Consider the following 112,514-nt stretch of genomic DNA (forward strand, 5'->3'; position numbering starts at 1 on the left):
TTCGTGTCGTGTCGCGGGTCCGTGGGGCCGGGCCCGTATCAAGTCGCAGGGCCGGGCGGCATGGTGACACGCCCGGCCCTGCGCTCCCCGTCGAGCACCCGCAGGGCGCGGTCCAGGGTCGGCGTGTGCAACTCCCTCTCGCCTCTGGCGTGCATCAGCGTCAGCGCGTCGCGCAGTTCGGCGGCCCTGGCCACCAGGGCCTGTGCGGCGCGCAGCGCGCCGTACGTGTCGTCGCCCCGCGACGGATTGATCCGGCCCACCAGGTCGACGACCTGGAGATAACTGTCGACGAAGTCGCCCTCGGCGCGGGTCAGCGCGGGCAGCGGCGGCAGTTCCGGCAGCATCGGGCGCTCACCGGGGGGAGTTGAGGCCGAGGGACGCCCTGCGGTCCTGTGCGACATGGTCCACCAGGCCGTACTCCAGGGCGCCCGGCGCGTCGAAGATCGTGTCCCGGTCGATGTCGTTGTCGATCCGCTCGGCGCTCCGGCCGGTGTGCCGCACCAGCATGTGCGCCATCAGGGCCCGCAGTCGCAGCAACTCCTCGGCGTGGATGGCGAGATCGGACGGCTGGCCGCGTACGGGCTCCTCGATCCCCGGCTGCTGGAGTACGACACGCGCGCCGGGCAGTGCCATCCGCTTGCCGGGCGCCCCGGCGGCCAGCAGGACGGCGGCGGTCGACACCGCCTGGCCGAGACAGGTGGTCGCCACGTCGCAGCCGACGACCTGCATCGTGTCGTACACGGCGGACATGGCGCTGAGGGAGCCGCCGGGGGAGTTGATGTAGAGGGCGATGTCCTGGTCGGGCGCCGAGTATTCGAGCTGGAGCAGCTGGGCGATCACGTCGTTCGCCGAGGTGTCGTCAAGGGCGGTGCCGAGGAAGATGATCCGGCCTTCGAAGAGCTTGGAGTACGGGTCGAGCGACCGCGTGCCGGTGGAGGTCCGCTCGGTGAACTCGGGCAGGACGTAACGGGCGGAAGGACGGTTCATGGTGTGCCTCTCCTCGCGTGCCGGACGCGGCTCTCGTCCGTCTGTAAAAAATGTACAGGACGTACAGGTCGTAAGATGGCGAGCATGGCTTACGAAATTCCGGTGACGCAAGCGAGGGCGGAACTGGCGGACCTGATCAACCGGGTCGTCTACGGCGAGGAACACGTCGTCGTGACACGTCACGGCAAGCCGCTCGTCGCCCTGGTGTCGGCCGCTGACCTGGAACGACTGGAGAGCCTGAAGTCGGAGGAGGCAGCCGCCGCCGAGGAGCGCGTGATCGCCTCGGTGAGCGCGATCAGGTCGGTGGCGTCCGCTCCGGGCGAACGCGCGGACTTCGGCATCGTGGCGAAGCACGAGCCGCCGGAGAGGCGCTGAGGCCTTCGCCCTCAAGCGCGGGGCGGGCTGATTGTTCTGTCCTCGAGCGCCGGACGGGCTGCCTTGTGTCCTCAAGCGCCGGACGGGCTCGGGCCCGCCCGGCGCCGGGCATCCGGGTCAGGCGGCCGAAGCGGACTCGCGCGCGAGGGCCGGGGCGCCGGGTGAGGCCGGTGTCTCGGGGGTCGCTGCCGTGCGGCGTGCTCCCACCAGCACCGCGGTCAGGCCCAGCACGGCCCACACCGTGAGCGTCAGCGCGGGCGTCCCCGCCGCGTTCCCGTCGAAGTAGGCGACCGAGCGGAGCAGTGAACCGCTCGCGCCCGGCGGCAGCCACGGGCCGATCATCCCGACCGATTCCGGCAGGAGTTCGGGCGCGCTCGACACCCCCGAGAGCGGATTGCCGAGCAGCACCACCAGCAGCGCGCCGAGGCCGATCCCGGCCCGTCCCAGGAGCGCGGCGAGTCCGGCCACGGTCGAGCCGATGGCCAGTACGGCGAGCCCGAACACCCCTGCCTCCGCCCACCAGTCGCCGGCGAGAACGTCCAGCCAGCTGTGGGCGAGTGCGGTGGCGGTGAGACCCGCCAGTGCCGCCGCCCCGAACAGCGTGCCCAGTGCGCGCACTCCCCGCAGTGCGAGCAGGCTCACCAGCGCGCCGGTGGCGACACCCGCCAGTGACAGCGGGAGCATGCTCGCGCCGAACGCGCCGCCTCGCGGGTCCCCCGGGGGCGTCGCGACGACGTCGCTCACGCGCACCTGGGTGCCCGCCGGTGCCTGTGCGGTCACGGCTTCCCTGAGCAGCTGGGCGACGACCGGGCCGGCCGCCGTCGCCGTCAGCAGATGTGGTCCCTCCGGGGTGGCGACCACGGCCCCGTAGGCGTCCCGCTCCTCGATCGCCGCGCGGGCGGCGGCCTCGTCGTCGTACCGGTGCACATCGAAGGCGCCCGGCCGCCGCTCGAATCCCTGCTGGAGCGGCGCCGTCGCCGAGGCGGGCCCGGCCACGCCGACCGGCAGATCGTGCGGGGCCACGCGCGCGGCGGGCCAGGCGAAGGCCCACAGCGCCAGAGCGGCGATCAGGGGGATCAGGAGCATGACGCCGATCATGCGGCGGGTGGGGGTGGCGGACATCGAGTCCTCGTTTCGGTCCACGGAAGCTTAAAAAGAAGGATCGTTCGTTTTGCGGGTCCCGTCACTGTCACCGGCGAAGCGGAAGCTTGTCAAGAAGGAATGTTCGTTTTACGTTGACCGTATGGCACGTGTATCGCAGCAGCACCTGGACGCCCGCAGGCGTCAGATCCTCGACGGCGCCGCGCGCTGTTTCGCGCGCAACGGCTTCCACGCCACCTCCATGCAGGACGTGCTGCGCGAGGTCGACCTCTCCGCCGGTGCCGTCTACCGCTACTTCAGCGGCAAGGAGGAGCTGATCGGGGCCATCGTCACCGAGGTCCTCGACACCGTCAGGGAGGCGTTCGAGGAGGCCGCGCGCCAGAGTCCGCCCGACCCGCCCGATGTACTGGTCGTCGAGGTGATGGGACGCGTTCTGCGCGGGGAGTTCGTCCGGGGCCCCGCCGCCGGCGTCGAGGTGCCCCGCCTGCTCATCCAGGTGTGGGGGGAGACCCTGCGCAACGAGTCGCTCGCGGCGCTGCTCCGGACCGGCTACGACACGGTGCGCGTCGCCTGGGTCAAGGTCGTCGAGGGGTACCAGGCTGCGGGGCTGATGCGCGACGACATTCCGGCGGAGCACGTCGCCCGCACGATGATCGCCACGGTGCAGGGCTTCGCCGTCCAGCAGGCGCTGTTCGGCGAGGCCCCGGTGGAGATCCTTCAGGACGGCCTGCGCGCGTTGATGTCCATGGGCGCTCCAAAGCCCGGTTAACCTGCCGGAAAAACTTCCGCCGTAACGTGCCATGTCTCTCTGTGTGGGCCCATTTCGCGTTCAACAGAGTGTTGAATCGACGCGTGTGACAACAGGCTCCACGCCGGACCGGGCCGCAACAGTGAGGTGGAAAGGTGCAGTTGACCCCGCACGAACAGGAACGTCTGCTCATCCATGTGGCCGCCGACGTGGCCACCAGACGACTGGCGCGCGGGCTGCGTCTCAACCATCCCGAGGCGGTCGCCCTGATCACCTCGCACCTCCTCGAAGGCGCCAGGGACGGCCGTACGGTCGCCGAACTCATGGCTTCCGGACGCAAGGTGCTCACCCGTGACGACGTCATGGAGGGCATCCCCGAGATGATCCACGACGTGCAGGTGGAGGCCACCTTCCCGGACGGCACCAAGCTCGTCACCGTCCACGACCCGATCGTCTGACGGGGGAGCGCCGCCGTGATTCCCGGAGAGATCCTCCACGCCGACGACGCCGTGCCCCTCAACGAGGGCCGCCCCGTCACCCGTCTCACCGTGCTCAACGCCGCCGACCGGCCCGTCCAGATCGGCTCCCACTACCACTTCGCCGAGACCAACCCCGGCCTGCGGTTCGACCGCGCCGCGGCGTACGGTCTGCGCCTGAACGTGGCCGCAGGCACGTCCGTACGGTTCGAGCCCGGTATCCCCGTCGACGTCGAACTCGTCCCGCTCGCCGGGCACCGCGTCGTACCGGGCCTGCGCGGCGAGACCGGAGGTCCCCTCGATGCCTGAGCTGAACAGAGCCGTCTACGCCGACCTCTTCGGCCCCACCACCGGCGACCGGATCCGGCTCGCCGACACCGACCTCCTGGTCGAGATCGAGGAGGACCGCTCCGGCGGCCCCGGACTCGCCGGGGACGAGGCGGTGTTCGGCGGCGGCAAGGTGATCCGCGAATCGATGGGCCAGTCTCGTACGACGCGGGCCGAGGGAGCCCCGGACACCGTGCTCACCGGCGCCGTGATCATCGACCACTGGGGCATCGTCAAAGCCGACATCGGCATCCGGGACGGCCGTATCACCGGCATCGGCAAGGCCGGAAACCCGGACACCATGGACGGCGTCCACCCCGATCTCGTCATCGGACCCGAGACCGAGATCATCGCGGGCAACGGGAAGATCCTCACCGCCGGTGCCGTCGACGCCCACGTCCACTTCATCTCGCCGACCCTCGTCGACCAGGCGCTCTCCTCCGGCATCACCACGCTCGTCGGCGGCGGTACGGGACCCGCCGAGGGAACGAAGGCCACCACCGTCACCCCGGGCCCCTGGCACCTGGCGCGCATGTTCGCCGCCCTGGAGTCGGCCCCCGTCAACATCGGACTGCTCGGCAAGGGCAACACGATGTCGCGCGACGCCATGTACTCCCAACTGCGGGGCGGCGCACTCGGGTTCAAGATCCACGAGGACTGGGGGGCGACCCCGGCCGTCATCGACGCCTGTCTCCGTGTCTGCGAGGAGACCGGCGTACAGCTCGCCATCCACACCGACACACTCAACGAGGCCGGATTCGTCGCCGACACACTCGCCGCCGTCGCCGGGCGGACCCTGCACGCCTACCACTCGGAGGGCGCTGGCGGCGGTCACGCCCCCGACATCATCACGGTGGTCTCCGAGCCGTACGTCCTGCCCAGCTCGACCAACCCGACGCGGCCGCACACCGTCAACACCATCGACGAACACCTCGACATGCTGATGGTCTGTCACCACCTCAACCCCGCGGTCCCCGAGGACCTGGCGTTCGCCGAGTCACGCATCAGACCGTCCACCATCGCGGCCGAGGACATCCTGCACGACCTCGGGGCCATCTCGATCATCTCCTCCGACTCACAGGCCATGGGCCGTATCGGCGAGGTCATCCTGCGGACCTGGCAGACCGCGCACGTCATGAAGAAGCGCCGGGGCGCACTGCCCGGCGACGGCCGGGCCGACAACCACCGGGTCCGCCGCTACGTCGCCAAATACACCGTCAACCCGGCCGTGGCGCAGGGACTCAGCCACGAGATCGGCTCCGTCGAGACCGGCAAGCTCGCCGATCTCGTCCTGTGGGACCCGGCGTTCTTCGGCGTGAAGCCCCAACTGGTCATCAAGGGCGGCCAGATCGCGTACGCGCAGATGGGCGACGCCAACGCGTCCATCCCCACCCCGCAACCCGTCATGCCCCGGCCCATGTTCGGCGCGACCGGCACGGCCCCCGCCTCCAATTCGTTCAACTTCGTGGCGCAGGAGGCCATCGAGGACGCCCTGCCCGAACGCCTCGGTCTCGGCAAGCGCTTCGTACCCATCGAGAACACCCGCTCCGTCGGCAAGGCCGACATGCGGCAGAACGACGCCCTGCCGCGGGTCCAGGTCGACCCCGACACCTTCACGGTCACGATCGACGGCGATGTGGTCGAACCCGCGCCCGCCGCCGAACTGCCCCTGGCGCAGCGCTACTTCCTCTTCTGATGAGCCGCGCCGCACTGCTCGTCCTCGCCGACGGACGGTTCCCGGCCGGCGGCCACGCCCACTCGGGCGGCGCCGAGGCGGCCGTTCGCGCGGGGCGGCTCACCGACGCCCGCGACCTGGCGTCCTTCTGCCGGGGCCGGCTCCACACCACCGGCCTCACCGCCGCCGCGCTCGCCGCGGCGGCGGTGCTCGGCGTCGACCCCCTCGCGCTGGACGAGGCCGCCGACGCACGCACCCCCTCACCCGCCCTGCGCGCCACCGCACGCAAACTCGGCCGCCAGATGATGCGCGCGGCGCGCGCCACCTGGCCGGGCCCCGAACTCGCCGCGCTGGCGGCGGCCCGCCCGCGCGGCGCCCACCAGCCGATCGTCCTCGGCCTCGCCGCGCGCTCGGCCGGCCTCGGACCCGAGGACGCCGCCCACTGCGTCCTGTACGAGACGGTCAGCGGCCCGGCCACCGCCGCCGTACGCCTGCTCAGCCTGGACCCCTTCGACGCGACCGCCGTCCTGGCCCGGCTGGCACCCGAGATCGACGCCACCGCACTGCACGCCGTGGCCACCGCGCACCGCGCCGTACGTAAGGGCCCCGGCGCCCTGCCCGCCGCCTCGGCGCCGCTGCTGGACATCACCGCCGAGGCGCACGCGGCCTGGGCGGTGCGCCTCTTCGCCTCGTAACGCCCGGACACCTGCCGACACGCCCGCCCGTACGACCACGAAGGAGCCGCACCGTGCACCTCGACCACGCCGACCCGTACACCGACCCGTATCTGGACCCGCACGGCCACGGCGCCGGGGCCGCCCGCCTGGACGGCTCGCGGCGGGCGCTGCGCATCGGCCTCGGCGGGCCCGTCGGCTCCGGCAAGACCGCGACCGTCGCGGCCCTCTGCCGGGCCCTGCGCGACCAGTTGTCCATCGCAGTCGTCACCAACGACATCTACACGCGGGAGGACGCGGCGTTCCTGCTGCGCAACGCCGTGCTGCCCGCCGAGCGGATCCAGGCGGTCGAGACCGGGGCCTGCCCGCACACCGCGATCCGCGACGACATCTCCGCCAACCTCGAAGCCGTCGAAGACCTCGAGGACTCGGTCGGCCCCCTCGACCTGATCCTCGTCGAGTCCGGCGGGGACAATCTCACCGCCACTTTCTCCAAGGGCCTCGTGGACGCGCAGATCTTCGTCATCGACGTCGCCGGCGGCGACGACATTCCCCGCAAGGGCGGCCCCGGCGTCACCACCTCGGACCTGCTGGTGATCAACAAGACCGACCTCGCGCCGTACGTCGGATCGGACCTCGGGCGCATGGCGTCCGACGCCAAGGAGCAGCGCGGCGAACTGCCCGTCCTGTTCACCTCGCTCACCGGCCCCGACGGAGTGGCCCCGGTGGCCGACTGGGTACGCGAGCGATTCACCGCCTGGACCGCATGAGCGTCCACGCCACCGCCCGGATCACCGCCGCCCCCGACGGGCGCGGCGGCACCGCCCTGCCCGTGCTGGAGAGCGCCGGTCCGCTGGCACTGCGCCGTACGCGAGCGGCCACCACCGCCGCGGGCCCCGCCCAGGGCGCCGGCCCCGGCGCCCGCGGCACCGCGCCCGCCCGCGTCACCGTCGTCGGCGCGATGAGCGCACCGCTCGGCGGTGACCGGCTCGCCCTGGAAGCGGTCGTACGGGACGGGGCCGCGCTCACCGTCGATGCGGCGGCGGCCATGATCGCGCTGCCCGGCCGCCGCGCCGGCGACGAGCCCGCCGACCACGCCGGCTACGACGTACGTCTGACGGTCGGAGCGGGCGCCGTACTGCACTGGCTGCCCGAGCAGCTCATCTCCGTCACCGGCAGCGACCTGCGCGCCCGCACCCGCGTCGAACTCGGCACCACCGCCCGGCTGGTGCTGCGCGAGGAACTGATCCTCGGCCGCCACGGGGAGGCGCCCGGCACCGTCACCTCCCGGCTCACCGTGCACCACGCGGGCCACCCGCTGCTTGACCAGCAACTCGCCCTCGGGCCAGGCGCACCCGGCGGATGGGACGGCGGCGCGGTCATCGGCGGACACCGCGCTGTCGGACAACTGCTCTTGGTGGCACCGGAGTTCGAGGACAAGCCGGTGGCGCCGAGAATGCTCGGCGACACCGCCGTACTCACCCCGCTCACCGGTCCCGGAGCGCTCGTGACCGCCCTCGCCCCGGACGCCCGGGCGCTGCGACGGGTCCTGGACGACGCCCTGGCGGACATGTACCGCTGAGCGGAACCGGATTCACCGGCTATCGGTTCGGCAAAGAATCAGGGCCATCACCTGTTCCCGACGGGCCCGGAGACGAAAGGATCCTCCCGGTAACCCTACGAACAGCGCCGCAGCGCGCGGCGCGCACACAGGGGGAGGTACCACTTGAGACGCACAGCACTACTCGGCTCGGCCGGCACTCTGCTCGCGGGCACGCTCATAGCGACCACGCTCGCCGCCACGTCGGCGAGCGCCGACGGCCGCACGGCCGACGGCTCGAAGTCGCGGGGCGAGGAGCAGAAGAGCCGGAACGCTCAGGCACAGGGCGCGCAGGTCGCCGCCGAGCGGGCCGCGAAGAAGGGCATCGACTGGGCGGACTGCCCGGCCGACTGGGCCCTGGAGAAGCCGATCCAGTGCGGCTACGTGAGCGTTCCGCTCGACTACGCCCGTCCGAACGGCAAGCAGATCAAGATAGCCGTCGACCGGATAGGCAACACGGGCGGCGCGAGTGAGCGTCAGGGCTCCCTCGTCTACAACCCCGGTGGCCCCGGCGGTTCCGGCATGGCGTTCCCGCGCCGTGTCGTGACCAAGAACGCCATCTGGGCGGACGCCGCGAAGGCGTACGACTTCGTCGGCTTCGACCCGCGCGGAGTCGGCCGTTCGACGCCCATCTCGTGCGTCGACCCGCAGGAGTTCGTCAAGGCCCCCAAGGCCGACCCCGTCCCCGACAGCGAGGCCGACAAGCGAGCACAGCGCAAGCTCGCCGCCGAGTACGCGGACGGCTGCAAGGAGCGCAGCGGCTGGATGCTGCCGCACATGACGACGCCCAACACCGCGCGTGACCTGGACGTCCTGCGGGCCGCGCTCGGCGACAAGAAGCTCAACTTCGTCGGCGTCTCCTACGGCACCTACCTGGGCGCCGTCTACGGCACGCTCTTCCCGTCCCATGTGCGACGCATGGTCCTGGACAGCGTGGTCAACCCGTCGAAGGAGAAGATCTGGTACCAGGCCAACCTGGACCAGGACGTCGCCTTCGAGACGCGCTTCGACGACTGGAAGAAGTGGGTCGCCGAGAACGACGCGGCGTTCCACATCGGCGACACCGTCGCCAAGGTCGAGAAGCAGTGGGACAAGCTCCGCGCCACCGCCAAGAAGGACCCGATCGGCGGCGTCGTGGGACCGGCCGAACTCATCGGTCTGTTCCAGAGCGCTCCGTACTACGACTCCAGCTGGGTGCCGGTCGCCGACACCTGGAGCAAGTACCTGGCCGGAGACACCCAGGCGCTCGTCGACGCCGCCGCACCCGACCTGTCCGACACGGTCGGCAACGCGCGCGCCGAGAACAGCAACGCGGTCTACACCGCCGTCGAGTGCGCCGACGCCAAGTGGCCCACGAGCTGGCGCACCTGGGACCGGGACAACACCCGGCTCCACCGCGACCACCCGTTCCTCACCTGGGCCAACGCCTGGATGAACCTGCCCTGCGCCACCTGGGGCGTGGAGCAGCAGACACCGGTCGAGGTCGGGACGGGCCGCGGCCTGCCGCCCGTACTGATCGCGCAGTCCACGCGCGACGCCGCCACCCCGTACGGGGGCGCCGTCGAGCTGCACAAGCGCTTCAAGGGCTCACGCCTGATCACCGAGCGGGACGCCGGTTCGCACGGAATCACCAATGTGGCGAACCCGTGCATCAACGACCGCGTCGAGTCGTATCTGCTCAGCGGCGAGCTCGACAGCCGCGACGTGACGTGCGCACCGCACGCCACGCCCAAGCCGTAAGGCGCGGGGAGCACCGGTGACGGGGGAGGGGGCGGCGGCCTGTACAGGCCGCCGCCCCCTCCCTCACGACTACACCGCGCTTCCTCGCCGCCGCGCCGGTCGGCCGTCCCCGGCCGCGTCACCGGACGTCAGCGTCGCAGGCGCGGGAACTTCTTCGCCGGCGCCCGCGCCTCCTCCTCGGCCTTCACCTCGGCGGCGTACCGGTCCACGTACTCCTGACCGGACAGACCGAGAATCGCGTACATGATCTCGTCGGTCACCGCCCGGACGGCCGCCTTCTCGTTCTCCAGACCCGCGTAGCGGGAGAAGTCCAGCGGTTCGCCGAAACGGATCGTGACCTGCTTGATGTTCGGGATCTTCTGACCGGGAGGCTGGATCTCGAACGTGCCGACCATCGCGCACGGCACCACCGGCACCTGCGCCTTGATGGCCATCACCGCCACCCCGACCTTGCCCTTGTAGAGCCGTCCGTCGTGCGAGCGCGTCCCCTCCGGGTAGATCCCCAGCAGCTCACCCTTGCCGAGCACCCCGAGCCCTTCCCGGATCGCCGCCTGGCCGGCCTCCTTGCCGGACCGGTCGACGGGGATCTGACCGGCGCTGCGGAAGAACGTGGCGGTGAGGCGTCCCTTGACGCCGGGCCCGGTGAAGTACTCGGCCTTCGCGAGAAAGGTGATGCGCCGCCGGATGATGGCGGGCATCAGGAAGTGGTCGGAGAACGACAGATGATTTCCCGCGACAATGGCGGCACCGTCCGCCGGAATATTGTCCAGCCCCTGGATCCTCGGCCGGAAAAGAAGTCTCAGCAGCGGACCCAACAGGACGTATTTCAGGACGTAGTAGAACACGGTGTCGCTCCCAACTCTCCGGACGGCTCTGGGTAGCGGTGTGCCAGGCCTCGGAGAGAGTATTCCCCCTCGGCCGCCCCGCACCTGTCGAGTGCGGAACGCACGCCCCAGGTGATTGGGCCCCCTATTTTCGGCCCAATATCTGGCAAATCGGTACGCCTTTACCAGGGTTGCCGACATGACCTCACCACTTGTAACGGGCGCGGCGGGATTCACCGGCTCGCATTTCGTCCGCCACTGGCTGGGAAAGCATCCGGACGACACGGTGGTCGGCCTCGACGCGCTGACCTACCGACGTCCGTGCCCCTGCGGCCGATCGGTCCGGCTCGCATCGGCCGCGGGCCGCTCCACTCCCACCGGCTCCCGCTTGTCCCGGTACGCCTCGCCGAGATCGGCCGGCGCACGCGCCAGTTCCATCCGGTCGCCCGACGCCTGGAGCGGATCGACGGACTTCCGCAGTGGGTCCGGCCGCTGCGGCAGCTCGCTCGTCGCGGCGAGCAACCACAGCGAGACACCTTCGCTGCGCAGATCAACGCCCTGGGCCCGGTGCGGTTGCTGCTTCACCAGGTCGCGTGCGACCACCGGGCGGCCGAGCCGGAGATTCGCCTCCGCCGGACCGGTGCGCCGGGGGAAGGCCGGGCCGGGCGCGTGAGGGATCAGGGAGTCCGAGTCCCGTAGCGCCGTGCCACTTCGCGGAAGGACAGCTTCGGCTCCCAGCCGCCGTCCCGGTTCACCCTCGCCAGGCCGAAACTGCCCATGTCCAGGTCGTGGCGGGGGTCGGGGGAGTACGGCTTGGGGGCGATGAACTCGAAGACGTACGCCCCGTGGACGCCCTCGGCCGCGAAGATGTCCAACTGCTGTGACAGGTAGTCCGCCTGCTCCCGCTCGTCGCGGGTGTACGTGCCGTTCAGCGCCGGGGGGCTGGCGGACCAGTCGATGATCCCGTAACCGGCGGGCCCCATGTCTCCCGCGCCGGTGAAGGTGCAACAGCCGAACTCGGTGATCAGGACGGGCTTTCCGGGCTGGAGATGCTTCCGCAGACCACTGACGTAGTCCGCGGAGTTGTACGCCATCCGGTAGTAGTTCAGCCCGACGAAGTCGAAGCCGGTCCAGTCGACGTCCTCCCACACACCGGCCGCGTAGCTGATCCGCCCGTTGAAGTGTGTTCTGGCGGCCTCCTGGGCGCGGCCGAGCAACTGGTTCAACTGCCCGTTGAACTCCGGGAGTCTGCCCCACCATTGGGGGTCGGGCAGTTTCGCGGCGCGGTCCCCGTGGGTCCGGCCGGGGATGATGCCCGAGCCGAAGACGGTCAGTTCGCAACCCACGTTGAGGTCGATGGCACCGTACCGCCGGCGCAGCTTCTCGGTAGCCTCGGCCGCCTCCGTGAGGTACGCGATGGTGGCGTCCGCCGTGCCCTCGACGAGGCGGGGCTGGACCCAGACATGCAGTCCCTCCTCGGCGGCCGCGGCCGCGCACTCGGCCAGCCCGGCGATGTCGGTGCCGTAGAGGTTCACCGATGTGCAGTGCAGCTCGCTCCTGACAGCGGCCATGTGCTGCCGGAAGAGGGGGCGGGACCAGTGCGCTCCCGCCGAGCCCGAGGCGGGGCCCGAATAGTCCGTCCCGGTGTTGTAGTTGACGCCCTTCCAGGGCAGAACCTCTGCTTGTCCTTGCACTTGGTCCCTCACTCGTGGGGTCGCTCGATCAGCTCAGTGCGGCCTTGATCAGGTATCCCACCGCCATCCCCCGGAAGGTGTCCGGCTGTTCGGCTCCGGACTCGGCCCGGGGCCGGATCCGGCCCGCGACTCGTCCCGGCCGCGTTCTCGTTCGTCGGGACCGCGGTGATCCTGTGGTCGTCGGTGGACCGAGTGTTCCTCGCACAGGTTTATCGGCCATACTGCCAGCCGTGGAGCGCATCGATCCGATAATCCAGCCCGTACCCGCCGCGGGGACCGATCCCGGATACATCCCTGGGCTCATGGCACCCCGCCTCGTAGCGAAGACCGACGACGCCGCCAAGGACGTCCCTCAGGAGGCCGCCGACGAAGAGGTGACCGAAGAGGCGCCGACGCCTCGCGAGCCGGCCGTCGACGCGGCCGAATCGACCGACCCGAAGGCCGACGACGAGGCGGACGAGGCGGTCTCCTTCACGAAGGACACCTCCGACGACGACACCGACGACGACACCGAAGGGCCGGTCTTCGAAGCCAGCGACCGCCGCGCCTCGATGACCGCCGACCGCACCGGCATCCGGCTCACGCTGGACGAGGAGGAGGCGGAGTTCGGCTGGGACGAGATCGGCGCCGTGGAGGTCGACACCCCCCGGTTCGGCCGCCGGTTCACCGTCACACTGCACACGACCGGCCGCCGCCACTACCAGTCGGAGGTCGACGCACCCTCCCGGAGCAGCCTCAAGGAGTGGACGGCCGAACTCGACGCGGTGCTGGACGCCTACTTCGAAGAGGCCTGACCAACCCCCGACCCCGTCCGTACTCCTCGTACTCCTCGGTCGCGTCCGGACCGCACTCCGGACGGCCCCGCCCAGGTGGCCGGTCCGTCGGCCCTCCTGTGCACTGGGGCTGGCGGCCCCGATCGGGCGGGCCGCGTGCTGCCCGCATGGGCGGCCGACGACCGAGGAGTTCTTGATGACACGGCACACCAGGACAGTCACCGCGCTGGCCTCCGCCCTGCTGATCGCCACCGCGGCGGCCGGGTGTTCGAACGGCGGTGGCGACAATGGCAGCGCCAGCGGTACGGACAGCGGCAGCGACGTCAACAGCCGTGAAGTCGAGGTGCTCCCGGCGGCGTCCTCGTCGTCCGCGCCCGCCGTCGACGTGAAGAACGGCAAGTTCGGCAAGATGCTCGTCGACGAGAAGGGCATGACGCTCTACGAGTTCGACAAGGACACCAAGAACAAGTCCATGTGCAACGGCTCCTGCGCCACGGCCTGGCCGCCGTTCACCGTCAAGTCGAAGCCGGCCGCCGGCAAGGGCATCAAGGCCGATCTGCTCAAGACGACGAAGCGTGACGACGGCTCCGAGCAGGTGACCTACAACGGGCGCCCGCTGTACCGGTTCGAGGCGGACAAGAAGGCCGGCGACGTCAACGGTCAGGACGTCAACGCCTTCGGCGCCAAGTGGTTCATCATGAACCCCGCCGGCAAGAAGGTCACCACCCAGCCCCAGAACAACAACGGCGGCGGTTACTGATCCTCGGCCTGTCCGGCCCACGAGCGCTCGGAGACGCCATGCCGTTCTCGATCCGTACCGGCCGGGCGCGGGTCGCCGTGGCCGTCGCTGCCCGCGCCGTCGCTCTGATCACCGTCGTCGGATGTTCGGACGGCGGAGGTGGTGGCGGCGACAGCGCGACGACCTCGGCCGCCGGCCCGTCCGGAGGCGGGACGCAGGTCACCATCGACAACTTCAAGTTCCAGCCGGCCGCCCTCACCGTCGCCCCCGGAGCGAAGATCACCGTGGTCAACGAGGACACGACCACGCACACCCTGACGGCGACCAAGGGTGCGACCTTCGACACGGGCGACCTCGCGCCCGGCAGGAGAGCCACCATCACCGCGCCGTCGAAGGCGGGCGACTTCCCGTGGGACTGCACGATCCACCCGTTCATGAAGGGCACGCTCACCGTCAGGTGAGCCCGGCCGGCGGCTCCCTCCACGGCGCGAATGGAGAACCCCCATGTCATCACAGCCCTCCGCCTCCCACGCCGCGCCCTCGCACAAAGGCGGCGCCGGCCGAATCGTGCGGGGCGTCGTACGGGTGATCGCCGCGGCGGCCCTGGCCCTCGACGCCTACTACCACGCGGATCTCGCCCCCCAGTACGACGCCGTGACGAAGGACATCAGCCAGGGCGACCTCTTCCGGATCGAGGCCGGCCTCGCGGCGCTGGCCGCGCTCCTCGTCCTCGTCTGGCGCCGGCTCCCGGGCGATGCCTTCGCCTGGGCTGTGGCCGCCGGCGGGCTCGCGCTCCTGCTCGTCTACCGCTATGTGAACGTCGGCAATCTCGGACCGATTCCGAACATGTACGAGCCGCTCTGGTACTGGGAGAAGCAGGCCACCGTGGTGGTCGAGGCGGTCGCCGTGGTCACCACGGCGTTTCTGCTGGTTTTCCGTCCCCGGAGTAATCTGAAGTGAGCGGGGGCGTGCTGAGCGCTGGAGGTGAGGGCAACGATTCATGTCCGTCACAGATGACTCTGCGCAGAGCCCGGTGGGAGCGGTCGGACGGATCACCGTCCCGATCCCGCCCAACGGCCCGGGGGAAGTTCTGGTGGCCGTGCGTGGTGGTTCGGAGGCGTACGCGGCCTGGTCCGACCGGCCGATCGGCACGAACGTCCGGGTGCTGGTGACCGACCGTGTCTCGGCCCGCTCGGTGGTGGTGGAGCCTCTTCCCGAGTGAGGCCCACTCGAATCCGAAGAAGCATGTATCGCGAAGCTGTCTCGCGGTGCATGTCGTGTGAGTGTGTAGTAAGGACAGGAGTTCCCTCATGTTGTTCTGGCGTGTTCCAGCACCGAACGAGGCGATGCTCATCTCCGGTTCCAAACGACAGGTCCAGGACACCCAGTTCCGGATAGTCACCGGTCACGGCAGTTTCGTTCTTCCCGTCAAACAGAAGGCCCGCATGCTGTCCCTGGCGCTGCGGGAGGCGGAGATAGCCGAGGACTGCGTCACCCAGCAGGGCATCCGGCTGACGGTACGCGCGGTGACCGTGTTCAAGGTCGGTGACGACGCCGTGTCGATCGCCAACGCCGCCCGGCGCTTCCTCGCCGAGCAGGACCGGATGGAGGACCTGGTGGGGCGGATCTTCGCCGGTCACCTGCGGTCCATCATCGGTGGACTGACCGTCGAACAGATCATCCGCGAGCGGGACAGGGTCGCCCAGGAAGTGAAGGCGGGCAGCCACAGCGAGATGGAGAAACTCGGCATCGTCGTGGACGCCCTCCAGATCCAGGAGATCGAGGACGCCACCGGCTACATCAACAACCTGGCGGCGCCGCACGCCGCGGCTGTCGCGAGCCAGGCCCGTATCGCCGCGGCGAGGGCGGACCAGGAAGCCGCCGAGCGCGAGCAGCAGGCGGAGGCTCTGAAGGCCGAGTACGAGAGGGACACCTCGATCAAGCGCGCCGGCTTCGAGGCGCAGACCGAGCAGGTACGGGCCCGTGCCTCGCAGGCGGGACCGCTCGCACGGGCGAAGGCGTCGCAGGAGGTCATCGAGGAGCAGACGGCGCTGGCGGAGCGGCAGGCCATGCTGGCGGCGCAGCGGCTGGAGGCGGAGGTCAGGCGCCCGGCGGACGCGGAGGCGTACCGCAGGCGGACCCTCGCGCAGGCGCAGGCAGACGCGAACACCGCGCGGGCGGTCTCGCTGCGCGACGGCAACCAGGAACTCCTGGCGGCCAACAGGGTCGTGGAGGTGCTGCCGGAACTCGTGGACTCGGCGGCCAAGGGTCTGGCGGACTCCAACCTCACCGTCCTCAACGGCACCGACGGCGTCAACGAGGTCGCGGCCGGGCTGGTCGGCCAGGGCATGACCATCCTCAACTCGCTGCAAGGACACACCGGTTCGACGCGTGCGCCGGCCGAGCAGGACCAGGACCCGACACAGAAGATGAACGGAAAGGCCCCGGCCCGGGTGGACAGGGCCGCCTGACCACCTGTGGGCCACGGGCCCAGATCGCCGGGCGGACTCCTCGGAGCCCACCCGGCGATCGGCGGTCCCGAGCCGCCCGTCCCTACGCTTCTCGCCGCCGCCCGGCGCCCCGGCGGCGGCTCTCCTCGGCGGGGCGGGAGATGGACCGGGACTGCACGTGCTCGTAGACCGTCGTCGTCTGTACGTCGGCGACCTCGCGCCGCTCCGTGAGGCGGTCGATGACGAAGGCGTACAGCCCGTCCACGTTCGGGACGGCCACGTGCAGGAGGAAGTCGTGCGGGCCCGAGGTCACGAACAGCCCGATGACCTCGGGGAGTCGCGCCGCCCACTCGCGGAAGCCCTCGATGACGGGGCGGGACGGCGGTCTGATCCGTACGGAGATCAGCGCCTGTACGGGGCGGCCCACGGCCTCCAGATCGAGCGCCGCGTGGAATCCGTCGATCACGCCCCGCTCGCGCAGGATCTTGACCCGCTCCAGCGAGGTGGAGGGGGAGACGCCGGTCCTGGCCGCAAGATCGCGGTTGGTCTGCCGTGCATCGTGCTGCAACTCCCGCAGCAGAGCCCAGTCGAGCGCATCAAGTTCCACGATATTGCCCTTCGGCCGTACGAAGTGCGCCGGAACTCCCCATCGTACGCATGACTGCCTACCGTTTCGAGGTATGACCGCTCAGAACGACACCGCCCCGAACGACACCGCTCAGCACGCCGTGACCGTAAGGACCGACCTCTCCACCCGCCAGGCCCCGCTCAAGTGGGTCCTCGTCGTGGACGAGGACCTGCCCGCCGGGCGCGCGGTGAACGCGGCGGCCTGCATGGCCGCCGCCGTCGGCAGGGCCCTGCCGGACCTGCTCGGCGGCGACGGCCGCGACGGCTCGGGCCATGTGCACCCGGGACTGCCCTGGGCGGGCTGCTCCGTCCTGGCCGCTGACGCCGCCACCCTGCACGCCCTGCGGGAGAAGGCAGCCGCCAAGGAGGACGTCTTCGTCGTCGACATGCCGGAGCCCGCCCAGACGTCGCGGATCTACGACGAGTACCTCGACCTGCTCGCCGGTACGAAGCACGAGGACCTCACTTACCACGCGGTCGCCCTCGTCGGCCCGCGCAACCGGATCAGCAAGCTCGTCGGCAAACTGCCCCTGCTCCGCTGACCGGCCGACCCGCCCCACCGCAAGGTCGGTTGACGCTCCGTCAGCCGTTGACGCTCAGCACGATCTTCCCGCGCGTGCGTCCCTCCTGGACCCGGCGGTGCGCCTCGGCCGCGTCCGCCAGCGGCAGGACGTCCTCCACCTCGACGCGCACCACGCCCTGGTCGATCAGCCCCGCGATCCGGGCCAGGGAGGTGCCGTCCGGCTCCACCAGGAACGCGGTCGCGTTCAGCCCCCGCGCGCGGGCGCTCTCCAGCACCTCCGGCGCGACGCCGGACGGCACCGCGACGATCGTGCCGCCCGGCCGCAGGGTCTCCAGCGAGCGCGTGGTCGTCGAGTCGTGCCCCTCGCCGACCAGATCGATCACGACGTCGACGTCGCTCACCACGTCCTCGAACCGGACCTTCGTGTAGTCCACGAGCTCGTCCGCGCCCAGCTCGCGCAGCCAGTCGTGCTTGGCGGCGCTCGCCGTGCCGATGACATGGGCCCCGAGGTGCTTGGCGAACTGCACCGCCAGATGCCCCACGCCACCCGCCGCCGCGTGGATCAGCACCCGCTGCCCCGCCCCGACGTGCGCCGCGTCCACGAGCGACTGCCAGGCGGTCAGACCGGCCAGCGGTACGGCCGCGGCGGTGGCGTGGTCGATCGTGCGCGGCTTGAGCGCGAACTGCCGCGACGGCGCCGTCACATACTCGGCGTACGCGGAGGCCGGCCGCGGGAACCACGGCATCCCGTACACCTCGTCGCCGGCCTTCAGCGTATGCACACCGAAGCCGACCTCCTCCACGACGCCGGACACGTCCCAGCCCAGGACGAACGGCGGCTCGCCGAGGAGACCGGCCATGCCGCCGCTCTCACGGGACTTCCAGTCGACCGGGTTCACGCCCGCCGCGTGCACCCGTACCAGCACCTCCGTCGGGACCGGCCGGGGCCGCGGACGCTCGGAGAGGCGCAGCACCTCGGGTCCGCCGAGGGAGTCCTGGGTGATCGCGCGCATCGTCGGCTCACTGCTCATGTGGGTCAAGGCTCCCTGGAAGAGTGCGGTGGATCTTCGACACCGAAAACGTACCCTCCGGGTACTGGTAACCCGCAAGGGACACTACTATCCGAAGGGAAGTAAGGCGTTCGACGGTGCGAGGAGACGGATCCCATGGCTCACCCGTGTACGACGGGCCGGCACGACAAGCACGACGTCTACGCCGCGCAGTGCCCCTGCCGGGACGTCCTCGGCCTGCTCGCCAACAAATGGGCCGCGCTCGCCATCGGCGCCCTCGAAGAGGGCCCGCAGCGCTTCGGCGCGCTCCAGCGGCGGCTCCAGGGGGTCAGCCCCAAGGTGCTCACCAGCACCCTGCGCCGACTGGCCGACCACGGCTTCGTGGACCGCACCGTCTACCCGGCGGTCCCGCTCCACGTCGAGTACGAGCTGACGTCGCTGGGGCGTGGAGTGGCCGTGCCGCTCGGCCAGTTGCGTGCCTGGGTGGAGAACAACCTCGACGACACACGGACGCCGGAGCCGGGCGTCCCCACGGCGGTTGACCGACCGCTTCAGTCGCCGTCAGTTGCCCCGTGAGGCGACCATCGCGACCGTCACCAGTCCCAGTACCACCCACCCGAACCAGAGCCAGCCGCTGCTCCCCAGTGCCGCCGTGTAGGCCGTCACGACCACCAGCGCACCGACGGTGAGTATCCCCATCGCCTTCGTGGATCCGGATCCGGACATGTACGTCCTCCTCCTGGCCGTGGCCGTAAAGACCATCGTCACCCGAAAGGTGGCTTCCGCGCTACTGTCCGCGTGCCTGCAACGACGCGAGGTAGGCGTTGTACGCGGCCAGCTCCTTGTCACCGTCCCGGTCCGCGGCCCGGTCCGAGCGCTTCGCCTGGCGCTGGTCCGAGCGGTACCACTGGTACACCAGCGCGATCAGGACCAGGACCGACGGGATCTCGCTGAACGCCCAGGCGATGCCGCCGGCGGCGTTCTGGTCGGAGAGCGCGTCGATGCCGAGGGACGCGGGCGGATTCTCGTACGCCCGCACCATCGGCTCGCTCGCCATCATCAGCGCGATGCCGAAGAACGCGTGGAACGGCATCCCGGCGAACAGCTCCAGCATCCGCATCAGATAGCCGGGCCGGTGCGGCCCCGGGTCCACACCCATGATCGGCCAGAAGAAGACCAGCCCGACGGTCAGGAAGTGCACCATCATCGCGATGTGCCCCGGCTTCGACTCCATGAGGAAGTCGAACAGCGGGGTGAAGTAGAGGCCGTAGAGGCTCGCGATGAACAGCGGGATCGTGAAGACGGGATGCGACACGAACCGCACGACCCGGCTGTGCAGCACCGCCAGCAGCAGCTCACGCGGCCCCTTGCGCCCCCGGCCCGCGACCGGCAGCGCCCGCAGCGCCAGCGTCACCGGCGCGCCGAGGAGCAGCAGGATCGGGGAGACCATGCTGATCACCATGTGCTGCACCATGTGCACGCTGAACATGACCATGCCGTAGTCGTTCAGCCCGGTGCACATCATCAGCGCCACGCTCAGCACACCGAGCACGAAGGCGATGGTGCGGCCCGGTGACCAGCCGTCGCCCCGCGAGCGGAGCCGCAGGACGCCCCAGCCGTACAGCGCGAGCGCCAGCAGACAGCCGACGACGAAGAAGGCGTCGGGTGAGAACTCCAGCGCGCGGCTCAGCGTGAACGGCGGCAGATCCATCGTCGTGCCGTGCCCGCCGTGATCCATACGTGCTCTCCCGCCGGGACGATCCTGAACGATGGTGAATGGTGCGAAGTGTCCGCACCCGGGACCAGAGTAGAACCGCCCCCGGCGCCGTTCGCGGCCGGGGGCGGTTCGTCGTACCAACGCACTGGATCAGCCGCTCAGAGCACGCACTCCGCCTCGGCGTACCGCTCCGCGGGCACCGTCTTCAGCGTCTCGACGGCCTCCGCGAGCGGCACCATCAGGATGTTCGTGCCGCGCAGCGCCGTCATCATGCCGAACTCGCCGCGGTGCGCCGCCTCCACCGCGTGCCAGCCGAAGCGGGTCGCGAGCACCCGGTCGTACGCGGTCGGCGTCCCGCCGCGCTGGACGTGGCCGAGTATCACCGGCCGCGCCTCCTTGCCCAGGCGCTCCTCCAGCTCGACGGAGAGCTGTCGGGCGACGCCCGCGAAGCGCTGGTGCCCGTAGATGTCCTTGCCGCCGACGTCGAACTCCATCGAGCCCTCACGGGGCTTGGCGCCCTCGGCGACCACCACGATCGCGAAGCGCTTGCCCGCCGAGAAGCGCTTGCCGACCAGCTCGGTCAGCTCCCCTATGTCGAAGGGGCGCTCCGGGACGACGATCGCGTGCGCACCGGCGGCCATGCCCGAGTGCAGCGCGATCCAGCCCGTCTCCCGGCCCATGACCTCGACGATCAGCACCCGCTGGTGGGACTCGGCGGTCGTCTTCAGCCGGTCCAGCGCCTCCGTGGCGACACCGACGGCGGTGTCGAAACCGAAGGTCACATCCGTGGAGGAGATGTCGTTGTCGATGGTCTTCGGCACGCCGACGATCGGCAGCCCCGCCTCGTAGAGGAGGCTGGCCGCCTTGAGGGTGCCCTCGCCGCCGATCGGGATGATCGCGTCGAGACCGAGGTCGGCCACATGCCCCTTGGCCCGCTCCACACCGTCACGCAGATGCGCGGGCTGGACGCGGGAGGAACCGAGGATCGTGCCGCCACGAGCCAGGATGCCGCCGACGGCGTCGAGGTCGAGCTTGCGGTAATCGCACTCCAGAAGGCCTTTCCAGCCGTCGTGGAAGCCGATCACCTCGTCGCCGTGGTCGACGACGGCGCGGTGCACCACGGACCGGATCACCGCATTGAGACCGGGGCAGTCGCCGCCGGAGGTGAGTACACCAATTCGCATTGCCCGGAGAACCTTTGCAACGTGGGCCGACGGCCGGACCACGTCGTCCGGCTGAATCCCCGCCACCCTACCGGCGCGGGGTGGCGGGACCGAACCATGCGTCCGACTGCTGGACGCCCCGCGGTTGAACGGAGCGTGTCAGGCGGGCTGCGTCGCGGCGGCGATGCGCTCCGCGCGCAGCGCCTCGTACCACCGGTCGTCCGCCGGCGGCAGCGCGTTCACGTCGAGCGCCAGCTTCAGCAGCAGGTCGGCGATCAGCGGGTTCCGGGCCAGGACGGGGCCGTGCATGTACGTACCGAACACCGTGTCGTTGTACGCGCCCTCCGTGCCGTCACCCGTGCCGTTGCCCTTGCCGAGGGACACCCGCGCGAACGGCCGGGCGCTCGGGCCGAGATGGGTGACGCCCTGGTGGTTCTCGAACCCCGTCAGCGGCGGCAGGCCCAGGTGCGGGTCGATGTCGCCCAGTACGTCCCCGACGCACCGCTCGCCCTCGCCACGGGTCGAGATCACGTCGAGCAGTCCGAGACCGCCCTCGCGCTCGCCCAGGTCGTTGACGAACTCGTGGCCGAGGATCTGGTAACCGGCGCAGACCGAGAACACGATGGCGCCGTTGGACACCGCCCGGTTCAGACCACCGTCACGGCGCAGCCGCTCGGCGGCCAGCCGCTGCGGCCGGTCCTCGCCGCCGCCGATGAGGTAGATGTCGCCGGACGTCGGCACGGGCTGGTCGCTGCGCACGTCCACACGTGTCACGTCGAGACCGCGCTGCCGGGCACGGCGCTCCACCACCAGCGCGTTGCCCTGGTCCCCGTACGTGCTCAGCAGGTCCGGGTAGATCCACACCAGCCGCAGACTGTTGTCACTCATTGCTCGCTCGTCCCTCTCCGACTACGTCGGTGTTCATGGCGGCTGTCTCAGTTGCCGACGCGGCGGCGCAGGTCCTGGAACGACGTGTAGTTGGCGATCGCCTCGATACGTCCGGGCGGCGCCATCTGCACGGCCTCGTCGGCGGTCGCGCACACCCGGAAGTCCAGGCCCGCGACCTCCAGCCGAACGGCCAGGTCCAGCTTGCGGTCGCCGATGACGAAGATCGGGTGACCGGCCAGCCGGGTGTAGTCCACGTCCCACAGCCAGGAGGTGTCCGTGCCGTCCGCGCCACGGGCGTTGACCGCGAGGATGACGGGCGTGGGCGGCGGGTCGATGAGCGAGAACGTCTCCAGCCAGCCCGCCGGGTTCTTCGCCAGCAGCAGCCGCAGGTCACGGCCGAGGAAGGACACCACGTCGTACCGGCCGGCGACGGCCTGCACCTGGTACATGCGCTCCAGGGCGACCTGCGGCGGTACGCCGAACGTGGCGGCGACGGCGGCGGAGGTGGCGGCGTTCGCGCGGTTCGCGCGGCCGGGCAGCTGGAGGTGGATCGGCCAGGCGGAACCGTGCGGGTCCAGGACGTGGTCGCCGTGCAGCGCCCAGCTCGGGGCGGGCCTGCGGAAACCGCACTGGCCGCAGAACCAGTCGTCGCCCGGACGCTGCATCACACCGCCGCAGGCGGGGCAGGACCAGGCGTCGTCCTTCCACTCCTGACCGGCCGCGACCCAGACCACGTTGGGGGACGACGAGGCGGCCCACACGACCAGCGGATCGTCGGCGTTGGCGATGACGACGGCCTTCGTGCCGGCCAGTCCCTCGCGCCAGTGCTCGGCGAGCATGCGGGTCTCCGCGGCGCGGTCGAGCTGGTCGCGGGAGAGGTTGAGCAGGGCGATCGCCTTGGGCGTGGTGTCGCGCGCGACACCGGCGAGGTACTTCTCGTCCACCTCGATCACGCCGTACCTGGCGTCCGAACCGCCCGCGAGGGCGGAGGTGATACCGGCCGGCATGTTCGCGCCCAGCGCGTTCGACACCACGGGTCCGCTGGCCCGCAGGGCCTCGGCGATCAACCGTGTCGTGGTGGTCTTGCCGTTCGTCGCCGACACCAGCACGACATCCAGATGCTGCGCGAGAGCCGCCAGCAGATCCGGGTCGAGCCGCAACGCCACCTTGCCGCCGATCACCGATCCGCTGCCGCGCCCCGCAGCGCGCGACACCGCCGCTGCGGCCTTGCCTGCCGTCACGGCCAGCTTGGCCCGTGGCGACAGCGGGTCCGTGTTGCCTGCCATCGTCCTTGATCCTCCTCGCGTCGGTCCGGGCTCAGCCTATCGAGATACGTGCACGGGCCCGAACCACGGCACCGTCGAAGGGGCTGATCGTTGTCACACGTACGCCTGAACGACGCCGCCGGACGGGCGCCCCGCGCCCCGCCGCGCGACCGGTTTCCGCGCGGGAGAGTGGCCTGTTTCCGCGGCGAAGGGGCTTTCGCGCCGATTACCCGCCCCCGCCCCCGCGGCCCCGGCGGCCGGGCCGCCCCGCTCTCCCCGTCCACCCCCACCTCCCGGCCCGCACACCACCACCACGCGGCCCCCGACGGTCCTTCACATCCGGCCGGGCCCGCGGGCACCCGCCCCGCCCGTCGAGCGGCTTTCGTGTCCGGTCCGGTCCGCGGCGGGACCCCGTCTCACCCCACCGGTACGCCGCCGAGCCATATCCGCGCCGGGCGCAGGGCCGGGTCCAGTTCGATCAGGTCCGCGCGCAGTCCGGGGCGCAGTTCGCCCCGGTCGTGGAGGCCGAGCAGGCGGGCCGCCGTGGCCGACGTCATCCGGACGGCGTCCGGCAGCGGGATCCCCACCGAGGACACGGCCCTGCGGAACGCCTCCGCCACGAACAGCGTCGAGCCGGCGAGCGTGTCGGTGCCGCGCAGTCTGGCCACCCCGTCCGTGACGGTCACCTCGCGGTCCGCGAACGCGTAGTCCCCGTCCGGCATGCCCGCGGCCGGCATCGCGTCGCTGACCAGCGTGAGCCGGTCGGGGCCCGCGACCCGGTGCGCCAGCCGTACGGTGTCGTCGGCCAAGTGGTGCCCGTCCAGGACCAGTTCGCAGACCAGCCGCGGGTCGAGCAGCGCGGCGGCGACCGGCCCCGGCTCCCGGTGGTGCAGCGGAGGCATCGCGTTGAACAGGTGCGTCACCGCGCGCGCACCGAGATCGGCGGCCCGCGTGAACGCGGCCGCGTCCGCGTCGGTGTGGCCCAGAGCGCACACCAGTTCGTCCGCGTACCGCCGGATCAGTTCGGGCGCGCCCGGCAGTTCCGGTGCCACGGTCATCGACACCGCGTGCCCGCCCGCCGCGTCGAGCAGCCGCGCCATCAGCTCCGGGTCGGGGGCGCGCAGCGCGCTGCGGGTCTGCGCGCCGCGCCGCGCGGGTGACAGGAACGGCCCCTCGAAGTGGATGCCCACCAGGTTGGGCGCGGACCCGTCGTCGATGACGGACGCGACCGTACGTACGGCGGCCTCCATCGCGGCCGGCTCGACCGTCGCCACGGACGCCAGCATGCTGGTCGTACCCCGCGCGAGATGACCTGCCGCCGCCCCCCGTACGGCGGCGGGATCCCCGGTGTAGACCGAGTGGCCGGCCCCACCGTGGCAGTGCGGGTCCACGAACCCCGGCACGACGAGCCGCCCGTCCAGATCCACCGCGGTGTCCGGCCCGCCGGGCGGGGCGCCCGTCCCCAGCGAGTGGATACGGCCGTCGCGTACGAGCAGCCACCCGTCCACGACACCGGCGTCCGGTGTCGCGAACCTGCCGCCGACGAACAGCCGTCCGTCACCGGCCCCGCTCACGGGTGCCCGCGCCGGACGGCCCGCCGTCACCGTGTGCCCAGCAGCGCGTCCACCGCGGCGCGCGCGCAGACCCGGGAGGCGCCGAACGTACGCACCCAGCCCCGGAAGCCGCCGAAGTCGTCGCCGGGCACCCCCATGTCGACCACCACGCAACGGGGATACCGCTCAAGCAGCTCGTCCAGGACCGGCCGCTGCCAGGGGAACCGGTGCGAGCTGCGCACCAGCAGCACCACATCGGCGTCCGGCCCGAACTCGTCCAGATACAGGCCGACTTCGGCCTTGATCATGCCCTCGGCGTTGTAGGTGTCGCCCGCCACCGCGAGCGCTTCGACGTCGATGCCCGCCGCGCGCAGCGGCGCCTCCACGCCCCAGGAGGCGCCGCCCTGCGCGGGTGAATGCGTCGGGTCGAGCCGTACGACCAGGGCGCGGCGGCCCTTGAGCACCGCGTCGCCGCTCACCTCGAGGACGTCCCGCGCCAGCCGCTCGCCGACCGCGTCGTCGTGCGGGACCCCGGTGGCGCGCGGCCGGGTGCCGAGCTTCGCGAGACGGGCGTTCGCCTCGCGCAACCGCTCCTCGGGCAGGGTGCCGTTCTCCACGGCGGCCACCAGCGCGGCCGCCGCCGCGTCCACGTCGTCCCCGAACGCCCACGCGCCGAGGCAGAGCGCGTCCGCGCCGGCCGCGATCGCCCGTACGGCCGCCTCGGGCAGGCTCGCCACGTCGGCGATGCCGCGCATCTCCAGCGCGTCGGTGATGACGACGCCGTCGAAGCCCAGCTCCTCGCGGAGCAGCCCGGTGAGTACGGCGGGGCTGATGGTGGCGGGTACGTCGTCCAACTGGCTGAGGTGGACGTGCGACACCATGATGCTGTCGACCCCGGCGGCGATGGCCGCGCGGAACGGGTCGAGGTAGTGGTCCACCAGCTCCTGCCGGGACAGGTCCACCGTGGGCGTGCCGAGGTGCGCGTCGGTGGAGCTGAGCCCGTGGCCGGGGAAGTGCTTGGCGCAGGCGCTCACCCCGGCGGCCTGAAGTCCCTCCACCCAGGCCGCCGCGTGCCTGGCGACCAGCGCGCGGTCGGCGCCGAAGGTGCGGATGCCGTTGGGGGAGAGGGGGTTGACGGCCGCGTCGACGGCGGGCGCCAGATCCCAGTCGATGCCGGCCTCTACCAGCGAGAGGCCGAGCTGGTAGGCGGACTCGCGGGTGCGCTCGGGATCGTCGAGGCGGCCGAGGGCGTGGTTGCCCGGTACGGACGTACCGCCGTGGTCCTCCAGGCGGTTGACGTCACCGCCCTCCTCGTCGACGGAGAGCAGCACGTGGTCACGCAGGCCGTGCAGGGCGGTGGTCAGCTCCCGCACCTGCTCGCCGGAGGCGATGTCCTTGCCGAACAGGACGAAGCCGCCGAGTCCTTCGGCGACCCGGGCGCGCGCCCACTTGGGGACGGTCCTGCGTCCGAGCGCGGGGAACAGCACGCCGTGGGCGAGCCGGGACAGCTCGGTCATGATTCGATTCCTCACCTTGCGATTGGTCTTCGTGCGGTCGTACGGGGGGGCCGGGCGCCGCGCGCGGGGCGCGGCGCCCAGGGGTCAGCCCTTGACCGCGCCGCTGGTCATGCCGCCCACGAGACGGCGCTGCACCAGCAGGAAGAAGACGAGTACGGGGATGGAGAAGATGGTCGACGCCGCGATCATCGCGCCGTAGTCGACGCTCTCCGACGTCTTGAACGACACGAGCCAGACCGGCAGCGTGTAGTTGTCCTGCGATTTCATGATCACGTAGGCGAAGATGTAGTCGTCCCACGCGTTGACGAAGGCGAAGATCGACGTCGCCACGATGCCGGGCATCAACAGGGGCAGCAGCACCCGTACGTACATCTGGAACCGCCCGCACCCGTCGACGAGCGCGGCCTCCTCCAGCTCGACGGGGACACCGTCCACGAACCCGCGCAGCGTCCAGATCGTGAACGGCAGCACGAAGGTCATGTACGTGAGGACGAGGCCCGGCAGGAAGTCCAGCCCGCCGACGGACCGGAGCATCAGATACACCGGGATGACCATGGCCGCCGCCGGGACCATCTGCACCAGCACCAGGATGATCAGCACCGCCTTGCGGCCGGCGAACCGGAACCGCGCGATCGCTATCGCCGCGAACAGCGAGATGATCAGCGAGAGGACGACCGAGGACACCGTGACCGTCAGTGAGTTGCGGACGAACGTCCAGAAGCCGGGCTTGTCCAGCGCCCGCGTGAAGTTCTCCAGGCTGATCGGCCAGGGAACGAACTTCGGTACGGCGCTGAGGATGTCGGACCGCTCCTTGAGCGCGGTGGCCACCATCCAGTAGACGGGGAACACCATCAGAGCGGACACCGCCATCGCGATGACGTTGTTGACGGTGCGCTTGCGGCGCGCGGGTGTGCGCCGCGGGGGCGATGACGTGGTCGGGGTGCTCATACGACATCTCCCTGCCGGGACAGCCTGCGGACGTAGGCGACGGAGAACAGGGCGAGGATCACCACGGTCACCACCGCGACCGACGCGCCGCTCCCGTACTCGTTGCGGCTGAACGCGGTGATGTACGCGTACACGCCGAGCGTGGTGGTCGCCCCGTCGGGGCCGCCCTGGGTCAGCACCCAGATCGGGGTGAACGAGTTCACCGACCAGATCACTTCGAGAATGGTGAGGATCGCGAGGACGGGCCGCATGATCGGGATGGTGATGTGGCGGAACATCTGGAGCGTGCCCGCACCGTCGAGGCGGGCCGCCTCGTACAGCGACTCCGATATCTGGCCGCGCGCGGCGAACAGGGTCAGGGCCACGAACGGCAGCCCCTTCCAGACCGTCAGCAGGATGATCAGGCCGAGCGCCTGTGTGGGATGGGAGAACCAGTCGTAGACCGACATGTCACCGAAGACCCGGAGCTGGGTGAGCAGCCAGTTGGCGACGCCGTACTGCGGCTGGAACATCCACTGCCAGACCAGGGTCGCCGCCACCATGGGCATCGCCCACACCAGCACCAGGCACACGGTGAGGACGACGCGGGCCCACGGCGAGACACCCATCAGCAGGTGTGAGATGAGGAATCCCAGCACCATGAGCAGCGTCACGCACACCAGCGTGAACACCACGGTCCGCAGCAGGACGGCCAGGAAGTCGGCGTCCGTGAAGATGCGGGTGAAGTTGTCCAGGCCGATGAAGTCCGACTGCCCGGTGAACAGCGACCGGGGGCCGAACTCCTGCGTCGACAGGGTCAGCAGCCGAAGCAGGGGATAGCCCTGGATCAGCAGGAGCGCGGCCAGGGCCGGGGCGATCATCGCCCAGGGCAGCATCCGGGACCGCCGCGCCCGGCGGCGCGCGCCCGGTGGCCCGGTGCGGCGGTCCCGGTCCGGTGCGCGCACCGGACGGTGCTTCTCAGTGAGTGCCATCAGGCGTCCAGGGGTGTCAGTCGCTCAGCGAGTTGAAGGCGTCCGTCGCGTGCTTGTCGTACGCGGCCGACGACGAGGCGATGTCCGCACCGCTCGCGATCTTGGAGAAGAACTGTTCGTTGTAGCGCTCGGTCTCCAGAGTCGCTTCGCCGGGGCTGTTGGGCAGGGGCCGGCTCACCTTGCTTGCCTGCGAGGCGACGGTCAGCTGCTCGGGCACGCCGGGCGGGGTGAAGCCCGGCGAGATCGGCAGCAGGTTGAGCTCCGTCGCCATCCGCTGCTGGAACTTCTCGCCGGTGACGACCCGCAGCCAGTCCTCGGCCGCGTCCCGGTCGGGGCTGCCCGCGGCTATGCCGATGGTCGAGCCGGAGACGATCACGGGCATGGTGCTGTCGGCGGTGTAGCCGGGCATCGCGAAGAAGCCGATGTTGTCCTTCATCTTCGGGTTCTTCTCGATGACGGCGGCCGGCTCCCACGCCTTGACGTACGCCATGGCGGCCTTGCCGTCGGCGAACAGCTGGTCCTGGTCGGGACTGTCGGTGTTGACGCCGACGGACGAGGGGGTGGAGCAGGTGTTCTGGAAGGACTTCCACGCCTTGAGCCCGGCCTGGTTGGCGGGGGAGGACATCTCCGCCTGCCACTTGCCGTCCTTCTGCGAGGCGATCTCGCCGCCCTTGGCGAAGAGGAAGGGCATGCCGTTGAACCAGTACTGGCCCGGCAGGTAGAAGCCGGAGAAGTTGGCCGTGCCGGAGTTGGCGTCGGCGAGGGTGCCGCAGTGCTCCTGGAGCTCGGCGAGGGTCTTCGGGGGTGTCGTGATGCCCGCGTCCGCGAACATCTTCTTGTTGTACATGACCACCTTGGTGCCGCCGTAGAGCGGGACGGCGTAGAGCTTGCCGTCGTACTCGGACGGACCGGAGAGGCCCGTGAGCCAGTCCTCGGAGCCCTCGAAGGACTTCTTGCTCCCCGTGAGGTCGGCGAGACCGCCGGAGTAGGTCTGCAACGGGGTCTGGGTGTTGCCCATCTCCACGATGTCCGGCGGGTTGCCGCTGGCCAGCGCCGTGGTGATCTTGGTGGCCACACCGTCCCACTGCTGGATCTCGATGTCGACGTCGATGTCCGGATGGTCCTTCTTGAATTCGGCGGTCGCCTCCTTGATCAGCGGGTTGTCACCCGGCCCGCCGGTCATCATCCAGATCGTCAGCTTGTTGTCGGAGTCGGACTTCGCCACCCCGCCACCGCCGCACGCCGTCAGCGTGAGCGCGAGAACCGGAAGCGCCGTGAGTGCGTACCGGATCCGTGATCGGTTCATCGTTGTCACCCTTCTGCCATCTGCTCGTCGTGCCTGGTGTGGGGGGCCTTGTCGTCTTCATGGGTGGTGCCGGGTCCACCGGGGCCGGCGGTGGGAGCCGTGGGGCACTCCGCGAGGCGGCGGACGATCAGATCGCGGTCGACGGCCACGGAGGCCGCGTCCCCCGCGCTCACGCCCAGCGACTCGTAGAGACGGCCGAGCGAGGTCGCCATCGAGCCGAGCAGGCCCGCCGAGTCGCCGAGGTCGGAGCGGCGCACGACACTGCGGACCCCGACCGTGTCGGCGACCTGGTCGCTGATGGCGGTCAGCCGCGCGGTGTCGAACGACTCCGAGAAGCCGCCGGTCAGGACCACCGTGCCGGGCTCGTAGGCGAGCGCGACGACGGTGACCAGATGGGCCAGCGCGCCGTGCACCTCGGCCAGTACGGGCGCGTACGCCTCCGGGTCCGCGAACAGCGCACGCGCCGTCGGTACGTGCACCCCTTGGCGGCGTGCGTACGCCACCAGGTCGGCGCCGGACAGCAGATCGCGCAGCCGCTCCTCGCGGCCGGGCAGCGGAAGCCGGCCGAACTCGCCGAGCAGGCCCGTCCTGCCGAGCAGGACCTGTCCGTCGATGGAGACGGCGGAACCGAGGCCGGTGCCCATGGCGAGCAGCACGGCGGTCTCCCGGTCCGGCAGTGATCCGTACTGGAGTTCGCCCCGCAGCGCGAGGTTGGAGTCGTTGCCGACCGCGGTCTCCACGGCCAGCAGGTCGGAGACCTTCTCGATGAATCCGGTGCCCTTGATCTGGCCGAGATTGTGCGATGCCACGACGGAGCGCCCGTCGCCGGTGACGACACCGGGCAGGCCGATCGTGACGGTGTGCAGGGGCACGCCGTCGCCGTGCCGGGAGACCAGATCGGTGACCTTGCCGGCGACCCAGCCGGCGAGTTCGCCCGCCGTCGCGTCGCGCGGCGTGGTGTCCCGGCTCCTGATGACGGCGCGGCCGAGCGCGTCCGCCACCACGACCCGGCAGTTGGTACCGCCGAGGTCGACTCCGCAGACGAGAGCGGAGCGGTGGTTGAAACTCACGGTCGTGGACTGCCGGCCGGGGCCTTCCCGGAGCATCCGGAAACCCTCCAGCGCGAGGGACTCGGCCATCAGGTCGTCCACGATGCGGAACACCGTGGCCCGGCTCAGGCCGGTGTCCGCGATGAGCCGCTGACGGTCCATGTCCGCGCCGGAAAGCAGGGCCGCGATCACGGCGCTCCGGTTGGAGGTGCGGGGGAGCGAGGTAGTTGCCACAATTCCTCTCACTCTGAGATTAATTCGGTGGCGCAACTTTAAGCACAGGCGACCGACGAAAACCAGACATGCGGCGCATCACGTTCCGGTAAATGCGACCCGTGCGGCCGGCGCCGCCCGGCCCGGACGTACGCTGGCGCGATGGCGACCTTCGAACTCGGTGACCTCGTGGCGGACTTCACGGTGGGCCCGTATCCGCACCACGCCTGGACGCGCGAGCAGGGGCCGGTGCACGAGATCCGCGGGACCGACCGGCCATGAGGAACAAGTCGATCCCCGGCAGCGCCGGGCGTGTCCGTCCCCTGCGGAAGCTCGGTGACGCCACCCTGCACACGGCCTGCGAACCCGTCACGGACTTCGGGCCATCGCTGGCCCGGCTGGTCGAGGACCTGTTCGCGACGATGTACCGGGCGAACGGCGTCGGCCTGGCGGCCAATCAGATCGGCGTGCCGCTGAGGGTGTTCGTCTACGACTGCCCCGACGACGAGGACGTCCGCCATCTCGGACACATCGTCAATCCCCGTCTGACGCTCACGGACGGGGTGACCGTACGGGGCGCCGAGGGGTGCCTCTCGCTGCCGGGCCTCGAAGCGGGGACGGAGCGGTTCGACCACGCGGTGGTGGAGGGCGTGACGGTGGACGGCGCGCCCGTACGGATCGACGGAACCGGATTCTTCGCGCGCTGCCTCCAGCACGAGTGCGACCATCTGGAGGGGCTGGTCTATCCGGACCGGCTGACGGGCTGGCGCAAGGCCAAGGTGCTACGGGCGGCGCGGCGCGCGTCATGGAGCTGACCGCCGGGCGTGTCCACGCCGCCGCCCGGCGCGGTGCGCGCGCAGCGTCGTGTCAGAGCCCCGGACTGCCCGCCCGGTCGTCCACCAGTGCCAGCCTGCCCCAGAGCAGATCGGCCAGACTGCTCACCAACTGGGCGCGTGAGCAAGGGCGTTCGCCGAGCCACCAGTCACCGGCCGCGTGCATCATGCCGACGATCCCGTGGCCCCACACGCGGGCCAGTTGCGCGCTGTCGGGACCGAGGTCGACCCGCTCCTCGATGACGGTGGCCAACTCCTCGCCGAGGCGGCGCAGCAGCGGCGCCGAGTGGCGGCCCACGTCGAAGCCCTGTTCGGGGAGTTGGGTGTCGGCGGTGTCGGCGGCGCCGTCTGCGGGATGCATCAGGAACCGGTACACCTGTGGGCGCGCCTCGATCGCCGCGAGGTACGTGTCGAGTGTGGCCTCCACCCGCGCGCGGCGGTCGGCGGGCGCGTCGAGTGCCGCCTTCAACGCGCTGAGCAGCGCGTCCGTATGACGCTTCGCCAGGGCGCGGTAGAGCCCGCCCTTGTCGCCGAAGTGGCGGTAGAGGATCGGCTTGGTGATACCGGCCTCGGCCGCGATGGCGTTCATGGAGGCTTTGGGCCCGTCACGCAGGACGACCCTGTCGGCGGCCTCCAGGAGTTGGCGGCGGCGCTGATGGGCCGAGCGGTGCTGGTCGGCCTGCTGTGTGGTCCCCATGGGTGTCTCCCCGCCCGAGCGATTCCGTGACGCCCCGGCAACGTAACACCAAGCCCGCCGTCGACGCAGATCAGCCCGCCGCAGGTTGACATCCTCTACTTGCCGGTAACAGACTGTTGTTACCGTAAGTAACAGCAGTGCTGGAGGGGACGATGGCCGAGTTCACGTTCGAACTCAACGACGACCAGAAGCAGGTACGTGACTGGCTCCACGGTTTCGCGGCCGACGTCATCCGCCCGGCGGCGGCCGAGTGGGACGAGCGGGAGGAGACCCCGTGGCCCGTCATCCAGGAAGCCGCCAAGGTCGGCGTCTACTCCCTCGACTTCTACGCACAGCAGTACTTCGACCCCACGGGCCTCTCCATCCCCATGGTGATGGAGGAACTGTTCTGGGGTGACGCGGGCATCGGCCTGTCGATCGTCGGCACCGGACTCGCCGCGGTCGGCGTCCTCGCCAACGGCACCGACGACCAGATAGGCACCTGGATCCCGCAGATGTACGGCGACGCGGACGACGTGAAGGTCGCCGCGTTCTGCTCGTCCGAGCCCGACGCCGGATCGGACGTCGCCGCGATGCGCACCCGCGCCGTCTACGACGAGGCCAAGGACGAGTGGGTGCTGAACGGCACCAAGACCTGGGCCACCAACGGCGGTATCGCCAACGTGCACGTCGTGGTCGCCGTCGTGGACCCCGGGGCCGGCTCCAAGGGGCACGCCTCCTTCATCGTCCCGCCCGGCACACCCGGTCTCTCCCAGGGGCAGAAGTTCAAGAAGCACGGCATCCGCGCATCCCACACCGCCGAGGTCGTTCTTGAGGACGTCCGCGTACCCGGCCACTGCCTGCTGGGTGGCAAGGAGAAGCTGGACGAGCGGCTGGCCCGCGCCCGCGAGGCGAAGGCGAGCAAGGGGGCCGGCGGTGAGCGCGTGAAGAACGCGGCCATGGCCACCTTCGAGGCGTCACGCCCCGCCGTCGGCGCCATGGCCGTGGGCACGGCCCGCGCCGCGTACGAGGTGGCGCTCGACTACGCCAGGACCCGCAGCCAGTTCGGCCGCCCCATCATCGACAACCAGGGCATCGCCTTCCAGCTCGTCGACATGCGCACCCGCATCGACGCGGCCCGGCTGCTCGTCTGGCGCGCCTCCTGGATGGCGGCCACGGGCAAACCCTTCACCGCGGCGGAGGGCTCCATGTCGAAGCTCTACGCGAGCGAGACGGCCAAGGAGGTCACCGCGCAGGCGGTCCAGATCCTCGGCGGTAACGGCTTCACACGGGAGTACCCGGTGGAGCGGATGCACCGCGACAGCGCGATCTACACGATCTTCGAAGGCACGAGCGAGATCCAGCGCCTGGTCATCGCCCGCACGCTGTCGGGCATGCCGATCAGGTAGGGCAGGTGCCCGACCGCCGGACGGGCCGCGTTCGCGGGCCGTCCGGCGGTCGAGGACACCCGCGTCACTCGCAGGCCACGCCGTCCCCGTCGCGGTCCAGGTGCGAGCCGTAGCCCGGATCGCCCGAGCGGATCGGGGCCGCGCCCGCCGCGCGGACGGCCGTGCAGTTCGCGTAGTACGTCGAGCCGCCTCCCGAGCCCCCCGTGCCCGACCCGCCCGAGTCACCCGATCCGCCGCTGTCGCCGTTGCCGTCGGCGGCGGGCGCGACCGTGACGCGCACGGTCTTCGTCCTGGTGACGGTCGGCGCGGGCTCGGGCGTGGCCGTCACCGTCTCGGTCACGGCCGGTTCGGGAGTGGCCGTCGTCGTGGCGGTCACCGTCGCCGCCGGTGCGGGCTTCGCGTCGGCCGCGTTCGTCGTCCCCGCCGTGTCGTCCGCCGCGCCGATGCCGACGCCCAGGAAGAACAGCACCGCCAGCAGCGGCAGCAGCACCCGCTTCCGTGTCCACTTCGGGCGGCCCGGCGGCGGTGCCGGCGGCCCGACGTACGGGTTCGGACCGGGCGCGCCAGGTGGCGAAAAGCTCATGTGTCCCCCAAGGGCTGCTTCGTGAGGGGATGACCGTAGCGGCGTGACTTGCCCCGTTGTACGCCCGTTGCTCCGGCTGTGTCGAAACCGTGATGAAAGCATGGACGCATGGTGGATGCACCCGTGCGGGCTCCGGACACACCAATGCCCGGCCCCCTGTCAGGGGCCGGGCACCGGTCTGAATAGTGGGCGTTACGCGGGGAGTTGTGCCTCGATCGCCGCGACGACCTCGGGGGCCTCCGGCTCCGTCCGGGGCCGGATACGGTCCACGACCTCGCCGTCGGGGGAGATCAGGAATTTCTCGAAGTTCCACTGCACATCGCCCGCCTCGCCCGCGGCGTCCGCCCGCGCGGTCAGCGCCGTGTACAGCGGGTGCCGGTTCTCGCCGTTGACCTCGGACTTCTCCAGCAGCGGGAAGCTCACGCCGTACGTCGTCGAGCAGAACGTCTCGATCTCCTCGGCGCTGCCCGGCTCCTGACCCGCGAACTGGTTGCAGGGCACGCCGACGACCGTGAGACCGCGGTCGCCGTACGTCTGCTGGAGCCGCTCCAGGCCCTCGTACTGCGGGGTGAGGCCGCACTTCGACGCGACGTTCACCACCAGCACCGCCCGGCCCTTGTACGCGGCCAGGGACGTGGGCTCACCGGTGAGGGTGCGCAGCGGGATGTCGTACAGAGTCATCAAGGTCTCCTCGGAGCAGTCGGTCCCGTTATCCCGTCCATTGTCGCGCTTCACCCGCCGAGCTTGCGGAACAGCCCCTCCTGAACCACCGAGACCAGCAGCCGGCCCGAGCGGTCGTAGATACGGCCCCGGGCCAGCCCCCGCCCGCCCGTCGCGATCGGCGACTCCTGGTCGTACAGGAACCACTCGTCCGCGCGGAACGGCCGGTGGAACCACATCGCGTGGTCCAGCGACGCCATGTCGTACCCGCGCGGACCCCACAGCGGCTCGACGGGAATACGGACCGCGTCCAGCAGCGTCATGTCACTCGCGTACGTCAGCGCGCAGGTGTGCACCAGCGGGTCGTCGCCCAGCGGGCCCACCGCGCGCATCCACACCGCGCTGCGCGGATCGGCGCCCTCGATCTCCTTCGCCGTCCAGCGCAGCCGGTCCGCGTAGCGGATGTCGAACGGCTGACGACGCGCCATCCGCTCGAACGCCTCCGGCAGCCCGCCCAGATGCTCACGGACCTCGTCGGCCACCGTCGGCAGCGACTCGGGGTCCGGGAAGTCCTGACGCGGCGGCAGCTGATGCTCGATGCCGCCCTCCTCCGCGTGGTGGAAGGACGCCGTCAGATTGAAGATCGTCCGGCCCTCCTGCACCGCCGTGACCCGGCGGGTGGTGAACGACCGGCCGTCCCGCACCCGCTCGACCTGGTAGACGATCGGTACGCCGGGCGTACCCGGGCGCAGGAAGTACGCGTGCAGCGAGTTGACCGGGCGGTCGCCCTCCGTGGTGCGCCCGGCCGCCACCAGCGCCTGGCCGGCGACCTGGCCGCCGAAGACCCGTTGCAGCGACTCGTGCGGGCTGCGGCCGCGGAAGATGTTGACCTCGATCCGCTCGAGATCGAGCAGATCGACCAGCCGCTCGGCGGGATTCGTCATCGTTCTCGTTCTCCACAGTTCTCGGGAGTTCTCAGGTGCCGGTGGTCCGACGCCGGTGGTCGGGCGCCGATGGTCCGACGCCGGTTCTCAGACGCCGGACAGCTGGCCCACGGAGGTGACACGGACCACGGCCCGACCCTCCTCGTCGGACGCGGCGAGGTCGACCTCCGCGCTGATGCCCCAGTCGTGGTCGCCGTTCGGATCCGCGAACGACTGCCGGACCCGCCACAGGCCGTGGTCCGGGTCCTCCTCGATGCCGAGCAGCTTCGGGCCGCGCGCGTCCGGCCCGGTGCCCAGCTCCTCGTACTCGTCCCAGTACCCGTCCATCGCCTCGCCCCAGGCATCCGCGTCCCAGCCCGAATCGGCGTCCAGCTCGCCCAGGTCGTTCACCTTGTCGAGCGCCGCCAGCTCCACCCGGCGGAACATCGCGTTGCGCACCAGCACCCGGAAGGCGCGGGCGTTGGCGGTGACCGGCTTGACCTGGTCGGCCTTCTCCTGCGCCTGTTCGGCGGTCTCCACCTCGGGGTTGGCCAGTTGCTCCCACTCGTCGAGGAGACTGGAGTCGACCTGTCGCACCATCTCGCCGAGCCAGGCGATCAGGTCCTCCAGGTCCTCCGACTTGAGGTCGTCGGGGATGGTGTGCTCGAACGCCTTGTACGCGCCCGCGAGATAGCGCAGCACGATCCCCTCGGTGCGGGCCAGCTCGTAGTGGGACGTGAACTCCGTGAACGTCATGGCCCGTTCGAACATGTCCCGGATGACGGACTTCGGCGACACCGGGTGGTCACCGACCCACGGATGGCTGGTGCGGTAGACCTCGTACCCGTGCCACAGCAACTCTTCGAGCGGCTTCGGATACGTGAACTCCTGGAGCCGCTCCATCCGTTCCTCGTACTCGACACCGTCGGCCTTCATCTGGCCGATCGCCTCGCCCCGCGCCTTGTTCTGCTGCGCGGCGAGGATCTGCCGGGGATCGTCCAGCGTCGACTCGACGACGGAGACCATGTCCAGCGCGTACGAGGGCGAGCCCGGCTCCAGCAGTTCGAACGCGGCCAGCGCGAACGTCGACAGCGGCTGGTTGAGCGCGAAGTTCTGCTGGAGGTCGACGGTGAGGCGGATGATGCGGCCCTCGGCGTCCGGCGTCTCGAGACGCTCCACCACACCGCCGTCCAGCAGCGACCGGTAGATCGCGATCGCCCGCCGGATGTGCCGCAACTGCTGCTTGCGCGGCTCGTGGTTGTCCTCCAGGAGATGGCGCATCGCGTCGAAGGCGTTGCCGGGCCGCGCGATGACCGACAGCAGCATCGTGTGGGTGACGCGGAAGCGGGAGTTCAGCGGCTCCGGGTCGGAGGTGATGAGCTTGTCGAACGTGCTCTCCGACCAGGCGACGAAGCCCTCCGGGGCCTTCTTGCGGACCACCTTGCGGCGCTTCTTCGGGTCGTCGCCCGCCTTGGCGAGCGCCTTCTCGTTCTCCACGACATGCTCGGGCGCCTGCGCGACGACGAAGCCCGCCGTGTCGAAACCGGCGCGGCCCGCCCGGCCCGCGATCTGGTGGAACTCCCGGGCGCGCAGCGTGCGCACACGCGTGCCGTCGTACTTGGTCAGCGCCGTGAACAGCACCGTACGGATGGGGACGTTGACGCCGACACCGAGCGTGTCCGTACCGCAGATCACCTTCAACAGACCGGCCTGCGCGAGCTTTTCGACGAGCCGGCGGTACTTGGGCAGCATGCCCGCGTGGTGCACCCCGATGCCGTGCCGTACGTAACGGGAGAGATTGCGGCCGAACTTGGTGGTGAAGCGGAAGTTGCCGATCAGATCGGCGATCCGGTCCTTCTCCTCGCGCGTGCACATGTTGATGCTCATCAGCGACTGCGCGCGCTCGACGGCCGCCGCCTGGGTGAAGTGCACGATGTAGACCGGCGCCTGACGGGTCTCCAGCAGTTCGGTCAGCGTCTCGGTGATCGGGGTGAGGCGGTACTCGTAACTCAGCGGCACCGGTCGCGTCGCCGAGCGGACGACGGAGGTGGGGCGGCCGGTTCGGCGGGTCAGGTCCTCCTCGAACCGTGACACGTCGCCGAGCGTCGCCGACATCAGGATGAACTGCGCCTGCGGCAGCTCCAGGATGGGGATCTGCCAGGCCCAGCCGCGGTCCGGCTCCGCGTAGAAGTGGAACTCGTCCATCACGACCTGGCCGATGTCGGCGTGCTTGCCGTCGCGCAGCGCGATCGAGGCCAGCACCTCCGCCGTGCAGCAGATGACCGGCGCGTCGGCGTTCACGGACGCGTCGCCCGTCAGCATGCCGACGTTCTCCGTACCGAAGAGTTTGCACAGGTCGAAGAACTTCTCCGACACCAGCGCCTTGATCGGCGCGGTGTAGAACGTGACCTTGTCCTGGGCCAGCGCCGTGAAGTGCGCACCCGCCGCGATCAGGCTCTTCCCGGAGCCGGTGGGGGTCGAGACGATCACATTGGCCCCCGAGACCACCTCGATCAGCGCCTCCTCCTGAGCCGGATAGAGCGTGATCCCCTCGCCCTCGGCCCATGAGGAGAAGGCCTCGAAGAGGGCATCGGGGTCGGCATCCGGCGGCAGCTGATCAATAAGGGTCACACCCCCATCTTGCCTGCCTCGTGCCCCGAAGAGGGAACCGGACGACCGAGTGAAGATCACTACCGGTACGCTGCCCTGTCAACTGGGCCTTGCCGCAACGGCGGTGGGCCCTTCGGTACGCACCACCACAGCGACGACGGGGCGGGGATCGACCATGCGGGGACGACCATGATGGGACCGGCGCACTCGCTGTCGGGCGCGGCTGCCTGGCTGGGGGTGGGAGCCGCGGCGGCCGCGGCCGACCGTCCGATGCCCTGGCCGGTGCTGGTGGTCGGCGCGCTGATCTGCGCGGGGGCGGCGCTCGCCCCCGACCTGGACCACAAGTCGGCGACCATCTCGCGCGCCTTCGGACCGGTGTCCAAGACGCTCTGCGGAATTGTCGACAAGCTGTCGTTCGCGGTCTACAAAGCGACGAAGAAACCTGCGGACGCCCGCAGGACCGGCGGCCACCGCACACTCACCCACACCTGGCTCTGGGCCGTCATGATCGGCGGCGGCGCCTCAGCGCTCGCGATACTCGGAGGCCGCTGGGCGGTGCTCGCGCTGCTCTTCATCCATATGGTGCTCGCCGTCGAAGGACTGCTGTGGCGGGCGGCACGGGTGTCCAGCGACGTGCTCGTGTGGCTGCTCGGCGCGACGAGCGCGTGGATCCTGGCCGGCGTACTGGACAAGCCGGGCAACGGCGCGGACTGGCTCTTCACCGCGCCCGGCCAGGAGTACCTGTGGCTGGGGCTGCCGATCGTCCTCGGCGCGCTGGTGCACGACATCGGCGACGCGCTGACGGTGTCGGGCTGCCCGATCCTGTGGCCGATCCCGGTGGGGCGCAAGCGCTGGTACCCCATCGGACCGCCGAAGGCGATCAGGTTCAGGGCCGGGAGCTGGGTGGAGCTGAAGGTGCTGATGCCGGTGTTCATGCTGCTGGGCGGGGTGGGCGGCGCGGCGGCGCTGAACGTGATCTGACCGCCCGGCCGTGAGCTGGTTCCCGGGCGCCGGGGTGGGCGGCACACACCGCCCACCCCGGCGTCCGGACCGCGTACGGGCGAGCCCCCCGCGCCCGCCCGGCCGCGCTCTCGTGGAGCGGCCCCGCGCTCCCGTGGAGCCGGGACGCTCAGCCGTGCCAGGAGCGCCACAGCGCCGCGTACGCGCCGTCCGCCGCCACCAGCTCGTCATGGCTGCCCAGCTCGCTGATCCGGCCCTCCTCGACCACGGCGATCACGTCCGCGTCGTGCGCGGTGTGCAGCCGGTGCGCGATGGCCACGACCGTACGGCCGTCCAGCACCTTCGCCAGCGACCGCTCCAGATGGCGGGCCGCGCGCGGGTCGAGCAGCGACGTCGCCTCGTCCAGGACCAGCGTGTGCGGGTCGGCCAGCACCAGCCTCGCCAGGGCGATCTGCTGCGCCTGCGCCGGTGTCAGCGTCGTGGCGCCGGACCCGACCTCGGTGTCCAGCCCGTCGTCGAGCGCGCGGGCCCAGCCGTCCGCGTCCACCGCGCCGAGCGCCGCCCACAGCTCCGCGTCCACCGCGTCCGCGCGGGCGAGCCGCAGGTTGTCGCGCATCGAGCCCACGAAGACATGGTGCTCCTGGTTGACCAGGGCGACATGGCTGCGCACCCGCTCCGCGGCCATCCGCGACAGCTCGGCCTCGCCGAGTGCGATCCGGCCCGTACGCGGCGCGTAGATCCCGGCGAGCAGCCGCCCCAGCGTGGACTTGCCCGCGCCGGACGGTCCTACCAGCGCCACCCGGGTGCCCGGGGCCACGTTCAGCGTCACCTCGTGAAGTACGTCGACGCCTTCGCGGTAGCCGAAGTTGACCCGGTCGGCGCTGACGTCCCGCCCGTGCGGCACGACGTTCTCGTCACCGTCGTCCGGCTCGATCTCGCGTACGCCGACGAGGCGGGCGAGGGACACCTGCGCCACCTGGAGTTCGTCGTACCAGCGCAGGATGAGACCGACCGGATCGACCAGCATCTGCGCGAGCAGCGCGCCGGTCGTCAGCTGGCCGACCGTGATCCAGCCCTGGAGCACGAAGACACCGCCGCCCACCAGCGTCGCCAGGAAGATCGTGACGTGGGTGATGTTGATGACGGGGAAGAGCACCGACCGCAGCCACAGGTTGTACCCCTCCCACGCGGTCCACTCCTTGATCCGCCGGTCCGACAGCGCCACCCGGCGGCGGCCGAGACGGTGCGCCTCGACGGTCCGCCCGGCGTCGATCGTCTCGGCGAGCACCGCGGCGACCGCCGCGTACCCGGCCGCCTCCGACCGGTACGCCGACGGCGCCCGCCTGAAGTACCAGCGGCAGCCCGCGACCAGCAGCGGCAGCGCCACCACCACCGCCAGCGCCAGCGGCGGCGCCGTGACGCCCAGCGCGCCGATCAGCAGGCCCGCCCACACGACGCCGATCGCCAACTGCGGCACGGCTTCGCGCATCGCGTTGGTCAGCCGGTCGATGTCGGTGGTGATCCGGGACAGCAGATCGCCCGTGCCGGCCCGCTCCAGGACACCGGGCGGCAGCCGTACCGACCGCACGAGGAAGTCCTCGCGCAGGTCGGCCAGCATCTCCTCACCGAGCATCGCGGCGCGCAGCCGCATCATCCGGGTGAACAGCGTCTGGAGGATCAGCGCGCCGGCGAAGACGGCGGCCGTGCGCTCCAGATGGAGCTCCTGGGCCCCCTTGGCGCCCTCGGACAGGTCTTCCACGACGCCGCCGAGCAGATACGGCCCCGTCATGGAGGCGATCACCGCCACCGTGTTGACGGCGATGAGCAGGACGAACGCCTTGCGGTGCCGCCGCAGCAGCTCCAGGACGTACGTCCGTACGGTCGCCGGGCGCCCGACCGGCAGGGTCGTGGCCGACTCCGGTGCCGCCGGGTCGTACTCCGGTGGTGCCACGCCGATCATGCGGATTCCTCGATCTCTTCCAGCTGTTCGCGTGTTTTGAGCGGTGTCGGTACGTGCGTGCCGTCGCCCGTCCCGTCGTCGGTGTGGTCGGCCTCGGTGCCGGACTCCGTCTCGTCGTCCGTGCGGCGGGTGACGACGCTCAGATAGCGCGGGTCGTCCCGCAGCAGCTCCCGGTGCGCCCCGACAGCCGCGACCTTCCCTTTGTGGACGAACACGACGGTGTCCGCGCGGTCGAGCAGCAGCGGCGACGACGCGAACACGACCGTCGTACGGCCGCTCCGCAGCCGCCGTACGCCTTCCGCGATCCGCGCCTCCGTGTGCGAGTCCACGGCCGACGTGGGCTCGTCCAGGACCAGCACCTCCGGGTCGGCGACCAGCGAGCGGGCCAGCGCGAGCCGCTGACGCTGGCCGCCGGAGAGCGATCGGCCGCGCTCGGTGATGCGCGAGCGCAGCGGGTCGCCGCTGCCGTCCACCGACGCCTGCACGAGTGCGGCGAGCACGTCGTCGCACTGCGCGGCGTCCAGCGCGTCCCGGGGTCGTACGCTCCCGGACGCGGGCACGTCCAGCAGCTCGGTCAGCGTTCCCGAGAGCAGCACCGGATCCTTGTCCTGCACCAGGACCGAGGCGCGCGCCGCGTCCCGCGGGAGGTCGTCGAGCGCCACCGGGCCGAGCAGTACGGAGGGGCTCTTCTCCTCCTCGGTCGCGTGCCCGCCCAGCCGTTCGGCGAGCCGCCCCGCCGCGTCGGGGTCACCGCACACGACGGCGGTCAGCTGCCCCTCATGGGCGAGCAGACCGGTGGCCGGGTCGTACAGGTCGCCGGTGGGCCGGGCGTCGTCCAGACCGCCGCGCTCGTCGTCGTAGGAGGTGCGCTCCAGACGCAGCACGCGGGCCGCGCGCGTCGCCGAGGGACGCGAGAAGGAGTAGGCCATGGCGATTTCCTCGAAGTGCCTGAGCGGGAAGAGCAGCAGGGTCACCGCGCTGTACACGGTGACCAGTTCGCCGACCGAGATCCGGCCGTCGCCCGCGAGGATCGCGCCGTACCAGACCACCGTGATCAGCAGGACGCCCGGAAGGAAGACCTGAATGGCCGAGATCAGTGCCCACATACGGGCGCTGCGGACGGCCGCCCGGCGGACCTCCTGCGACGCCTCCTGGTAGCGCGTGAGGAACAGCTCCTCGCCGCCGATGCCGCGCAGGACCCGCAGTCCCGCCACCGTGTCGGCGGCCAGCTCGGTGGCCCGGCCCGCCTTCTCGCGCTGGACGTCGGCGCGCCGGGTGGCGCGGGGGAGCAGCGGCAGTACGGCGAGGGCCAGCACCGGCACCCCGATGGCCACCACGGCGCCGATCGACGGCACGTACAGGACGAGGCCGACGCACACCACGACGACCGCGACGACGGCCGCGAAGAAGCGTGACAGCGCCTCCACGAACCAGCCGATCTTCTCGACGTCGCCCGTCGAGACGGCGACGACCTCACCCGCCGCGACCCGGCGGGTCAGCGCCGAGCCGAGCTCGGCGGTCTTGCGGGACAGCAGTTGCTGGACGCGGGAGGCCGCGGTGATCCAGTTGGTGACCGCCGTACGGTGCAGCATCGTGTCGCCGACGGTGATCGCGGCGCCGAAGAGCGCGATGACGGCGCCGGCCAGCGCGAGCCGCCCGCCCGAACGGTCCACGACGGCCTGTACCGCGAGTCCCGCGCCCAGTGGGAGCCCGGCGACGCCGAGCTGGTGCAGCAGCCCCCAGGAGAGCGATTTGAGCTGGCCACGCAGTTGGTTGCGCCCTAGCCAGTACAGGAAGCGTGGGCCTGACCGGGCATCCGGTTTCCCCGGATCGGGATACGGAAGATCGCGAATCTGCATGACGTCCCAGTGAGTCGTGGAGTGGCCCAAACCGTGCAAGGTTGTCCTTCGGGGACGGTCCGGGGCAATCGATTATTCGACTCTCGGCCACGTGGGAGTGAACGCGGCGAGGCCCGGCCGGCGCGTTCGCGCCGGCCGGGCCCGCTTGTCCCAAGGCCGTTCGGACGGCCCCGTGGGCCGTTGCCCGGCGGCTGCTCGGTCTACTTCTCCGACGGCTTCTCGGAGTCCATGCCGGGCCGGGACTTCTTCCACTCGCCGCGGGTGAAGTCCGGAATCCGCTGCGGCTCGCCGTTCGCCTTGATGGACGCGTGGCTGAGCGGTACGGGCGCGGTCCAGGTCGCCGCGTCGTACACGTCGAAGTCGGGGACGAGGCCGAGCCGGACGCACTGCATCAGCCGGAAGACCATGATGTAGTCCATCCCGCCGTGCCCGCCCGGCGGATTCGCGTGCTCCTTCCACAGCCAGTGGTCCCACTCGGCGTACGCGCCGAAGTCGCCCCACTCGTCGTTCGCGTGGTCCGGCTCGATGTAGATGCGCTCGGGATAGTCCTCGAAGATGCCTCTGGTACCGCCGAGGCTGTTGATACGGCTGTAGGGATGCGGCGTCGAGACGTCGTGCTCCAGCCTTACGACCCGGCCCTTGGCCGTCTGGACCAGACTGATCGTCCGGTCGCTGCTGACGTACGTCTCCTTCCAACTGGCGTCGCCCGGCGGCATGTTCTCCTCGCGGTACTGGGCGAGGCCGAGCGCGGGCGTACCGATGCTGGTGATGCTGACGGCGCGGTCACCGCGGTTGATGTCGAGGTAGTTGGCGACGGGGCCGAAGCCGTGGTTCGGATAGAGGTCGCCGCGGAGCCGGGTGTGCCACAGCCGGCGCCAGGGGCCTTCGTAGTAGTCCGGGTCGAACATCAGACCGCGCAGGTCGTGGTTGTACGCGCCGGCGCCGTGCAGCAGATCGCCGAACAGGCCCGCGTGCGCCATCCGCAGGACGCGCATCTCGTTCTTGCCGTACGCGCAGTTCTCCAGCTGCATGCAGTGGCGCCGGGTGCGCTCGGAGAGGTCGACCAGCTTCCACAGCTCGTCGAGGCGCATCGCGATCGGACACTCCACGCCGACGTGCTTGCCGGCCAGCATCGCCGCCTTGGCCATCTCGAAGTGGAAGTCCCACGGAGTGGCCACGTAGACGAAGTCGACGTCTCCGCGCGCGCAGAGCTGCTCGTAGTCGTGCTCGTCCTTCGTGTAGACGGCGGGCGCCGGCTGCCCGGCCTTGACGACCTTGGCCGCGGCCGCCCCGGCCTTGTCCCGCACCGTGTCGCAGAGGGCGACCACCTGGACGCCGGGCACCGCGAGGAACAGATCGATCATGCTGCCTCCGCGGTTGCCGAGGCCGATGATGCCGACGCGTACGGTGGAGCGTCCTTCGAAGGGCACGCCGGCCATGGTGCGGCCCTGGCGCTCGGGAACGGCGGACTCGGCGCTTTCGGGGGCGGCTTGCGCGGCGGCGGCCGATGCGGCCGCGGCGGGCTGTGCGGCCGCGGCCGTGCCGCTGCCCAGGGCGGTGAGCCCGAGACCGGCGCCGGCGGCGCCCGCCGTCGTCCGGAGAGCCGAACGGCGGCTCACCGAGCCGCCGTTGTCGTTGTCCTGCTCCCTGCCGGGGTTCTGCGGTGCTGCGTCGTTCATGAAGCCTCCATAGGAGCTGACGTGCGCGGCGGAATTGAACCTCGGCAAGGACCTTGGTAGTTGGGGCTGGTGGTGCGCAAGGGTCCCGTTTGGACTCTTCGATCGGACCCTTGGACTCTTCGAAACGCGCCGGGCGGCGCCCGTCAGCAGCGCCGCTCCGGCACGCCGTCGACCGGCCCGCCCACGAGCGCCGACAGCAGCACCCCGAGCACGTCGCGCTGGTCCGCCGTCAGCGGGGCCAGGATGTCCTCGGCGGCCGACCTGCGCGCGTCGCGCAGCGCCCGCAGCACACCCCGGCCGGTCTCCGTGAGCTCGATCCGGATCACCCGGCGATTGGTCGGGTCCGGGGCGCGGCGGACACAGCCGCTCGTCTCCAGACCGTCGACCAGGCTCGTCACGGCGCGCGGCACCACTTCCAGGCGCTCGGCGAGATCCGCCATCCGCGGCGGACTGTCGTAGAAGGCGACCGTGCGCAGCAGGCGCGACTGCGCGGGGGTGATGCCGATCGGCTCCAGATAGCGCTTCTGGACGCGGTGGAGCCGGCGGGTCAACCTCAGGAGCTGCTCGGCCAGCAGGCCGTCGGCGTCGGGGGTGGTCATGGGGGAATAATAACAGGACCTAGTGCATTGTGAAGCTAGGTAACAGTGAGCTATGCTCCTCAAGGTCTTTTTTCCACTCCCGAATCCGTCGAAGGAGCCCATGAAGTCCGAACTGTCGACCTGGAAGCCCTCGGCCCGGCCCCTGGATCCGTCGGTGCCCGAGCCACCCGCGCAGCTGCGCCGTATCTTCCGGCTCTTCCGTCCCTACCGAGGCAGGCTCGCCGTCGTCGGCCTGCTCGTCGGTGCCTCGTCCCTCGTGGCCGTCGCCTCGCCCTTCATGCTGCGCGAGATCCTCGACACCGCGATCCCCCAGGGCCGCACCGGGCTGCTCAGCCTGCTCGCCCTCGGCATGATCCTCACCGCCGTCCTCAGCAGTGTCTTCGGCGTCATCCAGACCCTCATCTCCACGACGGTCGGCCAGCGCGTGATGCACGACCTGCGGACGGCGGTCTACGCGCAGTTGCAGCGCATGCCGCTCGCCTTCTTCACCCGCACCCGCACCGGTGAGGTCCAGTCCCGGATCGCCAACGACATCGGCGGTATGCAGGCGACGGTCACCTCCACCGCCACATCACTGGTCTCCAACCTCACCGCCGTCATCGCCACCGTGGTCGCGATGCTCGCGCTGGACTGGCGGCTGACCGTCGTCTCGCTGCTCCTGCTGCCGGTGTTCGTGTGGATCAGCCGCCGCGTCGGCCGTGAGCGCAAGAGAATCACCCTGCAACGGCAGAAGCAGATGGCCACGATGGCCGCCACGGTCACGGAGTCGCTGTCGGTGAGCGGCATCCTCCTCGGCCGCACGATGGGGCGCGCCGACTCGCTCACCAAGTCCTTCGCCGAGGAGTCCGAGCGGCTCGTCGACCTGGAGGTGCGGTCGAACATGGCGGGGCGGTGGCGGATGTCCGTCATCGGCATCGTCATGGCCGCCATGCCCGCCGTCATCTACTGGGCGGCGGGTTTCGTCCTCCAGTCCGGCGGCACGGTCGTCTCCATCGGCACGCTCGTCGCCTTCGTCTCCCTTCAGCAAGGGCTGTTCCGCCCCGCCGTGAGCCTGCTCGCCACCGGCGTGCAGATGCAGACGTCGCTCGCGCTCTTCCAGCGCATCTTCGAATACCTCGACCTGCCCGTCGACATCACCGAGCCCGAGAAGCCGGTCGCGCTCGACACGGTCCGCGGTGAAGTCCGCTTCGACGGCGTCGACTTCAGCTATGACGAGAAGGACGGGAACACCCTCCACGGCATCGACCTGACCGTCCCGGCGGGCGGCAGCCTCGCCGTCGTCGGCCCCACGGGCTCGGGCAAGTCGACCCTCAGCTATCTCGTGCCGCGTCTGTACGACGTGACGGGAGGCGGGGTCCTGCTCGACGGGGTCGACGTACGCGACCTGACCTTCGAGACCCTCGCCCGCGCGGTCGGCGTCGTGTCGCAGGAGACGTATCTCTTCCACGCCTCGGTCGCCGACAACCTCCGCTTCGCGAAGCCGGACGCGACCGACGAGGAGATCGAGACGGCGGCCAGGGCGGCGCAGATCCACGACCACATCGCCTCCCTGCCCGACGGGTACGACACACTCGTCGGCGAACGCGGGTACCGCTTCTCCGGCGGTGAGAAGCAGCGCCTCGCGATCGCCCGCACCATCCTGCGCGACCCACCCGTCCTCGTACTCGACGAGGCGACCAGCGCGCTCGACACCCGTACCGAACACGCGGTCCAGCAGGCCATCGACGCCCTCTCCGAGGGCCGTACGACCATCACGATCGCCCACCGGCTCTCGACGGTGCGGGACGCCGACCAGATCGTCGTTCTGGACGCCGGGCGAATCGCCGAGCGCGGCACGCACCAGGAGCTGATCGACCGCGACGGGCGGTACGCGGCGCTCGTCCGCCGGGACGGTGCGCTGTCGACGGCGCCGACCCCGGAGACGGACGCGCGCGTGAGTGCCTGACGCACCGCCTGACGTGCCGACCCCGGCGCACGGCAGCGCCGCCGCTCCCTGGGACGGGAAGCGACGGCGCCGGTTGTGGGGTTCCCGTTGCGATCACACGTTCCAGCGAACACCCGCTCCCACGTTCGTGTGTTCGTGTCGCGGCCGGGGCTCGCACATCGCTCCGTGTGAGGTGCCGGAATGGGTGCTTTGTTCGGGTTAGCGTGCCCGTATGAGGAACGAGCCCCCGCGCACGCCGTCCGAGCGCAAGCCCCGGCTGACCCGCCGGGGCCGACTGGTCCTGATCGCGAGCGCCGCGGTGGTCGTCGCGACGGCCGTGCTCGTGACACTGCTGCTGACCGACGAGCCACCCGCCGGGGAGAAGAAGAAGGTGTCGCTGCTCGTCCCCGAAGGACGGCGGGCCGCCCAGGTGTACGCCTCCGTCGACAAGGTCCTCGACGTAGCGCCCGGCACCACCGCGAAGGCCGCGACCGCGGCCCGGCTCGAACTCCCCGACGCCGCCGGGCGCAACCCCGAGGGATATCTCTTCCCGGCCACCTATCCGGTCGAGGCCGGCGCGACCCCGGCCGGTCTGCTCGGCTACATGGTCGACACGGCGCGCGAGCGCTTCGGCGCCGACCGCGTCACCGCCGGCGCCCGGCGCAACGGGGTGACGGTCTATCAGACCGTGACGATCGCCAGCATCGTGCAGGCCGAGGCCGACACGCCCGCCGACATGGGCCGGGTGGCGCGCGTCGTACACAACCGGCTGGCCAAGGACATGCCGCTCCAGATGGACTCGACCCTCAACTACGCGCTGAACCGCAGCACGTTGGACACCACGCAGTCCGAAACGAAGACCACGAGCCCGTACAACACCTACGAGTTCAGGGGGCTGCCGCCCACGCCGATCGGCAATCCGGGGGAGGAGGCGACGAACGCGGCCATCAACCCGACGCGGGGCGACTGGCTGTACTTCGTGACCGTCGCGCCGGGGGACACCCGCTTCACCGCCGATTACGCGGAACACCAGCGCAACGTGGCGGAGTTCAACTCGAACAGAAGCGCCGCGACAAACTGAGCAGCAGCCCCGTGACGGACCGAGTACCCCCAGCGGTCATGGGACGAGAACGGGTTCGCGCGCCAGCAGCGCCCGGATCTCGCGCACCGCCGCCCGGCCAGCCCGGTTGGCGCCGATGGTGGAGGCCGAAGGCCCGTACCCGACCAGATGGACGCGCTCGTCCCGTACCGCGCGCGTGTCCTCGACTCGGATCCCGCCTCCGGCCTCGCGCAGCCGCAGCGGCGCCAGATGGTCGATCGCCGGACGGAAACCGGTGGCCCAGAGGATCACATCCGCCTCGACGCGCCGCCCGTCGTCCCAGGCCACACCGGACGGGGTGATCCGGTCGAACATCGGCAGCCGGTCCAGCACACCCCGCTCGCGCGCCCGTGTGATCGCCTCGTTCACCGGCAGCCCGGTCACCGACACCACGCTCCGCGGCGGCAGCCCCGCCCGTACCCGCTCGTCCACCAGCGCGACGGCCGCCCGCCCCTGCTCCTCGCCGAACGGCCCCTCCCGGAAGACCGGTGGCCTGCGCGTGACCCACGTCGTCTCCGCGGCCACGTCCGCGATCTCCATCAGATGCTGGGTCCCGGAGGCCCCGCCCCCGACGACGACCACCCGCAGCCCGGCGAACGCGCCGGGCCCGGGATAGCCCGCCGTGTGCAGCTGGCGGCCCCGAAAGGTCTCCTGTCCCCGATAGCGCGGCCAGAAAGGCCGGTCCCAGGTGCCCGTGGCACTGATCAGCGCCCGCGCCGACCAGACACCGTCCGACGTCTCGACGCGCAGCCGCCCGCCGTCGCCCTCACGGACCGCGGACACATCCACGGGCCGGCGGACCCGCAGGCCGAACCTCTCCTCGTACGCGGTGAAATAGCCCCCGATGACCTCGGACGACGGCCGCGACCCGTCGGCGCCGGTCAGCTCCATGCCCGGCAGCGCGTGCATCCCGTGGATCTTCTCGTACGTGAGCGAGGGCCACCGGAACTGCCAGGCGCCGCCCGGCCGCGGGGAGTGGTCGAGGGTGACGAAGTCCCGGTCGGCCACCAGCCCGGAGCGCCGCAGATGGTAGGCGCTCGACAGACCGGCCTGTCCGGCGCCGATGACCACGACGTCCACGTCCCGTACCCCGCCGGTCGCCGCCACCCCGACCGTCTCTGCCACCCCGAAGTCGTTCACGTTTCTACCAACAGCCGGAGGCTCGCGGATCATCCCGCACGCGAACAGGCTTCCGGCGCGGCAGGATGGGACCCATGCCCGACGCCTTCACCACCAGGATCGTGAACATCCCCACCGGCACCGACGAGGCGGTGACCGACCTGACCCACCTGTGCGAACAGTTCCTCCGCGAGACCGCGTCCGGCCGCGACGGCCTCCTCCATGTCTTCGTCCCGCATGCCACGGCCGGGGTGGCCGTCATCGAGACCGGCGCGGGCAGCGACGACGACCTGCTCGCCGCGCTGCACACCCTCCTCCCGGCCGACGACCGCTGGCAGCACCGCCACGGCTCCCCGGGCCACGGCCGCGACCACGTCCTCCCGGCCCTGGTCCCGCCCCACGCGACCCTCCCGGTGATCGCCGGCCGCCTGGAACTGGGCACCTGGCAGTCCGTCTGCCTGGTCGACACGAACGTCGACAACCCGGAGCGCAAGGTCCGGCTCAGCTTCCTCGGCTGACCCGGCCCGTAGTCTGTGCCCGTGCCAGCCCCCCGCCCGCATCGCGCCGCCGTCCTCGTGCTGGAAGGCGCGAAACCGCTCGATGTGGGCATCCCCGCGCAGGTGTTCACGACCCGCGAGAGCATGCCGTACGAGGTACGGGTGTGCGGTGCGGAGCCCGGTCTGGTCGCCGGTGGTGACGGCCTGTCGTACCACGTCGCCCACGGGCTCGACGCACTCGCGTGGGCCGACATCGTCTTCATCCCCGGCTACCGGTTCCCGGACCGTGACGACCCGCCGCCCGAGGTCGTCGACGCGCTGATCGCCGCCCACGGGCGGGGCGCGCGGCTCGCCGCCATCTCGACGGGCGCCTTCGCGCTCGCCGCCACGGGCCTGCTCGACGGCAGGCGCGCCACGACTCACTGGCACTACACGCGAGCACTCGCGGCCAAGCATCCGCTCGTCCGGGTCGACGAGAACGTGCTGTTCGTCGACGAGGGCAGCGTGCTGACGTCGGCCGGCGCCGCCTCGGGCATCGATCTGTGCCTGCACATCCTGCGCGGCGAGCTCGGGGTGGCCGCGTCCAACCACGCCGCCCGGCGCCTGGTCGCGGCCCCCTACCGCAGCGGCGGCCAGGCGCAGTACGTGCCGCGCCGGGTGCCCGATCCGCTCGGCGAGCGGTTCGCCGCCACCCGCGAGTGGGCGCTGCACCGGCTCGACGAGCCACTCACTCTCAAGTCGCTCGCCCGGCACGCGGCGGTCTCACCGCGCACGTTCTCGCGGCGCTTCGTCGAGGACACCGGGTACACACCGATGCAGTGGGTCATGCGCGCCCGCGTCGACATGGCCCGGGAGCTGCTGGAGCGTTCGGAGCGCAGCATCGAGCAGATCGCCACTGACGTCGGTCTCGGCACCGGCGCCAACCTGCGGACACACTTCCAGGGCACGCTCGGCACCACACCCAGCGCGTACCGGCGGACCTTCGCCCAGGGCGAGTAGCGGGCGCCCGTTCCGCCGTTTGGCACGATCCTTTCGAACCATGGCGTTCGCGCCGCCGCCACACGCGTACGCAGCGCGCGAACCTGGTGGGGAACCGAAGGGACACCACTCATGACTCGCATCGCCATCAACGGATTCGGCCGCATCGGACGCAACGCGCTGCGCGTACTGCTCGAACGCGACAGTGACCTCGAAATCGTCGCCGTCAACGACCTCACGGAGCCGGCCGACCTCGCCCGTCTGCTCGCCTTCGACACGACGGCCGGCCGGCTCGGCCGCCCGGTCACCGCCGAGAACGACGCCCTCGTCGTGGACGGGCGCCGCATCGCCGTGCTCGCGGAGCGCGACCCCGCACGGCTCCCATGGGCCGAACTCGGCGTCGACATCGTGCTGGAGTCGACCGGCCGCTTCACATCGGCCGACGCCGCCCGCGCCCACCTCGAAGCGGGCGCCAAGAAGGTCCTCGTCAGCGCGCCGTCGGCCGGAGCCGATGCCACGGTCGCGTACGGGGTCAACACCGACGCGTACGACCCGGCCACGCACACGATCATCTCGAACGCCTCGTGCACGACCAACGCGCTCGCGCCACTGGCCGCGGTGCTCGACGACCTCGCCGGTATCGAGCACGGCTTCATGACGACGGTGCACGCCTACACCCAGGAGCAGAACCTCCAGGACGCTCCGCACCGCGACGCCCGCCGCGCCCGCGCCGCCGCGGTCAACATCGTGCCGACCACGACCGGCGCCGCGAAGGCGATCGGCCACGTGCTGCCGAACCTCGACGGAAAGCTGTCGGGCGACTCGATCCGCGTACCGGTGCCGGTGGGCTCGATCGTCGAGCTCAACACGACCGTCGCCCGCGACGTGTCGCGCGACGACGTGCTGGCGGCGTACCGCACCGCGGCGGAGGGGCCGCTCGCCGGCATCCTCGAATACTCCGAGGACGCGCTCGTGTCGTCCGACATCACCGGCAACCCGGCCTCGGCGATCTTCGACTCGGCCCTCACCCGCGTCGACGGCCGCCACATCAAGGTGGTCGCCTGGTACGACAACGAGTGGGGCTTCTCGAACCGCCTGATCGACACGCTGGAACTCCTGGCCCGCTGAGCGACCGCCGGGACGGTGGTCCGCGGGCCTGGTTCCAAGGTCGCCTCCGGGATGGGCCGATCGACCGATGCCCGGCCCGTACGGCTGGGGAGAGCATGAGCCCCGTCGATCGAACCGAGGGGGACCGTTGCGGATGGACCAGGCGGAGCAGGCGGAACAGGTGAGACACGCGGAGCAGGTGGACTGGGTCGACGTGCCGGCCGGGACACTGTGGCGCGGCACCCCCGTCGAAGAGGTGGCCCGGCTGGCGCACCGCTACGCCGACACCGGGGTCCCCGTGGAGTGGTATCTCAAGGAGGCCCCGCGCGCCGAGATCCACGTCCCGGCATTCCGGATCGCCCGCACGCAGGTCACCGTCGGCCAGTGGTCGCTCTTCTCGGCGGCCACCGGCCGGCCGGTCCCGCGGGCACCCGCGAACCACCCGGTCACCGGTATCACCTGGGAGGCGGCGACGGCCTACTGCCGCTGGCTGGGCAATCGCCTCGGCGGTCTCGACGTACGGCTGCCCACGGAGGACGAGTGGGAGCGCGCCGCCCGTGGCGACGACGACCGGGAGTTCCCCTGGGGGGACGGATACCGCACCGGTCTGGCCAATCTGGTGGACCTCGGCGTCGGTACGACGATGCCGGTCGGCTCGTTCCCCGAGGGCGCCGGCCCGTTCGGGGTGCTGGACATGGCGGGCAACGCCGATGAATGGACCTCGACCCTCTACGCGCCCTACCCGGGCGCGCCGGCCGAGGTGCCGGGCGCCGAGGACTGGGCCTTCGACCCGCACATCACCCGCGGCGGCGCGTTCCGCCACGACCGGGATCTGGCCCGGTGCGCCCGTCGGCACGGCGCCTACGAGCGGGACTTGGCGGCGATCGGCGTGGGGTTCCGCCTGGCGGCACCCGCCGGGTGACACGGAGCGGGGCGGAGCCCGGCCGCCGTACGACATCGCGCCGCCGCGCCCGGCCGGGGCATACTCGGACGTCTGCGACGCGCCCGTGTCGTCAGATGCGCGGAGGTGAGCGATGGCGCCGTCGGGGACCGAATCCCGCAGGGTGACGATCCACGATGTCGCCCGGTCCGCCGGGGTGTCCCGGCAGACCGTGTCACGGGCCCTCAACGACAAGGGCGAGATCCACGGCTCCACCAAGCAGCGCGTGCTCGACGCCGCCCTCGCGCTGGGATACCGCCCGAGCCGGTTCGCCAGGGGACTGGTCAGACAGGACACCATCAGCGTCGGGCTGGTCATCCCCGATCTGCTCAACCCGTTCTTCACCGAGGTCGCCGCCGCCGCGCTGGAGGCGGCGCGGGCCCGTGGCTGGCACGTCCTCGTCTACGACACCGCCGACAGCGCCGAGGAGGAGCGCGGCACCCTGGAGGTGATCGCTTCGCAGGTGGACGCCGTCGTCGGGTACTTCAGCCGGCCCGAGGACGAGATCGAGAAGCTGACCCGCGGGGTCCCGGTCGTGCTCATCGACCGTGAGCGGCGCACCGAGCGGTTCAGCTCGATCAGGATCGACGGCGAGGACGGCGTCAGGGCGGCGATCACACATCTGGCCGGGGCCGGTCACCGGCGCATCGGCATGCTCGACCACGCGGGCCGGGCCGAACCGAGCGTCAGGCGCGCCTGGTTCGAGGCCGCGATGACGGCCCGCGGCCTCGGCGAAGGGCCGGTGCGCGGCGCGGACCAGAGCGTCGAGGGCGGCGAGAGCGCCCTGGAGGCGCTCCTCGCCGAACACCCGGACGTGACCGCGGTGTTCACCTTCAACGACATCATCGCCATCGGCGCGCTGCGCGCCGCACGCCGCCTCGGCCGGCGCGTCCCCGGGGACCTGGCCGTCATCGGTTTCGACGGTCTGCGGCTCGGCGCACTCGTCGAACCGCCGCTCTCGACCGTGGCACTGGACACCCGCGCCCTCGGCGCGCTCGCCGTCGAACAGGCCGCCCGCCTGCTGACCGGGGACGACCCGCTCGCTCCCGACGAGCTGGTGGCGCGGGCGGAGTTGCGGCTGCGCGAGTCCGGCTGAGCGCCAGGTACGGCCCGGTGACCGTACCGCGCTCCCGTGAGCCCGCGCCCAGGACCTTTGGCAAGTCACCGACGCAACGCCTCTTGACACACCGGCGTGCTCCGCCAGAGACTTTCCGGCAATTCGTGAACGTTCACGGGAGCGTTCACGGGCCTTGGAAGGGTCCTCAATGACGCTGACTCGACGAAGGCTCCTGGCAGGCGCGACCGCTCTCGGCGCCGCCGCGTTCGGAGCCGGCGGATGCTCAAGTCCGATGACCGCGAACCCTGGTCGTCTCACCTTCTGGTACACGTACAACGGCTTCTCCGAGGGCGTGCTCACAGCGGCCCGGAAGCGCTTCGCGGACGACGAGTTCGTCCCCTCACAGGTCAGCGGCGACCTCACCCAGCGGCTGCTGGCCGCGCTCGCCGGTGGTGCCTATCTGCCCGACATCACCATGATCGGCGACAACATCTCGCGGTACTTCGGCGACAGCGACCGCTTCGTGAACCTGAACGACCACGGAGCACGGGAGGCGGCACAGGGCTATCTGCCCTGGAAGTGGCAGGCGGGCGCCACCCCCGAGGGCTCCCAACTCGGCTTTCCCATCGACATCGGCCCCGCGGCCCTCTACTACCGGCACGACATCTTCGAACGGGCCGGCCTGCCCAGCGAACCGGACGACGTCGCCGCGGCCGTACCCACGTGGGAGAAGTACTTCACCTTCGGTGAACAGATCCGGAAGAAGCTTCCCGGCCGCTATCTGATCACCGACACCAAGATGGTCTTCACGTACTCCATGGCCCAGGAGCGGCGGAAGTACTTCACCCCGGACGACAGTTACCTCGACGACCAGTCCCATGTCCGGCTGGCATGGGACCGCTCCGTGGAGGCGTTCCGGCGCCGGCTCACCGCGGGATACGGCGGATCGCAGACCGCCGGCGGCCAGTCCGTCGACCGGCACGCGGCCTGGAACACGGGCCAGGAGGTCAGCCTCGTCAACGCCTCCTGGATCACCGGCGAGATCAAGCAGTCGGCGCCCGGCACCGCCGGCAAATGGCGGGTCTGCGCCCCGCCCGGCGGACCCGGCAACCAGGGCGGTTCCTTCCTCGCCGTCACCGCGGCCTGCCCCGACCCGCAGGCGGCGTTCGACATCATCAACTGGTTGCAGAGCCCCCGGAACCAGGCCACCAACTACCTCGACATCGGTCTCTTCCCGTCAAGTCCCGCTGCGGCCGCGGACCCGCGGATCACGGCCCCGGACAAGTTCTTCGGCGGCCAGTCGGCCGTCAAGGTCTTCGCCGACATCGCCGACCAGGTGCGGTACGCCTACTTCAGCCCCTGGGACATCACCATCAGCGACACCTACACCGACGAGCTCACGAACGTCGAACTCGGCGGCAAGGATCCGGAGCGCGCCTGGAAGGACGCCCGGAACCGCATCGAACGACTTCTGCGCCGACAGGGTGTGCTCTCATGACCGCGACGTCAGACCCGACGTCAGACCCGACGTCAGACCCGACGTCAGACCCGGGGCCCGACTCGGCGTCGGCCACGACGTCCGACCCGACGTCCGACCCCACGTCCGACCCGGCGTCCGGCCCCGGCGCGCCGGCGATCGACCGGCGGCCGGCGGAGGAGGACGCGGCCCGGCGCCGCAGGCGATGGCGTCATCTGCCGCAGTACGTCGCCGTGTCCCCGTTCTTCATCCTCTTCGCCGTCTTCGGCCTCTACCCGGTCTTCTACTCGCTCTTCCTCTCGCTCCAGCGCTGGGACGGCGTCGGCCCGATGAAATTCGTCGGCCTGGAGAACTTCCGCTATCTGCTCACCGACAGCCAGTTCTGGGACTCGATCGCCAACACCCTGATCATCTGGGTGCTTTCGACGGTGCCGATGACCGTGCTCGCCCTGCTCATCGCCCTCGGCCTGAACTCCTCGGTCCGCTTCAAGGGCGTGCTGCGCGTCGCGTACTTCATGCCCAACGTGACGTCCATCGTGGCCATGTCGCTGGTGTTCGGCTCGATCTTCAGCGGTGAGTTCGGCATCCTCAACTGGTTCCTCGACCTCGTCGGCCTCGACCATGTCCCCTGGCTGACCGACCCGTGGGGGATCCGGTGCGCCATCGCCATCATGATCATCTGGCGGTGGACGGGCTACAACGCCATCATCTTCCTCGCCGGACTCCAGGCCCTGCCCACCGACGTCTACGAGGCGGCCCGCGTCGACGGCGCGGGACCCGTGCAGACGTTCTTCAAGATCACGCTGCCCCTGCTGCGACCGGTTCTGCTGTTCTCCCTGGTGATGTCGGCCATCGGCGGACTCCAGATCTTCACCGAGTCCCAGGTGCTGCTCGGCGACCGCGGCGGCCCCGGCGGAGCGGGCCTCACGATGGTCCTCTACTTCTACGGAACCGCGTTCGCGGACAACGACTTCGGCTACGGAGCCGCCATCGCCTGGGGCATCTTCGTCGTCGTCGTGCTCTTCTCCATCCTCAACTGGCGCCTCGTGCAACGCCCCGAGCGAGGCCGGGTCACTGTCAAGGAGGACGCGCGATGAGCACCCGCGGACGGATCCTGACGTACGCCGCGCTCGTCGTCGGCGCCGCGATCACCCTCTTCCCCTACTACTGGCTCGCCGTGATGGCGTCCAACACCACGCCCGACATCTACTCCACCCCGCCGAAGCTCGTCTTCGGCGACCAGCTGTTCCACAACATCGGCGAGGTCTTCTCCCGGATCGACTTCTTCGGTTCCCTGCTCAACACGCTGATCGTCGCGATCGTGACGACCGTCGCCGTGCTGTTCTTCGACTCACTCGCGGCCTTCGCCTTCGCCAAGTACACCTTCCCCGGCAGCAAGATCCTCTTCGGTGTCCTCCTCGCCACCTTCGTCGTGCCCACCCAACTCGCCGCCATCCCGCAGTTCTCCCTGATGGCCGACCTCGGCTGGGTCGGCAGTCTGAAGGCCCTGATCGTGCCCGCCGCCGCCAACGCCTTCGGCATCTTCTGGATGCGCCAGTACGCGGCCGGCGCCCTGCCGGACGAACTGCTGGACGCCGCCCGGATCGACGGCTGCGGCTTCTTCCGTACGTACCTGTTCGTCGGACTGCCGGTGCTGCGCCCGGCGCTCGCGTTCCTCGGCATCTTCACATTCGTCAATGTGTGGAACGACTTCCTGTGGCCGCTTGTCGTCCTCATCGACTCCCGCCACATCACGCTGCAACTCGCGCTGGCACAGCTCAACGGCCTCTACGTCACGGACTACAGCGTCGTCATGGCGGGCACGCTGGTGGCGATCGTGCCGCTGATCATCATTTTCCTCTTCGGCGCCCGGCACTTCATCCGCAACATCGCCGCCGGCGCCCTCAAGGGCTGAAGGGAATCCATTGCCTTCCTCGTACGTCGAAGACCCCGCCCCCGGCCACGGCTCGGCGGCGCCCCGTGCCGCCTTCCGCTCCGACGCCCCCGCGCTCAGCCTCAACGGCGAGTGGCGGTTCCTGCTCTCGCCGACGATCGGGACGGCGCCGGAGGGGATCGAAAGGGACGACTTCGACGACCGGCACTGGGACGGCATCCCCGTCCCCGGCCACTGGCAGCTGAACGGCCACGGCAGTCCCGCCTACACCAACGTCCGCTACCCCTTCCCGGTCGACCCGCCCCACGTGCCGTCCGACAACCCGACAGGTGACCACCGGCTGGTCTTCGACCTGCCCGACGACTGGGCCGACCAGCCGGCCGTCCTGCGCTTCGACGGCATCGACTCCTGCGGCCGCGTCTGGCTCAACGGCACCGAACTGGGCGTGACCAAGGGCAGCAGACTCCCCGCGGAGTTCGACGTGGGCCCGCTGCTGCGCCCGCGCGGCAATCTGCTCGCCGTACGCGTGCACCAGTGGTCCGCGGGCAGCTACCTGGAGGACCAGGACATGTGGTGGCTGTCCGGTATCTTCCGCGACGTCACCCTGCTGGCGCGCCCGGCGGGCGGAGTGCGCGACTACACGATCGACGCCGGCTACGACCATCTCACCGCACGGGGCACGCTCCGCCTCGACGCCGACAGCGGCGTACGCCTCAGCGTCCCCGAACTAGCAATCCACGACCTGCCCGCCGGGCAGACGGCCGAGGTGGCGGACGTGGAGCCGTGGAGCGCCGAGGAACCCCGGCTGTACGAGGGCGAGGTCCACACCGACACCGAACGCGTCCCCGTCCGTATCGGCTTCCGCACCGTCACCGTCGAGGACGGCCAACTCAAGGTGAACGGCCGCCGGATCGTCTTCCGCGGCGTCAACCGCCATGAATTCCACCCGGAGTCGGGACGCGTGGTGCCCCGCGAGTTCGCCGTCGCCGACATCGAACTCATGAAACGGCACAACGTCAACGCCGTCCGCACCAGCCACTACCCGCCCGACCCCGCGTTCCTGGACCTGTGCGACACATACGGGCTTTGGGTCATCGACGAGAACGACCTGGAGACGCACGGCTTCTCCGAACTGGGCTGGCAGGGCAACCCCAGCGACGACCCCCGGTGGGCCGACGCCTATGTGGACCGGATGCGCCGCATGGTCGAGCGGGACAAGAACCACCCCTCGGTCGTCCTGTGGTCACTCGGCAACGAGGCCGGCACCGGCCGCAATCTGGCCGCCGCCGCCGAGTGGGCCCACCGGCGCGACCCCACCCGCCCACTGCACTACGAGGGCGACAGCGACTGCTCCTACACCGACGTGTACAGCCGGATGTACGCGGACCACGACGAGGTGGACCGCATCGGACAGGGGATCGCAGGGCCCGAGCGGGTACGTGAACTGCCCTTCATCCTCTGCGAGTTCGGCCACGCGATGGGCAACGGACCGGGCGGCCTGCTGGAGTACCGCGACCTGTTCGAACGCCACCCCCGCTGCCAGGGCGGCTTCGTGTGGGAATGGCTCGACCACGGCCTGGCCCGGCACGACGCGGAAGGACGCGCCCACTTCGCGTACGGCGGAGACTTCGGCGAGCCCCTGCACGACGGCAACTTCGTGATCGACGGAGTCGTCCACCCCGACCGCACGCCGTCGCCCGCCCTGACCGAGTTCGCGAAGGTCTTCGAACCGGTGCGGATCACGGCGGTCGACGGCGCGCTACGCGTCACCAGCCACTACGACATCGCGTCGACCGCGCATCTCGACTTCTCCTGGACGCTGGAGGAGGAGGGCATCGAGATCGCGCACGGCACCCTCACCGTGCCGCCACTCGCCGCCGGCGCCACCACCGATCTGCCCCTGCCCGAGCTGCCCGCCACGGGTGCGGAAAGCTGGCTCACCGTACGGGCCGCACTCGCCGCCGACACCTCATGGGCGCCGGCCGGGCATGTCGTCGCCCGGGGCCAGAGTCCCGTCGCTCCGAAGCCGGACCCCGCCGCTTCCACCGCACCCGCCGCCCTGTTCGGCGCTGTGGACCTGGACGTGACGGACACCGAACTGCGCCTGGGACCGGGCGTGTTCGACCGGGCGACCGGCCAACTGACCTCGCTCGGCGCTCTGGTGGTCGAAGGGCCCCGGCTCGACCTCTGGCGTGCCCCCACCGACAACGACCGCGGCTCCGAGGACCCCGACGAAGTACGGTGGCGGGCCGCCGGCCTGCACCGGGCGCAACACCGGCTCGTGGGCGTCGAACTCCTCGGCGACGCCCTCGTCGTACGCACACGGGTCGCGCCGGCCGGTCACGGCTTCGGGATGCGGGCCGACTACCACTGGAGCGCCGACCCGCAGCGCCTGCGACTGCGACTGGACGTCGAACCCGAGGGCACCTGGCCGTGCACACTGCCCAGGCTCGGGCTGCGCATGACCCTGCCCGGCGCCCTCGGCGGCGCCGAGTGGTTCGGGCGCGGACCGGGGGAGGCGTACGCCGATAGCCGGCAGGCCGCCCGGATCGGCCGCTTCACCAGCACCGTCGACGCCCTCCAGACGCCGTACGTCTTCCCCCAGGAGAACGGCAACCGCATCGACCTGAGGTGGCTGCGGCTGACATCCCCCGACGGGGCGGGCCTTCGTGTCGACGGCGAAACCGCCTTCGCCTTCACCGCGCGCCGCTGGACCTCGGAACAGCTCGACGCCGCGACCCACACCACCGACCTGGAGCCCGGCGAGACGATCGTGCTCAACCTCGATCTCGCCCAGAACGGTCTCGGTTCGGCGTCCTGCGGGCCGGGTGTCCTGCCGCGGTACCGCCTGCACCCGGACAGGGCCTCCCTCACGCTCACCTTCGCCCCGTTGGACCCGGACCCGGACCCGGACTCCGACTTGAACCTGGACGCAGATGAGACACCGGCGCCATGACCGCCCCAGAGGTACAGCTCGTCCCGCACACCCACTGGGACCGCGAATGGTACGAGCCCTTCCAGCGCTTCCGGCTGCGTCTCGTCGACCTGCTCGACGAAGTCCTCGACCGGGCCGAGGCGGACGCACGCTTCCGCTTCACCCTCGACGGACAGATGGCGGCCGTGGACGACTACCTGGAGGTCCGCCCGGAGAACCGCGACCGCGTCGTCCGGCTGGTCCGGCGCGGCCAACTCGCCGTCGGTCCCTGGCAGATCCTCCTCGACGAGTTCCTGTGCAGCGGCGAGAACATCATCCGCAACCTGGAACTCGGCCACCGCCGCGCCACCGAACTGGGCAGCCCCATGCCCGTCGGCTACCTCCCCGACATGTTCGGCCACTGCGCGCAGATGCCGCAGATCCTCCACGCCGCCGGTCTCGACCACGCCTGCGTATGGCGCGGCGTCCCCGCGGGCATACCCGGCCACGCCTTCCGCTGGCAGGCCCCCGACGGCAGCTCGGTGCGCACCGAGTACCTCGCCGGCGGCTACGGCAACGCCGCGTACGTCTTCTCCGACCCCGGACACTTCGCCGAGCGCATGGCCGAACTCGGTAGGCGGCTGAAGCCCTCCTTCGGCGCCGACCCGGTTCTCGCGATGTACGGCACGGACCACTCGGCCCCGGTCGGCTCACTGGTCAAACTGGTCGCCGACCTGGATCCGGCGCAGGCCGACGTACGGATCACCACGCTCGCCGACTACATCGGCGGGCGCGACCCGCACGACCCGTCACTGCCCGTCGTGGAAGGCGAACTGCGCAGCCACGCCGCCGCCAACATCCTGCCCGGTGTCCTCTCGGCGCGCCCCCACCTGAAGCGGGCGCTGGCCCACTCGGAGCGGCTTGTCGAACGCTACGCCGAGCCCTTCGCCGCGCTCTGGTCGGCGGAGTGGCCCGAGAAGTTCCTCGACATGGCGTGGTGGCGACTGATCGACGCCTCGGGCCACGACTCGGTCACCGGCTGCGGCGTGGACGAGACGGCCACCCAGGTGTTCGCCCGTATCAGCGAGGCCGGACACCTCGGCCAGGCCGTACGCGACCGGGTCGCCGGCGGTCTCGCACGCCAGGTGTCCCGTGACGCCGTGCTCGTACTCAACCCCACCCCGGCCGCCCGCACGGACCTGATCACCGTCGACCTCGAAGTCCCCGACGAGTGGGAGGACATCGCGGTCGAACTGCCCGACGGCGGCAGGCTGCCCGCCCAGACCGAAGGGCGTGCCGAACAACTCCTGCTCTCCGAGGCGATGCGCGGTGAGGACCTGCCCGCGTTCCTGCCACGCGTCCACGGGCGCGAACTGTTCGGCAGCGAGATCACCCACTGGCACTGCGACGCACAGCGGCGCGTACTGGAATTCGGCGTGGCCCGGCACGGCGGCGAGACACCGTTCGACGTGGAGGCCGTCCGCGCCGCCGTCACCGGCGCGAGCGGTGACTGGACGGTCCGCATCGTCCGGGCCGCGCACCGCACGGTCACCTGCCTGGCACGCGTACCGGCCCTGGGCCGGACGTCGCTGCGGGCGGTACGGGGCGGGCAGCCGGTCCAGCGGCCCGTGCGGGCCGAGGGCCGGACCCTGTCCAACGGCCTGCTCTCCGTCACGGCGCTGGACGACGGCACGCTCCGGGTCACGGCCGCGGACGGGACCGTACTCGACGGCGTCGGCCGTATCGTCGACGGAGGCGATCGCGGTGACAGCTACAACTACGCCCCGCCAGGCACCGACACGCTCGTCGAGACCCCCCGATCAGTGCGCGTCGGCACGGCGGTCGGCGGCCCGCTGCGCGCCTCGCTCACGGTGGAGCGCGTGTACGACTGGCCCGAGGCGGTGGACCGGACGGCCGATCGGCGTACGCCCGCGACCCGGCCAGGTGGTGTCCGCATGGACGTCGAACTGCGGGTGGGGGAGCCGTTCGTCCGCATCGAGATGACCCTGGACAACGCCTCGCTCGACCACCGGGTGCGCTGCCACGTGCCGCTCGCCCGGCCCGCCGAAACCTCACACGCCGAAGGGCAGTTCGCCGTGGTCGAACGGGGCCGCACGGCGGAGGGCGGCTTCAGCGAACGCCCGGTCGGGACGTTTCCCGCGCACGGCTTCGTCGACGCGGGCGGCGCGGGCCTGCTGCTGACCCAGGCGTGCGAATACGAACTGCTCGACCGGGAAGTCGCGTTGACCGTCCTGCGGGGAACCGGCTGGCTGAGCCGTAACGTCCACCCGTACCGCGCGGAGCCGGCCGGCCCGCAACTTCCCATCCCCGCGGCCCAGATGACCGGGACGACTTGCGTCTCGTTCGCGGTGCGGCCGCACGCGGGTGACTGGCACGCGGCCGGGCTCATGGAGGCGGCCGAACTCTACCGCCACCCGCTCCACGCCACACCCGGCACCGGACCACGCGAGGCCCCGCCCACCTCCGACCGAGGTCTGTCCGTCGAGGGCGCGGTCATGACCAGCCTCCGCCGCCGCGACGGCGACCTCGAACTGCGACTGGTCGCCGCGTCACCCGAGCCGACGACGGCGGTCGTACGTGGCCCGTTCCTCGGCGCACGGCGAGTCACCGTCCTGGGCGACGACGACAGCCGTCAAGGGGAGCCGCTCGCCGTCGCCGCCGGCACGGTCCGGATTCCCCTGCGGGCCTGGGAGATCGCCACGGTGCGCCTGTCCGGCTGAAGCCGTGCGCCGGGGCGCATCACTGAACCCCCGGTCACCTACTCCGGCGCCGCCGTGTCAGCCGGCGGCGTCGGGTGAGGTTCGGGGTGCGCCGCCGGTGGCCCAGGACGCGAGGAAGCGCAGCCCCTCGTACGTGGGCGTGCCGGGTTCGGCGGTCCAGATGACGAGTTGCTGGTCGGGGTCGGTGGTGGCGGTGAGGGTGTCCCAGTCGAGGGTGAGTTCCCCGGCGAGGGGGTGGTGGAGGGACTTGGTGCCCACGCTCAGCGTGGCGACGTCGTGGGCGGCCCACCACTGGCGGAATTGCTCGTCGTGCACGGACAGCTCACCGACGAGGGCGGAGAGCCTCGGGTCGTCCGGATACTTGGCGGCTTCCATTCGGAGCTGGGCGACACACGTACGGGCGACCGTCGGCCAGTCCGAATACAACGTGCGCATTTCCGGGTCCGTGAAGACCAGCCGGACATAATTGCGCTGCTTTTCCGGTATTTGTGCGAAATCGGTGATCATCGCGGCCGCGAGCGCGTTCCAGGCGAGAATGTCCATGCGCCGGCCCATCACGATCGCCGGGGTGGCCGTCAGATCGTCGAGGAGCCGCCGCAACTGGGGCTGGACCTTCTGCCGTACCCGCCGGGGGGATCGTGCCGACGGCTTTCCCGCCAGGCTGAAGAGGTACGCACGCTCGTCGTCCTGAAGGTGGAGCGCGCGGGTCAGCGCGGAGAGTACCGGCGTGGAAGCCCGTATGCGGCCCTGTTCCAGCCGCGTGTAGTAGTCGGTGCTGATGGCGGCGAGCTGGGCGACCTCCTCGCGGCGCAGGCCGGGCACCCGGCGGGGGCCACCGCTCTCGGGCAGTCCGACGGTGCGGGGGCTGAGTTCCGCCCTGCGGGCCTTCAGGAACTCTCCCAGCTCGTTCAGACGCGCGCTGCTGCTCATGTCCTCCACTGTCTCACCCGATGCCCGGCGGCTGGGAGGGAGAGATTTATCCCTGGATGTTTCCGTCGGGGGAGGAAACTCTCCTCTCCGCAGGCAGGCGATCGCGTGTGAGTCTGGGGCGGAAGCATTTCCGCCGCTCCGGCTCTCCTTTCCGTTCCGAACGGTGAGAATGCGCGAATTCGCTCGCGACGCGGAAAGGAACAAGGATCTCGGATGGAATTCGTCACCCCCCGTACGACCGCCAAGGCCCCGGACGACTGGTTCACCGGGGACGTGACGGTGACCTGCCCGCCCGGTGAGGAGCACTGGCACGGCGCGACGCCGGAGCGGTTCATGGAGCACCTGGCGATGTGGGAGGCGCCGGGCGACGACCGGCCGCAGACCACCTGGCTGGAGAAGGTCCCCGACGCCTTGTACAACGCCACCCGCGTCCGCGGTGGCCACTGATCATCATCAATATGAAGGAGAAACGTCCCCATGAGGGCAACGTTCCTGTACGAAGCCGGTGACGTGCGTGTCCAGGACACGCAGGACCCGGTGATCGAACGGCCCACCGACGCGATCGTGCGGATCGTGCGCTCGTGTGTGTGCGGCAGCGACCTGCACCCGTACGGCACCATGGCCGCCTCCGACGGCCCCGTACCCATGGGGCACGAGTTCCTCGGCGTCGTCGAGGAACTCGGTACGGAGGTGTCCGGACTGAGCCGCGGCGACATGGTCGTCGCACCGTTCGCCTACGCGGACAACACATGCGCGTACTGCCGTGAGGGTTTCCAGACGTCCTGCCCCGACGGCGGGTTCTTCGCCGCGGGCGTCGGCGGCGCGCAGGCGGAGGCGGTTCGCGTCCCGCAGGCCCAGGGCACCCTGGTCAGGCTCCCCGTGGGCGAGGACTCCGCGCTGCTGCCGTCGCTGCTGACACTGGCCGACGTGTACGGCACCGGTCACCACGCGGCGAAGCAGGCGCGGGTCGGCGAGCGGACCACGGTGACGGTGATAGGCGACGGCGCGGTGGGCCTGATGGCGGTGCTGTCGGCCAGGCAACTCGGCGCCGAGCGCATCATTCTGATGGGCCGTCACCGCAGCCGCACCGACCTCGGCCGGTACTTCGGCGCGACCGACGTCGTCGCCGAGCGCGGTCAGGAGGGCATCGAGAAGGTCCGCGAACTGACCGGCGGCCAGGGCACCCACGCGGTGCTGGAGGCGGTGGGCCACATGCCCGCCTACGAGATGGCGGTCGGCGCCGTACGGCCCGGCGGTGTGATCAGCCGGGTCGGTGTGCCGCAGTACGAGGCCGCCCCGGTCGGCTTCACCAGCCTGTTCGGGCCGAACGTCACCCTGACCGGCGGCCCGGCCCCGGTGCGCGCCTACATCGACGAACTGCTGCCCGCCGTCCTCGACGGCACGGTCGACCCCGGCCGCGTCTTCGACCGCACCGTCTCCCTGGACGAAGCCCCGGACGGCTACCGCGCCATGGCCGACCGGACCGCGCTGAAGGTCCTCATCCGGCCCTGAGCCTTCTTGACCCGCGGGAACGCCGGTACGCCGGTACCCGTGCGCCGTGGCTGTCAGTGGCATGCGCTTGAATCGCCCCCATGGACGACTCGGCGCGCATGTGGATCACCACGGTTCCCGCACTCGACGCGGACGAACCCGTGGTGCTCCTCGGCCACGACCACACCTCCGAGAGTCCCGGCGAGCGCGTGATCTCCCTGCTGCTCGACCGGGGCCACGAGGGCGAGGAGGGGGTGTTCTACCTTCTGCCGTTCGACCTGTCGGCCCGCTACGAGCGGACGGGCGAGCGCCTCGCGGTCGTCGTCACGACGTCCGGGCAGGTACTCGCTCACGAACTGGCCAACCACCCCGACCTCGTGCGCGCGCACCTGCCCGACCTCCCGGGTGACCCCGCGGACGACCACCGGGTCACCCTCCTGCGCCGCGAGATCTTGACCGATTTCGTCCCGGCCGAACACGACGGGGAGAAACAGCCGGTGCTCCTCGTCGACCACGACGGCTCGGCGTCGGTCACGGAGTTGCTCACCCGATTCGACGAGGGCGAGGTCGGCCTCGCGGTCCTCCACGCCGACTGACCACAATCCGCCGGTCCGGCTTCCTGCGCCGGGGGACGCCGGGGAGCACCGGGAAGCCGCCCTCGCCGAGACGGCTGCGGCCGAACCGACCGGCACGACCGGCGGGTGGCGGAGGCCCAAGCGGTGATCGAGGCGTTCACCGCGCGGCGGAGGCCGAATCGATCGTGACCACCCGCGCCCACGCGGGCGGCGAGTCCGGTACGTAGTCGGGGTCGCCCTCGTCCCACGACCGCGTCCGCCGGCGGTCGAACAGACCCACCACCGTCCGGCACGGTGGCCGGGTGTCGGGCCAGGGTGTCTGACCGTCCGTCAGGACCACGACGACGTCCGGACGCGGTCCTGTCCGGAGCACCTTGGCGAAGCCCGTACGCAGATCCGTACCGCCACCGCCCACCAGGGGGATTCCGGCGGCCCGGCACAGCGGGTGCACGAGCTGGGCCGACGCGTCGCACGGCAGCACGGAGACCAGGTCCCGGCGGCCACCCACGGCGCGGGAGATCGCGGCCACCTCCAGGAGCGCGCTGCCCAGTTCGTCGTCGCTGACCGACCCGGACGTATCGATGATCACCGCCACCCGGGGCGGCTTGCGCCGCAGGCTCGGCAGAACCACACCGGGCAGCCCGGCCGACCGCCGTGACGGCCGGCCGTACGTGTAGTCCTCGCCCGCGCCGGAACCGGAGGTCGCCGAGCGGACCGCCGCCCCCAGCAACTCCCGCCAGGGCTGCGGCGGATGGAACGCCTCCTCCGCCCACCGCTGCCACCCCCTCGGGGTGTTCCCCGGCCGGGCGTTGATGCCCTGCGCCACCCGGAACCGGACAGCGTCCCGTTCCTGCGGGCTCAGTCCGTGCGCGCCGTCGGGTCCCAGGTCCCACTCCCTCTCCAGCCCGTCGGCGCCACTGCCGCAGTCCAGCCAGGCCATGCTCTCTGTCAACGGCCCGAGGCCGAACTGGCGCAGATAGTCCTCCATCAGCTTTCCCTCGGACAGCCGCAACAGCCGTGGTTCGACTGCGCCTTCAGGCCGGACCAGGCCGTCACCGAACGCGTCGTCGTTGATCTCGCAGTCCGCCGCGATGTTCATCCGCAGCCGTTCGGCCCGGCCGGTCAGCCCACGCTCCCGCGCGACCCGGTCACCGCGTCCGTGGTGGTCACGGAGCAGGTGCGACACCTCGTGCACCCATACGCCGGCCAGTTCCTCCACCGGCGTCCGGGCCACGAACGCTGGCGAGACGTAGCACCGCCACTGCCGGTCGACGGCCATCGTCGGTACCCGCCACGACTCCACCACGTGCAGGGCGAACAGCGCCGTCGCCATGAAGGGCCGGGCCCGGACGGCGTGCAGCCGGGCGGCGAAGAGCTTGTCGAGATCCAGGGTTCCCGTCCCCGGCGTGTCCGCGGTCATCGTCCGGCCTTCGCGCCGCCCCCGACGCCCGCGACTTCCGCGGCACGGGCCGCCGCGCGGTCGGCCCGCCGGGAGAGCGACACCGCTCCGGCGAGCCGGTCGATCGACGAGGGGACGTCCCAGTCCTCCTGGCGCAGCGAGGCGAGCGTGGTCGCGGGGACGACCACCAGGTCCGGGGCCCCGGTCTCCATCGCCCGGACCAGCAGCGCCCACGCCGCGTCCCAGCGGTCCCTCTCCGGCCGCGCGCGTACCGCCCGTACCACCCCGTCGAGCACGGCCTGCCGCAGATCCCCCCGCTCGGGCAGGACCGCACCCGCCGGGTCGGCGAGAAGCGTTTCGGGGTCCGGGAGGTCCATCCGGTCCAGGCTCGCCAGCAGCTCCAGCCCCGGACCGTCCCCCACGGTGCCCCTGACGAGCAGGGAGAGCACCTCCCGTGACGACCCGGCCGCCGTCACGAAGGCGATCAGACGCAGTGTCATCTCCCAGCTCCGCGGGGACGGCCAAGGACCGCCCTGGCGGGCCTCGTTGCTGGGCAGCCGGTGGACGAGCGCGGCGCGGGCCGAGAGCAGACCGCACACGGCACGGCGGGCGAAGTCCACCGATTCCGGGAGGAGTTCGGGGTCGAGCCGTGGCAGCGTCGCCCGCGGCCATGTCCCGGCGAGACCGCGAACGACGACCTCGTGGTCGTGGACCCACTGAAGATGGACGAATCGGTTGGCCAGCGGCGGGCTCAGCTCCCAGCCGTCGGCCGCCGATGCCCGCGGATTGGCGGCGGCCACGATCCTCACGTCGGGCGGCAGTTGCAGGGCGCCGATCCGCCGTTCGAGTACGAGACGCAGGAGCGCGGCCTGAACGGCCGGTGGTGCGGTGGACAGTTCGTCCAGGAAGAGCAGCCCCCGGCCCGCCCGCACCAGTCGAACGGCCCAGTCCGGCGGGGCCATCGGGACACCCTGTTCGGCGGGATCGTCACCGACGACGGGCAGACCCGAGAAGTCGGAGGGCTCGTGGACACTGGCGATCACCGTGGTCAGCGGCAGCTCCAGGGACTCGGCGAGCTGTGTCAGCGCGGCGGTCTTGCCGATCCCCGGTTCACCCCACAGCAGTACGGGCAGATCGGCGGCCACGGCCAGGGTCAGCGCCTCCAACTGGATGTCGGGACGCGGTTCGGTGGTCGTGTCGCGCAGCAGGGCGAGCAGATCGTCCGCGACTTCGAGCTGGGAGGTGCGGGCCGGGCCGGCAGCGTTATCGGCAGAGGCGTTGTTGGCGGCATCGGTAGGGGCGAAAGGCGTGCGTGAGGACAAGTTTCATCACCTGTGGGTTCGTTGGTGCGCGAAGTGGGCGTGGGGGGACCGAGGTCCCCGTGTCGATCGGCGTGGTTCGGTTCAGCGAGGAGTGACGTCGCGCGGCCGTGAACGGACGTCACGGGGACGGGGACCGTGCGGCAAGTTGCGGCCGGACCGGGGACCGGGACCGACCATCCCCGCCCTGAACAGCCCGTAGTTGATCCGCCGTTCCGCGGCGGCCTCCAGCTCGTCCCGCAGTGGGCCGCCGCGCAGCAGCGCGTCGGGTCCCAACAGTCTCTCGACGACGGCCAGCGCACCGGCGGCGTCGCCGTGGTCCAGGCGTTCGCGGACACCACTGAGACTGTCCGGACTGCGGTGCGCCTCGTCGATCGCCCGCAGACAGGGCAGCGGAGTACCGCTCAGCGAGGCCAGCAGCTCCTCCCGCCGGATCTCGTCCGGTTCGTGGTCGAGCGGGGCCAGCACCCCGTCCACCAGGCCGATCCGGTGCCGAACTCCCCGGCACTCCACGAGACGGGCCTGTCCCGCGGGGTCCGTGACACGGGCCGGGCCGGCCGGAGTGTGGTCCGGTACCAGCGCCGAGGCGACCAGCGGGTGAAGCCGGTCGGCCTCGATCAGTCCGGCGCGGATCAGTTCCAGATCGGGGGGCACCCACGTCGCCGCGTCGGGCAGGACCGGCAGCGCGGATGCGACACCGTATGTGGCCGCGTTCGTGAGCCGCGGTACGGGCGGCCCGACACCGTCCCGGTCCGCGAACAGCTCCAGGTCCAGCCGGCGCCCGGCCCCGAACCGTACGGTGAAGGCTCCGGTGGAGCGCCCCTCGGCGTGCAGCAGGATCCCCGCCTCGGCCGCCCAACGGTCAACGGCGCAGGGGTACTCCGGCGGCACCGTCGCCAACACGTCCGGGTCCGTCGCGGGACGGCCGCCGGCCGGTGACGGACCGGACCCGGACCGTACGCGAAGCTCGTCCGTCCTGCGCGCGTCCCACAGATGACGGTGCAGATCGAGCCGGAACCGCCGGTCGGGGTGAGGGTGGGGATGGTGATGTGGATGGCCGCGGGCGCCGTGCGCCGTACGGGATCCGTCCCACAGCGCCAGGCTGATCCGCTGACCGGCGTCCGCCCAGGCAGGCGGAGTCCGGACCACGAGACGCACCGGGTACACACCGTCGCGCCCCGCCACGTCGTAACGGGCCAGCGCGACGGTCAGCCCCGGGCGCAGCAGCCCGTCGGGAGCGATTCTCGGCATGTGCCAGCGCAACAGGTCAGGAGCCAAGTGGCGCAGATCGGCGCGGAGTCGGGCCGCGAATTCCGAGCCGTGGGTACGCGCCGCGGTACGCGGATGGAGATCGACATCGATGCCCGCGGCGGCACATGCCCCCGCCCAGTCGCCGACATGACGGCGGGCGGTCGCGGTCTCGATCATGGAGGGCGGCACGGCGAACTCACGCACGCGCGGCCAGAAGGAGAAGCGGGAATTCCCGTTCACGGTCTCAGTGAGCATCAGCACTCACCTTGCGTGGACGGGTCCCCCAATCTGACGTCAGAGTAGGTAGTCATCGCGGTGACCATAGCGCTCCTCGCCCCGATCTGCCAGACGCTTATGACCGGACCCGGCCCCGGACCGCCCGTCAGCGTCAACCGACGCGCCCGTCAACGTGAACGCGAACGGGGTCTGTTGACACGCGGAGGTCAGCTCGCTTTACTCCTCGCAACGTCGGAGCTGAGCGACCAGAGCTGAGCACGCGGCGCCAGAGGTACGCCTAGCCGGTGGACGGGCCCACGGCCCGCAAGCCCGGACAGAGTCGCCAGGATCGCTCCAGGGTCCGAGGCGGGGACGTACCCTCCATTTTTCTGGAGCTCGACAGTGAGCATCGAACGTGCCCGTTCCCGCCGGTTCCTCACCGCGGTCGCGGCCCTCACGGCTGCTTTGATCACCCCCTTCCTCGCCTCGTCCTCCTCGGGCGCCCCGGCCGCCGACGTGCCCCTTCCCCCGGTCCACGCCGGGTTCGACTACCAGATCGGCGGCGGCTACGCGCCGCCGGCCGGGGTGGACGTGGTCAGCCGTGACCGCGAGGACTCCCCGGCGGCCGGGCTCTACAACATCTGTTACGTCAACGCCTTCCAGGTCCAGCCCGACGAACTGGACGAGTGGGCCCCCGACCTCCTGCTCCGCGACGCCGACGGCGAAGTCATCATCGACGAGGAGTGGGACGAGGCGATCCTGGACATCAGCACCTCCGGCAAGCGGGACCGCGTCGCGGCCAAGGTCAACGGCTGGATCGACGGCTGCGCGAGCAGCGGGTTCCAGGCCGTGGAGCCGGACAACTACGACAGTTACGAGCGGAGCCGGGGCCAGTTCGGCACCTCCGCCGCGATGGCCTTCATCACGCTGCTCTCCGACCACGCGCACGCCAAGGGCCTGGCGATCGGTCAGAAGAACACCGCCGATCTCGCCGAGTTCCGTGCCGACACCGGGCTCGACTTCGCCGTCGTCGAGGAGTGCGGGGAGTACGACGAGTGCGACTCCTTCACCGAACACTTCGGTGACAACGTGATCGTCATCGAGTACACGTCCAAGGGCCTCGCCACCGCGTGCGCGGGCTGGCGCGACAGCCTCAGCATCGTCCGCCGTGACCTGGACGTCGTGCCCATCGGCAGCAGCGGCTACCTCCGCCGGACCTGCTGACCCCGCCGGCGGCGTCGCCCCCTCCGGTGCTCTGCCCGAGGTGGCTCCGCCGGCCCGCCCGGTGACCGGTTTGTCATCAATCGCCGGACGGGTCCACCTGGTCGTTCACGAAGCCCGGAGCATGGAGGTACACATGGCCCCCGACCCCCGCATGTCCCGCCGCGGAATCCTGCGCCGGGGCTCCGGACTCGCGCTCGGCGCCGCCGCTTCTGTCGCGTCGTCGTCGGCCGCGCTGACCGGCTGCACCGGGGGCGCGGCCGACGGAGTCGACGCCGACGGCCGGGTCACCGTCGAGCTGTGGCACGGACAGACCGACACCGGCCTAGCGGCGATCGAGGCACTGGTACGGGACTTCAACCGGACCCACCCGAGGATCCGCGTCGACCCCGGCGGCGGCGTCATCGCCGACGCGATGCTCCAGAAGATCACCGCCGCGCTCGCGTCCGGCTCCTTCCCCGACATCGCGTACGTCTTCGGCTCGGACCTCTCCAGCGTGGCCCGCAGCCCCTCGGTCGTCGACCTCTCCGAGACCGTCCGCTCGGGCCCCGTCCCGTGGAGCGACTTCTGGGCTCCGGCGCGCGAGGCCGTCACCGTCAACGGCCGGGTACGGGCCGCTCCCGCCCTGCTCGACTCGCTCGCCGTCGTCTGCGACAAGAAGCTCTTCCGTGCCGCCGGTCTGCCCCTGCCCCGAGCGGGCTGGACCTGGCAGGAGTTCACCGACACGGCCGCGCGCCTCACCGACCGGCGCCGGGGCGTCTTCGGCACCGGCTGGCCGGGGGTGGGGGACGAGGACACGGTGTGGCGGCTGTGGCCCATGGTGTGGGACCTGGGCGGTGACGTCGTCGCGCGGGACGGGAAGTCGATCGGCTTCGCGAAGACCGGCGTACGGGCGCTGGGGACCGTGGAGGCGCTGGCCCGCGCCAAGAGCGTGTACATCGATCCCAAACCCGGCAGCGAGCAGATGTACCAGGTCTTCGCCTCCGGACGCATGGGCATGGTCGTCACCGGACCGTGGCAGCTCCCCGACATCCGCGACGCGGGAATCGACTACCACGTCGTCCCGCTGCCCAGCTACAGCCGCCGCCCGATGACCATCTCCGGACCCGACACCTGGACCCTCTTCGACAACGGCCCGGCCCGCGTGCGGGCCGCCCGTACCTTCGTGACCTGGCTGGCCCAGCCCGCCCAGGACGTGCGCTGGGGCATCGACGCGGGCAGTCTGCCGCTCAGCCGGCAGACCCAGGCGCTGCCCGACTGGCGGGCCCAGGACGCGAGGACGGCAGGGCTGGCGGTGTTCACGCGGGCGCTGGAGACCGCGCGCGTACGCCCCGCGCACCCCGCGTATCCGCAGATCTCGCAGGCACTCGGGCAGGCGATCGTCGCCGTACTGCTCGGCCGGTCGAGTCCCGCCGAGGCCCTGCGCCGGTGCGCCCGCACGGCCGACGCCGCGCTGCTCATCCCGCGTTGAGGAGAACCGCCATGCCGCGACTGCCCACTCCGCTCACGCTTCCCGCACCGGCCACCGACCGGCCGCGAGGCTCACCGCCGCGCCGCTCACCACCCGGCCGCTCACGGCTGCGCCGTGGCGAGTCCGCGACGGCCTGGGCCTTCATCTCGCCCGCCGTCCTGGTCATCCTCGGGCTGAGCGTCGTCCCCGTCGGCTGGTCCGTCCTGCTCTCCTTCCAGGCGTCCGACCTGGTCACCCCCAGCCGCTGGGTCGGCCTCGACAACTACCGTGCGCTGAGCCAGGATCCGAACTTCAGCCAGGCCGTACGCAACACCCTGCTCTACACCGCGCTCTATGTGCCGCTGAGCATCGGTCTGGGGCTGGCGCTCGCCCTCGTACTCAACCGGCGCATCCGGCTCGTGGGGCTCTACCGGACCCTGATCTTCGTGCCGTTCGTCATCTCGGCCACCGCCCAGGGCGTTCTGTTCTCCTTCATCCTCGACCCGGAGTTCGGCGCCGCCAACTCCGTACTGCACACGCTCGGCATCTCCGCCCAGGGCTTTCTCACCGACCCCGGTCAGGCCCTGCTCGTACTGGTCGCGATCTCGCTCTGGAGCGGCACCGGCTTCTGCGTCGTCGTCCACCTCGCCGCCCTCCAGGACGTCCAGCCGTCCCTGATCGAGGCGGCGCGGCTGGACGGCGCCGGGCGGTGGCAGCTCCTGCGGTACGTCACCCTGCCCGCCATGGCGCCGATGAGCGTGTTCCTGCTGGTGTGGCAGACCATCAGCGCCCTGCAGGTCTTCGACCTGGTGTACGTGACGACCAAGGGCGGGCCGCTCGGCTCCACCACCGTGATCGTCTACTTCATCTGGGAGCAGGCCTTCAAGAACTTCACCGCCGGTTACGGCGCGGCGGCGGCCTACGTGCTCGCGGTCGCGCTGGCCCTCGTCACCGTCGGCCTGCGGCTGGTCCGGGGCCGTGAACAGCGGCGCTCCGTACGGTCCGCGCACCCCGTACGCCTCGAAGGAGCCGGGAAATGACGGCCACCACCTCCGCCGCCACCGACACGCCCACCCCTGCCCCCGCCTCCGCCTCAGTACCGACCGGGCCCGAAGCCCGTCCGCCGCGCCGGCGGGGCCTCGCACGGCTGCCGTTCAGCGCCTGGCACCTGCTGCTGGCGCCCCTCGCGCTCGTCTTCGCGGTCCCGCTGGTCTGGCTGGTGCTCAGTTCGCTGATGAGCGACGCCGAGATCAACCGCTTCCCGCCCGCGCTGTGGCCCTCGGGCATCGACCTCGGCGGCTACCGCTATGTCCTCGGGAACGCGATGTTTCCCCGCTGGTTCGCCAACTCGCTGATCGTCTCGGGCGTCGCGGTCGCCTCCAACCTGCTGTTCGGCGCCCTCGGCGGGTACGCGTTCGCCCGTATGCGGTTCGCCGGATCTCGGCTGCTGATGGGGCTGATGCTCGCCACGATGGCGATCCCGTTCCAGCTCACGATGGTGCCGACCTTCCTCGTCATGAAGCGCCTCGGTCTCATCGACACCCTGGGCGCGCTGATCGTGCCGTCCCTCGTCACACCGTTCGCGGTCTTCCTGCTGCGGCAGTTCTTCCTCTCCCTGCCGAGGGAGTTGGAGGAGGTCGCGTGGATGGACGGCTGCTCGCGGCTGCGGGTGCTGTTCCTCATCGTCCTGCCGATGTCGCGGCCCGCGCTGAGCACCGTGGCGGTGCTGACCTTCCTGACCACCTGGAACGACCTCACCTGGCCGCTGATCGCCATCAACCACGACACGCAGTACACGTTGCAGCTCGGTCTCACGACCTTCCAGGGCCAGCACCACACCAAATGGGCGGCCGTCATGGCGGGCAACGTGATCACCGTACTGCCGGTACTGCTCGCCTTCCTCGTGGCGCAGAAGTCGTTCATCCAGTCCATCACCTCCACCGGACTCAAGGGATGAGACCGGACGGAACACTCCAGGAAAGCCCGATGCCACACACTTCGCACGCCTCCGACGCCTCGCCCGCCTACGATCTGCTGGTCGTCGGGGACGCCAACCCCGACGTCGTCGTCGGACCGCTCGACGCGCCGCTCGCCTTCGGCCAGCGCGAACAACTCGTCGGCACCGGGCTGCTGACCCTCGGCGGATCCGCCGCGATCATGGCCTGCGGTGCTGCCCGGCTCGGGCTGCGGGTCGCCTTCGCCGGGCGCGTCGGGGACGACGAGGCAGGGCGGTTCGTCGTGGCGGCGCTCGCCGCCCGCGATGTCGACACCGGCGCCGTACGGATCGACCCCGGCCTGTCGACCCCGCTCACCGTCGTGGTGACGCGAGGCGACGGTGACCGTACGATCCTCACCGCGCCCGGCACCCTCGTCACCACCCGCGCCGACGACGTCCCCGAGGCGCTGCTCCGCGACAGCCGCCATGTGCACGCCGCCTCGTACTTCCTGATGCCACGGCTGGCCGAGGCGCTGCCCGCGCTGTTCCGTACGGCGCGTGATCTGGGCGCCACCACCTCGCTGGACACCAACGACGACCCGGCCGGGAAGTGGGACACCGGTGGGCTCGGGGCGGTGCTCGACGTAACCGACCTCCTGCTGCCCAACGCCCGCGAGGCACGCGCGCTTGCCGGGCTGCCCGAGGACGCGCCCCTGGAGACCGCGGCACGCCAACTCGCCGCCCGTGGACCGCTGGTGGCCGTCAAGGACGGGGCGGACGGCGCCCTCCTGCACGACGGCCGCTCCTCGCTGCGCACGTCCGGCATCCCCGCCCGGCCACTCGACACCGTCGGCGCGGGCGACAGCTTCGACGCCGGCTTCGTCGCCGCCACCCTGGCCGGACGCTCTCCCGCCGACGCGCTCGAACTGGCCGCCGTCTGCGGGGCGTTGTCCACCCGGGCGTACGGCGGCACCCCCGCCCAGCCCACCTGGGACGAGGCGGGTGCCGCACTCCGCGCCGCCCCGCCGGTCTCCACCCGCCCCAGCGCCCGTAACAGCACCCGCAACGGAGAGAACGTCTCATGACCACCACCAAGATCGCCTTCATCGGCGCCGGAAGCGTCGTCTTCACTCAAGGGCTCCTGACGGACCTCTTCGCCTTCACCGAACTCCGTGACGTCCATGTCGCCCTGCACGACATCGACCCGGAACGGCTGGCCACGGCCCACGGCGCCGCCCGCCACATCGCCGCCCGTAGCGGGGCGGCCCCGCGCGTCACCGCGCACGCGGACCGCAGGGAGGCACTCGACGGCGCCCGGTTCGTCATCAACATCGTCCAGGTCGGCATGGGCGAGTCGACCCGTACCGACTTCGACGTACCCGCCGGCTACGGCGTGCGCCAGACCATCGGCGACACACTCGGCATCGGCGGCATCTTCCGCGCGCTGCGAACCTTCCCCGTACTGAAGGCCCTCGGCGCGGACATCGCCGAACTCTGCCCCGACGCCTGGCTGCTCAACTACACCAACCCCATGGCGATGAACGTCCAGTACCTCACCGCCGCCACCGGTCTGACCCGCGTCGTCGGTCTGTGCCACTCCGTCCACTGGACGCTGCGGGACCTGTCGGACCTGCTCGACGTGCCCTATGAGGAGGTCACTTACCTCGCGGCCGGGGTCAACCACCAGTCGTGGCTGCTGCGGTTCGAGCACGACGGCGCCGACCTCTATCCACGGCTCGACGAACTCATCGCCTCCGACGCCCAGTTGAGGCGCCGTGTGCGCGTCGACATGTACCGGCGGCTCGGCTACTACCCGACCGAGACGAGCGAGCACTCCGCGGAGTACGTGCCCTGGTACCTGGGCCACGACAGCGAGATCGAGCGGCTGCGGCTGCCCGTCGGCGCGTATCTCGGGATCGTCGACGAGAACGTCGCGCTCTACGAGAAGACGCGCGACGGGCTCGCGGCCGGGTCCCCGCCCGCGGTCGAGGGCACGATGGAGTACGCGCCCCAGATCATCCACAGCATCGTCACCGGCACCCCCCGCACCGTCTACGGCAATGTCCCCAACCACGGGCTCATCGACAACCTCCCCGCGACCGGGACCGTCGAAGTACCGTGCCTGGTCGACGCGTCGGGGGTGCGGCCGACCCGGATCGGCGCGCTGCCCGCCCAGTGCGCGGCGCTCAACCGCGGCTATCTGAGCATGAACGACCTGGTGGTCCGGGCGGCGCTTCAGGACGACCCGCGCTCCGTACGCCAGGCCGCGATGGTGGATCCGGCGACCGCCGCCGCGCTGCCCGTGGAACGCATCTGGGAGCTGTGCGACGCCATGGTGCGCGCGCACGGCGATCTGCTCCAGCCGGGACTACGGGAGACGGACCTGCTCTGACCGTCCGCCACAACCTTCTTGACGGGTGGACGCTCGATCTGCTCCGGGGGAAGAGTGGTGTCCTGGTCCGCGTGGCCGAAGTACAGCTCGGCGGTGATCCGTAGCGCGGCGGGACGCAGACTCCCGAAGATCGCGCGACGGGCGTATTGCCCCTGTGTGACGGGAGATTGACGGAGTGTCAAACCTGTGTCGCGGTCATGACATCATCCGGGAACGCTTGTTCCGGCCGAACACTCCAGGTCATCGTCGTGGTGCGGCCTACGACCCCGTACGCCGTCCCCACCCCGGCGCGTGACCATCAAACGCGCCACCGTCCGAGGAGGACCCTCTCGATGGCAGCAGTACGCGACACCAAGCGGCGGGCCGCCGTGGCGATCACCACCGCGGCGACCCTGGCGGCGGTACTCGGCGCGGGCCTGGCCGCCCCCGCCCAGGCGGCCCCGGCGGAAGGCAGGATCCTGCACGCCGGCGCGGCCGAGGCGGTGCCCGGAAGCTACATCGTCACGCTGAAGCAGACGGCCGGACTCAAGGCGTCGACCGCCCAGGGCAAGAAGCTGATAGCGGGCTACGGGGGCCAGATCAAGCGCACCTACACGTCGGCACTCAACGGCTACGCCGCCACCCTCAGCAGCGCCGAGGCCAAGCGGCTCGCCGCCGACCCGGCGGTCGCGTCCGTCGAGCAGGACCAGAAGGTCCACTCGACCGCCACCCAGACCAACGCGCCCTGGGGTCTGGACCGTATCGACCAGCCGAACCTGCCGCTGAACGGCACGTACAACTACCCGGACTCGGCGGGCGGCGGCACGACCGTCTACGTTCTCGACACCGGCGTCCGCATCACCCACCAGGAGATCAGCGGCCGGGCCTCGTACGGCTGGGACTTCGTCGACAACGACGCCACCGCCCAGGACGGCGCCGGTCACGGCACACACGTCGCCACGACCGTCGCCGGCACCACCTACGGCGCCGCGAAGAAGGCGAAGATCGTCGCCGTGCGCGTCCTCGGCAACAACGGCTCCGGCACCACCGCCGGGGTTATCGCCGGCGTCGACTGGATCACCGCCAACCACGTCGCCTCCTCCGTCGCCAACGTCTCGCTCGGCGGCGGGCCCAGCACCACGCTGGACGACGCGGTGCGCAGATCCATCGCGTCCGGCGTGACGTACTCCATCGCGGCCGGCAATTCCGGCGCGCTCGCGTCCAACTACTCACCCGCCCGGGTGTCGACCGCGATCACGGTCGGCGCCACCACCAGGACGGACGCGCGGGCCACGTACTCCAACTACGGCCCCACCGTGGACATCTTCGCGCCCGGTTCCGACATCACGGCCGGCTGGAACACCTCGGACAGCGCCACCTACACCGGCAACGGCACCTCCTTCGCCGCGCCGCACGTGTCGGGCGCCGCCGCGGTCTATCTGACCAACCACCCGGGCGCCTCCCCGGCGGCCGTCGCCACGGCGCTGGTCAACGGCGCGACGTCCAACGTCATCACGGGCGTCGGGACCGGCTCCCCGAACAAGCTGCTCAGGCTCGTCCCGTAACGGCAACCACCGCACTACGCACCACCGTGTGACGCGTGACGACCGGGGATCCGGGCGTGGGACAGTACGTCTCCCACGCCCGGGTCCCCGGCCCGCGTCACCCGCTCACACCCGCGCCCCGTTGTCGGCCCGGCGTCCGCGACTCGGCACCTGTCGCGTCCGGCCCGCGCCACGCCGCCCGCGCCCCTGCGGGCTCCCCTTGTGACGTGCCTCCATCGCCAGCGCCACCGGCACGGCCGTGAACACGGACGAGTACGTGCCCACACAGATACCGATGAGCAGGGCCAGCGCGAAGTCCCTGAGCGAGTCCCCGCCGAGTACCGCCAGCGCCGTGAGGATGAACAGCGCGCCCATACCGGTGTTCACCGTTCTGGGCACCGTCTGTAGTACGGCTGTTCGCGCGGTCGGCAGCAGGGAGGCGTTGGGTGTCCTCGCCCACAGCTCACGGACACGGTCGAAGACCACCACGGAGTCGTTCACCGAGTAACCGATGACGGTGAGCAGCGCGGCGAGGAAGATCCCGTCGACGGGACGGCCCATCCATGCGAAGACCCCGATCAGGATCACCACGTCGTGCACCAGCGCGGTCACCGACGCGACCGCGAAGGACCACCTGAACCGCACGGCCAGATAGAGGAGTTGGACCCCGACGGCGATCCCCAGCGCGATCAGCGCGTGGCGCCTCAGCTCATCACCGAGGCTGGGGCCGATCAGATCGTCCCGTATCTTCGTCGTCTCTCCGCCCTCCTCGCTCAGGGCGCTCCGGATGGCGGCCTCGGCCCGCTCGCCCGTGTCCCCGGTGCGTACGGAGAGTTCCTGCCGGCCCGCCGTGGTGACCTCGGCGTCGGCGAAGCCCGCGTCTGCCAGGGCCGTGCGAGCCGTGTCGACGTCGACCGGCCGGGTCGTCGCGTACTCCATGAGCCGCCCGCCGGTGAACTCCACGCCGAGGTTCACCCCGCGCAGGGCGACGCCCAGCACCGCGACGGCCATCACCGCCGCCGAGACGACCAGCCACCGCCGCGACCTGCGGAACAGATCAGGGGCGCGGCGGGTCAGATACGTACGTACGCGGCCCGGCAGACCGATTCCGTTGACGCCCGGGAAATCGGCGACGAAGCGGGAGCGCGTCGCCAGGTCGGTCAGTGCCCGCGCGATGACCAGGGCGGAGAACATCGACACGAGTACGCCGATTCCCAGGGTGACGCCGAACCCCTTCACCGGCCCCGAGCCGAGGGCGAAGAGAAGGCCCGCCGCGAGCAGTGTCGTCACGTTGGAGTCGATGACCGCGGTGCGGGCGTTACGGAATCCGGCGGCCGTCGCGGACCGCAGGGAGCGGCCGGACCGTGGGGTGCTGCTGGAACGGCCCGTGTACTCCTCCCGCGCCCGTTCGAAGGCCAGCACGTTCGCGTCGACCGCCATACCGATGGCGAGCACGAACCCGGCGAGCCCCGGGAGCGTCAGCGTGACGCCGAGCGCGACCAGGGCGGCGTACGAGATCAGCGCGTACCCGGCCAGGGCCAGCGAGGCGAGGCCGCCGAAGAGGCGGTACACGAAGGTGATGAACAGGGCGGTGAGGCTCGCGCCGATCACCGCGGCCCGCGCGCTGGCGCTGATCGCCTCGGCGCCCAGCGTCGGGCCCACGGTGCGCTGTTCGACGACGTCGACCGGTACGGGCAGGGCCCCGCCCTTGATCAGCAGCGCCAGGTTCCTGGCCTCCTCGGCGGAGAAGGACCCGCTGATCTGGGTCGTACCCGACGGGAGTCCGGCTCCGCAGCTCACCGAGGGGCTCACCTGTGGCGCGGAGATCACCTTGTCGTCCAGCACGATCGCGACCCGGCGCCGCTCGTCCTGCGGCGGATGGCAGGCGGCTTCCCCGGTCAGCCGTGTCCACGCGCGGGACGCCTCGTCACGGAAGTCGAGGGAGACGGACCAGCCGGCTCCCCGCTGCCCGTCGAACTCCGCGCGGGCGTCCTTCACCCCCGCGCCCGACAGGTCCGAGGCGCCGAGCCTGAGCCGGTTCCCGTCCTCGTCGGCGAGGACCAGCTCCTCGGGCTTATCGTTCTTATCGGGCTTTTCGGTCTTCTCGGGAGGCTCGCCGGCGGCGAGGCCGTTGACGGGATGGAAGGTCAGCTGGGCGGTCCGGCCGAGCACCTCGGCGGCCTTCCGCGGGTCGGTGACGTCGGGGAGTTCGACGAGGACACGGTCCTCGCCGGAACGCGTGACGGTCGGCTCCGCGACCCCGAGCGCGTCGATCCGCTGCCGCAGGACCTCGACCGTACGGTCGGTGCTCTCCCGGTCCGCGGCCGCGGTCGCGGAGTCGCGGGCCTGGAGAACGATCCGGGTGCCGCCCTGTAGATCGAGCCCCAGTCTGGGGCTCATGGTGAGTGTGACGAAGAGCGATACGAGCAGGACGGCCAGGGCCAGAACTGCCCGCACCGTGGTGGCGCGAGTCATGGGGTTCCTCCGGGAGGGCGCCGGAACGCGCCACCCCCACGAGGGAGACGGGCCTGGCTTCAGGCCCGCCCGGCTCTACCGGGGGCGGTGTGTCGGCGCGGAAACGGGACAGTGCGGATGACTGCTCCCGGAGGGAGGCCCGCGGACGTCGGGCAGTCCCGAGGGCCGGACCGTCGGTGCGGTGACGCCGGAACGTACGCCGCACTCCACGACGGCGTGGGGGAGGGGAAGTCCGGTGGCGAGCGGCACGACGCCCGTGTCGGGCTGCGGCGCGTGCTGCTGCCTGGTGTGCTCGGGTGTCCACAGACCCGTGGACGCCGCCCGGGTCGGCGCGCCCGCGTGGCTGTGGGCGGCGCGGGGCGAGTCCCGCCGGAAATCGCCGGACCGCTCGGACCGCTCCGAGCGCGTCGGCCGGTCGGCCTGCTGGGGGAGTGTCCGCTGGACGGGAGTGGCCGCCGCGGCGCCGGAGCTCGTGGCGCCGAGCGCCGACGCCGGTGCGGGAGCGACCAGGGTGACGACGCCGAGGAGCAGCGCCGACAGCACCCCCGCGGCACGCTGCCGAACTCCCCAAGCCGTTCGCCGCACCCGTGAGTTCGTCGGCACCGGCCTCGCGCGGTCACCGCGCGGCTTGCGTGCCTGGACAATCACCGTCTCAAGGTACCCGTCGCGCGCCGACGGGGGCGCACCGCACAAGAACTCGTGTGCGGGCTCCGCCCGTCGGCTCTTCGCGCGCCCGGGTCCGGATGCCGGTTCGGATGCCGATTCAGATGAGGGCGGCGCGTACGTCGGCGAGCGCCTCGTCGAGCGTGCCGGCCGTGTTCTCGTGCCCGCTGAATCCCTCGTCGTCGGCGGGGTCGACCGTCCAGCCCCAGCCGCTCTCCGGGTGCCCGTCGATCGTCGCCGCGTGCTCGCCCTTGGTGAGGGTGATCGACACGTTTCCCGCCGGGAAAGTGGTCACCTCGGCGTGCGCGCTGTTCCCGAACGCGTGATGGATGGCGTCGAGTGCTTCCTGCTCGGTGGTCATGGCTGCTCCTGGATATGAGGACGGCCGATCGCGCGGCCGCCGGGATCGGTGAGGGTGTGCCGGCCGGTCCAATCGAACGTCCATCTCCGGGCTGATGTCGAGCCCGACACTCCTTCGGGATCACCCTTCAGGGGGACAGTTCTGTTCGAATTTTCAGGTCTAGTATCGCCGTGTTCCCGCCCATGCAATTGCATGACGGGATTACGCGCACCTCCCGTCTGCGGCTTTACCTCCCTATGGACGGGAGTCGGCGGTGAATCGGCGGGAAGTCCGATTGTTCGAAAACAGCTAGGGAGAAGCGTATGGACGGCTATCGCAACGGTGTCTCGGCGGGGTCCATCACGGCGGACTGGATCAAGAGCCGGAAGAGTACGGCCAACGGTCAGTGCGTGGAACTGGCGGCTCTTCCCGGCGGTAAGGTGGCGATGCGCAACTCGACCGATCCGGACGGTCCGGCGCTGATCTTCGACGCGCTTGAGATGGCGGCTTTCCTGGACGGTGCGAGGAAAGGTGAGTTCGACGCGCTGTAGTTCAACTGGCGTGTTTTGAGCACCAGTTCGGTGGGACATGCGAGCTTTCGCCGTGCCATGATGAGCCACGCTTATTCATGAACGGAGCATGCGTGTCCCATCCGCCAGACACCCCGGTCCCGCTTTTCGGCCACGCTCCCGACCCCGTTCGTCAGCGGAGTCTCAATCCGACCGCCGCCGGTATCGTGCTCGGCCTTGAACTGCGCGGAATGCGCGAGGCGCGTGGAATCACCGCGAGCGCCTCGGCGAAATCGATCAACGCGTCCGTTTCCAAGGTGAGCCGGCTCGAACGGGCACAGAGCCCGCCGGACCCGCGGGACATCGACATGCTCGCCGACCGGTACGGGGTGACCGCGGCCGAGCGCGCCGATCTCGCGCTCCTCGCCCGCCGCGCGGTGGAACCGGAGTGGTTCGACCGCTACTCGGACTACGCGGCCTCGTGGATGCAGCGCCTGATCGGGCTGGAGTCGGAGGCCGTGTACTTCTGCGCCTACGAGGCACGGATCACGCCGGGCCTTCTCCAGACCGCCGCGTACGCGCGCCAGATCATCAGCGACGGCCTCCGTGTCTTCGAGGGCGACCAGGTCGAACAGCGTGTCCAGCTGCGACTGGAGCGACAGCGGCGGTTCTTCGAGCAGCCGGACCCGCCCAGAGCGGTCTTCCTGCTGGACCGGTCCGTACTGCTCCGCCAGGTCGGCGCCCCGGGGATCATGGCCGAGCAGCTGCGCAGACTCCTGGAGTACAGCGACCGGCCCGGCGTCACCATCCGGTTCGTACCGCTGGACAGCAGCGTTGTGTCCAACCACGGCTCCATGGCCCACCTGCGCTTCGGCCCCCTCGGGCCACCCGCCATGGTGTATGTCGAGGGGGACGACTGCGCGACGTACTACGTGAAGCCGGACGACGTGGAACGGCGCGTGGAGCTGATGCTGCGCCTCAGCCACGAGGCGGCGGCCTCCTGGCGGGACAGCCGGGCCATACTGCTGGACGCGATCAAGCGGTACGAGGTCTAGGAACGGCCCTGCTCCCCGGTACTTCGGCCAGACCGCCGTACTCCGTCCACTCGATGCTGCGCTGCCGCCTCTTGAGTTCGGAGTCCGGACGCCAGTCCGTGACGTCCACCAGACCGGGTGACTGGATCCGAAGACCGTCGAAGTACCGGTCCACCTGGGCCCGTTCACGTACCTGGCCCCATCGGCCGTGGGTCTGCTCCAGCATCATCTCCGTCACCTGCCGGCGAAGCTCGGCGTCGTCGCTGACCAGCTGACAGATCACCACGAAGCTGCCGGGGCGCAGACGGTCCACGACGCGCGTGACGAGGTCGCCGGGCCCCGAGGCGTCGGGAATGCAGTGCAGCACGGAGTTGAACAGCACGCCGACCGGCTGATCGAGGTCGATGAGACGCTTGAAGTCGGCGTGCTCCAGGATGTATTCGGTCTCCAGCATGTCCGACGCGATGACCACGCTCCGGTCGTTCTCGTCGAAGATGGCCTGACCGTGCGCCAGGACGACGGGGTCGTCGTCGACATAGACGACACGTGACCGCGGATCGACCGCCTGTGCGATCTGATGGACGTTGTTCTGCGTCGGCAGACCGGACCCGAAATCGACGAACTGCCGAATTCCGTGCTCAGCGGCCATGACGCGTACGACACGCTCCAGGAACCAGCGATTGTTCCGGGCCAGTTCCTTCGTGGTCGGTGCGACCTTCAGGAGCTCCTCGGAAGCTCTCTGGTCGACTTCGTAGTTGTAATGGCCGCCCAGCAGCCAGTCGTACATCCTCGCCGCACTCGGAACGGATAAATCGACACGCCTGTTGTCCGTCAACGGAAAGACCCCTCCCGGTTCGAGCCCCGATCTCGCCAGGGAATGCGCACCCATCCTAGGAGTGCGGACCGTGGGCGCACCACCACTGGTGGCACGGATGTCACTGCGGGGAAGCGTGGTGCTCCAGTTGTCTCAGTGCCGTGTCGGAGAACTGCCGCCGGGCCGTCAGAAGGGACGCCGTCACCGTCGGAATGTCGATACCCATCAGATCGGCTATGGCCTCGGGCGTCATGGACAGCCGCCACCGCAGCAGTGCGGTGTCCGCGGTGTCCTGGGGAAGGGCGCAGTACAGCCGTCCGACGGCCGGATCCTGTCCGTCCGCGTCTCGGCTCGCGGCCTGGATCTGCGCGCGCAGTTGCTGCCACGCGTCCGCCGCGGGGCGCGCGTTGCGCAGGAGTTCGCTCCACCGGCCGGCGACCTCCGAGATGGTCGCCTCGACGGCGGCCTGACTCGCCGTCTCGTCGAGCAGTCTGGCCCGTGCGTACGACAGGTAGTGAATTCTGTGCAGCTGCACGAAGGCGGCGAGGCCGAGGAGACTGTGCTGATTCATCGGCCGGCTGCGGGCATCGGTGACAGGCAGGGCTCGCGGGTGCGGATTCAACACGTCTCCTTCCGGGGGCTCGTCGCGAAATGCGGTCCACCGCTCCGTGACGGGAATCGCTACGGAAATACCTGACGAACCGATGGGCCCCTTACTCGGAGCTGTGACGACCGTACCGTGTGTCCCTCCGCGGTCCCCGCGAATACCCGTTCATGCAAAGTCAGATTTCAAAGACATGCTGACGAGCGTCTCCCGCTCATGAATTCGCAATCGAATTCGAATTCCGTGCGTTTCTTCGGCTCACGGGACCCGGCGTCGATCCGGATGAGTGCTGTCGGAGGGGGTGACGTGCGTCCAACTCGCCCCTAACATCCGATGTGTTGGCTCAACGGTCGATCAAATCGGGGCACAAAGTACCCAATTGGTGCTTCAGGGTCGGATGTATCCACCGGACCGCTCGCGGAGGAGTGTCGGAATGCGCAAGGTGATCGGCCTCATGCTCGCGTTGCTGCTCGCAGTCGGAGCGGCGGCCACGAGCCCACCCACGGCGGTCGCCACCCCGGCCGACCGCCCCGACCGCCCCGACGGACCGGACGGACCGGACGGACCGGACGGTCCGGCCGTCCGCGGCATACCGGGCGCGATGGATCTCAGCGCGGACAAGGACCTCGCGGCCTGGCAGCGGCTCCAGTTCGGGATGTTCATCCACTGGGGTCTCTTCTCCGAACTGGGCGGCGTCTGGAAGGGCGAGCCGGTCACCTCCGGATACAGCGAGCAGATCCAGATGTGGGCCGACATCTCGGAGGAGGAGTATCTGGACGTCGCCGCGCGCTTCCGCCCCGACAGCTTCGACCCCGCCGGGATCTGCTCGCTCGCCAAGCGCGCCGGCATGCGTTACGTCGTCATCACCAGCAAGCACCACGACGGCTTCTCCATGTTCGACACCGCCACCACCGACTACGACGTGACGGACGCGACTCCCTACGCCAAGGACCCGCTCAAGGCGCTCGCCGACGAATGCCGGGGCCAAGGACTGAAGTTCGGCTTCTACTTCTCCCTCGTGGACTGGCACCAGGGCCACGACTTCGACGGCGGCAACAACAATCCGATCCCCGCCTCGATGGAACCGGTGATCAAGGCGCAGATCCGCGAGCTGATGACCGACTACGGTGACATCGCCGAGGTGTGGTTCGACATGTCGTCACCCACCGACACGCAGAGCGAGGAGTTCGCCGGCATCGTCCGCGAACTCCAGCCGCGAGCGGCGGTCAACAGCCGGGTGTGGAACAACAAGGGCGACTTCCGCACGCTCGGCGACAACGAGATTCCCGACGTGGCGCTCGACGGCGCCTGGCAGACCCCCGCGTCGATCTACCACGACACCTGGGGCTACCGGAGCTGGCAGGTCCGTGACGACCTGCCGGGGAAGATCCGGGACCTCGTCGTCGGACTCACCGGCGTCCGGGCCCGTGGCGGCAACTATCTGCTCAACATCGGCCCGCGCGGCGACGGTTCGGTGGTCGAGTTCGAGGCCGACGTCCTGCGCGGCATGGGCGACTGGCTCGACCGGCACCCCGACGCCGTGCTCGACGCGTCCGCCACCCGGTTCGGCGGCCAGTCCTGGGGTGAGGTGACGGTCAACGACCACGACCTGTTCCTGCATGTGACCGACTGGCCGGAGTCCGGCGAACTACGCCTGCCGGGCCTCGCCACCCCCGTACGGCAGGTCCGTGAGGACGGCGCGGCGCGGACGCTCGACTGGCGCCGCGACGGTGACGACGTCGTGGTGACACTCCCCGAGAATCCGCGCGACCAGGTGCTCCCGGTGGTCAGGGTCGAACTCGGCTCCGAGCTCAGGATCATCCCCGCCAACACCGTCTCCCTCGCCCGCGACGACTCCGGCGGCAACGCGCCGGCCGTACTGGGCGCGGCGGACTTCGAGGACGGCTACAGCTACGCCGACGACGGCAGTTACCCCAGCACCCGGCGGACGACCGTGCGCCACACCGCGTACGTCACCGCGGCCCGTGCCGGACAACTGTCGCTGGCGGTACGGGGAGAGGCCCGCCCGGACGCGCTCTACCGCGTTCAGGTCGGAGAGCGTGCCGAGCTGGTGAAGGGGAAGGACCTGACCCGCGAGGCCGTCGGCTCCTTCCCCGTACGGCCCGGCCGGGTCACCCCCGTCACCATCACCCTCGCCCGGCCGGAACACACGGGCGAGGAACTCGGTCTGCGCCTCGACGCGATGCTCGTCGCACCGACTGGCAGCGTCGTCTCCTGGGCGCAGGCGCCCGATCAGCTCACGGTGGGCACGGCGACGGACATCCCCGTCCACGTCACGAACCTCGGCCACGGCAAGGCGCGCGGCACCCTCGCGCTGCGGGCACCGCGAGGCTGGGCCACGGGCACGGGAGAGAAGTTCGGCGGCCTGGCGACGGGCCGCACCCACACCGCCACGGTCCCGCTCTCGGTGCCGGTGGAGACGGAGACCGGACCGGCCGCGCTCACCGCCGTAGTGACCGGTGGCGGACGGGTTCTGGAAGTCACCAGCCAGGTCGAGGTCGTCCTGCCCAACGTGGCGCGCGGCAGGACGGCGACCCAGTCGAGCACGGCATGGGACGGCGTCGCGGCCCGCGCCGTCGACGGCGACACCGCCGGGGACTATCTGCGCGACAACACCACGACCCATACCGCGGAACCCTCGAACCAGGCGTGGTGGCAGGTCGACCTGGAGCGGTCCCACAGCATCGACACCGTCGAGATCTGGAACCGCACCGACTGCTGCGCGGAACGTCTCGCCGACTACTGGGTGCTGGTCTCCGACACGCCGTTCACGACCGGCTCACTGGAGGAGGCGCGCACCGCGCCCGGCGTGAGCGCCGTCCATCTGAAGGACCAGGCGCGACGCCCGACGGATGTCGCGCTCGGCGGGGCGAAGGGCCGCTACGTACGAGTGCAGTTGGCGTCCTCGACGGATCCGCTGTCCCTGACGGAGGTCGTCGTCAGGGCCCGCTGACCGTACGGACCGGGTGGTCGCGGGGCCCGCGACCACCCGGCCTGTACGGCGCGGCTCGGTACCGCCCGGCTCAGTACCGCTCAGCCACCCAGTCGTACCAGCTCCGCATCCCCTCGCCCGTGGTCGCCGACAGCGCCAGCGTCGTCAGGCCCGGATTGACGGAGCGGGCGTACTCCTCGCAGCGGGCGACGTCGAAGTCGACGTACGGCAGCAGGTCGATCTTGTTGATGATCACCAGATCCGCGGCGGCGAACATGTACGGATACTTGAGCGGCTTGTCCGTGCCCTCGGTGACCGAGATGATCACGACCCGGCTGCGCTCTCCGAGGTCGAAGAGGGCGGGGCAGACCAGATTGCCCACGTTCTCCACCAGGACGAGCGATCCGGTCGACGGTGTCAGGGTCGTGAGCGCGTCCCGCATCATCTCCGCGTCCAGGTGGCAGCCCGCGCCGGTGTTGACCTGGACGACGGTGCTGCCCGCCCGCTTGATCCGGTCGGCGTCGAGCGTCGTCTCCTGGTCGCCCTCGATGACGGAGACCGGGCGCCGGCCCGCGAAGTCCCGGATGGTGCGCTCCAGGAGGGTGGTCTTGCCGGCGCCCGGCGAGCTCATCATGTTCACCGCCACGATGCCCTGTTCGGCGAGCCAGGCGCGGTTGCCCGCGGCCAGGTCCTCGTTCTTGGCGAGGACCCGCTGTTCGAGGGTGATGGTCTCGCCGCCGCCGTGCGGGTGCGTGTGGGGTACGGCGATTCGCGTCCCGCCGCCCCCTTCGCTTCCGCCGGAGCAACCGCACGTACCGCACATAGGGTCAGCCCACTCTCATGGAGATGATCTGTAGTTCCTGTCCCGACGTGATCCGCACGTCGGCGCTCCCGCACGGACACAGCAATACAAGATCGGCCAGGGTGAAGTCCTCCGAACACGCCATGCAGTGCGCCGTTCCCGGAGGTTGTTCGATCTCCAGGGCGGCGCCTTCCGCGACGGTGCCCGCGGTGGTCAGATCGAAGCAGAACCGCATCGAATCGGGGACCACCGCCGTCAGCATTCCCACCCGGACACTGACCGTACGCACCGGCCTTCCCGCGGCGCGCTCGCACACCGCGTCGACAATGCTCTGAGTGATTGACAATTCATGCATTCGACCGTCCAGCCTTCCCCGTAATTCACCTGATCGGCCCTTGTTCGCCGGGGCGAAAAGCAGGGCCGCCCGGACGAAGCTCGTGTTGACAGAATGCCCCGCCGGATTCTAGATGGTAGCAATGTGAGCGACGCCACACCCATGACGTTCATGGGTATCGGGTGGGCCAATCCCGGAAGGCAGCGGTGCTATGCCGACACAAGCGGCGAAAAAAGCAGAGGACACGCTGATTCACGTTCTGTGGATCAATGCCGGACTGAGCTGTGACGGGGATTCGGTCGCACTGACCGCCGCGACCCAGCCCAGTATCGAGGAGATCGCACTCGGCGCGCTGCCCGGTCTTCCGCAGATCGCCGTGCACTGGCCGCTGATCGATTTCGAGTGCGGGCCCAACGGTGGCGCGGATGACTTCCTGGAGTGGTTCTTCAAGGCGGACCGCGGGGAACTGGAGCCGTTCGTCCTGGTCGTCGAAGGCTCCATTCCCAACGAGAAGCTGAAAGAAGAGGGTTACTGGTGCGGCTTCGGCAACGACCCGGCCACCGGGCAGCCGATGACCACCAGCGAGTGGCTCGACCGGCTGACGCCGAAGGCCACGGCGGTCGTCGCGGTCGGCACGTGCGCCACGTACGGCGGCATCCACGCCATGGCGGGCAACCCCACCGGCGCCATGGGAGTGCCCGACTACCTGGGCTGGGACTGGAAGTCCAAGGCCGGGATCCCCATCGTGTGCGTCCCCGGCTGCCCCATCCAGCCGGACAACCTCTCGGAGACACTCACCTATCTGCTCTACATGGCCACCGACCAGGCCCCGATGATCCCCCTCGACGACGCGCTGCGTCCGACCTGGCTGTTCGGCCAGACCGTGCACGAGGGCTGCGACCGGGCCGGCTACTTCGAGCAGGGCGACTTCGCGACGGAGTACGGCTCGCCCAAGTGCATCGTGAAGCTCGGCTGCTGGGGCCCCACGGTGAAGTGCAACGTGCCCAAGCGCGGCTGGATGAACGGCATCGGCGGCTGCCCCAACGTTGGCGGCATCTGCATCGGCTGCACCATGCCGGGATTCCCGGACAAATTCATGCCGTTCATGGACGAGCCCCCGGGCGGGCGGTTCTCCGCGAACGCCGTCGGAATGTACGGGGCGACGATGCGGCGGCTGCGGAACATCACCACCCACACGCTCGACCGCGAGCCGAAATGGCGCAGACGCGGTAAACAGCTCACCACGGGTGCCACGCGCACCTGGTAGTCCGAACGGTGCCCCATCGGCCGCGAATTCACCGGCCGGTGGGGCACCCACCTGGTAACTCACCGCTCGACCGAATCGCGAAACGAAAGAAGAGGCGGCCCCATGACGGCGACGAGCCAGGGCAAGGACGAACTGGTGGAGATGGCGTGGGATCCCATCACCCGAATCGTCGGGAGTCTGGGTATCTACACGAAGATCGATTTCAAGCAGAAGGTCGTCGCCGAGTGCCACAGCACCAGCTCGATCTTCCGCGGCTATTCGGTCTTCATGAAGGGCAAGGACCCGCGCGACGCCCACTTCATCACCAGCCGGATCTGCGGAATCTGCGGTGACAATCACGCCACCTGTTCCTGTTACGCGCAGAACATGGCGTACGGCGTGAAGCCGCCGCATCTGGGTGAGTGGATCGTGAATCTCGGCGAGGCCGCCGAGTACATGTTCGACCACAATATCTTCCAGGAGAACCTGGTCGGGGTCGACTACTGCGAGAAAATGGTCGCCGAGACCAATCCCGGCGTACTCGAACAGGCCAACCGCACCTCATCGCCGCACGCGGACGACCACGGGTACAGGACCATCGGCGACATCATGCGCTCGCTGAACCCCTTCACCGGCGAGTTCTACCGCGAGGCCCTTCAGGTCAGCCGCATGACCCGCGAGATGTTCTGCCTCATGGAGGGCCGTCACGTGCACCCCTCCACGCTCTACCCCGGCGGGGTGGGCACGGTGGCGACCATCCAGCTCATGACGGACTACATCACCCGCCTCCAGCGCTATGTGGAGTTCATGAAGAAGGTCGTGCCCATGCACGACGACCTCTTCGACTTCTTCTACGAGGCGCTGCCCGGCTACGAGAAGGTCGGCAACCGCCGGATCCTGCTCGGCTGCTGGGGCTCCTTCCAGGACCCGGAGCACTGCAACTTCGAGTACAAGGACATGACCGACTGGGGTCGGAAGATGTACGTGACCCCCGGCGTCGTCGTGGACGGCAAGCTCGTCACCACCGACCTGGTGAAGATCAACCTCGGCATCCGCATCCTGCTCGGCTCGTCGTACTACAACGACTGGGAAGATCAGGAGATGTTCGTGACCCACGACCCGCTCGGCAATCCGGTCGACCGGCGGCACCCGTGGAACCAGCACACCAACCCGCAGCCGCAGAAGCGCGACCTGGGGGACAAGTACAGCTGGGTCATGTCGCCGCGCTGGTTCGACGGCAAGGACTACCTCGCGCTCGACACCGGCGGCGGACCGCTCGCCCGGCTGTGGGTCACCGCGCTGGCCGGTCTCGTCGACATCGGCTACATCCAGGCCACCGGCAAGAGCGTCAAGATCAACCTCCCCAAGACCGCGCTCAAGGGCCCGGTCGAGCTGGAGTGGCACGTCCCGCGCTGGAGCAACACCATCGAGCGCAACCGGGCGCGGACCTACTTCCAGGCGTACGCGGCGGCCTGCGCCCTGCACTTCGCCGAGAAGGCGCTCGTGGAGATCCGGGCCGGCCGCACCAAGACCTGGGAGAAGTTCGAGGTGCCCGAGGAGGGCGTCGGCTGCGGCTTCACCGAGGCCGTACGCGGTGTGCTCTCGCACCACATGGTGATCAGGGACGGCAAGATCGCCAACTACCACCCGTACCCGCCCACCCCGTGGAACGCGAGCCCCCGCGACACCTACGGGACGCCGGGGCCCTACGAGGACGCGGTGCAGGGCCAGCCGATCTTCGAGGAGAACGACCGGGAGAACTTCAAGGGCATCGACATCATGCGTACGGTCCGCAGCTTCGACCCCTGTCTGCCCTGCGGCGTGCACATGTATCTCGGAGAGGGCAAGAAACTGGAGCTGCTGCACTCGCCCACGCAGTCCGCGGGCAGTGAGTGACGTGGCTGAGGTCCGCGACATGGTGGAGCGGCGGGCCGGCGAGGCCCCGAGGCCCGAGGACTCCACGGGGTCCGAGGAGTGGCGGGCGACCGGGGAACGTATCGACACCCTGATCTCCGCCGCCGCGGCCGGGGGCGTGGTGGCACGCGAGCGCAGCGAGGAACTGGTGCGGCTCGTCACCGACTTCTACGGCGCCGGCCTGGAACGGCTCCTCGACCTCGTCCACGAGCACGGGGGGCTGGACGACGAGACGCTGGCCGCCCTCGCCGCCGACGACCTGGTGGCCAGTGTGCTGCTGGTGCACGGACTGCACCCGTACAGCGTGGCCACCCGCGTCGAGAACGCGCTGGAGAGCGTGCGGCCGTACCTCGGCTCGCACGGCGGGGACGTGGAGTTGCTGGGAGTCACGGACGAAGGGGCCGTACGGCTGAGGCTGTTGGGCAGTTGTGACGGCTGCCCGTCCTCCTCCGCCACGCTCACGCTGGCGGTACGGGGCGCGGTGGAGGCCGCGGCCCCGGAGATCACCACGATCGAGGTCGAGGCCGCCGACGAGACGGCCGCCGGGGCCGCGGGCCCGCTGGTGCCGGTGGACGCCCTGTTCTCCCGGCTGCACGAGACGGTGCCCGAGACGGGTGCCGTCGACGCGGGCGCGACCTGGGAGCCGGTCCCCGCCCTGCTCGCCCTGGAGTCCGGCGGCGTCGAGCGCTTCACCGTCGGCGGGCTGCCGGTCCTCGCCTGCCGGATCGGGCCCGACCTGTTCGCCTTCCGCGACCGGTGCGCCCGCTGCGAACGCCCCATGGAGGGCGCCACATTGGCCCGGCGGCTCGGGGGCGACTCCGGTGACGGGGTGCTGAGCTGTCCCGCCTGCCGCGCCCACTACGACGTACGGCGCGCCGGTGCCTGCCTCGACGCGGAGGCCGACGGGGCACATCTGGACCCGCTGCCGCTCCTCGCGGACGGCGCGTCGGCCTCGGTGGCCGTGCCGTCGCCCGTACCGGCCACTCCCGTGGTCGCGACATGAGCGCGCCCCACGGCCGTGCCGTACCCACGGGCCGTGCCGCGTCCCCGGTCGCCGCACTGCTCCGGGTCAGCCGCAGCCGCCCCGGGCCGGTCGTCGGTGAGCGGTGCGAGATGTGCGCCGCGCCGATCGGCGAGGAACACCAGCATGTGGTGAATCTGGAGAGCCGCAGCCTGATGTGCGGCTGCCGGGCCTGCTATCTGCTGTTCACGGAAGAGGGCGCGGAACTGCGCTACCGCGCGGTCCCCGACCGGTATCTGCGCTTCGACGGGCTCCCGTTGGACGCGCGCACCTGGGACGAACTCCAGATCCCGGTGGGTCTGGCCTTCCTGTTCCGCAACTCCGTGCAGGACCGGACCATCGCGTTCTATCCGGGCCCGGCCGGGGCCACCGAATCCGAACTGCCCCTGGACGCCTGGGCGACCATCGTCGAGGCCAATCCCGGACTGGCCGTACTGCGCCCGGACGTCGAGGCACTTCTCGTACGCCGCACCGAAGCGGGCGGCGGAGGAGGGCGCCAAGTGGTCGCGTCCTGCCATCTCGTCCCGATCGACGCGTGCTACGAACTGGTCGGCCGGCTGCGCGCGTTGTGGCGCGGCTTCGACGGCGGCCAGGAGGCGCACGCCGCGATGGACGACTTCTTCGAGCACGTCCGGTCCCGCAGCCGACCCGCGGATCCGGCGGGCACGGTCGGCCCCTCGGCCGTGACCGACCCCTCGGCCGTGGCCAGTCCTTCCGCCGTGGGCGGGTCCGCATGAGCGGCGCCACGGCCCCCGGACTGGAGTTCTCCGTACGGGACATCGTCGCCGAGCCGTACACCGCCGCGCCCCAACTGACCGCGCGGCTGCGGATCGAGGACGGCTCGGACGAGCGGATCCACGCGATCGTGCTGCGCTGCCAGGTCCGTATCGAACCGCAGCGCCGCCACTACGGCCACGCCGAACAGGAGGCCCTGCGCGGTCTGTTCGGGGAACGCGAGCGCTGGTCGGACACGCTGCGGCCCTTCCAGTGGATGCAGTGCCACACGACCGTGCAGGGCTTCACCGGCTCCACCGAGGTCGACCTCGCGCTGCCCTGCACCTACGACTTCGACGTCATCGGCTCCCGCTATCTGCACGCGCTCGGGGAGGGGACGGTGCCGATCAGTCTGCTTTTCTCGGGCACGGTCTTCTCCAAGGGCGGTGGCAGCGGCGGCGGTTCGGGCTTCGGGGTACGGCAGGTGCCCTGGGACTGCGAGGCGCGGTATCAGCTGCCGGTCGCCGTCTGGCGGCGGATGATCGCCTGCCACTTCCCCAACTCCGGCTGGATCAGGCTGGATCACGATGTGCTCGCGCGCTTCGCCGACTTCCGTGAACGGCGCGGACTGATCAGCTGGGACGAGACGGTGACGACGCTGCTGGCGGACGCGCGGACGCGGACCGCCGCCGACGAGATCGGTGAGGTGGTCACATGACCCCGGTGACACCCGCCCCGCCCGTGGGGCTCGACCACATCCGTACGATCGCCGACGCGGTGCTGTACGAGGGTTACCTGCTGTACCCGTACCGCGCCAGCTCCCACAAGAACCGGTCCCGTTGGCAGTTCGGCGTCCTCGGCCCGCCCCACGCCGCGCCCGGCAGCTTCGCCGAGGAACCCGACATGGCGATGCAGGCCCTCCTCACCGCCCCTGACGACGCGTCGGGAGTCACGGCCGGGGTGTCCGTACGGCTCCGTTTCCTCCAGCTCCAGGTGCGCGAGGTGCAGCGCCGGGAGCGGGACGGGAGCCACACGGCCGTCGGTGAACTCACTCTGGCCGGGGTGTCCGTCCTGAGCTGGGACGAGGCCGTCGAGTGCGAACTCGACCTGGGCACCGTCCCGTTGGGCACGGAACCCGGCTCGACCGACGAGCTGCGCACCGTCCCAGGCGGCGAGGAGACCGAACCGCTGACGGACGAGCGGGGCACGCCGGCCGGGCGCGTCGTACGGCGCCGCGAACCGCTCACGGCCCGCATCCGTACCCGTACGACCTGGGACGACGGCTATCTGCGGCTGTCGGTCTCGGTGACCAACGAGCACCCCGGAACCGCCACCGACAAGGACGCCGCGATCCGCACGTCCCTGATCGGCACCCATCTGCTCCTCCAGGCACACGGCGCCGACTTCGTCTCCCTGCGCGAGCCCCCGGACGAGGCCGCGCCCGCCGCCGCCCGGTGCCGGCAGCGCAGATGCTGGCCGGTCCTGGCCGGGCCGAAGGGCTCCACGGACACCGTGCTGGGCGCGCCGATCATCCTCTACGACCACCCGGAGATCGCCGAACAGAGCCCCGGCGCCCTGTTCGACTCCACCGAGATCGACGAGATCCTGACGCTCCGGGTGATGACCATGACGGAGCGGGAGAAGGCGGAGGCGCGGGCCACCGACCCCCGGGCCCGCGAGATCATCGACCGCTGCGACACGATGTCGGCGGCCGACCTGCAACAGCTCCACGGCCTTCTCCGCGACCCGCACGGCCCCGCCCGGCCACCGGCCGCGGGCGCCACGGGCCCTCGCGGCGATCTGCGGGACGCCGAGCCGGCCGCCTTCGACACCGGCGGCGCGCCCTGGTGGGACCCGGCGGCCGACGCCTCGGTGGCGCCCGAGTCCGACGCCGTCGTCATCGAAGGGGTCGCCGTCGCGAAGGGCAGCCTCGTCCGTGTCCACCCGTCCCGCCGCGCCGACGCGCAGGACCTCTTCTTCGCTGGCCAGGTGGCGCGGGTGACCGCCGTGCTCTCGGACGTCGACGGCGGCGTCCATGTCGCCCTCGTCCTGGTCGACGACCCGGCGGCCGACATGCACGACTGGTACGGCCGCTACTTCTACTTCGCCCCCGACGAACTGGAACCACTGCCCGCCCCAGATCCCCGCCAGGGTGACGACATCCCCGGTCCGACGGAACAAAGGAAGGAGAACCCATCGTGAGAATCCTCGGAATGATCACCACGGGTGCGGCAGCGGCCGTGGCGGTCGTGGCCGTCGCCGTGGGCGTGCGTTCGATCCCCGACATCCGCAGATACGTCAAGATGCGCTCGATGTGAGCGCGTGGCGCGAGTGAGAAGAGCATCCGATGACTGACAAGAAACGTGGACGCCACGACGAGGAACCGCAGTCCGAGCGGGGCCCCAAGGGGTCGCGCGACACCGGTTCCGACCAGCCCTCCGCAGGTCCCGCCGACCGGCCGGCCGGCGGTTCCGACAAGAAGTCGGACACCTCCGTCAAACCGAGCGACCCCATCGACCCGGACTCGCCGAACCTTCAGTCCGGCGGCAACTGACGCGGCTCGGCGCCCCGCCGGGTATCCCGTATCCCCCGACAAGGGAGCACAGCATGGCGAAGGAAAAGAGCCGGCCCGACGACATCGACACCGGCGACCGTGCCGTTCCGCCGTACGAGGGCCGCCGGAAGACCGCCGACGTCGGCGGCAAGGAGAAGTCGGCCAAGGACGGCGCCAGGACGGGCGGCGCGACCGGCCCCGTCGAGGACCCCGACATGAAGTCCGCCGATCCGCGGAAGACCGAGAAGGGCGCCACCCGCTCGCCGAGCGACGAGCGGCCCGCCGACCGGTCGAAGGGGTCGCGGTCCGCGGAAGAGGACACCGGGCCTTCCCGTCACGGCGGCACGTCGCGCGCCGAGGACCAGTCCTGACGTGACCGGTGGCGTGCTCGTTGCCGGCATCGGCAATCTCTTCCTCGGCGACGACGGCTTCGGCCCGGAGGTCGTACGGCGACTCGTCGCCGACCCCGGGCCGCCGCTCCCCGCCGGTGTCCGGGTCGTCGACTACGGCATCCGGGGCATGCACCTCGCGTACGACCTGCTCGACGGGTACGACGCCCTCGTACTGGTCGACGCCTGCCCCGGCGGTGGCGCGCCCGGCGAGCTGACGGTTCTGGAGGTCGGCCCGGACGACCTCGGTACGGGTGAATTCGATGCACACGGTATGAATCCGGTATCTGTCCTGGCAAATCTGGACCAACTGGGCGGTACGCTTCCGCTCACCCACGTTGTGGGGTGCACCCCCGCCGACGTCGAGGAAGGCATCGGCCTCAGCGAGGCCGTCGCCGCCGCCGTACCCGAAGCGGTGGCGGAGGTGCGCGCGTTGGTCCGACGGCTGTCGGCGGCCGGGCCCGCACCCCGTACACCCACGACGGAACCCGCACCCGCCCGGACCCGGAGGTCCTGATCATGTGTCTCGGTATCCCCGGGCGAGTCGTGGAGATCGTCGAGGGGTACGCGGACCAGCTCGCCCTCGTCGACGTGGAGGGCGCCCGGCGCCGTATCAACATCGGCATGCTCGACACACCCCCGGCCACGGGCGACTGGGTCCTGCTGCACATGGGTTTCGCGATGGAGGTCATCGACGAGGCGAAGGCGGCGGAAGCCCTGTCGGGGCTGGAGATGATGGGCAGCGGCGCCCGCGAGGGCGCGGGCGGCGAGACGGAGGACCGCCTGACGCTCGGCCGCGAGAGCGCGTCCGCCGACACTCAACAGCCTTGCGTCCGACGCCGGTTCGAGGTGCGCGGCGTCGTACAGGGCGTGGGCTTCCGCCCGTTCGTCTACGTCACCGCCGCCGCACTCGCGCTCACCGGCTCGGTCGCCAACACCGCTGCCGGCGTCGTCGCCGAGGTGGAGGGCGATCCCGACGCGGTCGCGGAGTTCGGGCGCCGGCTGCGCACCGACCCGCCCCCGCTGGCCGTCGTGGAGTCGGTGGCCGAGACGGACCAACCACCCACCGGGGGAGCGGAGTTCGTCATCGCCGACTCCAGCGCCACCGACCGGGTCCGCACCCTGGTCTCGCCCGACACCGCGACCTGCCGGGACTGTCTGACCGAACTGCGCGACCCCGCGGACCGGCGCCACCGACACCCCTTCATCACCTGCACTCACTGCGGCCCGCGCTTCACGATCGTCACCGGCATGCCCTACGACCGCGCGGCGACGACCATGGCGGCCTTCGAGATGTGCGACGACTGCCGCACGGAGTACGACGACCCGCGCGACCGCCGCTTCCACGCCCAGCCGATCGCCTGTCACAACTGCGGGCCCCGCCTCGAACTGATCGGCAACGACGGCCGGACGGTCCACGACGGCGACGAAGCGCTGCGCGCCGCACGGCGGTTGCTCGCCGAGGGAAAGATCGTCGCCATCAAGGGGCTGGGCGGCTACCACCTCGCGTGCGACGCCCGCGACGAGGCGGCCGTCACCGAACTGCGCCGCCGCAAACAACGCGGCGGCAAGCCCTTCGCCGTCATGGCCGCGGACCTCGACGTCGCCGAGAAGCTGGTGACCGTCACGGACGACGAGCGGGCGCTGCTGACCGGCACCAGAAAGCCGATCGTGCTGCTGCCCCGCCGTACGCCGCCCGCCTCCGGAGGACTCGCGGATGCCGTGGCGCCCGGCAATCCGGACCTCGGCGTGCTGCTTCCGTACACCCCCCTGCACACCCTCCTCTTCGGTATCGGCGACGACGCCCTGGGCCCCGACGTGCTGGTGATGACCTCCGGCAACCGCTCCGGTGAGCCGATCGTCACCGACGACGCGAAGGCGCTGACCGAACTCGCCCCGCTGGTCGACGCCTGGCTGCGGCACGACCGTCCGATCCGGGTGCCGTGCGACGACTCCGTCAGCCGGTTCGTCGCGGGCGCCGAACTGCCCGTACGCAGATCACGCGGGTACGCGCCGCTGCCCCTCGCGCTGCCCTTCGACATCCCGCCGCTGCTCGCGGCCGGCGCCGATCTGAAGAACACCTGCGCGCTCGGCGAGGGCGGCTACGCCTGGGTCAGCCAGCACATCGGCGACATGGACGACCTCTCCACGGTCGACGCGCTGACCCGCACCGCCGCCCACCTCGGGGCGCTGACCGGTGTCGAACCCGAACAGCTCGTGGCGGATTCCCACCCCGGCTACCGCTCCGGCGCCTGGGCCCGCGCGCACGCCAAGGGCCGGGCCGTACGCACCGTGCGGCACCACCACGCCCACATCGCGGCCGTGCTGGGCGAACACGGCCTCGGCCCCGGCGAGAGCGTCATCGGCTTCGCCTACGACGGCACCGGCCACGGCGCCGACGGCGCGGTGTGGGGCGGCGAGACGCTGATCGCCGACTACAAGTCGTACCGCAGGGCCGCCCACCTGGCGTACGTACCGCTCGCGGGCGGTGACGCGAGCGTGCTGCGGCCGTACCGCATGGCGCTCGCGCATCTGCACGCGGCCGGGATCGGCTGGGACGAGAAGCAGCCCGCCGTGGCCGCCTGCCCGGCGAGGGAACGCGACGTGCTGGCCCACCAGTTCGCGACGGGCTTCGGCTGTGTGCCGACATCGAGCATGGGCCGGCTCTTCGACGCCGTGGCCTCACTGGCGGGCGTACGGCACGAGGTGGCGTACGAGGCGGAGGCGGCGATCGCGCTGGAGGGGCTGGCCAGATCGGCGGCGGGGGAGCCCGCCGAGAGCGCCTACGCGTTCGGTCTCCCGGCCCCGGCGGACCCAAGTGACCCGGTCGTCGCCGACCCCGGCCCGGTGATCCGGGCGGTGGTGTCCGACGTGAGCGCGGGAGTACCGCCGGAGCTGATCGCCGCACGTTTCCACGCGGCCGTCACGGCCCTCACCGTCGACCTCGCGGAGCTGTTCCGACGGCGGACCGGGCTCGCCGTGGTGGCGCTCGGAGGCGGGGTCTTCCAGAACGCCGTCCTGCTCGGAGCGACCCAACGGGCCCTGCGAGCGAAGGACTTCACCGTCCTGCGTCCCGTTCTGCTGCCGCCCAACGACGGCGGCATCGCCTTCGGGCAACTGCTGGTCGCGGCGTCCGGCTGACCCGGCGTCCGAGTCACACATCCAGAGAGAAGGGAGCGACACCATGTGTCTGGCAGTCCCCGGGCGGGTGCTCAGCACCGCCGAGGTCGACGGCGCCCTGATGGCCCAGGTCGACTTCGGCGGCGTACGTAAGGAGGTCTGCCTCCAGTACATCCCCGACGCGGAGATCGGCGAATACGTCGTCGTCCACGTCGGCTTCGCCATCCAGCGGCTCGACGAGGCGTCGGCCCGGCAGACGCTGGCGAACTTCGAGAAGCTCGGGCTCCTGGAGGAGGAGTTCGGTGACGGCTTCGAACTCGCCGCCGGACAGCGGGAATCAGTGGAAGCGGAAGGCAGCGGACTGTGAAGTACCTCGACGAGTTCAGCGACCCCGATCTGGCCAAGCGGCTGGTCGACGAGATCCACGCGGCCACCACCCGCCCCTGGGCGATGATGGAGGTCTGCGGCGGCCAGACCCACTCGATCATCCGGCACGGCATCGACCAACTGCTGCCCGACGGCGTGGAGATGATCCACGGGCCGGGCTGCCCGGTCTGTGTGACCCCGCTGGAGATCATCGACCGGGCGCTGGCGATCGCGGCCCGGCCCGGCGTCGTCTTCTGCTCCTTCGGCGACATGCTGCGGGTGCCGGGCAGCGGCCAGGACCTGTTCTCGGTCAAGAGCGCCGGTGGCGACGTACGCGTCGTGTACTCCCCGCTCGACGCGCTGAAGATCGCCCGAGACAATCCCGACAAGGAAGTCGTCTTCTTCGGCATCGGCTTCGAGACGACCGCCCCCGCCAACGCCATGACGGTCCATCAGGCCCGGCGGCTCGGCGTACGGAACTTCTCGCTGCTCGTCTCGCACGTACTCGTACCGCCCGCCATCGCCGCCATCATGGAGTCCCCCACCTGCCGGGTCCAGGCGTTCCTCGCCGCAGGACACGTGTGCAGCGTGATGGGGACCTCCGAGTACCCGCCGCTCGCGCGCATGTACCAAGTCCCCGTCGTCGTCACCGGATTCGAACCGCTGGACATCCTCGAAGGCGTCCGCCGCACGATCCTCCAGCTCGAACAGGGCCGCCACGAGCTGGAGAACGCCTACCCCCGTGCCGTACGTGACGAGGGCAACCTCCCCGCCATGGAGATGCTGCGGGACGTCTTCGAGGTCACCGACCGGACCTGGCGCGGCATCGGCATGATCCCCCGCAGCGGATGGCGACTGTCCGAGAAATACGCGGAGTTCGACGCCGAGCGCCGGTTCGACGTGGCGGACATCCGTACCGCCGAATCGTCGCTGTGCCGCTCCGGCGACGTCCTCCAGGGGCTGATCAAACCGCACGAATGCGCCGCCTTCGGCAAGGAGTGCACCCCCAGGAATCCGCTGGGCGCCACGATGGTGTCCTCCGAGGGCGCGTGCGCCGCGTACTTCACCTACCGCCGACTCGAACTGGTCGATGCGAAGTGACCGAGACCGGGACGACCAACCACGTACCCGCACCGGCGACCGCCCCCGCGACCGCCCCGGCCGGCAACGACCTCGACTTCGAGAACTGGGCCTGCCCCGTCCCCCTCCGCGCGACCCCGGCGGTCGTCATGGGCCACGGCGGCGGCGGGGCGATGTCGGCCGAACTGGTCGAGCACCTGTTCCTCCCCGCGTACGGCTCCGCCGCGGCGGCCGAACTCGGCGACTCCGCCGTACTCACCGTCGGCGACGGCACCCGACTCGCCTTCTCCACCGACTCGTTCGTGGTCAAGCCGATGTTCTTCCCCGGCGGCTCCATCGGGGACCTCGCCGTCAACGGGACCGTCAACGACCTGGCGATGTCGGGCGCGACGCCCCTGTTCATGTCGTCCGCGTTCATCCTCCAGGAAGGCACCGCGCTCACCGACCTCGGCCGGATCGCCCAGGACATGGGCGCGGCGGCGCGGGCGGCCGGGGTCCGGCTGGTCACCGGCGACACCAAGGTCGTCGACAGCGGCAGCGGGGACGGCGTCTACGTCAACACCTCGGGGATCGGGGTGATCCCGGCCGGTGTCGACATCGGCCCGCGCCGCGCCGCACCCGGCGACGCCGTGCTGATCAGCGGCGACATCGGGGTGCACGGCGTGGCGGTCATGAGCTGCCGGGACGGCCTGGACTTCGGTACGACGGTCGAGAGCGACACCGCCGCCCTGCACGGCCTCGTCGCCGCGATGCTCGCCACCGGCGCCGACGTCCACGTCCTGCGCGACCCCACGCGCGGCGGCGTCGCGGCCTCGCTGAACGAGATCGCCACCGCGTCGGCGGTCGGCGTCGAACTGATCGAGCGGGACCTGCCCGTACCGGACACCGTGCGCGACGCGTGCAGCCTGCTCGGGCTCGACCCGCTCCAGGTCGCGAACGAGGGCAAGCTGATCGCGATCGTGCCCGCCGACGCCGCCGACCGGGTCCTCGACGCCCTGACGGCGCACCCGCTGGGCCGCCGGGCCCGCCGGATCGGCACCTGCGTCACCGAACACCCCGGCATGGTGGTCGCCAGGACCGGCCTCGGCGGCACCCGGGTCGTCGGCCTGCCCGTCGGTGAACAGCTCCCGAGGATCTGCTGAATGAGCGAGCGCGGCGCGATCCTCTTCGCGCGGTACGCCTATCCGCCCAACGAACTCGGCTACTGCGGCCCGGCGGACCCCACGGCTCTGCTGCGCGCCACGGACACCGAGGGCATCGAGCGCGGCGCCCGCCAGTTCGACGGCGCCTGGTGCTATCTCGAATTCCTCGCCGAGTCGGCCGGACTCGACGACCCGCTGGACGAGCGCGTCGTCGAGGCGTACTGGATCGGCAACGACCTCCTGGACCGGGCCGACCCCCAGGCGCTGCTGGACCGTATGCGCGACCGCTTCCGGGGCCAGTCGGGCGGCACGTGGCGCGACGCGGCCGACGGTGCCCTCGCCCACCACAGCTTCCAGGTCTTCGACGTCTACCCGTGGGCCGAACTGCTGCGCGCATCGGGCAACCCAACGGCGCTGTCGGTCCTCGACCGGTGCCGGATCCGGACGGGCGTGGTCCGCGCGGTCGAGGGGGAGTCGGCCACGGTCGAGTCCCGCCCGCTGACCTGGACGGGTACGGCCCTGATCCCCGGGCCGCCCCGCCAGGAGTCCGTGCGCTGGTCGACGGGAGGCCGCTCGCTGATTCCGGGGCTCGCTCCCGGCGACCTCGTGGCGCTGCACTGGGACTGGGTGTGCGACGTCATCACGGAGCCGCAGGCGGGACGTATCGAATCGACGGAGGCCCGCCGGCTCGCGCCCGTGTGTTCCGGGGCGGCTACGCCAGGGCGTTGAGGGTGATCTCGGCGGCCTCGGCGATGAGGGCGTCGTCCGGCTCGGCGTCCTTGAAATCACGGCGGGACAGGACGGCGATCGCGATCGGGGCGGCCTTCGGGGGCCAGACGACGGCGATGTCGTTGCGGGTGCCGTAGCCGCCGGTGCCGGTCTTGTCGCCGACCTGCCAGCCGTCCGGGGCGCCCGCCCGGATGACCTTGTCGCCGGTGGTGTTGCGCTTGAGCCAGTCCGTCAGTACGGCTCGCTTGTCCGGCGCGAGGGCGTCGTCCACGACGTAGGCACGCAGGTCGGTGGCGAGCGCGCGCGGGGTGCTGGTGTCGCGGAGGTCGCCGGGGACCGCCTCGCTGAGGTCGTCCTCGTAACGGTCGCACCGGGTGACGCGGTCGCCGATGGAGGCGAGGGCGCTCTGGAGTCTCTTGGGGCCGCCGATCTCGCGGAAGAGCAGGTTGGCCGCGCCGTTGTCGCTGTGGCGGACGGTGGCGTCGCACAGCTGTCGCAGGGTCAGCCCCGTGGCGAGGTGCTTCTCGGTGATCGGCGAGTAGCCGGCGCCGGCGAGATCGTTGCGGTCGTAGCGTACGAGCCGGTCGAGCTGCCTGAGGGAGTACGTGTCCAGCATGACGGCGGCGAGCAGCGCCTTGCAGGTGGAGGCGTAGGCGAAACGTTCGTCGGGCCGGTGGGTGATGGACCGGCCGTCGCCGGTGTCGATCGCGTAGACGCCGAGCCGGGCGTCGAACTCGTGCTCCAGCCGGGCGAACGCGCCCTTCGTGTCCGCCGTCGACGTCCGCGTGGAGGTCGACGGGGTGGAAGGCGACGGCGTGGAGCCGGAACGGGGCGGCGGCCCGTCCTGACGGGTGCTCGTGCCGCAGCCGATGAGCGGGAGGGTCGCGAGGCCGCTCAGGGTGGCGAGCGCGGCACGGCGGGGGACAGAGGTACGGGTCGACATGTGGTGGTCGCTTTCCTCTCGGGGCGCCCGTTCGGACGCTTGGTACGGGGGAGTTCGGGGTGGTCCGGTCCGCTCAGAGGCCTGTTAGGCGGGGATTCGCCGGTCGCCGGTCCGTACCTCCTTCGACCCGAGGAGAACAACGCCCGCCGGTTTACGTCCAAGACAGATATCGCTCATGGATCGATCAATCAGCGATATGGTTGCTGGTCGTGGACCTGATACGGCATCTGCAATGCTTTGTGGCTGTTGCGGAAGAGTTACATTTCGGTCGCGCCGCCCAGCGTCTCGGCGTGGCTCAGCCACCCCTGTCGCAGCGCATCCAGCGTCTGGAGCGGGAGTTGGGTGTACGCCTCTTCGAGCGGACCAGCCGACAGGTGACGATCACGAAGGGCGGCACACTGCTGCTGGACGAGGCCCGCCGGCTGCTGGCCCACTCCGAGGCGCTGATGGCCACGGCCCGCCGTATCCAGGAAGGTCACAGCGGACTGCTGCGCGCCGCGCTGCCGGCCGACATCACCGGCGAGAGCGTCGCCGCGATCCTGGCCGGGTTCCAGGAGCGTGAGGGCGGCGTCGAACTGGAACTGCACGAGCTGACGACTGCCGAGCAACTGGCCCGACTCGCCTCGCATGACCTGGACGTCGGGCTCATCCACCACCCCTGTGACGTGTCCGGGCTGGAGCTGGGCCCCGTCCTGCGCCACGAACTGGGCGTCCTGCTGCCGCAGGACGCCCCGCAGGCGCGCCTCGAAACGGTCCCGCTCTCCGCACTCACCGGATACGACCTGATCCTCTTCCCGCGCGCCCACGCCCCGGCCGTCCACGACGATCTGCTGACCACCTGCGCCCGCCACGGCTACACCCCCACCGCGGTCCGGCACGGCCAGGGCCCGAGCTTCATCCGCGGCCTGCTCCTGGGCGGCCGGGCCATCGCCTTCGGCCCGCACGACGCCCACCACGCGGGGGACCGCGACCTCACCTGGCGCCCGCTGAGCGGCACGCCGCTGGCCTGGCGTCACTCGGCGGCCTGGCCCAAGGGGCGGGGCGACGCCGCCGTACGGGCCTTCGCCGACACCGTCACCGATGCCCTGGGCCGTACCGCCACCGCCGGCCCCGACCTGTCCGCCGGTCCGCCGCGTCTGCGCCCGGCGGCGGAGTACTGGATATGACCGAGCCCCCCACCCGCACGCCCGCCCGTGCCCACCCGCGCGACCGGATTCGCGCCGCCTTCGCCGACGCCGGTGTCACGGGCTGGCTGCACGCCGCGGACATCGACTCCGGCGCCCAGATCGACGTGGGCGCGGACCGGTCCGTCGTCACCGCGAGCGTCCACAAACTCTGCCTGCTCGTCGCGCTCCATCAGCACGCCGAGACGGGCCGCCTGAACCTGACCGACCAGACCGAATGCCCGAGGGAAGGCCGTACGTCGGGGCCGACCGGGCTCTCCGCCATGCTCGACCCGGCCCGTCTCTCCCTGCGCGACGCGGCCTACTTGATGATGGCCGTCAGCGACAACACCGCCGCCGACCTCCTCCTTGAACGCGTCGGTCTCGACGCCGTCAACGACACCACCGAGCGGCTCGGGCTCACCCGTACCCACGCCGTCCAGACCTTCCGCGACTTCCTCGTCACCATCAGGGAGGACGCCGGACGGGGCGGCCCGCAGGCCCTGGGCGATCCTCAGGTCCTCGCCCGTATGCGCGCGCTGGACCCCGCCCGCACCAACCGCAGCACCCCGCGCGACATGACCCGTCTGCTCGGCGCGATCTGGCGCGACGAGGCGTGCACCCCCGAACACGGCGCCGCCGTACGCCGGCTGCTCGCGCTCCAGGTGTGGCCGCACCGGCTGGCCTCCGGCTTCCCCTTCGACGACGTCCATGTCGCGGGCAAGACCGGCAGCGCGCCCACGCTCCGCAACGAGGTCGGCGTCATCGAGTACCCGGACCACGGCCGGTACGCCGTCGCTGTCTTCACCCGCGCCGCCAGCCCCGCCGCCACGCTGCCCGCGGCGGACGCCGTCATCGGCACAGCGGCCCGCATCGCGATCGACGCGCTGCGCGGCTCCGGTGCCGCGCCGGTCCGAGGGATGTGAAGCAGGCCGACGGACGGAGCGGACCCACTGTGCGGTAGTACTAGTCTCATTGGCGACGTTGGATATCCGTCGTACGGCTGGGACGCACTGAGCGGGGCGGTTGTGGAAGAGCACGGGGCAGCTGGCGATGCCGAGCGGGCGGAGACTCCCCGCGACGACGCGTCGGACCTGAGCGAGCGCCTCGACAGGCTGGAGCGGGTGGTCGCCGGGATGGCCGCCGAGTCGGTCGCGCGAGGCGGGAGTTCGGGGCCGACGGAGGCGGGGGACGTCGAGCCGGCCGAGACTGTCGAGCCGGTTGAGGCCACGGAGACCGAGGTCACGAAGACCGTGGCCACGGAGATCGAGGCCACGGAAGAGGCGCATTCCGCCGCACCCGCCGATCCTGCTCCACAGGCCTCAGAGCCCGAGGCCTCCGAAGCTTCCGGGCCCGAGCCGACGCCGGAGCCCGTTCCGTCCGCGTCGTACGAGGACGAGCCGCCACCGCACGACGACGACCCGACCGCTCCGCGCGGGAAGCGGCTACGACGGCTCGGCTGGGTCCTGGTCGGCTCCGGTGCCTGTTGCGCCGTCGTGCTCGGCGGCGCGGTGATCGGCGGAGGTTCGGCGCCGCCCTGGCTGTCCGTACCGGGCATATCGGAGAACGACGACAAGGCCCCGGCGAACTCCACACCGGCTCCGGGGGATTCGGCCCCGGGCGCGCCGGAATCCGGACCGGGCGCCGGCGGCGCACCGGGGTGGGGGGACACCAGCCGTACCGGGGAAGCCTCGGAACCGTCGGCCGGCGCACGGTCCGGCGGCAGCGGTTCACCCCGGCCCGACCCGACGGAGAGCGGCGCCGTATCGCCGTCCGCGACATCGGGGAGCCCGAGCGCGCCGGAGGCCACGACCTCGCAGTCCCCCACGGGCGGCACCGGCGACGGCGGCGCGGGCTCCGGCACCCCGACCCCCTCCGGCACACCGGCCGACCCCCCTTCGGACGACACGGACCCGCTCGGTGGACTTCTCGGCGGTCTCTTCGGGGGATGACTCCCGGACGACGCGCGCAGCCGGGCCGGGATGGTGTCTCGAACGGATTCTCCCGGCGCCTTTCCAACCGGGGCGTGCGCCGGAGGCGCGTCGTAATGCTCCGGCGTTCATCGATAAGCAAAAGAATCAATGGTGTTGAGATCGGTCAATTTCTGTCATCCACTCACACGAAGCGGCCATCTTTCCTACACTCAATTCACCATGCGGCGGCCGTGCTCGCCGTGCGACCGACTACCGGGTGAGGGGTGTCGGACGAAGCCCCTTCGGGCTTCGTCGCTTCCGGCATGATGACCCGTCATGTGCGCGAAGTCCGTGGTCCGGTTGACCGGCGAACGGCGGTTGATTCCGACCGTCGATCTTGTGTGGCGAGATCGGATGCGGGGGGCACCGGGAGTGGTTCGGAGATGGTGGCGGTTACGCGGCCAGGCGGCCAAGGCGCCGTCGCGGCGTACTTCTCTGATGGCGATCGGCGCGCTGCTCACCGGTCTCGCGATCGGTCTGCTGACCGAGCCGGGTAATCTCGCCGACCTGCCCGTCTACACCTTCACCGCCGGCCTTCTGCTGGCGATCGGTCTCTACGGCAGCACGCACGAACTCGAGGCCGCCGACGTGCGGGAGAACCTGCGCGCGGTGGTGGTGGCCGTCACCCTGGGAGTGCTGCTCAAAGCGGCGCTGATCTCCGCCGTGATGGTCCTCGTGGTGCGGGGCCCGGAAGCCATCGTGCTCGGGATCGCGGTCGCCCAGATCGACCCGCTCTCCGTGGCCGCCATGGGTGCCCGCCACCGGATGTCGCGCCGGGCCAAGACCCTGCTCTCGGCCTGGGCGTCGTTCGACGACCCGATGACCGTGCTGCTCAGTTTCTACTTCGCCGTGCTGGCGCTGCGGGCCGGTGGTGGTAGCGGCACGGTGTCGATGGCGCCCGACCAGGGCGCCGGGGCCGACTTCCTGCTGACCACGCTGGCCAACGTGGTTCTCTTCGGAATCGCCCTGCTCGTCTGGCGCGTGGTCCGGCGACTCGCGGTCGGCCGGCGTACCAAGGACGAATCCGGCGTCGTGGCGGCGGACAACGGCGAGGACGGCCGCGCGGGTACCCGCTCCGCCGCCGCGCGCCGGGCCGACGTGTTCGCGTTGCTGCTCGTCGTCGTCCTGGTGCTGGTCGCCGCCTCGTACATGCTGGTACTGGCCGTCGCGCTGGCCGGACTCTTCGTCCGGGTCGGCCGGTTCAAGCCGTACGTCAACCGGACCGTGTCGGGCGCGTTCCTGGTCGCCGCGTGTTTCCTGGGCGTGCTGCTCTCGCAGGGGATCGATCCGCTGCCCGGTCTCGCGCTCGGTGCGGCGGCGTTCGGGGCGCAGATGGTGGCCGCGCTGCTCGCCGGGCCCTGGCTGGTGCCGGGCATCAGCCGTGTCGACCGCTACTACCTCGGACTCGGCCAGCAGAACGGCATCACGGCGATCCTGCTGGCACTGGCGCTCGAACCCCAATTCCCGGGCACCGCCGGGGTCGTGGGGCCCGCGATCATCGTCGTCAATCTGCTGCACCTCGGCGCCAACCGGCTGCTCGACCGCAAGCTCGACGTGACACCGCCGCCCCCGCCGCCCGGACTGCCGAAGGACCAGGAGAAGCCGGAACCCTACGGTCCCCGGCCGCACGGTCCCGAGGCCCCGGACGGCGCGGCCGCACGCACGACGCCGACGGCGGACGGACCCATGGGCGCTCTCCCCGAGGTGATTTGACCGCGCGGAGCGGGGAGAACGAGGAGAGACACGGGAGGGGGAGCGATGGACCGGGTGGGGGTGGGGCCGGCCGCCTTGGGGTGCGCGGTGGCCGTATGGGTGTGCGCGGTCCCGTCCGTGGCGTTCGCGGACCAGAAAGAGGACGACGCGCGGGTCGTCTACTGTCTCGACCCCGCCCGGCAGCCGGAAATCGTGCGCGCGGCGGGGCAGTTGGATGTGGCTAAGCCCGTCACCGGGGATCCGGCCCGGCTCCTCGCGGGCCCGACCCGCACGCGGGCACTGACCGTCGAGCAGTGGTACGTCCGCCACCCGGAGGACTTCGGGCGGGTCTGCGAGGCCGTGATGGCCGCCCGGCCCGACGCGCCGGCGCCGGCGAAGGACGAAGGCGGCGGCGGTGTCCGCGATTCGGCGCTGCTGGCCGCGCTGGGCGTGGTGTTCACGCTGTTCATCCAGTTCGTGGAGCGCGGCACCCTGCGCCGCAGGGAGCGGCTCACGGCACTGACCGGTGCTACCGGCACGTTCTCCTACGAGGTGGAGCTCTATCTCACCGCCTGGCGGGAGAACGCCCGCAGCCCGCACGGTGAAGTGGTCACCTCTCGCGCCGCGTTGGCGGCGGCGCTACGAGGGCTCGGCCTGCCGGGGGCGCGTGGGCGCGCGGCAGGCGACCTGGGGAGGACTCTCCCGTTGCCGGATCCGCTGGAAGCGGTCGACGTCAAGTCGGCGGGCGGTGCCAGGTCGTTGACGACGGACGAGCGGGCGGCCGAGATCGGGCGCGTCCACGCCGAGTTGACCGCGAACGTGGCCGAAGCACAGGAACTGACCTCCTGGGCCGTGGTCTGGCACGTCCGCCGCTACATCCGCCGTCTCCGCTCCTCGCGTCCCCGGACGCCGCCCCGGACGCCGCCCCGGACGCCGGACCAACAGCCGCGTGGCGGCCCGAACACGGGGGCCTGACCGACCATGACCACCAGCCCGCTGCCGTGCAATCTGTTCGGCGTCCCCACCGGGGGCGCCGGACCGTGGCAGAAGTACGCGCCGCTCGCGCCCTGGCTGTTCGAGGGGCACTCCGATCTTTGGGCGCCCGTGGACCATGTGGCGCAGTTGCTGGAGAAATTCCAGGTACACGGGCCGAGCCCCTGGGATCTCCTGGACGTCGAATTCAGCCCCGGCCATCTCGTCATCGTCAGCGGTGCCCGAAAAACGGGTAAGACAAGTCTGATCCATCACTGCGTGCACGATCTGGCCGCCCGTCTTCAGGAATGCGTGATTGCTCGCGACGGGCCCGGGGGCGAGGATCCGCAGACGGTCGAGAAATGGCGTACCAGAAACCGCCCCGCCAGTTCCTTCGTGGTGGTTCTCGACGGGTACCGGAACAAAAGGGAGTCATTTGGTCGGGGCCGCATCGACGGTACCGGCGAGCTGTTCGAGCCCATCGACGCGCAGATCCTGGAGCGTGTCGTCGAAACCCTGAGGGATCTTCCGGAGTGGGACCGGGCCGAACGCGAGTCAGTACTTACCGTGGATCCGTCCAAGCCCTACAGTGGATATCACCGGCTCAAAAGAATCCTGAAAAACGTCAAACGCTGCGCATTGATCGTCGTGCCGCACGTCCCCTGGGCGCACACCGAATTGTCCATTAGATTCATAAATGAGTGCCACGAGATCGCGACCCGTGGCCTCGTGGTGTTTCTGGAGGTGTCGCAGATCGACTTCGCCCCGCTGCTGCACGCCGCGTTGGGCGAGAGACCGGAAGCGGTGACCCATCTGGAGATGGGCGCGCTGGAGAAAGAGGACTGGACCACCTACATCCGGCACCGGCTGACCGTGGACGGCATACCGGCTCCGGTGGTATCCGTCACGGACGACGTCATCGACACGGCGCCGTCATTACCGATCAATACCATCGGGGACATGCAGACACATCTCTACGAGATCGCCCAACTGGCTCGCAGGGAATACAACGACCGGATCGACACGGAAGTCGTACGCCGACACTTCGACGAGTTGACGCCACCCGATGTCCGACGCAGGTACTGAACGTCTCACCAGGGAGGAGCACCGCAGTGAGTCAGATCGACAGCAATCCCGGCAGAATCAATCCATTTCGGGGCAGCACCAGCGTCCAGCTGGAAGGCTTCGACGACACCACGACCGTCGGTAACGACTCCCCGAGGGACCGGATTCACATCCCGGGCGGACCTTGGCCGGATTTGCGGGAACATCTCACCGAGTATTTCGAGTCGGCGGAGAACGGCCAGGTGCGAGGCCGTGTCATGGCTCTTGTCGGGGGCTACGGACTGGGTAAGAGCCATATCGCCGAGAAACTCATCAGCACGGTCCGTGACAGAGGCAGCTCCCAGCCCATCTGGGTGATCGGGCAGCCTTTCACCGACATGGGGTCGGTCTACCGCAACCGGATCATGCATCCGCGGGACGACTTCAACGCCCGCGCCGAACTCGAACGCGCGGTGACGGACTACCACTCCGACGTCGTGGCGGACTTACTGGACCGGGACGAGTCGCTCCTCCAGAGCGAACAGGAACGCGACTACGTACGCGGACTGCGCGAACGCCGGATCGACCCGCAGAAGATCGCCCAGACGTACGACCTGGACCAGGAGTTGATCCAGCGGCGGCTGCGGGAACACCTCAAGGGAGTGACCGACCACCGCGCCTTCGCCACCGCGCTGGCCCTGCTGCTGCGCCGGCCCTTCAACAGCGACGTGTGGGACTGGCTGTCGGGGGAGCGGCCCGCGCAGTCGCTGCGGGACCGGGGGATCACCGG

At 70.7% G+C, this 112,514-nt stretch carries 108 protein-coding genes and 2 pseudogenes (1 of these 110 cut by a window edge); 68 read left to right on the forward strand and 42 right to left on the reverse strand.

Features of this window, described 5'->3' with window-relative positions; translation table 11 throughout:
- Positions 1-38 precede the first annotated feature (38 nt).
- Together ACFWHU_RS20870 and ACFWHU_RS20875 are read right to left on the reverse strand one after the other, a co-directional pair.
- The gene (locus ACFWHU_RS20870; RefSeq protein ID WP_385803061.1) at positions 39-344 is read right to left on the reverse strand and encodes a hypothetical protein; all 306 of its coding nucleotides are present in this window, start codon (positions 342-344) and stop codon (positions 39-41) included.
- Positions 345-351: 7 nt separating this feature from the next.
- A complete protein-coding gene (locus tag ACFWHU_RS20875) occupies positions 352-987 on the reverse strand; it encodes an ATP-dependent Clp protease proteolytic subunit (RefSeq protein ID WP_385803062.1) in 636 nt (211 codons plus the stop codon).
- An 84-nt stretch (positions 988-1,071) separates the two neighbouring features.
- On the opposite strand from ACFWHU_RS20875, the gene ACFWHU_RS20880 reads away from it, so the two are divergent.
- Positions 1,072-1,362, forward strand: coding sequence for a type II toxin-antitoxin system Phd/YefM family antitoxin (locus ACFWHU_RS20880; RefSeq protein WP_385803064.1), 291 nt, complete (start codon positions 1,072-1,074; stop codon positions 1,360-1,362).
- A 117-nt stretch (positions 1,363-1,479) separates the two neighbouring features.
- Here the strand turns inward: ACFWHU_RS20880 and ACFWHU_RS20885 are convergent, their stop codons facing one another.
- Positions 1,480-2,484: an ABC transporter permease gene (locus ACFWHU_RS20885; RefSeq protein ID WP_387226233.1), complete on the reverse strand. Its 1,005-nt coding sequence runs from the start codon at positions 2,482-2,484 to the stop codon at positions 1,480-1,482.
- 121 nt (positions 2,485-2,605) lie between these two features.
- On the opposite strand from ACFWHU_RS20885, the gene ACFWHU_RS20890 reads away from it, so the two are divergent.
- From ACFWHU_RS20890 to ACFWHU_RS20925, 8 genes are all read left to right on the forward strand, one after another.
- A complete protein-coding gene (locus ACFWHU_RS20890; protein ID WP_385803068.1) occupies positions 2,606-3,232 on the forward strand; it encodes a TetR/AcrR family transcriptional regulator in 627 nt (208 codons plus the stop codon).
- Between the two features lie 134 nt (positions 3,233-3,366).
- Positions 3,367-3,669: an urease subunit gamma gene (locus ACFWHU_RS20895; RefSeq protein ID WP_069626722.1), complete on the forward strand. Its 303-nt coding sequence runs from the start codon at positions 3,367-3,369 to the stop codon at positions 3,667-3,669.
- Positions 3,670-3,684: 15 nt separating this feature from the next.
- Positions 3,685-3,996 carry an urease subunit beta gene (locus ACFWHU_RS20900; RefSeq protein ID WP_387226236.1) on the forward strand — a complete coding sequence of 104 codons (312 nt, stop codon included), beginning with the start codon at positions 3,685-3,687 and terminating at the stop codon, positions 3,994-3,996.
- Positions 3,989-5,710 (forward strand): urease subunit alpha, encoded by a 1,722-nt coding sequence (locus tag ACFWHU_RS20905; protein WP_387226238.1) that lies wholly within the window; start codon positions 3,989-3,991, stop codon positions 5,708-5,710. The genes ACFWHU_RS20900 and ACFWHU_RS20905 overlap by 8 nt, the downstream gene beginning before the upstream one ends.
- Positions 5,710-6,384, forward strand: a complete 675-nt coding sequence (locus ACFWHU_RS20910) for an urease accessory protein UreF (RefSeq protein ID WP_387226240.1) — start codon at positions 5,710-5,712, stop codon at positions 6,382-6,384. The genes ACFWHU_RS20905 and ACFWHU_RS20910 overlap by 1 nt, the downstream gene beginning before the upstream one ends.
- A gap of 53 nt (positions 6,385-6,437) precedes the next feature.
- Complete coding sequence (gene ureG, locus ACFWHU_RS20915; RefSeq protein WP_387226242.1) at positions 6,438-7,133, forward strand: urease accessory protein UreG; 696 nt, start codon at positions 6,438-6,440, stop codon at positions 7,131-7,133.
- Positions 7,130-7,945 carry an urease accessory protein UreD gene (locus tag ACFWHU_RS20920; RefSeq protein WP_387226244.1) on the forward strand — a complete coding sequence of 272 codons (816 nt, stop codon included), beginning with the start codon at positions 7,130-7,132 and terminating at the stop codon, positions 7,943-7,945. Before ureG ends, ACFWHU_RS20920 begins: the two co-directional genes overlap by 4 nt.
- Positions 7,946-8,089: 144 nt before the next feature.
- Positions 8,090-9,703 carry an alpha/beta hydrolase gene (locus ACFWHU_RS20925; RefSeq protein WP_387226247.1) on the forward strand — a complete coding sequence of 538 codons (1,614 nt, stop codon included), beginning with the start codon at positions 8,090-8,092 and terminating at the stop codon, positions 9,701-9,703.
- Positions 9,704-9,831: 128 nt separating this feature from the next.
- Here ACFWHU_RS20925 and ACFWHU_RS20930 read toward each other — a convergent pair whose 3' ends face one another.
- The gene (locus ACFWHU_RS20930; protein WP_385792516.1) at positions 9,832-10,548 is read right to left on the reverse strand and encodes a lysophospholipid acyltransferase family protein; all 717 of its coding nucleotides are present in this window, start codon (positions 10,546-10,548) and stop codon (positions 9,832-9,834) included.
- A gap of 178 nt (positions 10,549-10,726) precedes the next feature.
- On the opposite strand from ACFWHU_RS20930, the pseudogene ACFWHU_RS20935 reads away from it, so the two are divergent.
- Positions 10,727-10,810, forward strand: a pseudogene (locus ACFWHU_RS20935) (hypothetical protein); the annotation flags it as partial.
- Positions 10,811-10,836: 26 nt separating this feature from the next.
- Here ACFWHU_RS20935 and ACFWHU_RS20940 read toward each other — a convergent pair.
- Together ACFWHU_RS20940 and ACFWHU_RS20945 are read right to left on the reverse strand one after the other, a co-directional pair.
- On the reverse strand, positions 10,837-11,112 hold the full coding sequence (locus ACFWHU_RS20940; protein WP_385792524.1) for a hypothetical protein: 276 nt from the start codon (positions 11,110-11,112) through the stop codon (positions 10,837-10,839).
- A gap of 92 nt (positions 11,113-11,204) precedes the next feature.
- Positions 11,205-12,221 carry an abortive infection protein gene (locus ACFWHU_RS20945; RefSeq protein ID WP_387226249.1) on the reverse strand — a complete coding sequence of 339 codons (1,017 nt, stop codon included), beginning with the start codon at positions 12,219-12,221 and terminating at the stop codon, positions 11,205-11,207.
- Positions 12,222-12,451: 230 nt separating this feature from the next.
- Here ACFWHU_RS20945 and ACFWHU_RS20950 point away from each other — a divergent pair, with 230 nt between their 5' ends.
- The 6 genes from ACFWHU_RS20950 to ACFWHU_RS20975 all read left to right on the forward strand — a co-directional run bounded on the left by ACFWHU_RS20950 (position 12,452) and on the right by ACFWHU_RS20975 (position 16,204).
- Positions 12,452-13,015, forward strand: coding sequence for a hypothetical protein (locus ACFWHU_RS20950; protein ID WP_385792514.1), 564 nt, complete (start codon positions 12,452-12,454; stop codon positions 13,013-13,015).
- A gap of 175 nt (positions 13,016-13,190) precedes the next feature.
- Positions 13,191-13,754, forward strand: a complete 564-nt coding sequence (locus ACFWHU_RS20955; RefSeq protein ID WP_387226251.1) for a hypothetical protein — start codon at positions 13,191-13,193, stop codon at positions 13,752-13,754.
- 38 nt (positions 13,755-13,792) lie between these two features.
- On the forward strand, positions 13,793-14,194 hold the full coding sequence (locus ACFWHU_RS20960; RefSeq protein WP_387226253.1) for a cupredoxin domain-containing protein: 402 nt from the start codon (positions 13,793-13,795) through the stop codon (positions 14,192-14,194).
- Positions 14,195-14,237: 43 nt separating this feature from the next.
- A complete protein-coding gene (locus ACFWHU_RS20965) occupies positions 14,238-14,693 on the forward strand; it encodes a hypothetical protein (RefSeq protein ID WP_387226255.1) in 456 nt (151 codons plus the stop codon).
- A gap of 40 nt (positions 14,694-14,733) precedes the next feature.
- On the forward strand, positions 14,734-14,955 hold the full coding sequence (locus ACFWHU_RS20970; RefSeq protein WP_242570378.1) for a hypothetical protein: 222 nt from the start codon (positions 14,734-14,736) through the stop codon (positions 14,953-14,955).
- Positions 14,956-15,043: 88 nt separating this feature from the next.
- Complete coding sequence (locus tag ACFWHU_RS20975; protein ID WP_385792510.1) at positions 15,044-16,204, forward strand: SPFH domain-containing protein; 1,161 nt, start codon at positions 15,044-15,046, stop codon at positions 16,202-16,204.
- Between the two features lie 82 nt (positions 16,205-16,286).
- Here the strand turns inward: ACFWHU_RS20975 and ACFWHU_RS20980 are convergent, their stop codons facing one another.
- On the reverse strand, positions 16,287-16,790 hold the full coding sequence (locus tag ACFWHU_RS20980; RefSeq protein ID WP_385792509.1) for an Lrp/AsnC family transcriptional regulator: 504 nt from the start codon (positions 16,788-16,790) through the stop codon (positions 16,287-16,289).
- A 73-nt stretch (positions 16,791-16,863) separates the two neighbouring features.
- On the opposite strand from ACFWHU_RS20980, the gene ACFWHU_RS20985 reads away from it, so the two are divergent.
- The gene (locus tag ACFWHU_RS20985) at positions 16,864-17,352 is read left to right on the forward strand and encodes a DUF2000 domain-containing protein (protein ID WP_387226258.1); all 489 of its coding nucleotides are present in this window, start codon (positions 16,864-16,866) and stop codon (positions 17,350-17,352) included.
- A 40-nt stretch (positions 17,353-17,392) separates the two neighbouring features.
- Here the strand turns inward: ACFWHU_RS20985 and ACFWHU_RS20990 are convergent, their stop codons facing one another.
- Positions 17,393-18,364, reverse strand: coding sequence for an NADP-dependent oxidoreductase (locus ACFWHU_RS20990; protein WP_385792507.1), 972 nt, complete (start codon positions 18,362-18,364; stop codon positions 17,393-17,395).
- A 135-nt stretch (positions 18,365-18,499) separates the two neighbouring features.
- Between ACFWHU_RS20990 and ACFWHU_RS20995 the strand changes: the two genes are divergently transcribed.
- Positions 18,500-18,919 (forward strand): winged helix-turn-helix transcriptional regulator, encoded by a 420-nt coding sequence (locus ACFWHU_RS20995; RefSeq protein WP_387226260.1) that lies wholly within the window; start codon positions 18,500-18,502, stop codon positions 18,917-18,919.
- Here the strand turns inward: ACFWHU_RS20995 and ACFWHU_RS21000 are convergent.
- The 11 genes from ACFWHU_RS21000 to ACFWHU_RS21050 all read right to left on the reverse strand — a co-directional run bounded on the left by ACFWHU_RS21000 (position 18,905) and on the right by ACFWHU_RS21050 (position 30,954).
- Positions 18,905-19,069 carry a hypothetical protein gene (locus ACFWHU_RS21000; protein ID WP_187280182.1) on the reverse strand — a complete coding sequence of 55 codons (165 nt, stop codon included), beginning with the start codon at positions 19,067-19,069 and terminating at the stop codon, positions 18,905-18,907. The genes ACFWHU_RS20995 and ACFWHU_RS21000 overlap by 15 nt on opposite strands.
- 61 nt (positions 19,070-19,130) lie before the next feature.
- Complete coding sequence (locus tag ACFWHU_RS21005) at positions 19,131-20,081, reverse strand: cytochrome c oxidase assembly protein (protein WP_385792505.1); 951 nt, start codon at positions 20,079-20,081, stop codon at positions 19,131-19,133.
- A 137-nt stretch (positions 20,082-20,218) separates the two neighbouring features.
- Positions 20,219-21,244: a 6-phosphofructokinase gene (locus ACFWHU_RS21010; RefSeq protein ID WP_387226262.1), complete on the reverse strand. Its 1,026-nt coding sequence runs from the start codon at positions 21,242-21,244 to the stop codon at positions 20,219-20,221.
- A gap of 138 nt (positions 21,245-21,382) precedes the next feature.
- Positions 21,383-22,111, reverse strand: a complete 729-nt coding sequence (locus ACFWHU_RS21015; protein WP_385792504.1) for a type 1 glutamine amidotransferase — start codon at positions 22,109-22,111, stop codon at positions 21,383-21,385.
- A 47-nt stretch (positions 22,112-22,158) separates the two neighbouring features.
- A complete protein-coding gene (locus tag ACFWHU_RS21020; protein ID WP_078078556.1) occupies positions 22,159-23,397 on the reverse strand; it encodes a MurT ligase domain-containing protein in 1,239 nt (412 codons plus the stop codon).
- A gap of 395 nt (positions 23,398-23,792) precedes the next feature.
- Positions 23,793-24,950 carry an N-acetylglucosamine-6-phosphate deacetylase gene (gene nagA, locus ACFWHU_RS21025; RefSeq protein WP_387226265.1) on the reverse strand — a complete coding sequence of 386 codons (1,158 nt, stop codon included), beginning with the start codon at positions 24,948-24,950 and terminating at the stop codon, positions 23,793-23,795.
- Positions 24,951-24,976: 26 nt separating this feature from the next.
- The gene (locus ACFWHU_RS21030; protein ID WP_385792502.1) at positions 24,977-26,446 is read right to left on the reverse strand and encodes a glycoside hydrolase family 3 N-terminal domain-containing protein; all 1,470 of its coding nucleotides are present in this window, start codon (positions 26,444-26,446) and stop codon (positions 24,977-24,979) included.
- 84 nt (positions 26,447-26,530) lie between these two features.
- Positions 26,531-27,394 carry a carbohydrate ABC transporter permease gene (locus tag ACFWHU_RS21035; RefSeq protein WP_387226268.1) on the reverse strand — a complete coding sequence of 288 codons (864 nt, stop codon included), beginning with the start codon at positions 27,392-27,394 and terminating at the stop codon, positions 26,531-26,533.
- A complete protein-coding gene (locus ACFWHU_RS21040; protein ID WP_387226270.1) occupies positions 27,391-28,365 on the reverse strand; it encodes a carbohydrate ABC transporter permease in 975 nt (324 codons plus the stop codon). The genes ACFWHU_RS21035 and ACFWHU_RS21040 overlap by 4 nt, the downstream gene beginning before the upstream one ends.
- A gap of 16 nt (positions 28,366-28,381) precedes the next feature.
- Positions 28,382-29,671, reverse strand: coding sequence for an extracellular solute-binding protein (locus ACFWHU_RS21045; protein ID WP_387226272.1), 1,290 nt, complete (start codon positions 29,669-29,671; stop codon positions 28,382-28,384).
- A gap of 5 nt (positions 29,672-29,676) precedes the next feature.
- Positions 29,677-30,954 carry an ROK family protein gene (locus tag ACFWHU_RS21050; RefSeq protein ID WP_387226275.1) on the reverse strand — a complete coding sequence of 426 codons (1,278 nt, stop codon included), beginning with the start codon at positions 30,952-30,954 and terminating at the stop codon, positions 29,677-29,679.
- A gap of 257 nt (positions 30,955-31,211) precedes the next feature.
- On the opposite strand from ACFWHU_RS21050, the gene def reads away from it, so the two are divergent.
- Positions 31,212-31,748, forward strand: a complete 537-nt coding sequence (def, locus tag ACFWHU_RS21055; protein ID WP_387226278.1) for a peptide deformylase — start codon at positions 31,212-31,214, stop codon at positions 31,746-31,748.
- 52 nt (positions 31,749-31,800) lie between these two features.
- On the opposite strand, the gene ACFWHU_RS21060 is transcribed toward def, so the two are convergent.
- Positions 31,801-32,463 (reverse strand): TetR family transcriptional regulator, encoded by a 663-nt coding sequence (locus tag ACFWHU_RS21060; RefSeq protein WP_385792496.1) that lies wholly within the window; start codon positions 32,461-32,463, stop codon positions 31,801-31,803.
- A 152-nt stretch (positions 32,464-32,615) separates the two neighbouring features.
- Between ACFWHU_RS21060 and ACFWHU_RS21065 the strand changes: the two genes are divergently transcribed.
- Positions 32,616-33,851 carry an acyl-CoA dehydrogenase family protein gene (locus ACFWHU_RS21065; protein ID WP_387226281.1) on the forward strand — a complete coding sequence of 412 codons (1,236 nt, stop codon included), beginning with the start codon at positions 32,616-32,618 and terminating at the stop codon, positions 33,849-33,851.
- A 64-nt stretch (positions 33,852-33,915) separates the two neighbouring features.
- On the opposite strand, the gene ACFWHU_RS21070 is transcribed toward ACFWHU_RS21065, so the two are convergent.
- The 4 genes from ACFWHU_RS21070 to ACFWHU_RS21085 all read right to left on the reverse strand — a co-directional run bounded on the left by ACFWHU_RS21070 (position 33,916) and on the right by ACFWHU_RS21085 (position 38,648).
- Entirely contained in the window at positions 33,916-34,434 is a 519-nt protein-coding gene (locus ACFWHU_RS21070) for an excalibur calcium-binding domain-containing protein (RefSeq protein WP_385792494.1), read from the reverse strand.
- Between the two features lie 192 nt (positions 34,435-34,626).
- Positions 34,627-35,115: a glutathione peroxidase gene (locus ACFWHU_RS21075; RefSeq protein ID WP_385792493.1), complete on the reverse strand. Its 489-nt coding sequence runs from the start codon at positions 35,113-35,115 to the stop codon at positions 34,627-34,629.
- Positions 35,116-35,165: 50 nt separating this feature from the next.
- Entirely contained in the window at positions 35,166-36,038 is an 873-nt protein-coding gene (locus tag ACFWHU_RS21080; protein ID WP_385792492.1) for an acyl-CoA thioesterase, read from the reverse strand.
- Between the two features lie 87 nt (positions 36,039-36,125).
- A complete protein-coding gene (locus ACFWHU_RS21085; protein ID WP_385792491.1) occupies positions 36,126-38,648 on the reverse strand; it encodes a DEAD/DEAH box helicase in 2,523 nt (840 codons plus the stop codon).
- 168 nt (positions 38,649-38,816) lie between these two features.
- Here ACFWHU_RS21085 and ACFWHU_RS21090 point away from each other — a divergent pair, with 168 nt between their 5' ends.
- Positions 38,817-39,608, forward strand: coding sequence for a metal-dependent hydrolase (locus ACFWHU_RS21090; protein WP_385792490.1), 792 nt, complete (start codon positions 38,817-38,819; stop codon positions 39,606-39,608).
- 148 nt (positions 39,609-39,756) lie between these two features.
- Here ACFWHU_RS21090 and ACFWHU_RS21095 read toward each other — a convergent pair whose 3' ends face one another.
- From ACFWHU_RS21095 to ACFWHU_RS21110, 4 genes are all read right to left on the reverse strand, one after another.
- Positions 39,757-41,547 carry an ABC transporter ATP-binding protein gene (locus ACFWHU_RS21095; RefSeq protein ID WP_387226285.1) on the reverse strand — a complete coding sequence of 597 codons (1,791 nt, stop codon included), beginning with the start codon at positions 41,545-41,547 and terminating at the stop codon, positions 39,757-39,759.
- A complete protein-coding gene (locus tag ACFWHU_RS21100) occupies positions 41,544-43,406 on the reverse strand; it encodes an ABC transporter transmembrane domain-containing protein (protein WP_385792488.1) in 1,863 nt (620 codons plus the stop codon). The genes ACFWHU_RS21095 and ACFWHU_RS21100 overlap by 4 nt, the downstream gene beginning before the upstream one ends.
- A gap of 200 nt (positions 43,407-43,606) precedes the next feature.
- Positions 43,607-45,085, reverse strand: coding sequence for a Gfo/Idh/MocA family protein (locus ACFWHU_RS21105; protein ID WP_387226287.1), 1,479 nt, complete (start codon positions 45,083-45,085; stop codon positions 43,607-43,609).
- A gap of 143 nt (positions 45,086-45,228) precedes the next feature.
- Positions 45,229-45,684 carry a MarR family winged helix-turn-helix transcriptional regulator gene (locus ACFWHU_RS21110; protein WP_147875833.1) on the reverse strand — a complete coding sequence of 152 codons (456 nt, stop codon included), beginning with the start codon at positions 45,682-45,684 and terminating at the stop codon, positions 45,229-45,231.
- A 100-nt stretch (positions 45,685-45,784) separates the two neighbouring features.
- Between ACFWHU_RS21110 and ACFWHU_RS21115 the strand changes: the two genes are divergently transcribed.
- Together ACFWHU_RS21115 and mltG are read left to right on the forward strand one after the other, a co-directional pair.
- Positions 45,785-47,629: a NovA family novobiocin export ABC transporter gene (locus ACFWHU_RS21115; protein ID WP_385792486.1), complete on the forward strand. Its 1,845-nt coding sequence runs from the start codon at positions 45,785-45,787 to the stop codon at positions 47,627-47,629.
- 211 nt (positions 47,630-47,840) lie between these two features.
- Positions 47,841-48,689 (forward strand): endolytic transglycosylase MltG, encoded by an 849-nt coding sequence (gene mltG, locus ACFWHU_RS21120; RefSeq protein ID WP_387226290.1) that lies wholly within the window; start codon positions 47,841-47,843, stop codon positions 48,687-48,689.
- A 36-nt stretch (positions 48,690-48,725) separates the two neighbouring features.
- On the opposite strand, the gene ACFWHU_RS21125 is transcribed toward mltG, so the two are convergent.
- Positions 48,726-49,787, reverse strand: a complete 1,062-nt coding sequence (locus ACFWHU_RS21125) for an NAD(P)-binding domain-containing protein (protein WP_387226544.1) — start codon at positions 49,785-49,787, stop codon at positions 48,726-48,728.
- Positions 49,788-49,921: 134 nt separating this feature from the next.
- On the opposite strand from ACFWHU_RS21125, the gene ACFWHU_RS21130 reads away from it, so the two are divergent.
- The 10 genes from ACFWHU_RS21130 (at position 49,922) to ACFWHU_RS21175 (ending at position 63,431) form a co-directional block, all read left to right on the forward strand.
- Entirely contained in the window at positions 49,922-50,344 is a 423-nt protein-coding gene (locus ACFWHU_RS21130; protein ID WP_385792484.1) for a YjbQ family protein, read from the forward strand.
- Between the two features lie 21 nt (positions 50,345-50,365).
- A complete protein-coding gene (locus tag ACFWHU_RS21135; protein ID WP_385792483.1) occupies positions 50,366-51,322 on the forward strand; it encodes a GlxA family transcriptional regulator in 957 nt (318 codons plus the stop codon).
- A gap of 111 nt (positions 51,323-51,433) precedes the next feature.
- Positions 51,434-52,429 (forward strand): type I glyceraldehyde-3-phosphate dehydrogenase, encoded by a 996-nt coding sequence (gene gap / locus ACFWHU_RS21140; protein WP_385792482.1) that lies wholly within the window; start codon positions 51,434-51,436, stop codon positions 52,427-52,429.
- A 133-nt stretch (positions 52,430-52,562) separates the two neighbouring features.
- Positions 52,563-53,330: a formylglycine-generating enzyme family protein gene (locus ACFWHU_RS21145; protein WP_385792481.1), complete on the forward strand. Its 768-nt coding sequence runs from the start codon at positions 52,563-52,565 to the stop codon at positions 53,328-53,330.
- Positions 53,331-53,442: 112 nt separating this feature from the next.
- Entirely contained in the window at positions 53,443-54,444 is a 1,002-nt protein-coding gene (locus ACFWHU_RS21150; protein WP_385792480.1) for a LacI family DNA-binding transcriptional regulator, read from the forward strand.
- A 253-nt stretch (positions 54,445-54,697) separates the two neighbouring features.
- The gene (locus ACFWHU_RS21155) at positions 54,698-55,903 is read left to right on the forward strand and encodes an extracellular solute-binding protein (RefSeq protein WP_387226294.1); all 1,206 of its coding nucleotides are present in this window, start codon (positions 54,698-54,700) and stop codon (positions 55,901-55,903) included.
- The gene (locus ACFWHU_RS21160; RefSeq protein ID WP_385792478.1) at positions 55,900-56,979 is read left to right on the forward strand and encodes an ABC transporter permease subunit; all 1,080 of its coding nucleotides are present in this window, start codon (positions 55,900-55,902) and stop codon (positions 56,977-56,979) included. The genes ACFWHU_RS21155 and ACFWHU_RS21160 overlap by 4 nt, the downstream gene beginning before the upstream one ends.
- A complete protein-coding gene (locus ACFWHU_RS21165) occupies positions 56,976-57,797 on the forward strand; it encodes a carbohydrate ABC transporter permease (RefSeq protein ID WP_387226296.1) in 822 nt (273 codons plus the stop codon). Before ACFWHU_RS21160 ends, ACFWHU_RS21165 begins: the two co-directional genes overlap by 4 nt.
- A 10-nt stretch (positions 57,798-57,807) precedes the next feature.
- A complete protein-coding gene (locus tag ACFWHU_RS21170) occupies positions 57,808-60,732 on the forward strand; it encodes a glycoside hydrolase family 2 TIM barrel-domain containing protein (RefSeq protein WP_387226298.1) in 2,925 nt (974 codons plus the stop codon).
- Positions 60,729-63,431, forward strand: a complete 2,703-nt coding sequence (locus ACFWHU_RS21175) for an alpha-mannosidase (protein WP_387226301.1) — start codon at positions 60,729-60,731, stop codon at positions 63,429-63,431. The genes ACFWHU_RS21170 and ACFWHU_RS21175 overlap by 4 nt, the downstream gene beginning before the upstream one ends.
- A gap of 57 nt (positions 63,432-63,488) precedes the next feature.
- Here the strand turns inward: ACFWHU_RS21175 and ACFWHU_RS21180 are convergent, their stop codons facing one another.
- On the reverse strand, positions 63,489-64,361 hold the full coding sequence (locus tag ACFWHU_RS21180; RefSeq protein ID WP_385792474.1) for a helix-turn-helix transcriptional regulator: 873 nt from the start codon (positions 64,359-64,361) through the stop codon (positions 63,489-63,491).
- 213 nt (positions 64,362-64,574) lie between these two features.
- Between ACFWHU_RS21180 and ACFWHU_RS21185 the strand changes: the two genes are divergently transcribed.
- From ACFWHU_RS21185 to ACFWHU_RS21195, 3 genes are all read left to right on the forward strand, one after another.
- Positions 64,575-64,808, forward strand: a complete 234-nt coding sequence (locus ACFWHU_RS21185; protein WP_387226303.1) for a hypothetical protein — start codon at positions 64,575-64,577, stop codon at positions 64,806-64,808.
- A 30-nt stretch (positions 64,809-64,838) separates the two neighbouring features.
- Positions 64,839-65,873 carry an alcohol dehydrogenase catalytic domain-containing protein gene (locus ACFWHU_RS21190; protein WP_387226306.1) on the forward strand — a complete coding sequence of 345 codons (1,035 nt, stop codon included), beginning with the start codon at positions 64,839-64,841 and terminating at the stop codon, positions 65,871-65,873.
- A gap of 80 nt (positions 65,874-65,953) precedes the next feature.
- Positions 65,954-66,448 carry a hypothetical protein gene (locus ACFWHU_RS21195; protein WP_387226308.1) on the forward strand — a complete coding sequence of 165 codons (495 nt, stop codon included), beginning with the start codon at positions 65,954-65,956 and terminating at the stop codon, positions 66,446-66,448.
- A gap of 136 nt (positions 66,449-66,584) precedes the next feature.
- Here the strand turns inward: ACFWHU_RS21195 and ACFWHU_RS21200 are convergent, their stop codons facing one another.
- From ACFWHU_RS21200 to ACFWHU_RS21210, 3 genes are all read right to left on the reverse strand, one after another.
- Complete coding sequence (locus ACFWHU_RS21200; protein ID WP_385792470.1) at positions 66,585-67,847, reverse strand: VWA-like domain-containing protein; 1,263 nt, start codon at positions 67,845-67,847, stop codon at positions 66,585-66,587.
- Positions 67,844-69,043, reverse strand: coding sequence for an AAA family ATPase (locus tag ACFWHU_RS21205; protein WP_387226546.1), 1,200 nt, complete (start codon positions 69,041-69,043; stop codon positions 67,844-67,846). Before ACFWHU_RS21205 ends, ACFWHU_RS21200 begins: the two co-directional genes overlap by 4 nt.
- Before the next feature lie 186 nt (positions 69,044-69,229).
- Positions 69,230-70,651, reverse strand: coding sequence for a hypothetical protein (locus ACFWHU_RS21210; protein WP_385792468.1), 1,422 nt, complete (start codon positions 70,649-70,651; stop codon positions 69,230-69,232).
- A 363-nt stretch (positions 70,652-71,014) separates the two neighbouring features.
- On the opposite strand from ACFWHU_RS21210, the gene ACFWHU_RS21215 reads away from it, so the two are divergent.
- The 6 genes from ACFWHU_RS21215 to ACFWHU_RS21240 all read left to right on the forward strand — a co-directional run bounded on the left by ACFWHU_RS21215 (position 71,015) and on the right by ACFWHU_RS21240 (position 77,611).
- Positions 71,015-71,836, forward strand: coding sequence for an endo alpha-1,4 polygalactosaminidase (locus ACFWHU_RS21215; RefSeq protein WP_385792467.1), 822 nt, complete (start codon positions 71,015-71,017; stop codon positions 71,834-71,836).
- A 133-nt stretch (positions 71,837-71,969) separates the two neighbouring features.
- Complete coding sequence (locus ACFWHU_RS21220; RefSeq protein ID WP_387226311.1) at positions 71,970-73,304, forward strand: ABC transporter substrate-binding protein; 1,335 nt, start codon at positions 71,970-71,972, stop codon at positions 73,302-73,304.
- A gap of 11 nt (positions 73,305-73,315) precedes the next feature.
- On the forward strand, positions 73,316-74,323 hold the full coding sequence (locus tag ACFWHU_RS21225; protein ID WP_387226313.1) for a carbohydrate ABC transporter permease: 1,008 nt from the start codon (positions 73,316-73,318) through the stop codon (positions 74,321-74,323).
- Positions 74,320-75,240 (forward strand): carbohydrate ABC transporter permease, encoded by a 921-nt coding sequence (locus ACFWHU_RS21230; RefSeq protein ID WP_387226315.1) that lies wholly within the window; start codon positions 74,320-74,322, stop codon positions 75,238-75,240. The genes ACFWHU_RS21225 and ACFWHU_RS21230 overlap by 4 nt, the downstream gene beginning before the upstream one ends.
- 29 nt (positions 75,241-75,269) lie before the next feature.
- A complete protein-coding gene (locus ACFWHU_RS21235; protein WP_387226317.1) occupies positions 75,270-76,304 on the forward strand; it encodes a carbohydrate kinase family protein in 1,035 nt (344 codons plus the stop codon).
- A complete protein-coding gene (locus ACFWHU_RS21240) occupies positions 76,301-77,611 on the forward strand; it encodes an alpha-glucosidase/alpha-galactosidase (protein WP_387226319.1) in 1,311 nt (436 codons plus the stop codon). The genes ACFWHU_RS21235 and ACFWHU_RS21240 overlap by 4 nt, the downstream gene beginning before the upstream one ends.
- Positions 77,612-77,640: 29 nt before the next feature.
- Here ACFWHU_RS21240 and ACFWHU_RS21245 read toward each other — a convergent pair.
- A pseudogene (locus ACFWHU_RS21245) lies at positions 77,641-77,718 on the reverse strand (dienelactone hydrolase family protein); the annotation flags it as partial.
- Between the two features lie 225 nt (positions 77,719-77,943).
- Between ACFWHU_RS21245 and ACFWHU_RS21250 the strand changes: the two are divergent.
- Positions 77,944-79,155: a S8 family peptidase gene (locus ACFWHU_RS21250; RefSeq protein ID WP_385792461.1), complete on the forward strand. Its 1,212-nt coding sequence runs from the start codon at positions 77,944-77,946 to the stop codon at positions 79,153-79,155.
- A 105-nt stretch (positions 79,156-79,260) separates the two neighbouring features.
- Here the strand turns inward: ACFWHU_RS21250 and secD are convergent, their stop codons facing one another.
- From secD to ACFWHU_RS21265, 3 genes are all read right to left on the reverse strand, one after another.
- Entirely contained in the window at positions 79,261-81,609 is a 2,349-nt protein-coding gene (gene secD / locus ACFWHU_RS21255; protein ID WP_387226321.1) for a protein translocase subunit SecD, read from the reverse strand.
- 75 nt (positions 81,610-81,684) lie between these two features.
- A complete protein-coding gene (locus ACFWHU_RS21260; protein ID WP_387226323.1) occupies positions 81,685-82,257 on the reverse strand; it encodes a hypothetical protein in 573 nt (190 codons plus the stop codon).
- Positions 82,258-82,372: 115 nt separating this feature from the next.
- Positions 82,373-82,633 carry a hypothetical protein gene (locus ACFWHU_RS21265; RefSeq protein WP_385792458.1) on the reverse strand — a complete coding sequence of 87 codons (261 nt, stop codon included), beginning with the start codon at positions 82,631-82,633 and terminating at the stop codon, positions 82,373-82,375.
- A 302-nt stretch (positions 82,634-82,935) separates the two neighbouring features.
- On the opposite strand from ACFWHU_RS21265, the gene ACFWHU_RS21270 reads away from it, so the two are divergent.
- Together ACFWHU_RS21270 and ACFWHU_RS21275 are read left to right on the forward strand one after the other, a co-directional pair.
- Positions 82,936-83,163 carry a DUF397 domain-containing protein gene (locus ACFWHU_RS21270; protein WP_078078586.1) on the forward strand — a complete coding sequence of 76 codons (228 nt, stop codon included), beginning with the start codon at positions 82,936-82,938 and terminating at the stop codon, positions 83,161-83,163.
- Positions 83,164-83,255: 92 nt separating this feature from the next.
- Entirely contained in the window at positions 83,256-84,176 is a 921-nt protein-coding gene (locus ACFWHU_RS21275) for a helix-turn-helix domain-containing protein (RefSeq protein WP_387226326.1), read from the forward strand.
- Here ACFWHU_RS21275 and ACFWHU_RS21280 read toward each other — a convergent pair.
- Together ACFWHU_RS21280 and ACFWHU_RS21285 are read right to left on the reverse strand one after the other, a co-directional pair.
- Positions 84,157-84,990 (reverse strand): SAM-dependent methyltransferase, encoded by an 834-nt coding sequence (locus ACFWHU_RS21280; protein ID WP_387226328.1) that lies wholly within the window; start codon positions 84,988-84,990, stop codon positions 84,157-84,159. The two genes, ACFWHU_RS21275 and ACFWHU_RS21280, sit on opposite strands and share 20 nt — an antisense overlap.
- Positions 84,991-85,090: 100 nt before the next feature.
- Entirely contained in the window at positions 85,091-85,540 is a 450-nt protein-coding gene (locus tag ACFWHU_RS21285) for a hypothetical protein (RefSeq protein WP_387226330.1), read from the reverse strand.
- 466 nt (positions 85,541-86,006) lie between these two features.
- Between ACFWHU_RS21285 and ACFWHU_RS21290 the strand changes: the two genes are divergently transcribed.
- On the forward strand, positions 86,007-88,547 hold the full coding sequence (locus tag ACFWHU_RS21290; RefSeq protein ID WP_387226332.1) for an alpha-L-fucosidase: 2,541 nt from the start codon (positions 86,007-86,009) through the stop codon (positions 88,545-88,547).
- A gap of 70 nt (positions 88,548-88,617) precedes the next feature.
- On the opposite strand, the gene hypB is transcribed toward ACFWHU_RS21290, so the two are convergent.
- Positions 88,618-89,349, reverse strand: a complete 732-nt coding sequence (gene hypB, locus ACFWHU_RS21295) for a hydrogenase nickel incorporation protein HypB (protein WP_387226334.1) — start codon at positions 89,347-89,349, stop codon at positions 88,618-88,620.
- Positions 89,350-89,353: 4 nt separating this feature from the next.
- Positions 89,354-89,674 carry a hydrogenase maturation nickel metallochaperone HypA gene (locus tag ACFWHU_RS21300; RefSeq protein ID WP_203233644.1) on the reverse strand — a complete coding sequence of 107 codons (321 nt, stop codon included), beginning with the start codon at positions 89,672-89,674 and terminating at the stop codon, positions 89,354-89,356.
- 199 nt (positions 89,675-89,873) lie between these two features.
- On the opposite strand from ACFWHU_RS21300, the gene ACFWHU_RS21305 reads away from it, so the two are divergent.
- From ACFWHU_RS21305 to ACFWHU_RS21375, 15 genes are all read left to right on the forward strand, one after another.
- Positions 89,874-90,929, forward strand: a complete 1,056-nt coding sequence (locus ACFWHU_RS21305) for a hydrogenase expression protein HypE (RefSeq protein WP_385792451.1) — start codon at positions 89,874-89,876, stop codon at positions 90,927-90,929.
- 102 nt (positions 90,930-91,031) lie between these two features.
- Positions 91,032-92,804, forward strand: a complete 1,773-nt coding sequence (locus ACFWHU_RS21310; RefSeq protein WP_387226336.1) for a nickel-dependent hydrogenase large subunit — start codon at positions 91,032-91,034, stop codon at positions 92,802-92,804.
- A 1-nt stretch (position 92,805) separates the two neighbouring features.
- Positions 92,806-93,825 carry a NifU family protein gene (locus ACFWHU_RS21315; protein WP_387226338.1) on the forward strand — a complete coding sequence of 340 codons (1,020 nt, stop codon included), beginning with the start codon at positions 92,806-92,808 and terminating at the stop codon, positions 93,823-93,825.
- Positions 93,822-94,580, forward strand: coding sequence for a DUF5947 family protein (locus tag ACFWHU_RS21320; RefSeq protein ID WP_387226340.1), 759 nt, complete (start codon positions 93,822-93,824; stop codon positions 94,578-94,580). Before ACFWHU_RS21315 ends, ACFWHU_RS21320 begins: the two co-directional genes overlap by 4 nt.
- Positions 94,577-95,275 (forward strand): DUF6084 family protein, encoded by a 699-nt coding sequence (locus tag ACFWHU_RS21325; RefSeq protein ID WP_385792447.1) that lies wholly within the window; start codon positions 94,577-94,579, stop codon positions 95,273-95,275. Before ACFWHU_RS21320 ends, ACFWHU_RS21325 begins: the two co-directional genes overlap by 4 nt.
- A complete protein-coding gene (locus ACFWHU_RS21330) occupies positions 95,272-96,759 on the forward strand; it encodes a hypothetical protein (RefSeq protein ID WP_387226343.1) in 1,488 nt (495 codons plus the stop codon). Before ACFWHU_RS21325 ends, ACFWHU_RS21330 begins: the two co-directional genes overlap by 4 nt.
- Positions 96,756-96,875, forward strand: coding sequence for a DUF6893 family small protein (locus ACFWHU_RS21335; protein ID WP_385792445.1), 120 nt, complete (start codon positions 96,756-96,758; stop codon positions 96,873-96,875). The genes ACFWHU_RS21330 and ACFWHU_RS21335 overlap by 4 nt, the downstream gene beginning before the upstream one ends.
- 29 nt (positions 96,876-96,904) lie before the next feature.
- The gene (locus tag ACFWHU_RS21340) at positions 96,905-97,111 is read left to right on the forward strand and encodes a hypothetical protein (RefSeq protein WP_385792444.1); all 207 of its coding nucleotides are present in this window, start codon (positions 96,905-96,907) and stop codon (positions 97,109-97,111) included.
- Between the two features lie 53 nt (positions 97,112-97,164).
- Entirely contained in the window at positions 97,165-97,482 is a 318-nt protein-coding gene (locus ACFWHU_RS21345; protein ID WP_387226345.1) for a hypothetical protein, read from the forward strand.
- A 1-nt stretch (position 97,483) separates the two neighbouring features.
- Positions 97,484-98,017 (forward strand): hydrogenase maturation protease, encoded by a 534-nt coding sequence (locus ACFWHU_RS21350; protein ID WP_387226347.1) that lies wholly within the window; start codon positions 97,484-97,486, stop codon positions 98,015-98,017.
- A 2-nt stretch (positions 98,018-98,019) separates the two neighbouring features.
- The gene (gene hypF / locus ACFWHU_RS21355; protein WP_387226349.1) at positions 98,020-100,641 is read left to right on the forward strand and encodes a carbamoyltransferase HypF; all 2,622 of its coding nucleotides are present in this window, start codon (positions 98,020-98,022) and stop codon (positions 100,639-100,641) included.
- Positions 100,642-100,684: 43 nt separating this feature from the next.
- On the forward strand, positions 100,685-100,987 hold the full coding sequence (locus tag ACFWHU_RS21360; protein WP_385792440.1) for a HypC/HybG/HupF family hydrogenase formation chaperone: 303 nt from the start codon (positions 100,685-100,687) through the stop codon (positions 100,985-100,987).
- Positions 100,984-102,087, forward strand: a complete 1,104-nt coding sequence (gene hypD / locus ACFWHU_RS21365) for a hydrogenase formation protein HypD (protein ID WP_387226352.1) — start codon at positions 100,984-100,986, stop codon at positions 102,085-102,087. The genes ACFWHU_RS21360 and hypD overlap by 4 nt, the downstream gene beginning before the upstream one ends.
- 128 nt (positions 102,088-102,215) lie before the next feature.
- Positions 102,216-103,208 (forward strand): hydrogenase expression/formation protein HypE, encoded by a 993-nt coding sequence (gene hypE, locus ACFWHU_RS21370; RefSeq protein WP_387226548.1) that lies wholly within the window; start codon positions 102,216-102,218, stop codon positions 103,206-103,208.
- Positions 103,209-103,937, forward strand: a complete 729-nt coding sequence (locus tag ACFWHU_RS21375; protein ID WP_387226355.1) for a DUF6390 family protein — start codon at positions 103,209-103,211, stop codon at positions 103,935-103,937.
- Here ACFWHU_RS21375 and bla read toward each other — a convergent pair.
- Positions 103,921-104,880, reverse strand: coding sequence for a class A beta-lactamase (gene bla / locus ACFWHU_RS21380; RefSeq protein WP_387226358.1), 960 nt, complete (start codon positions 104,878-104,880; stop codon positions 103,921-103,923). The two genes, ACFWHU_RS21375 and bla, sit on opposite strands and share 17 nt — an antisense overlap.
- A gap of 239 nt (positions 104,881-105,119) precedes the next feature.
- Between bla and ACFWHU_RS21385 the strand changes: the two genes are divergently transcribed.
- The 7 genes from ACFWHU_RS21385 to ACFWHU_RS21415 form a co-directional block, all read left to right on the forward strand.
- Positions 105,120-106,046 carry a LysR family transcriptional regulator gene (locus ACFWHU_RS21385; protein ID WP_387226360.1) on the forward strand — a complete coding sequence of 309 codons (927 nt, stop codon included), beginning with the start codon at positions 105,120-105,122 and terminating at the stop codon, positions 106,044-106,046.
- On the forward strand, positions 106,043-106,969 hold the full coding sequence (locus ACFWHU_RS21390; RefSeq protein ID WP_385792435.1) for a serine hydrolase: 927 nt from the start codon (positions 106,043-106,045) through the stop codon (positions 106,967-106,969). Before ACFWHU_RS21385 ends, ACFWHU_RS21390 begins: the two co-directional genes overlap by 4 nt.
- Positions 106,970-107,071: 102 nt before the next feature.
- Positions 107,072-107,995, forward strand: a complete 924-nt coding sequence (locus ACFWHU_RS21395) for a hypothetical protein (protein ID WP_387226363.1) — start codon at positions 107,072-107,074, stop codon at positions 107,993-107,995.
- Between the two features lie 459 nt (positions 107,996-108,454).
- Complete coding sequence (locus ACFWHU_RS21400; RefSeq protein ID WP_387226365.1) at positions 108,455-109,729, forward strand: hypothetical protein; 1,275 nt, start codon at positions 108,455-108,457, stop codon at positions 109,727-109,729.
- A 45-nt stretch (positions 109,730-109,774) separates the two neighbouring features.
- Positions 109,775-110,683 carry a hypothetical protein gene (locus tag ACFWHU_RS21405; protein WP_387226367.1) on the forward strand — a complete coding sequence of 303 codons (909 nt, stop codon included), beginning with the start codon at positions 109,775-109,777 and terminating at the stop codon, positions 110,681-110,683.
- A 6-nt stretch (positions 110,684-110,689) separates the two neighbouring features.
- A complete protein-coding gene (locus tag ACFWHU_RS21410; RefSeq protein ID WP_385792431.1) occupies positions 110,690-111,766 on the forward strand; it encodes a hypothetical protein in 1,077 nt (358 codons plus the stop codon).
- Between the two features lie 236 nt (positions 111,767-112,002).
- Positions 112,003-112,514 carry the start of a hypothetical protein gene (locus ACFWHU_RS21415; RefSeq protein WP_387226369.1) on the forward strand. 1,621 nt of this gene lie beyond the right edge of the window, so 512 of the gene's 2,133 nt are visible here — the first part of the coding sequence; its start codon is at positions 112,003-112,005; its stop codon lies off the right edge, out of view.

Origin of the sequence: Streptomyces sp. NPDC060366, from assembly GCF_042725135.1 — a bacterium.
Lineage (GTDB): Bacteria > Actinomycetota > Actinomycetes > Streptomycetales > Streptomycetaceae > Streptomyces.

Bases quoted from the DNA above. Each gene is read 5' to 3' on its own strand.
- ACFWHU_RS20870 (WP_385803061.1), bottom strand. From the start codon at position 344: ATGCTGCCGGAACTGCCGCCGCTGCCCGCGCTGACCCGCGCCGAGGGC.
- ACFWHU_RS20875 (WP_385803062.1), bottom strand. From the start codon at position 987: ATGAACCGTCCTTCCGCCCGTTACGTCCTGCCCGAGTTCACCGAGCGG.
- ACFWHU_RS20880 (WP_385803064.1), top strand. From the start codon at position 1,072: ATGGCTTACGAAATTCCGGTGACGCAAGCGAGGGCGGAACTGGCGGAC.
- ACFWHU_RS20885 (WP_387226233.1), bottom strand. From the start codon at position 2,484: ATGTCCGCCACCCCCACCCGCCGCATGATCGGCGTCATGCTCCTGATC.
- ACFWHU_RS20890 (WP_385803068.1), top strand. From the start codon at position 2,606: ATGGCACGTGTATCGCAGCAGCACCTGGACGCCCGCAGGCGTCAGATC.
- ACFWHU_RS20905 (WP_387226238.1), top strand. From the start codon at position 3,989: ATGCCTGAGCTGAACAGAGCCGTCTACGCCGACCTCTTCGGCCCCACC.
- ACFWHU_RS20910 (WP_387226240.1), top strand. From the start codon at position 5,710: ATGAGCCGCGCCGCACTGCTCGTCCTCGCCGACGGACGGTTCCCGGCC.
- ACFWHU_RS20920 (WP_387226244.1), top strand. From the start codon at position 7,130: ATGAGCGTCCACGCCACCGCCCGGATCACCGCCGCCCCCGACGGGCGC.
- ACFWHU_RS20955 (WP_387226251.1), top strand. From the start codon at position 13,191: ATGACACGGCACACCAGGACAGTCACCGCGCTGGCCTCCGCCCTGCTG.
- ACFWHU_RS20960 (WP_387226253.1), top strand. From the start codon at position 13,793: ATGCCGTTCTCGATCCGTACCGGCCGGGCGCGGGTCGCCGTGGCCGTC.
- ACFWHU_RS20965 (WP_387226255.1), top strand. From the start codon at position 14,238: ATGTCATCACAGCCCTCCGCCTCCCACGCCGCGCCCTCGCACAAAGGC.
- ACFWHU_RS20970 (WP_242570378.1), top strand. From the start codon at position 14,734: ATGTCCGTCACAGATGACTCTGCGCAGAGCCCGGTGGGAGCGGTCGGA.
- ACFWHU_RS20975 (WP_385792510.1), top strand. From the start codon at position 15,044: ATGTTGTTCTGGCGTGTTCCAGCACCGAACGAGGCGATGCTCATCTCC.
- ACFWHU_RS20985 (WP_387226258.1), top strand. From the start codon at position 16,864: ATGACCGCTCAGAACGACACCGCCCCGAACGACACCGCTCAGCACGCC.
- ACFWHU_RS20990 (WP_385792507.1), bottom strand. From the start codon at position 18,364: ATGAGCAGTGAGCCGACGATGCGCGCGATCACCCAGGACTCCCTCGGC.
- ACFWHU_RS20995 (WP_387226260.1), top strand. From the start codon at position 18,500: ATGGCTCACCCGTGTACGACGGGCCGGCACGACAAGCACGACGTCTAC.
- ACFWHU_RS21000 (WP_187280182.1), bottom strand. From the start codon at position 19,069: ATGTCCGGATCCGGATCCACGAAGGCGATGGGGATACTCACCGTCGGT.
- ACFWHU_RS21005 (WP_385792505.1), bottom strand. From the start codon at position 20,081: ATGGATCACGGCGGGCACGGCACGACGATGGATCTGCCGCCGTTCACG.
- ACFWHU_RS21010 (WP_387226262.1), bottom strand. From the start codon at position 21,244: ATGCGAATTGGTGTACTCACCTCCGGCGGCGACTGCCCCGGTCTCAAT.
- ACFWHU_RS21015 (WP_385792504.1), bottom strand. From the start codon at position 22,111: ATGAGTGACAACAGTCTGCGGCTGGTGTGGATCTACCCGGACCTGCTG.
- ACFWHU_RS21020 (WP_078078556.1), bottom strand. From the start codon at position 23,397: ATGGCAGGCAACACGGACCCGCTGTCGCCACGGGCCAAGCTGGCCGTG.
- ACFWHU_RS21030 (WP_385792502.1), bottom strand. From the start codon at position 26,446: ATGACCGAGCTGTCCCGGCTCGCCCACGGCGTGCTGTTCCCCGCGCTC.
- ACFWHU_RS21035 (WP_387226268.1), bottom strand. From the start codon at position 27,394: ATGAGCACCCCGACCACGTCATCGCCCCCGCGGCGCACACCCGCGCGC.
- ACFWHU_RS21040 (WP_387226270.1), bottom strand. From the start codon at position 28,365: ATGGCACTCACTGAGAAGCACCGTCCGGTGCGCGCACCGGACCGGGAC.
- ACFWHU_RS21045 (WP_387226272.1), bottom strand. From the start codon at position 29,671: ATGAACCGATCACGGATCCGGTACGCACTCACGGCGCTTCCGGTTCTC.
- def (WP_387226278.1), top strand. From the start codon at position 31,212: ATGAGGAACAAGTCGATCCCCGGCAGCGCCGGGCGTGTCCGTCCCCTG.
- ACFWHU_RS21060 (WP_385792496.1), bottom strand. From the start codon at position 32,463: ATGGGGACCACACAGCAGGCCGACCAGCACCGCTCGGCCCATCAGCGC.
- ACFWHU_RS21065 (WP_387226281.1), top strand. From the start codon at position 32,616: ATGGCCGAGTTCACGTTCGAACTCAACGACGACCAGAAGCAGGTACGT.
- ACFWHU_RS21070 (WP_385792494.1), bottom strand. From the start codon at position 34,434: ATGAGCTTTTCGCCACCTGGCGCGCCCGGTCCGAACCCGTACGTCGGG.
- ACFWHU_RS21075 (WP_385792493.1), bottom strand. From the start codon at position 35,115: ATGACTCTGTACGACATCCCGCTGCGCACCCTCACCGGTGAGCCCACG.
- ACFWHU_RS21080 (WP_385792492.1), bottom strand. From the start codon at position 36,038: ATGACGAATCCCGCCGAGCGGCTGGTCGATCTGCTCGATCTCGAGCGG.
- ACFWHU_RS21090 (WP_385792490.1), top strand. From the start codon at position 38,817: ATGATGGGACCGGCGCACTCGCTGTCGGGCGCGGCTGCCTGGCTGGGG.
- ACFWHU_RS21095 (WP_387226285.1), bottom strand. From the start codon at position 41,547: ATGATCGGCGTGGCACCACCGGAGTACGACCCGGCGGCACCGGAGTCG.
- ACFWHU_RS21100 (WP_385792488.1), bottom strand. From the start codon at position 43,406: ATGCAGATTCGCGATCTTCCGTATCCCGATCCGGGGAAACCGGATGCC.
- ACFWHU_RS21105 (WP_387226287.1), bottom strand. From the start codon at position 45,085: ATGAACGACGCAGCACCGCAGAACCCCGGCAGGGAGCAGGACAACGAC.
- ACFWHU_RS21110 (WP_147875833.1), bottom strand. From the start codon at position 45,684: ATGACCACCCCCGACGCCGACGGCCTGCTGGCCGAGCAGCTCCTGAGG.
- ACFWHU_RS21115 (WP_385792486.1), top strand. From the start codon at position 45,785: ATGAAGTCCGAACTGTCGACCTGGAAGCCCTCGGCCCGGCCCCTGGAT.
- mltG (WP_387226290.1), top strand. From the start codon at position 47,841: ATGAGGAACGAGCCCCCGCGCACGCCGTCCGAGCGCAAGCCCCGGCTG.
- ACFWHU_RS21130 (WP_385792484.1), top strand. From the start codon at position 49,922: ATGCCCGACGCCTTCACCACCAGGATCGTGAACATCCCCACCGGCACC.
- gap (WP_385792482.1), top strand. From the start codon at position 51,434: ATGACTCGCATCGCCATCAACGGATTCGGCCGCATCGGACGCAACGCG.
- ACFWHU_RS21145 (WP_385792481.1), top strand. From the start codon at position 52,563: ATGGACCAGGCGGAGCAGGCGGAACAGGTGAGACACGCGGAGCAGGTG.
- ACFWHU_RS21150 (WP_385792480.1), top strand. From the start codon at position 53,443: ATGGCGCCGTCGGGGACCGAATCCCGCAGGGTGACGATCCACGATGTC.
- ACFWHU_RS21155 (WP_387226294.1), top strand. From the start codon at position 54,698: ATGACCGCGAACCCTGGTCGTCTCACCTTCTGGTACACGTACAACGGC.
- ACFWHU_RS21160 (WP_385792478.1), top strand. From the start codon at position 55,900: ATGACCGCGACGTCAGACCCGACGTCAGACCCGACGTCAGACCCGACG.
- ACFWHU_RS21165 (WP_387226296.1), top strand. From the start codon at position 56,976: ATGAGCACCCGCGGACGGATCCTGACGTACGCCGCGCTCGTCGTCGGC.
- ACFWHU_RS21175 (WP_387226301.1), top strand. From the start codon at position 60,729: ATGACCGCCCCAGAGGTACAGCTCGTCCCGCACACCCACTGGGACCGC.
- ACFWHU_RS21180 (WP_385792474.1), bottom strand. From the start codon at position 64,361: ATGAGCAGCAGCGCGCGTCTGAACGAGCTGGGAGAGTTCCTGAAGGCC.
- ACFWHU_RS21185 (WP_387226303.1), top strand. From the start codon at position 64,575: ATGGAATTCGTCACCCCCCGTACGACCGCCAAGGCCCCGGACGACTGG.
- ACFWHU_RS21190 (WP_387226306.1), top strand. From the start codon at position 64,839: ATGAGGGCAACGTTCCTGTACGAAGCCGGTGACGTGCGTGTCCAGGAC.
- ACFWHU_RS21195 (WP_387226308.1), top strand. From the start codon at position 65,954: ATGGACGACTCGGCGCGCATGTGGATCACCACGGTTCCCGCACTCGAC.
- ACFWHU_RS21200 (WP_385792470.1), bottom strand. From the start codon at position 67,847: ATGACCGCGGACACGCCGGGGACGGGAACCCTGGATCTCGACAAGCTC.
- ACFWHU_RS21210 (WP_385792468.1), bottom strand. From the start codon at position 70,651: ATGCTCACTGAGACCGTGAACGGGAATTCCCGCTTCTCCTTCTGGCCG.
- ACFWHU_RS21220 (WP_387226311.1), top strand. From the start codon at position 71,970: ATGGCCCCCGACCCCCGCATGTCCCGCCGCGGAATCCTGCGCCGGGGC.
- ACFWHU_RS21225 (WP_387226313.1), top strand. From the start codon at position 73,316: ATGCCGCGACTGCCCACTCCGCTCACGCTTCCCGCACCGGCCACCGAC.
- ACFWHU_RS21230 (WP_387226315.1), top strand. From the start codon at position 74,320: ATGACGGCCACCACCTCCGCCGCCACCGACACGCCCACCCCTGCCCCC.
- ACFWHU_RS21235 (WP_387226317.1), top strand. From the start codon at position 75,270: ATGCCACACACTTCGCACGCCTCCGACGCCTCGCCCGCCTACGATCTG.
- ACFWHU_RS21240 (WP_387226319.1), top strand. From the start codon at position 76,301: ATGACCACCACCAAGATCGCCTTCATCGGCGCCGGAAGCGTCGTCTTC.
- ACFWHU_RS21250 (WP_385792461.1), top strand. From the start codon at position 77,944: ATGGCAGCAGTACGCGACACCAAGCGGCGGGCCGCCGTGGCGATCACC.
- secD (WP_387226321.1), bottom strand. From the start codon at position 81,609: ATGACTCGCGCCACCACGGTGCGGGCAGTTCTGGCCCTGGCCGTCCTG.
- ACFWHU_RS21265 (WP_385792458.1), bottom strand. From the start codon at position 82,633: ATGACCACCGAGCAGGAAGCACTCGACGCCATCCATCACGCGTTCGGG.
- ACFWHU_RS21270 (WP_078078586.1), top strand. From the start codon at position 82,936: ATGGACGGCTATCGCAACGGTGTCTCGGCGGGGTCCATCACGGCGGAC.
- ACFWHU_RS21285 (WP_387226330.1), bottom strand. From the start codon at position 85,540: ATGAATCAGCACAGTCTCCTCGGCCTCGCCGCCTTCGTGCAGCTGCAC.
- ACFWHU_RS21290 (WP_387226332.1), top strand. From the start codon at position 86,007: ATGCGCAAGGTGATCGGCCTCATGCTCGCGTTGCTGCTCGCAGTCGGA.
- hypB (WP_387226334.1), bottom strand. From the start codon at position 89,349: ATGTGCGGTACGTGCGGTTGCTCCGGCGGAAGCGAAGGGGGCGGCGGG.
- ACFWHU_RS21305 (WP_385792451.1), top strand. From the start codon at position 89,874: ATGCCGACACAAGCGGCGAAAAAAGCAGAGGACACGCTGATTCACGTT.
- ACFWHU_RS21310 (WP_387226336.1), top strand. From the start codon at position 91,032: ATGACGGCGACGAGCCAGGGCAAGGACGAACTGGTGGAGATGGCGTGG.
- ACFWHU_RS21320 (WP_387226340.1), top strand. From the start codon at position 93,822: ATGAGCGCGCCCCACGGCCGTGCCGTACCCACGGGCCGTGCCGCGTCC.
- ACFWHU_RS21325 (WP_385792447.1), top strand. From the start codon at position 94,577: ATGAGCGGCGCCACGGCCCCCGGACTGGAGTTCTCCGTACGGGACATC.
- ACFWHU_RS21330 (WP_387226343.1), top strand. From the start codon at position 95,272: ATGACCCCGGTGACACCCGCCCCGCCCGTGGGGCTCGACCACATCCGT.
- ACFWHU_RS21340 (WP_385792444.1), top strand. From the start codon at position 96,905: ATGACTGACAAGAAACGTGGACGCCACGACGAGGAACCGCAGTCCGAG.
- ACFWHU_RS21345 (WP_387226345.1), top strand. From the start codon at position 97,165: ATGGCGAAGGAAAAGAGCCGGCCCGACGACATCGACACCGGCGACCGT.
- hypF (WP_387226349.1), top strand. From the start codon at position 98,020: ATGTGTCTCGGTATCCCCGGGCGAGTCGTGGAGATCGTCGAGGGGTAC.
- ACFWHU_RS21360 (WP_385792440.1), top strand. From the start codon at position 100,685: ATGTGTCTGGCAGTCCCCGGGCGGGTGCTCAGCACCGCCGAGGTCGAC.
- hypE (WP_387226548.1), top strand. From the start codon at position 102,216: ATGGGCCACGGCGGCGGCGGGGCGATGTCGGCCGAACTGGTCGAGCAC.
- ACFWHU_RS21375 (WP_387226355.1), top strand. From the start codon at position 103,209: ATGAGCGAGCGCGGCGCGATCCTCTTCGCGCGGTACGCCTATCCGCCC.
- bla (WP_387226358.1), bottom strand. From the start codon at position 104,880: ATGTCGACCCGTACCTCTGTCCCCCGCCGTGCCGCGCTCGCCACCCTG.
- ACFWHU_RS21390 (WP_385792435.1), top strand. From the start codon at position 106,043: ATGACCGAGCCCCCCACCCGCACGCCCGCCCGTGCCCACCCGCGCGAC.
- ACFWHU_RS21400 (WP_387226365.1), top strand. From the start codon at position 108,455: ATGGCGATCGGCGCGCTGCTCACCGGTCTCGCGATCGGTCTGCTGACC.
- ACFWHU_RS21405 (WP_387226367.1), top strand. From the start codon at position 109,775: ATGGACCGGGTGGGGGTGGGGCCGGCCGCCTTGGGGTGCGCGGTGGCC.
- ACFWHU_RS21410 (WP_385792431.1), top strand. From the start codon at position 110,690: ATGACCACCAGCCCGCTGCCGTGCAATCTGTTCGGCGTCCCCACCGGG.